The organism is Burkholderia sp. Bp8984, assembly GCF_003853755.1.
Classification (GTDB): domain Bacteria; phylum Pseudomonadota; class Gammaproteobacteria; order Burkholderiales; family Burkholderiaceae; genus Burkholderia.
This window is the reverse complement of record NZ_QTQN01000003.1, coordinates 56,307-168,838: the sequence shown is the minus strand read 5'-3', so window position 1 is coordinate 168,838 and position 112,532 is coordinate 56,307. Positions and strand designations below refer to the sequence as shown.

Annotated in this window: 104 protein-coding genes, 1 tRNA gene and 4 pseudogenes (1 of these 109 only partly in view); 46 read left to right on the top strand and 63 right to left on the bottom strand. The window is 68.1% G+C overall.

Features of this window, described 5'->3' with window-relative positions; translation table 11 throughout:
• Positions 1-14: 14 nt before the first annotated feature.
• Complete coding sequence (locus tag DID98_RS05000; protein ID WP_124570356.1) at positions 15-1,070, bottom strand: ABC transporter substrate-binding protein; 1,056 nt, start codon at positions 1,068-1,070, stop codon at positions 15-17.
• A 43-nt stretch (positions 1,071-1,113) separates the two neighbouring features.
• A complete protein-coding gene (locus tag DID98_RS04995; RefSeq protein WP_124570355.1) occupies positions 1,114-2,028 on the bottom strand; it encodes a TauD/TfdA family dioxygenase in 915 nt (304 codons plus the stop codon).
• Between the two features lie 363 nt (positions 2,029-2,391).
• On the opposite strand from DID98_RS04995, the gene DID98_RS04990 reads away from it, so the two are divergent.
• On the top strand, positions 2,392-4,581 hold the full coding sequence (locus tag DID98_RS04990; protein ID WP_124570354.1) for an ATP-binding protein: 2,190 nt from the start codon (positions 2,392-2,394) through the stop codon (positions 4,579-4,581).
• 75 nt (positions 4,582-4,656) lie between these two features.
• On the opposite strand, the gene DID98_RS04985 is transcribed toward DID98_RS04990, so the two are convergent.
• Complete coding sequence (locus DID98_RS04985; protein WP_124570353.1) at positions 4,657-5,367, bottom strand: MgtC/SapB family protein; 711 nt, start codon at positions 5,365-5,367, stop codon at positions 4,657-4,659.
• Positions 5,368-5,748: 381 nt separating this feature from the next.
• On the opposite strand from DID98_RS04985, the gene DID98_RS04980 reads away from it, so the two are divergent.
• Together DID98_RS04980 and DID98_RS04975 are read left to right on the top strand one after the other, a co-directional pair.
• Positions 5,749-6,033 carry a helix-turn-helix domain-containing protein gene (locus DID98_RS04980; RefSeq protein WP_044843467.1) on the top strand — a complete coding sequence of 95 codons (285 nt, stop codon included), beginning with the start codon at positions 5,749-5,751 and terminating at the stop codon, positions 6,031-6,033.
• Positions 6,023-7,327, top strand: coding sequence for a HipA domain-containing protein (locus tag DID98_RS04975; protein ID WP_124570352.1), 1,305 nt, complete (start codon positions 6,023-6,025; stop codon positions 7,325-7,327). The genes DID98_RS04980 and DID98_RS04975 overlap by 11 nt, the downstream gene beginning before the upstream one ends.
• A 174-nt stretch (positions 7,328-7,501) precedes the next feature.
• Here DID98_RS04975 and DID98_RS04970 read toward each other — a convergent pair whose 3' ends face one another.
• Entirely contained in the window at positions 7,502-7,885 is a 384-nt protein-coding gene (locus DID98_RS04970) for a hypothetical protein (RefSeq protein ID WP_124519732.1), read from the bottom strand.
• Between the two features lie 249 nt (positions 7,886-8,134).
• Here DID98_RS04970 and DID98_RS04965 point away from each other — a divergent pair, with 249 nt between their 5' ends.
• From DID98_RS04965 to DID98_RS04945, 4 genes are all read left to right on the top strand, one after another.
• Positions 8,135-8,575 (top strand): Hsp20/alpha crystallin family protein, encoded by a 441-nt coding sequence (locus DID98_RS04965; protein ID WP_124570351.1) that lies wholly within the window; start codon positions 8,135-8,137, stop codon positions 8,573-8,575.
• A gap of 15 nt (positions 8,576-8,590) precedes the next feature.
• Positions 8,591-8,998: an Hsp20/alpha crystallin family protein gene (locus tag DID98_RS04960; RefSeq protein ID WP_124570350.1), complete on the top strand. Its 408-nt coding sequence runs from the start codon at positions 8,591-8,593 to the stop codon at positions 8,996-8,998.
• A gap of 412 nt (positions 8,999-9,410) precedes the next feature.
• Positions 9,411-9,974, top strand: coding sequence for an Hsp20/alpha crystallin family protein (locus DID98_RS04950; RefSeq protein WP_044843462.1), 564 nt, complete (start codon positions 9,411-9,413; stop codon positions 9,972-9,974).
• A 47-nt stretch (positions 9,975-10,021) separates the two neighbouring features.
• Positions 10,022-10,095: transfer RNA gene (locus DID98_RS04945), tRNA-OTHER, on the top strand.
• A 79-nt stretch (positions 10,096-10,174) separates the two neighbouring features.
• Here DID98_RS04945 and DID98_RS04940 read toward each other — a convergent pair.
• From DID98_RS04940 to DID98_RS04895, 10 genes are all read right to left on the bottom strand, one after another.
• Positions 10,175-10,570: a hypothetical protein gene (locus tag DID98_RS04940; RefSeq protein ID WP_124519728.1), complete on the bottom strand. Its 396-nt coding sequence runs from the start codon at positions 10,568-10,570 to the stop codon at positions 10,175-10,177.
• A gap of 84 nt (positions 10,571-10,654) precedes the next feature.
• On the bottom strand, positions 10,655-10,909 hold the full coding sequence (locus DID98_RS04935; protein ID WP_124485851.1) for a hypothetical protein: 255 nt from the start codon (positions 10,907-10,909) through the stop codon (positions 10,655-10,657).
• Between the two features lie 109 nt (positions 10,910-11,018).
• Positions 11,019-12,641, bottom strand: a complete 1,623-nt coding sequence (gene groL / locus DID98_RS04930) for a chaperonin GroEL (protein ID WP_124570349.1) — start codon at positions 12,639-12,641, stop codon at positions 11,019-11,021.
• A 77-nt stretch (positions 12,642-12,718) separates the two neighbouring features.
• Positions 12,719-13,036, bottom strand: a complete 318-nt coding sequence (gene groES / locus DID98_RS04925; RefSeq protein ID WP_124570348.1) for a co-chaperone GroES — start codon at positions 13,034-13,036, stop codon at positions 12,719-12,721.
• A 696-nt stretch (positions 13,037-13,732) separates the two neighbouring features.
• Positions 13,733-14,155, bottom strand: a complete 423-nt coding sequence (locus tag DID98_RS04920; protein WP_124519726.1) for an ACT domain-containing protein — start codon at positions 14,153-14,155, stop codon at positions 13,733-13,735.
• Positions 14,156-14,251: 96 nt separating this feature from the next.
• Complete coding sequence (locus DID98_RS36155) at positions 14,252-14,731, bottom strand: hypothetical protein (protein WP_260427853.1); 480 nt, start codon at positions 14,729-14,731, stop codon at positions 14,252-14,254.
• A 184-nt stretch (positions 14,732-14,915) separates the two neighbouring features.
• Entirely contained in the window at positions 14,916-15,137 is a 222-nt protein-coding gene (locus tag DID98_RS04910) for a hypothetical protein (protein WP_124485847.1), read from the bottom strand.
• 49 nt (positions 15,138-15,186) lie between these two features.
• Positions 15,187-15,999 (bottom strand): fused MFS/spermidine synthase, encoded by an 813-nt coding sequence (locus DID98_RS04905; RefSeq protein ID WP_124570347.1) that lies wholly within the window; start codon positions 15,997-15,999, stop codon positions 15,187-15,189.
• Between the two features lie 5 nt (positions 16,000-16,004).
• A complete protein-coding gene (locus DID98_RS04900; RefSeq protein WP_124485845.1) occupies positions 16,005-16,268 on the bottom strand; it encodes an HPr family phosphocarrier protein in 264 nt (87 codons plus the stop codon).
• Positions 16,269-16,302: 34 nt separating this feature from the next.
• Positions 16,303-16,749 (bottom strand): hypothetical protein, encoded by a 447-nt coding sequence (locus DID98_RS04895; RefSeq protein WP_124570346.1) that lies wholly within the window; start codon positions 16,747-16,749, stop codon positions 16,303-16,305.
• 206 nt (positions 16,750-16,955) lie between these two features.
• Between DID98_RS04895 and DID98_RS04890 the strand changes: the two are divergent.
• Positions 16,956-17,310: pseudogene (locus tag DID98_RS04890) on the top strand (alkylphosphonate utilization protein).
• Positions 17,311-17,629: 319 nt separating this feature from the next.
• Here the strand turns inward: DID98_RS04890 and DID98_RS04880 are convergent.
• Entirely contained in the window at positions 17,630-17,827 is a 198-nt protein-coding gene (locus DID98_RS04880; protein ID WP_044843458.1) for a ribbon-helix-helix protein, CopG family, read from the bottom strand.
• A gap of 168 nt (positions 17,828-17,995) precedes the next feature.
• The gene (locus DID98_RS04875; protein ID WP_044843457.1) at positions 17,996-18,763 is read right to left on the bottom strand and encodes a YoaK family protein; all 768 of its coding nucleotides are present in this window, start codon (positions 18,761-18,763) and stop codon (positions 17,996-17,998) included.
• A gap of 245 nt (positions 18,764-19,008) precedes the next feature.
• Between DID98_RS04875 and hyfB the strand changes: the two genes are divergently transcribed.
• The 7 genes from hyfB to DID98_RS04840 all read left to right on the top strand — a co-directional run bounded on the left by hyfB (position 19,009) and on the right by DID98_RS04840 (position 26,555).
• A complete protein-coding gene (hyfB, locus tag DID98_RS04870) occupies positions 19,009-21,015 on the top strand; it encodes a hydrogenase 4 subunit B (protein ID WP_124570345.1) in 2,007 nt (668 codons plus the stop codon).
• Entirely contained in the window at positions 21,009-21,959 is a 951-nt protein-coding gene (locus DID98_RS04865) for a respiratory chain complex I subunit 1 family protein (RefSeq protein WP_044843455.1), read from the top strand. The genes hyfB and DID98_RS04865 overlap by 7 nt, the downstream gene beginning before the upstream one ends.
• Positions 21,960-22,619, top strand: a complete 660-nt coding sequence (locus DID98_RS04860) for a formate hydrogenlyase (RefSeq protein WP_044843454.1) — start codon at positions 21,960-21,962, stop codon at positions 22,617-22,619.
• Positions 22,612-24,075 carry a hydrogenase 4 subunit F gene (locus DID98_RS04855; RefSeq protein WP_124570344.1) on the top strand — a complete coding sequence of 488 codons (1,464 nt, stop codon included), beginning with the start codon at positions 22,612-22,614 and terminating at the stop codon, positions 24,073-24,075. The genes DID98_RS04860 and DID98_RS04855 overlap by 8 nt, the downstream gene beginning before the upstream one ends.
• Positions 24,076-24,078: 3 nt before the next feature.
• Positions 24,079-25,641 (top strand): NADH-quinone oxidoreductase subunit C, encoded by a 1,563-nt coding sequence (locus DID98_RS04850; protein WP_124570343.1) that lies wholly within the window; start codon positions 24,079-24,081, stop codon positions 25,639-25,641.
• Entirely contained in the window at positions 25,641-26,156 is a 516-nt protein-coding gene (locus tag DID98_RS04845) for an NADH-quinone oxidoreductase subunit B family protein (protein WP_044843451.1), read from the top strand. Before DID98_RS04850 ends, DID98_RS04845 begins: the two co-directional genes overlap by 1 nt.
• 201 nt (positions 26,157-26,357) lie before the next feature.
• Complete coding sequence (locus DID98_RS04840; protein WP_044843450.1) at positions 26,358-26,555, top strand: DUF2970 domain-containing protein; 198 nt, start codon at positions 26,358-26,360, stop codon at positions 26,553-26,555.
• Positions 26,556-26,767: 212 nt separating this feature from the next.
• On the opposite strand, the gene DID98_RS04835 is transcribed toward DID98_RS04840, so the two are convergent.
• Together DID98_RS04835 and DID98_RS04830 are read right to left on the bottom strand one after the other, a co-directional pair.
• Positions 26,768-26,980, bottom strand: a complete 213-nt coding sequence (locus DID98_RS04835) for a DUF2909 domain-containing protein (RefSeq protein ID WP_044843449.1) — start codon at positions 26,978-26,980, stop codon at positions 26,768-26,770.
• Positions 26,977-27,327, bottom strand: a complete 351-nt coding sequence (locus DID98_RS04830; protein WP_124570342.1) for a hypothetical protein — start codon at positions 27,325-27,327, stop codon at positions 26,977-26,979. The genes DID98_RS04835 and DID98_RS04830 overlap by 4 nt, the downstream gene beginning before the upstream one ends.
• Positions 27,328-27,700: 373 nt before the next feature.
• On the opposite strand from DID98_RS04830, the gene DID98_RS04825 reads away from it, so the two are divergent.
• The gene (locus DID98_RS04825) at positions 27,701-27,886 is read left to right on the top strand and encodes a ribbon-helix-helix protein, CopG family (RefSeq protein WP_044843447.1); all 186 of its coding nucleotides are present in this window, start codon (positions 27,701-27,703) and stop codon (positions 27,884-27,886) included.
• 21 nt (positions 27,887-27,907) lie between these two features.
• Here the strand turns inward: DID98_RS04825 and DID98_RS04820 are convergent, their stop codons facing one another.
• Positions 27,908-28,744, bottom strand: a complete 837-nt coding sequence (locus tag DID98_RS04820) for a spermidine synthase (protein WP_124528647.1) — start codon at positions 28,742-28,744, stop codon at positions 27,908-27,910.
• 46 nt (positions 28,745-28,790) lie between these two features.
• A complete protein-coding gene (locus DID98_RS04815; RefSeq protein WP_044843445.1) occupies positions 28,791-29,135 on the bottom strand; it encodes a zinc ribbon domain-containing protein YjdM in 345 nt (114 codons plus the stop codon).
• 237 nt (positions 29,136-29,372) lie between these two features.
• Between DID98_RS04815 and DID98_RS04810 the strand changes: the two genes are divergently transcribed.
• The 3 genes from DID98_RS04810 to DID98_RS04800 all read left to right on the top strand — a co-directional run bounded on the left by DID98_RS04810 (position 29,373) and on the right by DID98_RS04800 (position 30,829).
• On the top strand, positions 29,373-29,765 hold the full coding sequence (locus DID98_RS04810; RefSeq protein WP_260428041.1) for an HPr family phosphocarrier protein: 393 nt from the start codon (positions 29,373-29,375) through the stop codon (positions 29,763-29,765).
• A 76-nt stretch (positions 29,766-29,841) separates the two neighbouring features.
• Positions 29,842-30,063 carry a hypothetical protein gene (locus tag DID98_RS04805; protein WP_044843444.1) on the top strand — a complete coding sequence of 74 codons (222 nt, stop codon included), beginning with the start codon at positions 29,842-29,844 and terminating at the stop codon, positions 30,061-30,063.
• 211 nt (positions 30,064-30,274) lie between these two features.
• Positions 30,275-30,829 (top strand): GNAT family N-acetyltransferase, encoded by a 555-nt coding sequence (locus DID98_RS04800; RefSeq protein WP_260428040.1) that lies wholly within the window; start codon positions 30,275-30,277, stop codon positions 30,827-30,829.
• Between the two features lie 93 nt (positions 30,830-30,922).
• Here the strand turns inward: DID98_RS04800 and DID98_RS04795 are convergent, their stop codons facing one another.
• The 3 genes from DID98_RS04795 to DID98_RS04785 form a co-directional block, all read right to left on the bottom strand.
• Complete coding sequence (locus DID98_RS04795; protein ID WP_124570340.1) at positions 30,923-31,408, bottom strand: DUF1641 domain-containing protein; 486 nt, start codon at positions 31,406-31,408, stop codon at positions 30,923-30,925.
• A gap of 113 nt (positions 31,409-31,521) precedes the next feature.
• Entirely contained in the window at positions 31,522-32,004 is a 483-nt protein-coding gene (locus DID98_RS04790) for a BON domain-containing protein (protein ID WP_044843441.1), read from the bottom strand.
• A gap of 512 nt (positions 32,005-32,516) precedes the next feature.
• A complete protein-coding gene (locus DID98_RS04785) occupies positions 32,517-32,912 on the bottom strand; it encodes a DUF305 domain-containing protein (protein WP_044843440.1) in 396 nt (131 codons plus the stop codon).
• Between the two features lie 189 nt (positions 32,913-33,101).
• On the opposite strand from DID98_RS04785, the gene DID98_RS04780 reads away from it, so the two are divergent.
• Positions 33,102-34,928: a thiamine pyrophosphate-requiring protein gene (locus DID98_RS04780; protein ID WP_124570339.1), complete on the top strand. Its 1,827-nt coding sequence runs from the start codon at positions 33,102-33,104 to the stop codon at positions 34,926-34,928.
• A gap of 74 nt (positions 34,929-35,002) precedes the next feature.
• Here the strand turns inward: DID98_RS04780 and DID98_RS04775 are convergent, their stop codons facing one another.
• Both DID98_RS04775 and DID98_RS04770 read right to left on the bottom strand, forming a co-directional pair.
• Positions 35,003-36,778, bottom strand: coding sequence for a glycoside hydrolase family 15 protein (locus DID98_RS04775; RefSeq protein ID WP_124570338.1), 1,776 nt, complete (start codon positions 36,776-36,778; stop codon positions 35,003-35,005).
• A 5-nt stretch (positions 36,779-36,783) separates the two neighbouring features.
• A complete protein-coding gene (locus DID98_RS04770) occupies positions 36,784-36,993 on the bottom strand; it encodes an SDR family NAD(P)-dependent oxidoreductase (protein ID WP_260428039.1) in 210 nt (69 codons plus the stop codon).
• Positions 36,994-37,279: 286 nt separating this feature from the next.
• Here DID98_RS04770 and coxB point away from each other — a divergent pair, with 286 nt between their 5' ends.
• The 4 genes from coxB to DID98_RS04750 are packed head-to-tail and all read left to right on the top strand — an operon-like array spanning position 37,280 to position 42,990.
• Complete coding sequence (gene coxB / locus DID98_RS04765; RefSeq protein WP_409362331.1) at positions 37,280-38,344, top strand: cytochrome c oxidase subunit II; 1,065 nt, start codon at positions 37,280-37,282, stop codon at positions 38,342-38,344.
• Positions 38,345-38,357: 13 nt separating this feature from the next.
• Positions 38,358-40,997: a cytochrome c oxidase subunit I gene (gene ctaD / locus DID98_RS04760; protein ID WP_124570337.1), complete on the top strand. Its 2,640-nt coding sequence runs from the start codon at positions 38,358-38,360 to the stop codon at positions 40,995-40,997.
• Entirely contained in the window at positions 40,994-41,395 is a 402-nt protein-coding gene (locus DID98_RS04755; protein ID WP_124570336.1) for a cytochrome C oxidase subunit I, read from the top strand. The genes ctaD and DID98_RS04755 overlap by 4 nt, the downstream gene beginning before the upstream one ends.
• Positions 41,386-42,990 carry a cytochrome c gene (locus DID98_RS04750; protein WP_124570335.1) on the top strand — a complete coding sequence of 535 codons (1,605 nt, stop codon included), beginning with the start codon at positions 41,386-41,388 and terminating at the stop codon, positions 42,988-42,990. The genes DID98_RS04755 and DID98_RS04750 overlap by 10 nt, the downstream gene beginning before the upstream one ends.
• 66 nt (positions 42,991-43,056) lie before the next feature.
• Here DID98_RS04750 and DID98_RS04745 read toward each other — a convergent pair whose 3' ends face one another.
• The 9 genes from DID98_RS04745 to DID98_RS04705 all read right to left on the bottom strand — a co-directional run bounded on the left by DID98_RS04745 (position 43,057) and on the right by DID98_RS04705 (position 51,281).
• Positions 43,057-44,403 (bottom strand): MFS transporter, encoded by a 1,347-nt coding sequence (locus DID98_RS04745; protein ID WP_124570334.1) that lies wholly within the window; start codon positions 44,401-44,403, stop codon positions 43,057-43,059.
• An 80-nt stretch (positions 44,404-44,483) separates the two neighbouring features.
• Positions 44,484-44,882, bottom strand: a complete 399-nt coding sequence (locus DID98_RS04740) for a RidA family protein (RefSeq protein ID WP_124570333.1) — start codon at positions 44,880-44,882, stop codon at positions 44,484-44,486.
• Positions 44,883-44,994: 112 nt separating this feature from the next.
• Positions 44,995-45,771 carry a benzoate diol dehydrogenase BenD gene (gene benD / locus DID98_RS04735; protein WP_124485832.1) on the bottom strand — a complete coding sequence of 259 codons (777 nt, stop codon included), beginning with the start codon at positions 45,769-45,771 and terminating at the stop codon, positions 44,995-44,997.
• Positions 45,768-46,790: a benzoate 1,2-dioxygenase electron transfer component BenC gene (gene benC, locus DID98_RS04730; RefSeq protein WP_124570332.1), complete on the bottom strand. Its 1,023-nt coding sequence runs from the start codon at positions 46,788-46,790 to the stop codon at positions 45,768-45,770. Before benC ends, benD begins: the two co-directional genes overlap by 4 nt.
• Positions 46,791-46,829: 39 nt before the next feature.
• Entirely contained in the window at positions 46,830-47,318 is a 489-nt protein-coding gene (gene benB / locus DID98_RS04725; protein WP_124570331.1) for a benzoate 1,2-dioxygenase small subunit, read from the bottom strand.
• The gene (locus DID98_RS04720) at positions 47,315-48,673 is read right to left on the bottom strand and encodes a Rieske 2Fe-2S domain-containing protein (protein WP_124570330.1); all 1,359 of its coding nucleotides are present in this window, start codon (positions 48,671-48,673) and stop codon (positions 47,315-47,317) included. Before DID98_RS04720 ends, benB begins: the two co-directional genes overlap by 4 nt.
• Before the next feature lie 116 nt (positions 48,674-48,789).
• Positions 48,790-49,734, bottom strand: coding sequence for a catechol 1,2-dioxygenase (catA, locus tag DID98_RS04715; RefSeq protein ID WP_124485829.1), 945 nt, complete (start codon positions 49,732-49,734; stop codon positions 48,790-48,792).
• Positions 49,735-49,808: 74 nt separating this feature from the next.
• Positions 49,809-50,099, bottom strand: a complete 291-nt coding sequence (gene catC, locus DID98_RS04710) for a muconolactone Delta-isomerase (RefSeq protein ID WP_124570329.1) — start codon at positions 50,097-50,099, stop codon at positions 49,809-49,811.
• A 45-nt stretch (positions 50,100-50,144) separates the two neighbouring features.
• A complete protein-coding gene (locus DID98_RS04705) occupies positions 50,145-51,281 on the bottom strand; it encodes a muconate/chloromuconate family cycloisomerase (protein ID WP_124570328.1) in 1,137 nt (378 codons plus the stop codon).
• Between the two features lie 1,532 nt (positions 51,282-52,813).
• On the opposite strand from DID98_RS04705, the gene DID98_RS04700 reads away from it, so the two are divergent.
• A complete protein-coding gene (locus DID98_RS04700; protein WP_124570327.1) occupies positions 52,814-55,393 on the top strand; it encodes an AAA family ATPase in 2,580 nt (859 codons plus the stop codon).
• Positions 55,394-55,445: 52 nt separating this feature from the next.
• On the opposite strand, the gene DID98_RS35725 is transcribed toward DID98_RS04700, so the two are convergent.
• Positions 55,446-55,685, bottom strand: a complete 240-nt coding sequence (locus DID98_RS35725; protein ID WP_185640825.1) for a hypothetical protein — start codon at positions 55,683-55,685, stop codon at positions 55,446-55,448.
• 663 nt (positions 55,686-56,348) lie between these two features.
• Here DID98_RS35725 and DID98_RS04690 point away from each other — a divergent pair.
• The 3 genes from DID98_RS04690 to DID98_RS04680 all read left to right on the top strand — a co-directional run bounded on the left by DID98_RS04690 (position 56,349) and on the right by DID98_RS04680 (position 60,412).
• Positions 56,349-57,821, top strand: coding sequence for a benzaldehyde dehydrogenase (locus DID98_RS04690; protein ID WP_124570326.1), 1,473 nt, complete (start codon positions 56,349-56,351; stop codon positions 57,819-57,821).
• A 14-nt stretch (positions 57,822-57,835) separates the two neighbouring features.
• A complete protein-coding gene (locus tag DID98_RS04685; RefSeq protein WP_124570325.1) occupies positions 57,836-58,963 on the top strand; it encodes an NAD(P)-dependent alcohol dehydrogenase in 1,128 nt (375 codons plus the stop codon).
• Between the two features lie 183 nt (positions 58,964-59,146).
• Positions 59,147-60,412 (top strand): helix-turn-helix domain-containing protein, encoded by a 1,266-nt coding sequence (locus DID98_RS04680; RefSeq protein ID WP_260428038.1) that lies wholly within the window; start codon positions 59,147-59,149, stop codon positions 60,410-60,412.
• Between the two features lie 39 nt (positions 60,413-60,451).
• Here DID98_RS04680 and DID98_RS36585 read toward each other — a convergent pair.
• The 7 genes and pseudogenes from DID98_RS36585 to DID98_RS04650 form a co-directional block, all read right to left on the bottom strand.
• Positions 60,452-60,673: pseudogene (locus DID98_RS36585) on the bottom strand (hypothetical protein); the annotation flags it as partial.
• A gap of 187 nt (positions 60,674-60,860) precedes the next feature.
• Positions 60,861-61,148: a PAAR domain-containing protein gene (locus DID98_RS04675; protein ID WP_124570324.1), complete on the bottom strand. Its 288-nt coding sequence runs from the start codon at positions 61,146-61,148 to the stop codon at positions 60,861-60,863.
• Positions 61,149-61,159: 11 nt separating this feature from the next.
• On the bottom strand, positions 61,160-62,200 hold the full coding sequence (locus DID98_RS35720; RefSeq protein ID WP_409362330.1) for a T6SS immunity protein Tli4 family protein: 1,041 nt from the start codon (positions 62,198-62,200) through the stop codon (positions 61,160-61,162).
• Positions 62,194-64,131, bottom strand: coding sequence for a triacylglycerol lipase (locus DID98_RS04665; protein ID WP_124570323.1), 1,938 nt, complete (start codon positions 64,129-64,131; stop codon positions 62,194-62,196). The genes DID98_RS35720 and DID98_RS04665 overlap by 7 nt, the downstream gene beginning before the upstream one ends.
• A gap of 35 nt (positions 64,132-64,166) precedes the next feature.
• Positions 64,167-66,952: pseudogene (locus DID98_RS04660) on the bottom strand (type VI secretion system Vgr family protein).
• Between the two features lie 134 nt (positions 66,953-67,086).
• A pseudogene (locus DID98_RS04655) lies at positions 67,087-68,222 on the bottom strand (ISAs1 family transposase).
• Positions 68,223-68,783: 561 nt separating this feature from the next.
• Positions 68,784-69,968 (bottom strand): sugar transporter, encoded by a 1,185-nt coding sequence (locus DID98_RS04650; RefSeq protein WP_124570322.1) that lies wholly within the window; start codon positions 69,966-69,968, stop codon positions 68,784-68,786.
• A 192-nt stretch (positions 69,969-70,160) separates the two neighbouring features.
• Between DID98_RS04650 and DID98_RS04645 the strand changes: the two genes are divergently transcribed.
• Positions 70,161-70,835: an HAD family hydrolase gene (locus tag DID98_RS04645; RefSeq protein WP_044843419.1), complete on the top strand. Its 675-nt coding sequence runs from the start codon at positions 70,161-70,163 to the stop codon at positions 70,833-70,835.
• A gap of 121 nt (positions 70,836-70,956) precedes the next feature.
• Here the strand turns inward: DID98_RS04645 and DID98_RS04640 are convergent, their stop codons facing one another.
• Positions 70,957-71,199 (bottom strand): DUF6566 family protein, encoded by a 243-nt coding sequence (locus DID98_RS04640; protein WP_124570321.1) that lies wholly within the window; start codon positions 71,197-71,199, stop codon positions 70,957-70,959.
• 179 nt (positions 71,200-71,378) lie between these two features.
• Here DID98_RS04640 and DID98_RS04635 point away from each other — a divergent pair, with 179 nt between their 5' ends.
• The 12 genes from DID98_RS04635 (at position 71,379) to treY (ending at position 94,253) form a co-directional block, all read left to right on the top strand.
• Positions 71,379-72,074 (top strand): MgtC/SapB family protein, encoded by a 696-nt coding sequence (locus DID98_RS04635; RefSeq protein WP_124528698.1) that lies wholly within the window; start codon positions 71,379-71,381, stop codon positions 72,072-72,074.
• Positions 72,071-72,409 (top strand): hypothetical protein, encoded by a 339-nt coding sequence (locus DID98_RS04630; protein ID WP_124570320.1) that lies wholly within the window; start codon positions 72,071-72,073, stop codon positions 72,407-72,409. Before DID98_RS04635 ends, DID98_RS04630 begins: the two co-directional genes overlap by 4 nt.
• On the top strand, positions 72,406-74,628 hold the full coding sequence (locus DID98_RS04625; protein WP_124570319.1) for a VTT domain-containing protein: 2,223 nt from the start codon (positions 72,406-72,408) through the stop codon (positions 74,626-74,628). The genes DID98_RS04630 and DID98_RS04625 overlap by 4 nt, the downstream gene beginning before the upstream one ends.
• The gene (locus DID98_RS04620) at positions 74,619-75,434 is read left to right on the top strand and encodes an endonuclease/exonuclease/phosphatase family protein (RefSeq protein WP_124570318.1); all 816 of its coding nucleotides are present in this window, start codon (positions 74,619-74,621) and stop codon (positions 75,432-75,434) included. Before DID98_RS04625 ends, DID98_RS04620 begins: the two co-directional genes overlap by 10 nt.
• 12 nt (positions 75,435-75,446) lie before the next feature.
• Positions 75,447-75,935, top strand: coding sequence for a phage protein NinX family protein (locus tag DID98_RS04615; RefSeq protein ID WP_124570317.1), 489 nt, complete (start codon positions 75,447-75,449; stop codon positions 75,933-75,935).
• Positions 75,936-76,120: 185 nt separating this feature from the next.
• On the top strand, positions 76,121-79,513 hold the full coding sequence (locus tag DID98_RS04610) for an alpha-1,4-glucan--maltose-1-phosphate maltosyltransferase (RefSeq protein ID WP_124570316.1): 3,393 nt from the start codon (positions 76,121-76,123) through the stop codon (positions 79,511-79,513).
• Positions 79,513-82,923 (top strand): maltose alpha-D-glucosyltransferase, encoded by a 3,411-nt coding sequence (treS, locus tag DID98_RS04605; protein ID WP_124570425.1) that lies wholly within the window; start codon positions 79,513-79,515, stop codon positions 82,921-82,923. Before DID98_RS04610 ends, treS begins: the two co-directional genes overlap by 1 nt.
• Positions 82,920-85,121, top strand: coding sequence for a 1,4-alpha-glucan branching protein GlgB (gene glgB / locus DID98_RS04600; RefSeq protein ID WP_124570315.1), 2,202 nt, complete (start codon positions 82,920-82,922; stop codon positions 85,119-85,121). Before treS ends, glgB begins: the two co-directional genes overlap by 4 nt.
• 32 nt (positions 85,122-85,153) lie before the next feature.
• Positions 85,154-87,268, top strand: coding sequence for a glycogen debranching protein GlgX (gene glgX, locus DID98_RS04595; RefSeq protein WP_124570314.1), 2,115 nt, complete (start codon positions 85,154-85,156; stop codon positions 87,266-87,268).
• A gap of 9 nt (positions 87,269-87,277) precedes the next feature.
• A complete protein-coding gene (gene treZ, locus DID98_RS04590; RefSeq protein WP_124570313.1) occupies positions 87,278-89,167 on the top strand; it encodes a malto-oligosyltrehalose trehalohydrolase in 1,890 nt (629 codons plus the stop codon).
• A complete protein-coding gene (malQ, locus tag DID98_RS04585) occupies positions 89,164-91,482 on the top strand; it encodes a 4-alpha-glucanotransferase (protein ID WP_124570312.1) in 2,319 nt (772 codons plus the stop codon). Before treZ ends, malQ begins: the two co-directional genes overlap by 4 nt.
• Complete coding sequence (gene treY, locus DID98_RS04580; RefSeq protein WP_124570311.1) at positions 91,479-94,253, top strand: malto-oligosyltrehalose synthase; 2,775 nt, start codon at positions 91,479-91,481, stop codon at positions 94,251-94,253. Before malQ ends, treY begins: the two co-directional genes overlap by 4 nt.
• Positions 94,254-94,374: 121 nt before the next feature.
• Here treY and arsH read toward each other — a convergent pair whose 3' ends face one another.
• The 5 genes from arsH to DID98_RS04555 all read right to left on the bottom strand — a co-directional run bounded on the left by arsH (position 94,375) and on the right by DID98_RS04555 (position 97,431).
• Positions 94,375-95,097 (bottom strand): arsenical resistance protein ArsH, encoded by a 723-nt coding sequence (gene arsH / locus DID98_RS04575; protein ID WP_124570310.1) that lies wholly within the window; start codon positions 95,095-95,097, stop codon positions 94,375-94,377.
• A gap of 20 nt (positions 95,098-95,117) precedes the next feature.
• Positions 95,118-96,188, bottom strand: coding sequence for an ACR3 family arsenite efflux transporter (gene arsB, locus DID98_RS04570; RefSeq protein WP_124521733.1), 1,071 nt, complete (start codon positions 96,186-96,188; stop codon positions 95,118-95,120).
• Positions 96,189-96,255: 67 nt separating this feature from the next.
• Positions 96,256-96,750 carry an arsenate reductase ArsC gene (locus DID98_RS04565; RefSeq protein WP_124485808.1) on the bottom strand — a complete coding sequence of 165 codons (495 nt, stop codon included), beginning with the start codon at positions 96,748-96,750 and terminating at the stop codon, positions 96,256-96,258.
• A 22-nt stretch (positions 96,751-96,772) separates the two neighbouring features.
• Positions 96,773-97,108 (bottom strand): helix-turn-helix transcriptional regulator, encoded by a 336-nt coding sequence (locus DID98_RS04560; protein ID WP_124485807.1) that lies wholly within the window; start codon positions 97,106-97,108, stop codon positions 96,773-96,775.
• Between the two features lie 71 nt (positions 97,109-97,179).
• A complete protein-coding gene (locus tag DID98_RS04555) occupies positions 97,180-97,431 on the bottom strand; it encodes a hypothetical protein (protein ID WP_124485806.1) in 252 nt (83 codons plus the stop codon).
• Between the two features lie 120 nt (positions 97,432-97,551).
• Here DID98_RS04555 and DID98_RS04550 point away from each other — a divergent pair, with 120 nt between their 5' ends.
• Positions 97,552-98,802 (top strand): phosphatidylserine decarboxylase family protein, encoded by a 1,251-nt coding sequence (locus tag DID98_RS04550; protein WP_124485805.1) that lies wholly within the window; start codon positions 97,552-97,554, stop codon positions 98,800-98,802.
• 16 nt (positions 98,803-98,818) lie between these two features.
• Here the strand turns inward: DID98_RS04550 and DID98_RS04545 are convergent, their stop codons facing one another.
• From DID98_RS04545 to DID98_RS04520, 5 genes are all read right to left on the bottom strand, one after another.
• Positions 98,819-99,043, bottom strand: coding sequence for a hypothetical protein (locus DID98_RS04545; RefSeq protein ID WP_044843397.1), 225 nt, complete (start codon positions 99,041-99,043; stop codon positions 98,819-98,821).
• 270 nt (positions 99,044-99,313) lie between these two features.
• Positions 99,314-99,655 carry a DUF1488 domain-containing protein gene (locus DID98_RS04540; protein ID WP_044843396.1) on the bottom strand — a complete coding sequence of 114 codons (342 nt, stop codon included), beginning with the start codon at positions 99,653-99,655 and terminating at the stop codon, positions 99,314-99,316.
• Between the two features lie 3 nt (positions 99,656-99,658).
• On the bottom strand, positions 99,659-100,207 hold the full coding sequence (locus DID98_RS04535; RefSeq protein ID WP_044843395.1) for a type 1 glutamine amidotransferase domain-containing protein: 549 nt from the start codon (positions 100,205-100,207) through the stop codon (positions 99,659-99,661).
• A gap of 365 nt (positions 100,208-100,572) precedes the next feature.
• Entirely contained in the window at positions 100,573-100,938 is a 366-nt protein-coding gene (locus DID98_RS04525) for a DUF3022 domain-containing protein (protein WP_124485804.1), read from the bottom strand.
• 90 nt (positions 100,939-101,028) lie between these two features.
• The gene (locus DID98_RS04520; protein WP_124485803.1) at positions 101,029-101,583 is read right to left on the bottom strand and encodes a hypothetical protein; all 555 of its coding nucleotides are present in this window, start codon (positions 101,581-101,583) and stop codon (positions 101,029-101,031) included.
• A gap of 157 nt (positions 101,584-101,740) precedes the next feature.
• Between DID98_RS04520 and DID98_RS04515 the strand changes: the two genes are divergently transcribed.
• Positions 101,741-102,097, top strand: a complete 357-nt coding sequence (locus DID98_RS04515; RefSeq protein WP_044843392.1) for a DUF3175 domain-containing protein — start codon at positions 101,741-101,743, stop codon at positions 102,095-102,097.
• A 42-nt stretch (positions 102,098-102,139) separates the two neighbouring features.
• Positions 102,140-103,462, top strand: coding sequence for a sodium:proton antiporter (locus tag DID98_RS04510; RefSeq protein WP_124570309.1), 1,323 nt, complete (start codon positions 102,140-102,142; stop codon positions 103,460-103,462).
• An 8-nt stretch (positions 103,463-103,470) separates the two neighbouring features.
• On the opposite strand, the gene ligD is transcribed toward DID98_RS04510, so the two are convergent.
• From ligD to DID98_RS04460, 10 genes are all read right to left on the bottom strand, one after another.
• Positions 103,471-106,416 (bottom strand): DNA ligase D, encoded by a 2,946-nt coding sequence (gene ligD, locus DID98_RS04505; protein WP_124570308.1) that lies wholly within the window; start codon positions 106,414-106,416, stop codon positions 103,471-103,473.
• Positions 106,417-106,440: 24 nt separating this feature from the next.
• A complete protein-coding gene (locus DID98_RS04500; protein ID WP_124570307.1) occupies positions 106,441-107,478 on the bottom strand; it encodes a Ku protein in 1,038 nt (345 codons plus the stop codon).
• Positions 107,479-107,602: 124 nt separating this feature from the next.
• A complete protein-coding gene (locus DID98_RS04495; protein WP_044843388.1) occupies positions 107,603-107,989 on the bottom strand; it encodes a DUF3022 domain-containing protein in 387 nt (128 codons plus the stop codon).
• A complete protein-coding gene (locus tag DID98_RS04490; RefSeq protein WP_044843387.1) occupies positions 107,986-108,147 on the bottom strand; it encodes a DUF1328 domain-containing protein in 162 nt (53 codons plus the stop codon). The genes DID98_RS04495 and DID98_RS04490 overlap by 4 nt, the downstream gene beginning before the upstream one ends.
• A 54-nt stretch (positions 108,148-108,201) precedes the next feature.
• The gene (locus tag DID98_RS04485) at positions 108,202-108,390 is read right to left on the bottom strand and encodes a DUF3008 family protein (RefSeq protein WP_044843386.1); all 189 of its coding nucleotides are present in this window, start codon (positions 108,388-108,390) and stop codon (positions 108,202-108,204) included.
• A gap of 74 nt (positions 108,391-108,464) precedes the next feature.
• A complete protein-coding gene (locus DID98_RS04480; protein WP_044843385.1) occupies positions 108,465-109,895 on the bottom strand; it encodes an RNA polymerase factor sigma-54 in 1,431 nt (476 codons plus the stop codon).
• A gap of 255 nt (positions 109,896-110,150) precedes the next feature.
• A complete protein-coding gene (locus DID98_RS04475; protein WP_124485798.1) occupies positions 110,151-110,462 on the bottom strand; it encodes a hypothetical protein in 312 nt (103 codons plus the stop codon).
• A gap of 57 nt (positions 110,463-110,519) precedes the next feature.
• Positions 110,520-110,831 carry a hypothetical protein gene (locus DID98_RS04470; RefSeq protein WP_044843383.1) on the bottom strand — a complete coding sequence of 104 codons (312 nt, stop codon included), beginning with the start codon at positions 110,829-110,831 and terminating at the stop codon, positions 110,520-110,522.
• Complete coding sequence (locus DID98_RS04465; protein WP_124570306.1) at positions 110,828-111,139, bottom strand: hypothetical protein; 312 nt, start codon at positions 111,137-111,139, stop codon at positions 110,828-110,830. Before DID98_RS04465 ends, DID98_RS04470 begins: the two co-directional genes overlap by 4 nt.
• A gap of 233 nt (positions 111,140-111,372) precedes the next feature.
• Positions 111,373-111,678: a hypothetical protein gene (locus DID98_RS04460; protein WP_044843382.1), complete on the bottom strand. Its 306-nt coding sequence runs from the start codon at positions 111,676-111,678 to the stop codon at positions 111,373-111,375.
• Between the two features lie 185 nt (positions 111,679-111,863).
• Between DID98_RS04460 and DID98_RS04455 the strand changes: the two genes are divergently transcribed.
• Both DID98_RS04455 and DID98_RS04450 read left to right on the top strand, forming a co-directional pair.
• Positions 111,864-112,115: a hypothetical protein gene (locus tag DID98_RS04455; RefSeq protein WP_124521710.1), complete on the top strand. Its 252-nt coding sequence runs from the start codon at positions 111,864-111,866 to the stop codon at positions 112,113-112,115.
• A 97-nt stretch (positions 112,116-112,212) separates the two neighbouring features.
• A protein-coding gene (locus DID98_RS04450) for a CBS domain-containing protein (protein ID WP_044843380.1) crosses the window boundary here: on the top strand, positions 112,213-112,532 show its 5' portion. Its footprint extends 112 nt past the window's final position; the window shows 320 of its 432 coding nt (coding positions 1-320); the start codon lies at positions 112,213-112,215; the stop codon falls past the right edge of the window.

The window sequence follows — 112,532 nt, the reverse complement described above, 5'->3', positions numbered from 1 at the left end:
AGCGCCACGCCCGCTCAGCTGCCGCCGGCCGTCGCCGGATCGTCGAAGAAGTAGTCGCGCCACGACTTCGGCTCGTTGCGGATCGCGCCGGTGCGATACATGAACTGCGCGAGCTTCAGCGTGTTCTCCGGGGCCGTCTTGAACTGCACCTGCGGATTGCGCAGGATCTTCAGCAGCAACGCGCGATCGATCTTCGAGCCGTTCACGCGGATATAGGTATCGACCGCGCGCTCGGGATCTGCCGCGATCTGGTGCGCGGCGTCGGCGAGCGCGGCGACGAACGCGCGGTACGTCTTCGGGTTCTCGTCGCGGAACTTCTCCGTCGCGTACAGCACCGTCGCGGAACTCGGGCCGCCGAGCACGTCGTAGGAATTCAGCACGATGTGTGCGTTCGGATTGCCCGCGAGTTCCTGCTCCTGGAACGGCGGATTGCCGAAGTGGCCCGTGATCACGTTGCTGTTCGCGAGAATCGCGGCCGTCGCGTCGGGATGCGGGATCGCCTGCGTGAGCGGATCGAGCTTGTCGAACTGCTTGTCGCCCCACTGCTTCGCGGCCGCGTACTGCAGCACGCGCGACTGCACCGACACGCCGACGGCCGGCACCGCGATGCGGTCCTTCGCGCCCAGGTCGGCGATCGTCTTCACGTTCGGGTTGCTGCTGACGAGGTAGTACGGAAAATTGCCGAGCGACGCGACGCCCTTCACGTTCTGCCGGCCGTGCGTGCGATCCCACACGGTCAGCAGCGGCCCGACGCCCGCGCCGGCGACGTCGACCGCGCCCGACAGCAGCGCGTCGTTCACGGCCGCGCCGCCCGACAGGCGCACCCAGTCGACCTTGATGTCGAGGCCGGCCTTGCGCCCTTCCTTCTCGATCAGTTGCTGGTCGCGCGCGACGTTCAGCATCAGGTAGACCACGCCGAACTGCTCGGCGATGCGGATGCGGCCTTCCGCGTGCGCGGCTTGCGGCGTGCCGGCGGCGGCCAGTGCGAGCGCCGCGGTGAGCGTGGCGGCCAGTGCGCGGCGCGCGGCCAGGGTCGTGCGGCGCAGGGCCGGCGAAAGCGGAAACGACATCGGAACTCCAGTGAGAATGAGGCGGCGAACCAGGACGTGCCGTTCAGAACGGCGCGTCACCTTCGATCGTGGTGCGGTACAGCTTGCGGCGCAGATGGTCGGGCGTGCCGGCCGCGAGATGCATCAGCGAGCGGTTGTCCCAGAACACGAGGTCGTGCTCGCGCCAGTGGTGCCGATACAGATGCTCCGCGCGCACGCTGTGCGCGAACAGTTCGTCGAGCAGCGCGCGGCTTTCGTCTTCGGGCAGATCGACGATGCGCGTCGTGAAATGCTCGCTGACGAACAACGCCTTGCGGCCCGTTTCAGGATGCGTGCGCACGACCGGATGCACCACCGCCTCGACCTGCGCGATCTGCTCGGCCGACAGGTTCGGCCGCCACGGGCTGCGCGCCTGCAGCTCCGCATAGCGGGCGAGATACGTGTGCTCGGCACGCCGCCCTTCGACCGCGCGGCGCAGGTGCGCGGGCAGCGTGTCCCACGCGAGATGCATGTTCGCGAACAACGTGTCGCCGCCCTCGGCCGGCAGCTCCTGCGCATGCAGCAGCGAGCCGAGGCTGGGCTTTTCCTTGTACGACAGGTCGGAGTGCCAGAAATGGCCGGCGTCGCCGAGCCCGATCGGCTTGCCGTTCTCGACGATGTTCGACACGATCAGCACTTCCGGATGCGCGGGCAGCGCGAACTGGTGCAGCACGTGGATCTGCAGCGGGCCGAAACGGCGGCTGAACGCGATGTGCTCGGCCGGCGTGATGCGCTGGTCGCGAAACACCAGCACGTGATGGTCGAGATGCGCGCGATGGATGCGCGCGAAATCGGCGGCGCCGAGCGGTTGCGACAGGTCGATGCCGACGACTTCGGCGCCGAGCGGCGCATCGAACGGGACGATGTCGAATCGCTGCGTGCCGGCCTCCGGCGGCAAGGCGGGCGTCGATATTGCGGCGCGGATGGCGGAAGTCGTCACGGTACAGCCCTTGATTCGGTAAAGATGCGAATCTACGAGCGCGTGCCGCACTGCGTCAACGAAGCGATTCGGATACGTTTATCTGCTGTAGCGATAAAGATCGCTGCTCGGACGGCGGGGCCGGCAGGCGGGCGTCCGCCACCCGACGCGGGCTTTCTGCAGTATTTACAAATGCAGCGCCGTCCGGCACCGCCCGCGTGGGCCGGACCGATGCCGCGGCGTCGCCGGGCATCGGCGCCGCTCCGGCACGCAGCTTGCGCGCGCCGGACCGGATATGGCCGCGGCACGGAATCGCCGGCCGCCAACGGCATTGCCTGGTCGTGAGCGATGAAAACAGTCCCTCCCCTGCTGGAATCGGCACCAATGCGGGCCGATCACTTCGTCCAGTTCTACGAGTCCGACGCGCAGCTCATGTCGGAAGTCGCCGTGTTCGCGGCCCAGGCGCTGAGCGCCGGCGGCAGCGCGATCGTGATCGCGCGGCCCGCCTGCCTCGCGGCGGTGCACGAACGCCTGCACACGCTCGGTGCATCGGCCGGCGGCGCGGCTCGCGGCCGCATCTTCATGTCGAGCGCGCATGCGCTCCTCGACAGCTTCATGAATGGCGACCTGCCCGACCCCGCGCGCTTTCGCCGCTCGATCGGCACGATCGTCGAAGCGGCGATCCGCGCCGGCCGGCCCGTGCATGCGTTCGGCGAAATGGTCGCGCTGCTGTGCGCGCGCAACCGGTACGCCGCGGCGCTGCGGGTGGAAGCGCTATGGAACGCGCTGATCGAGCGGTACCGCTTCTCGCTCTACTGCGGCTATCCGCACGATGCGTTTGCGAGCGCCGAGCAGTCGGAGACGTTCCGCCACGTATGCGCGCTGCACCGCCGCATCCTGCCCGTCGCATCGCTGCGCGACGACGAAGGCGGGCTGCACCCGACGCTGGCGCTGGCGCAGCAGCGCTCGCGCGCGCTGAGCGACGAGATCCGCCGCCGCGAGGATGCCGAACAGCAACGCAACGGCGTCCTGATGCACGCGCCATTGCCGATCGCGCTGCTGTCGGGCCCCGCGCACCGGATCGTGCTCGCGAATCACCGCTTCTCGGCCTTGTGCGGCCGGACCGACATCGTCGACCAGCCGCTGACGGCGGTGCTGCCTGGCGGCGATGCGCCCGAGATCGTGCGTGCACTGGAAGCCGCCCGCGCGCAGGGCTGCTCGACGACGATCGGCGAGCACCGCGACCGGCCCGAGCCGGACGGCGCCCGCGTGTATCGGCTGCATTTCAATCCGCAGCCGCTGGCGGACGGGCTGGGCGTGATCGTCAGTGCGGTCGAGGTGACCGAGCACGTCGCCGCGCGCGAGAAGCTCGTCGCCGCGAACGCGGAGCGCGACCGGCTGCTGGGCGAGCTGCGCGACGCGAATCAGGCCAAGGACCAGTTTCTCGCGGTGCTCGGCCATGAGCTGCGCAATCCGCTGACACCGATCTCGCTCGCGCTGGAGCTGATCCGCAACCGCGACGGCCACGCGACGCCGAACGAGATCGCGATCATCCAGCGCCAGCTCGATCACATGGTCCGGCTGATCGACGACCTGCTCGACGTGTCGCGCATCACGCGCGGCAAGATCACGCTGAAGAAGGAAGCCGTGCGGCTCGCCGACATCGCCGACCGCGCGGTCGAGATCGCGAGCCCGCTGCTCGAGCAGCGCCGCCACCGCCTGCAGGTCGACGCCGATCCGGACGCGCGCTGCCACGGCGACCCGGTGCGGCTGTCGCAGGCCGTCGCGAACCTGCTGACCAACGCGGCGAAATACACGCTGCCGGGCGGCGACATCACGCTGCGCGCGGCGCGCGGCGCGGACGACACCGCGATCGTCGAGGTGTGCGACAACGGCGCCGGCATTCCGCGCGATCGTCTCGACAGCATCTTCGAGCCGTTCTACCGGCTCGACGGCGAAGCGAAACAGGCGCATGGCGGCCTAGGCATCGGCCTTGCGCTCGTGCGCAGCCTCGTGACGCTGCACGGCGGCACGGTGCGCGCGGACAGCGCCGGCCCCGGCTGCGGCAGCACGTTTACGATCACGCTGCCCGAATACCGGCCGAAAACGGTGGCGGTCACCGTGCCGCAGCCGCCGCCCGGCATCCGCGACCTGGCGCCGGGCCGCACCGGCCGGCGCGTGATGCTGGTCGACGACAACGAGGATGCCGCGTCGACGCTCGCGCAATGGCTGCGCGAGGCCGGTCACGAGGTCGCCGTCGTGCACGACCCGGTCACCGCACTGGCCGCGTACCGCGCCTATCGCCCCGACGTCGCGATCCTCGACATCGGACTGCCGGTGATGGACGGCTACGAGCTGCTGCGGCGGCTGAAGGCGATCACCGAGGTCACGCCGTGCATCTTTCTCGCGCTGACCGGTTATGGCCGCAACGCGGATCGCGAACGCTGTCTCGCGACCGGGTTTCTGCAGCATTTCGTGAAACCGGTCGACCCGGCCGCGCTCCATCTCGCGATGAGCCGGCCGGGGACGGACGGCGATGCGCACGACGGCGCCGGTGCGGAAGCCGGACGCTGAACGCTGCCGGATCCTGAATGCCGAATGCGGCACGAGGCATGCAACCAGCCGACGTTCCGGCAAGCGCCGTGCGGCTCAGTTCTCCTCGGAACAGCGGATCGACGTCAGGCCGGCCGATTCGACGATCCGGATCAGTTGACGCAGCATCGCATCGGCGTCGGCCGGTTCGCGCCACTTCACGAGCAGTTCTTCCTCGCGCGACGCACGCGCGGCCGTTTCGCGAAAACCGCGCGTGCGGCACGCGAAGCCCGCATTGTGCAGCCCGGTCGTCAGGCGCTCGCGCGCCGTCGAGCCCAGTTCGTACTCGACCGTGACCAGCGCAGTCCTGACGCTGCGCACGCGCTGCTCGACCAACCTCAGCGGCCACACGACCAGGAGCGCGAGCGCGAGCCCGAGCGCGCCGAGCGACAGCTGGCCGCCGCCGATGCACAGTCCGACGACGGTGACGAACCACAGCGTCGCGGCCGTGGTCACGCCGGATACGAGGCCATCGCGATGCAGGATCGCGCCGCCGCCGATGAAGCCCATCCCGGTCAGGATGCCGAGCGGCAGGCGCATCGGGTCGAGCACCGAGAACCCGTCCTGCGGCTTGCCGGCCTGCAGCAGCAGCGCATTGACCTGCAGCATCGCCAGGCACGCGGCGAGACAGACGAAGATCGTCGTGCGCAGCCCTGCCGTCTTGCCGGATTCGCTGCGATCGAGGCCGATCAGCCCGCCAGCGACGAGCGCCAGGACGATCCTGACGAGGACCGCATCCCACTGAAGTACGACCGGCATCGGCTCCATGCGCGCCTCCCTGCAAATCTTCTTGCGTGATGCGTCGCGGCGCGGCCGCGGACGACGCTTGCGGGGCGCAAGGTTCGGGCCCGGCTCGCGCGCGAGTCGCAGTGTCGGCGTGTCGCCGCGCGCACGGCTAGCGCCCTGACCGCTCAGTCGTCGCACGCGCATGCGACCGGGCCGCCGTCTCGGTCCCGTCCTTCTCCGCATCCGTTCGGATACGAAAATCGCCTGCGTCACAATTCCGCCTCCCCCGGTACCCGATCGGGTACGAAACGGCGCACCGGCTCCCCGGTTCGCCGCTCCGTTCCTGTACGGATACGAAGGGATGCCCCGGCCGGCGAGTTGTGCAATACTGTTCCCGATCAGATACGAAGCACGGAGAACGTCATGTCGGAGTCCCAGTCCGTCGACACGATCGGCGCGCTCGCCCACCTCATCCGCGCCGCGCGGCTCCAGCAGGGGTTCACGCGCGACGAACTCGCGAACGCGACCGGGCTGTCGCCGAAATTCATCAGCCAGGTGGAAGGCGGAAAGCCGACCGCGCAAATCGGCAAGGTCATGCTGCTGCTCGGCGAACTGGGCGTGCGCCTGTACGCCGAGTCGTCGGTCGAGATTTCGGAAGCCACCGCGCTGAAGGCCGCGCAACGCCGCAGGAGCAGCCATGGCGGCTAGAACGCTGATCGCGTCCGCCAACGGCGTGCGCATGGGCACGCTGACCGACGACAAGGGCATCTGGTCGTTCGCGTACGACCCGCAATGGCTCGCGTCCCCGGCTGCCTATCCGCTGTCCCCGGCGTTCGCGCTGCGCGCCGGCCCCTTCACCGACACGTCGACCGATCGCCCGGTCCAGTGGTTCTTCGACAACCTGCTGCCCGAGGAAGGCATGCGCACCTCGCTCGCGCGCGAGGCGAAGGTCGACGCCGCCGACGCGTGGGGCCTGCTCGCGTACTTCGGGCGCGAATCGGCCGGCGCGCTGACGCTGCTGGCCGACGGCGAACGGGAAGCGCCCGGCAGCCTGCAGCCGCTGCCGCTCGACGAGCTCGAGCGCCGGATCCGGGCGATGCCCGAGCGCGCGCTGACGGCCACCGCGCCCAAGCGCATGTCGGCGGCCGGCGCGCAGCAGAAGCTGCTGCTGGTGCTGCGCGGCGATGCACCCGACTACGCGCTGTACGAGCCGGTCGGCAGCGAGCCGTCGATGCACCTGCTCAAGCCGGACATGCGCGCGGCCGGCTACCCGCACTCGGCGATCAACGAATTCTTCTGCATGAAGCTCGCGAAGAAGATGGGGCTCGACGTGCCCGACGTGCACTTCCTGCGCGCGCCGTCCGCGTGCTACGTGATCGACCGGTTCGACCGCGACGTCGCGTCGGCGCCGGCCGCACGCGTGCATACGATCGACGCGATGCAGTTGCTCAACTACGACCGCGGCTTCAAGTACCAGCGCGCGAACGCGCAGGAGCTCGCCCGCGCGATCGAGCGCACCAGCACGCGCGCGCTGGCGCGCCTGTCGGTGTTCCGCTGGACCGTGTTCAACGTGGTGGTCGGCAATGCCGACGCGCACCTGAAGAACCTGTCGTTCTTCGTCGACGCGCGCGGCTACCGGCTCGCGCCGTTCTACGACATCGTCAGCACGGTCGTGTATCACACGCCGACGCACCGCCCCGACCATCGCGGCGATCACTGGCCGCACTGCGAATTGACGATGCCGCTCGGCAACGCGACGCGCTTTGTCGAAATCGATGCGGCCGCGCTGATCGCGTTCGGTCAGGCGCTCGGGCTCAGGGAGAAAGCGGCGGCAAGCGAACTGCAGCGCTTTCTCGAACCGCTCGATCGCCATGTCGCGCAGACGCTCGAGGAAGTGCGGGCAATCGCGCGCCCGGACGCCGGCGAGACGCGGCTGCTGAATTCGATCGCGGCGATGCCGATCGCGGAGATGGGGCGCGCGCTTCGGCCGACGCACGGTTGAGGACGGGCATGAAGCATGCACATGGGTGCGCCGGTCCAGGTGGATCGCCAATCCGACGTCCGGCGTCGGTCGGGTGCCCCATTCCGCGATCGTTGCCGCCGTGCCCGCCCCGCACCGGCATGTCGGCAGACGCGAACCTGCGCCCGCCGTACGGCCGGGCGCCGAACCGCTCGGTCAGCGGATCGGCGGCGTCGAACTCAGCTTCTCCGACAGCATCCGTTCGTACACGCCGAAGTGCAGATCGACCTCCTTTTGCGTGACCGGGGTGACCGTGATGTTGATCTGCTCGGGCAACAGGCCCAGCACGACCGCGACCGCGGCTTCAAGTTGCGGTGCACAAGCCTTGTCCTCCGCCATCGTCGTGCCGACCAGCACGTCGTAGGTCTTTTCCTGCCGGCAGACGATCTCGACGAGTCGCGCCCGCGCGCTCATGTTGTTGTCGATCGCCAGCCTGACGACCTCGGTCACGGTGCGCATCGTCTCGGTCGGAAAGCCCTTCGTCGAGCGCAGCCGGATACGATGCCTGCCCAGCGTAAGCCAGTCCGTATCGAATTCCATGGCGTCCTCCGCATGCAGTTCCAAGCCGCTGCGATGATAGGTTCCAGCACCGGAATTTCAAGTGCAAAAATCCGCCGCCGCCCCTTGAAATTTTCCGCAGAGTGCCTATCTTGAGTTTCGCTCAGGCAGACGCGCGAACCGTTTCATCCCGCGCGCTGCGTGTTTCGATTTGTTTGCCGGCAGTCCGGCAGGCGAACTGGAGCGCGTAGGCCCGTTCGCCTCCCGATTGCCATCCAGGAGGATACGATCATGAGCGATCTTTACTTCGGAACCGATCTCTTCAGCGAGTTCGACCGCCTGCAGCAGCAGATGGCGCAACTCTTCGGCGGCTTCCCGTCCAGCATCCGCGCGAGCCGGCTCGGCGCATTTCCTCAGATCAACATCGGCGCGACGGACGAGTCGATCGAGATCGTCGCCTTCGCCCCGGGCATCAACGCCGCCGAACTCGACGTGTCGATCGACAAGGGCTTGCTGACCCTCAGCGGCGAACGCAAATCGACGCAACCCGACACTGAAAGCGAGACGCGTACGTATGCGCAGGAGCGCTTCGTCGGCGCCTTCCGGCGCGTCATCGAGCTGCCCGACACCGCCGATCCCGACAAGGTCCAGGCGCGCTACGAAAATGGCTGCCTGTCGATCAGTATCGGCAAGCGCGAGTCGTCCAAGCCACGCGCCATCACTGTCCAGTAACTCGAGGAGCCGATCATGAACGACATGACCAAACTGGCTGAACGCGCCCCGTCCGCAGTCACGCGTCGCGACGCGGAACAGGCCACGCGCCGGATCACCCTCACCCCGGCCGTCGACATCTACGAGAGCAACCAGGGCGTCACACTGTGGGCAGATCTGCCCGGCGTGACGAAGGACAAGCTGGACGTCAAGGTTCACGACAGCAGCCTCTCGATCGAGGCCGAGGCGGTGGTGCCGACGCCGGCAAATCTGCGCCTGCAGCATGCCGAGGTCCGGGAGCCGCACTTCGCGAGGACGTTCACGCTGTCACCGGACTTCGATACGTCGAAGATCGAGGCAAGCCTCCAGGACGGGGTGTTGAAGCTGACGATCCCGCGTCGCGACGAGGCTCGCCCACGGCGCATCGAAGTCAGGACCGGCTGACCCTGCGGCAATGGCGGGTCGGGAGCATGGGCGGCGGGAAAAGCGCCGCCGCCCGTCGCGAATCAGGAGCGGGAGGCACCGGTTTCCGATGTCGCTCAGGAGTCCTGGAAAGGGCATGCGGTCCTTGTCCGCACCGTGCCCATGCGACGATCGCGACACGCACGTCCGCACCGGATGGCCACATCGCCATCGTCCGGATCGAACGGAACGACGAGGTGTCGGCCGACCGGCATCCGCCGCGTTTCGGCGAGCGCTGGACAAGCGCGGCCGAAACGCAGCGCGATGCGCTCGAGTACGCGGTGCAACTGATCGATCGCGACATGCCCGGCGCAGCCGAGGCTCGGGGCACGCATGCTGCCCGAGGGGCTGGCCGCCACGCTCGAAACGGATTGAAGCTGAATCGGAGGATGCCATGAATACCGATCCGAAAAAGTGGAACCCCTTCAAGTTCCTTCGCGGAACTGCCCGCAAATCCGACGCGGAAGGCCCGGAAAACCCGCCGTCAAGCGAACAGTGGCGGGCCGCGTGGCCCGACATTCCGCGACTGTTCTCACGTGAGCCGTGGCGTGCGGTGGAGGAATTCCTTCATGACCCGCTCGCAGGCCGTGGCGCGCTCGAACGATGGTTCGGCGACTTCAGTTCATCGCGCTTCCAGCCGCGCATCGACGTCGTCGATGAAGGACCGGTGCTGCGCGTGACCGCCGAACTGCCCGGAATGGCGCGCGAAGATCTGAAGGTGAGCGTCGAGGACGGGGCAATCGTGCTGCGCGGAGAGAAAAAGCAGGACGTACGCAGCGAGGAAAACGGCTGTTACCGGCTGGAGCGCGCCCACGGAAGCTTCATCCGCACGATCCCGATGCCGGACTACGCCGACCCCGATCGCACGTTGGCAAAGTTCGATAACGGTGTACTCACGTTGACCGTGCCAAAGTCGGAGCCGACGCAGACCGTGAGTCGCACGATCGAAATCCGCTAGGGCAAACACGAAAAGTGCCGTGGTGGCGGGCGGATATCGGACGAACCGGGCCGTTGGCTCAGTTGGTGGAGCGGCCGACTTTTTTGTCCGTTGGCCACTGGTTCGAATCCGGTACGGCCCGCATGAAACCGAAAATCCGCTGCCAGCCGACAAACGCCGCTTGCCATAGGCGACGAACGCACCGCATCCACGGATGATGGTCAGCCAGCCGCTGTGGAAGTGTCGTGGCAGACGTGCCCGAAGCGGGACACTCGCGACGCATATCGCACGGCGTCGTCCTTTGGACCCGGCTCGATCTCGCACCAGAATTCCTGATGACGGGCACCGAGACGGCGGGCCGCCTCGTAGCGATGAAAGTGACTGGCGAGCCAGAACCGGCACCCGTCGAAGAAGACCTTCATGGCCGGCCGCGCCGCGCGCATCGAACCACGGCGGATAGCGGTCATGGCTTCCTCCAGCGCTTCGTCGGCGAATGTTTGCGCGCCGCGCAGTGCATCATCGACCGAGAGTTGCAAGAACTTGAGGTAGTCCCTCCCGAGCACGCCGGCAGGAAGCCCCATCGACGAGCGGACAGGCGAACGCGGTTCATTGGCCATGACCATGTCCGATTCAGCGGGTTGGCAAGACGATCGGGACGCGGGTTGATGTCGCCGCATCCCGAGCCGGCCGGTCGGGCAAGTTCATTCGTCGGCCATGAGATGGCGGATGACCAGCGCCGGATCGGCGATATCCAGAATCAGCCGGCGCAGTATGCGCCTGCGCATGTGCTCTTCGTCGAGACTCCAGGGCGCGCCCTTTGCGCTGAGATAACGCGCGAGCGCGTCCCGGTTGTCTGCGCCTGCGGGCAAGTCGAGCCGGACGGCCAGCAGTCCCGCCACCACGTCGTCGAGCTCGATGTCGAGCGGCTTCGAGTCGATGCAAAGTTCGAGTTTCATGTCGGTCACCCGCAAAAAGCGGCGCCGCTTCAGCGGGGCAGCGCGCGGCGCCGAACGTGTCGCGCCGGCCGCGACTGTTGGCCGGCGCGTACGAGACCCGCTGCCCGGGTCAGTACTCGAGCGCCGGTTCGGCGGACTGCGCCGGCTTTTCGTCCTTCGGCGCGTCCGCAACCGTCGCGTCGGTCGTCAGGATCAGCCCGGCGATCGATGCGGCGTTCTGCAGCGCCGTACGCGTAACCTTGGTGGGATCGACCACACCCGCCTCGACCAGATCGCCATATTCTCCGGTGGCCGCGTTGTAGCCGAAGTTGCCCTTGCCTTCGAGCACCTTCGCGATGACCACCGAAGGCTCGTCCCCCGCGTTCGAGGCGATTACGCGCAGCGGCGCTTCGAGCGCGCGCAGCACGATCTGGACACCGGCGTCCTGGTCGCCGTTGGCGCCTGTCAGGCTCGCCACCATCGAACGGGCGCGCAGGAGCGCTACGCCACCGCCCGGCACGATGCCTTCCTCGACCGCCGCGCGCGTGGCATGCAGCGCGTCGTCCACCCGGTCCTTCTTCTCCTTCATCTCGAGTTCGGTCGCCGCCCCGACCTTGATGACGGCCACCCCGCCCGCGAGTTTCGCGACGCGCTCCTGCAGTTTCTCGCGATCGTAGTCGCTCGTGGCTTCCTCGATTTGCGTGCGAATGGACTTCACGCGCGCTTCGATGCGCTTCTCGTCGCCCGCGCCGTCGATGATGATCGTGTCGTCCTTGCGCACCTCGACGCGCTTGGCACGGCCGAGATCCTCGAGTGCCGCCTTCTGCAGCTGCTTGCCGGTTTCTTCCGAGATGACGGTCGCGCCAGTCAGGATGGCGATGTCCTCGAGCATGGCCTTGCGCCGGTCGCCGAAACCGGGCGCCTTGACCGCCACCACCTTCAGGATGCCTCGCATCGCGTTGACCACGAGCGTGGCCAGCGCTTCGCCGTCGACATCTTCCGCAACGATCAGCAGCGGCTTGCCTGCCTTGGAGGCGACCTCGAGGATCGGCAGCAGATCCCGGATGTTCGAGATCTTCTTGTCGTGCAACAGGATCAGCGCGTCGTCCAGGTACGCGGCCTGCCGTTCCGGATCGTTGATGAAGTAGGGGCTGACGTAGCCGCGGTCGAACTGCATCCCTTCAACCACGTCCAGCTCGTTCTCGAGCGACTTGCCATCCTCGACCGTGATGACGCCTTCCTTGCCGACCTTCTCCATGGCGTCGGCGATGATCTTGCCGATGGTCTCGTCGGCGTTCGCCGAGACCGCCGCCACCTGTGCGATCTCCCTGTTCGTGGAAATCGGCTTCGACAGCTTGCGCAGTTCGTCGAGCACGGCGGCCACGGCCTTGTCGATGCCGCGCTTGAGATCCATCGGATTCATGCCGGCGGCGACGTGCTTCATGCCTTCCTGCACGATCGCCTGGGCGAGCACGGTGGCCGTGGTGGTACCGTCGCCGGCCACATCGGCGGTCTTCGACGCGACTTGCTTGACGATCTGCGCCCCCATGTTTTCGAAGCGGTCCTTCAGTTCGATTTCCTTCGCGACCGACACGCCGTCCTTCGTGATGGCAGGCGCGCCGAAGCTGCGCTCGATCAGCACATTGCGGCCTTTCGGCCCCAGCGTGACCTTCACGGCATCGGCGAGGACGTTCACGCCCTTGACGATACGGGCGCGGGCGCTGTCGTGGAATTGGACGTCTTTTGCACTCATGTTGCTGCTCCGGATAGTAGTCGTTGACTCGACCCGTCGCGAACCGCCAGTCGGGTGTTCGCGACCGGCTCGGGATGTCAGGCGGCCTCACGCGAGGCGCCGACGTCGGCCTCGAGGAGGCCCATGACGTCTTCCTCGCGCATGACGAGCAGTTCCTCGCCATCGACCTTGACGGTCTGGCCCGCGTATTTGCCGAAGAGAACCTGGTCACCGACTTTCAACTGGAGCGCGCGCAGCGCTCCATCCTGCAGCAGCCGGCCGCTGCCGACTGCGACGACTTCGCCTTGTTCTGGTTTTTCTGCCGCGGAATCGGGTATCACGATGCCCGAAGCCGTCGTCCGCTGCGTCTCGATTCGCTTGACGATAACCCGGTCGTAGAGGGGACGAATCTGCATTTCCATCTCCTGAGCGATTAAAGGATCACCAATAAGGGAATCCGGCTGCGGGCACCGAGGCGCGTGGAACGCCGCCGTGCAGCCGAGCCAATGTCTGGCGGATTGCGAAATAGAGGCGGCCGTCGCGCGCTTCAAGGGGGTGTGAAAACGGCTATTTGTAACAAGTTGTTTCGGAGCGGCGTTGAATGGGACTGCCCTGCCGAGGCGACGTACGGTGCGGCCGCGTCCACATTGCCGGGCTCGCTCCGGGCGCTGCGAGGTCCGGCCAGTGGTGACCAGCGAACGAAAGCGACAAGCGGGGGAATGGGCGATGCTGAATGGATAAGACAGGATAAGTATTCTTATCACAACGCATCCGTTTTTCTCAAAAACTCGAACACGAACAAATACGCCGGGACAATCGATCCCCTGCCCGCTCGCCCGTGTTTGCCTCACACGGCATGACGAAACGCGAAGGCACGCGAATACACACGAAAACACAGGAACACGGCAGACGCACGCGGCAAATCACGCGAACGAAGCACCGCTGCGGCGCGTCGCCCGCGCGCATGCCGCAATCGATTGGCCGTCGATATTCCGCGGCGGCCTCATCCGGTCGAAGCTCGGGCAGACCGCGCCGCACGCCCAATGCAATGCACGCGAAATTCAGCCGTGAAAGGCACCCCGCCTCACCCGGCAGTCGACTGAAGCGGCAATTCAGGGCCTTTGCAGGATGTCTGTCGCCTGCTCGGCGTCGGCCAGCGAGTCGAGCGCTAGATAGGCAATGAACTGCGAGCCGAGCACGGCGGCGGATATGCCGCGGAGATTGATCCCGCCGTCCGACAGTTTCTGGGTCAGCTCCGCGATGATCCCCATCTGGTCCAGCCCCATCACACGGATCGAGTGCAGGCTCGAGCTAGGACTGAATCCCGCCTGCGTGGCAGCACGGGTCTCCCGATCTCCCTGCAGCGGCGCGACGAATACCACCCCTTTGCCGGGTGCTTCCTGGGTGCGCCGGGCGACGATGAATTGCAAATCCACGCCGGCATCCCGCAACGCGTTCAGCACGCGTGCAAGACCGCCCGGCTTGTCCTCGATGGTGGCCGCCCAGACGTCAACGCGTTCCACGAGCAGTTCCATGGCCCCTCCAGAAAGTCGGACCTCGATGAAGACAATCTATGTCGCGCATGACCGGCGAGCAAGGCCGCTTGTGCGAACGGCGGCATGCAGGTTCGCCTAGGAATCCGATGATTTCGCCGACGGGGAACGCAAGCCGAGCATGACCGCCTGCCGATGCCGCCATTGAAGCAGCGCGTCGCGGAACTCGTCGGATGATTGTCCGGACGTAACGCGCCATGCTCCGGATTGAAAGGATCTCGCGGCGCGCCAGAACGACCGGGCCTCGGGCCCGTCGTCGATGGGAGTAATGGGCAACTGGTACGTTCGATGCAGATACGACAGGAAGGCGAGACCGTAGCCGCGGCGCCTCATCGTCGGGAGAATTTCCAGTCGATGGACATATACCCGATCGGTTCGCGGCGCCAGGCTGTATGTCGCCGCGCCGACGATACCGCCGGATGCCGCGAGGATCGCGACTTCCCAACCCGAATGCGGCACACCGTCGATGCCCAGATCGATCGGCGTCGATTGAAAACGAATCACGGGAAGCCGGCGAAATTTGTGCCGCGCAAAAAGTAACCGCAGGTAGGAAAGCACGTTCAGCCTTTCGTCATGTCCGCAGCGGCACGCTTGCTCATCTTCGCGCGCCACCGCAATTCGCAGCCGCACCCTGGCGCGTTGACGCTTCCCCTGTCGAACGCAACCGCCCATGACATGAACGACCCGGCATGGATGTCCGGATCGACGCGACCGTGCGATTCGCGAGCGACGCCGGCCAGAACTATTTCCGGTTCTTCAGGAACGTCTGTCCGGCTGCCGTGATCGAGACGCTTCCGCGGCCGTTCGTCGGATAGCGCACGAACCCTGCGCCGATGAGCTCGCGGGTGATGGACCAGCCAAGTGCGGGTGTATCGCGACCGTAACGAATATCGGCAAGGCGCTCCAGCGCCCAGATCGCGGATGCCGAGATGGTCGGAACGGTCGAAGCTTGGTTATCGCTCATGGCGTCTCCAGGAGTTTGATCATGATCAAGGGTGCCGCATGTATCGGACTCAATCGGCAAGACACGCACTCAGGCGCGTCCAGTCGTAACGGGCGCCGACCTCGATGCGTACGGCGGCATCGACGAGGTCGATGCCGTGGCGGCCGCAGTGCCGATCCGCACGTTCGATGAGTGCCTCGAGCGACGGCAGCGGTGCGTCGCTCTTCCAGGCGAAGGCGATCACGTTGCCCGCACCGTCTTCAGCCGGTGCGATTGCGACGGACGGGCCGAACGTCTCACGCAGCCTCGCGAGACAATCACCGAGTCGCGGATCGTCGCCGAGCAGATTGACGACGAGCACGCCGTCGTCGTTCAGTCGCGCGCGACAGGTGTCGTAGAAGGCTGCACTGCAGAGCTCGGACGGCGCGCCATCCGCATTGAAACCATCCTGCAACAGCGCATCGAATGTGTGCGCGGTCGTCGACAGGTGCCGCGCCGCGTCCGCGCAGATGATCGCCAGTCGCGCGTCGTCGGGTGGAACGTGGAACCGGTCGCGAAGCGCGATCACTTCCGGATTGATTTCGATTGCCGTGAGACGGGTGTTCGGCAGGTTCCGATAGCAATACTTCACGAGCGAACCGCCGCCGAGCCCGATCAAGCCAACATGCGCGGGTTCCGGCTGAAACAGCAGGAACCCCATCATCGTGCGCGTATAGCCGAGTGCGAGCGCGTCCGGGGCCTCCCGCAGCATCGTGCTTTGCATGCCACGGCCGTCGAAGCACAGCGAGACGAGGTGCTCGTTTTCCACGACGATCGGCTTGTCGGCGATCTCGGCCGGGGAAGCCGCGCGCAGGCCCAGGAACGGAAAATCGACAGGCGGCACGTCGGTCAGCCCTCTTGAAGCAAGGGCAGGAGCGCACGAAGCGCCGCCTCTTCGTCCGGACCGCTCGCAAGGACTTGCGCGGATGTGCCGCGACGCACCTGCAGCGATGACATGGCCATGCCGTCCTTGGCATTCCCGCGCCGCCCATTGGCGATCAGCAGGATGTCGCTGTCGAAACGGCGCGCCGTGACCACGAGCGCATCGCGCACGGCGGTCGCACCGTTCCGGCTCCAGGCGGGACCTGCTTCGAAATAGACGACGGTTGCCATGTTCCTCGCGTGTGGCGTGAGATGGAGCTGGTATTCAGTGGGACGGGGCGATCCGGCAGGCCATCAGGAACGCCTGGAACTCGGTTTCCCATGCCGCGTCGCGCATGTCGATTTCGAAACCGACGAGACGCTGCATTGCGCCGCTCAGATACACGACACGGAGCACTCGAGGCGGCACGCCCTGCGCGAAACAGCAGCCATCCGCATCGAGCAGCAGGCGCGGATGGTGCCGCAAGCGAGCACTGGCGACCGAGATGGGATCCATCACATGCCGAGCCGATTCCCGCGGATAGACGAACGCCAGATGAATACCGGCGGCCGCGAGCCGCTCGCCCACATCATGGAAGCGGTGGACCATCTGGAAGCCGCGCTCGCCGCCGCGCCCGACGCCCACCACGACAAGCCCCCGGCTCCCCGCGACCTCCGGCAGGGATATGGGCCGCCGATCAGGCAACAGCAGCACCCCATCCAGATCGAACATGTCGGCTACCTCCGCGAATCCGCCCTCAATTCCGGCGATCGGCGGCAAGACTGGATTATAAGACAGCATTCATGGAATGTGTATTTCATTATAATGTTGTGTGCGCCACCCCGTGGTCGGCCCGCCTGCGAGCCGACGGCACGGCGCCCGTTCCGGCGAGGCAGGTATCCGCCCGCTTTTGCCGCCGGCCGGCTCGAATCCGTCCGATGGAAGCCGCGAACGGTGCCCCCGCCTGCCCGCAATGCGCAATGGAAAACACCTGCCCAAACGGCACACTGCATCCGTGCGCGGACTGAGGTCATGAATGGTCGGCGGGCGCCGGCATCGAATCCGCTGACGAATCGGCCAGGCGAGTCGTCAAGGACGCGAACGGCAATGTGCTGTCGGACGGGGGGCGCGGTCGCGCCGATCAAGGATCCGCGCGTGAAGGGTTCATCGATCACGCCGAGAATGGGCGCCAAGGTAAAAAGCATCCGGATCGTCGGCGGCGATTACGAGATCGACGGCAAGACCGACGCGGGCAGCTTCGTGCTCGCGGCGTGCTTTCGCCGGGAAGCGTGACGCCGCGCGCTTACCTACGGCGAACCCGCTTGTCGTTGCAGTTCGCTGCACGCGCTCCCCACCGACAACATATCTACCCGGATCGATCGGGCATGGAGCGCGGTTATTGGAATCTGCCCGGCGTGACCATCGACGCGATCGAAACCGATCCGGACGCGATCGCGCTACGCGATGTATTCAGGATTCCTGCAGACGATGCCCGGTTCAAGATGGCCCGTGCGGATGGCACGAAGTACGTGACGCGGAAGGATGCCCATACGGACCCTGGCATGCGCACGGCATGCGCACCGGGAAATCGACGTCCGGGCGGCTCGCGAACTCAGTCCGCGCTTCGCTTCACCCGTTTGCCGAGCGCGCTTTTCGTCTTGTAGCTCACGCCGTGTTGTTCGAGATACTCGCGAATCAACTGCCGCACGACTTGCGACGGCGTCAGGTCCTGCTCCGCGCAGAGCATGTCGAACGCCTCTTTCTTGGCGGGATCGATCAGGATGGTCAAGCGTGCGGTTTTCGTTTCCATTGCAGGGCAGAGTCGGCGATATGCTAATTTAATTATAATGCATCGGCCCTTGCGTACCGCGCCCGAAAGCATTCGGCACGCGCGTGTGGCCCACGCTCGGCGAAAGCGCCCCAAGCAGGATCCGCCGCCGGCAACGCGCAGTCGGGTTTCGTTTCACCTTGTGCAGGCTCACGACCGGCGGTCAAGCCGATAGAGATAGTCGAGCACGTCGTCGACGACGGGCACGATCGCCAGCGTGACGAGTGCCGCGGCCAGCGGCACGGTCGACACGTAGCCGACATGCTTGAAGCCGATTGCGCCGGCCAGCCCCCCGACGAAGAACGACGCCAGCATCGTCGCGTGAATCCTGAGCTTCGCGCGGTTCGCGATCACCGTCTGCGCGTGCACGTCGGCACTCGAACGATTCCAGTAAAAGAGCTTGCCGAGTTCGATGCCGAGGTCCGTCACGATGCCCGTCATGTGCGTCGTGCGGATTTCCGCCCCCGACAGCTTGGTGATCATCGCGTTTTGCAGCCCCATGATGAAGCACAGCAGGATCACCGTGACCGGCATGAAGAACGCTTCCCACAGCGCGAGATGGCTGCCGAGCAGCCCGAACAGGAGCAGCAGCGCCGCTTCGACCAGCAGCGGCAGCACATACTGACTCTGCAGGCCGCGGCGCCGCCCCCAGTTGACGAGCACGGCCGAGCAGCCGGCACCCACCAGAAACGACGCGAGCGAACCCACCCCGGCCAGCACGAGCCGGATGTCGCCGAGCGCGGTCTGATCCGCGATCGCCGACACGATCCCGCTCATGTGCGACGTGTATTGCTTGACCGCGAGGAAACCGCCGGCATTGGTCGCGCCGGCGACGAAGGCAAGCGAAAACCCGAGCTGGCGGTTCGCGGCCGCGCTGCGGTGTTTTCCCGTCAGGCTTCGGAAGTACTGCGCTGGCATAGGATCTTCCCTCATTCGCCCGGATCGGGAGACAACGACGCCCCGGGCGGAACCCGGCGCGCCGCGGCACACCGCCACGGTCGCCCGTTCCAGCCAGGGTGCCATGAGACTTTCATGATAACGGCATTATCATACCTTGTTATCCTGATTCGTCTTTCGGTGTCATAATGCGGGCAGGAACAGGTCGCGGAAGAAGCGGCCTTTCCATCACCTCGTCCAACCCGAGCGTACTGGAGACATTCCGGATGGCACCCGTGCCGGTCGTCCATTTCGTCCTGCTGGCCGTGGCCGCGTGGCTCGCAGTCGGCACGCTGGGGCTCGGGGCGCTGCGCCGCACGCGACTGGTTGCCCACGGTCTCTTTCCGCTCGGCGCGCTGGTCGGACTGCTCGTCGGCGCGGCGGGCCTCGCCGGCATCCTTGCCGAACCGTCTGCCGCGGTGCTGCCGATCGGGCTTCCCGGCCTGCCCTTTCATCTGCGTCTCGATCGCCTGTCCGGCTATTTCCTGTTCGTGCTCGGCCTCGTCAGCACGGGGATCGGCGCCTTTTCAGCCGGATATTTCCGCAAGGGCGAAGGATCCGCGCCCGGGCTGATCTGCTTCGAATACCACGTCTGCGTCGCAAGCATCGCGCTGGTGTTGATCGCCGACGACGCCTATGTATTCATGGTCGCCTGGGAGACGCTGACGCTGTCCGCGACGTTTCTCGTCATGACCAACCACCGGATCGGCGAGATCCGCCGGGCCGGTTACCTGTATTTCCTGATCTCGCACGTCGGCGCGCTGGCGCTGCTGCTCTGCTTCGGCATTCTGCAGGCGCGCACCGGCGACTACACCTTCGCCAACCTGCGCGCGCAGTCGCTGGATGCCCTGCCCGCGTCGTTCGCCTTCCTGTTCGCGCTCGTCGGGTTCGGCGCAAAGGCGGGGATCTTCCCGCTGCATGTGTGGCTGCCGGAGGCGCACCCCGCGGCGCCGTCGCCGGTCTCGGCGCTCCTCAGCGGATTCGTGCTGAAAGTCGGCCTGTACGGCCTGCTGCGCGTGCTGTTCGACCTGTTGCACGTGCAGATTGCGTGGTGGGGCGTGCTGCTGCTCATGCTGGGGCTCGGCACCGCGCTGCTCGGCGTGGTGTTCAGCACCATCCAGGTCGACATGAAGCGCCTGCTCGCCTATTCGTCGATCGACAACGTCGGCCTGATGCTCGTCGCGCTCGGTCTCGCGGTGCTGTTTCGCGCGTACGGGATGACGAGCCTGTCCGCGCTCGCGCTGACCGCGATGCTGTACCAGATCGTTGCGCATGCAGCGTTCAAGAGCCTGCTGTTCCTGGGCACGGGCGCCGTGCTCCACGCCACCGGCGAGCGCAACCTCGGCAGGCTCGGCGGACTGATCCGCTTCATGCCGTGGACCGCGTGGGCCGTGCTCGCGGGCGTCGCGGCCAGCGCGGGCCTGCCGCCGCTCAGCGGTTTCGTGGCCGAGTGGCTGCTGCTGCAGGGCTTTCTGTTCGCGCCGCGGTTGCCGGATTCGGTGCTCGCCATGACGGTGCCGATCGCCGCCGCGCTGATCGCGATGTCGGCCGCGCTGGCCGGCTACACGATGGTCAAGTTCTTCGGCATCGTGTTCCTCGGGCAGCCGAGAGAAGCGAAGCTGAACCGCGCCCGCGACGCGAACACGTGGGAACGGCTCGCGTTCTGCTGGTTCGCGGCCGCCAGCGTGCTGCTCGGGCTGATGCCCGCCCAGTTCGTCAAGCTGCTGGATCGCGTCACGCACGCGCTGGTCGGCGCCGGCGTCGGCGCGGACAATCATGGCTGGCTGCTGTTCGCGCCCGTGTCGGCCGCTCGCGCGAGCTACATGCCGGCGGCGTTCATGCTGTTCTTCATCGCCTGCTGCGGGCTCGCGTGGGTGCTGGTGCGGCGTTTCTATCACGGCCGGCTGCGCCGCGCGGCCCCGTGGGGCTGCGGCTTCCCGTTCACGACCGCGCGCATGCAGGATACGGCGGAAGGATTCGGGCAGCCGATCCGCGAAATCTTCGCACCGCTGCTGCACATCGAGCGGCAATTGCCGTCGCCGTTCGACACCCAGCCGGCCTACCGGGTGTCGGTGACCGATCGCACCTGGTCCGCGCTCTACGCGCGCATCGCGGCGCTCACGCAACGCGCCGCCGACTGGGCAGGCCGCCTGCAGACGGGCAAGATCGCGGTTTACCTGACCTACAGTTTCGTCGTGCTGATCGTGCTGCTGATGTTGGTGAGACGATGGTAACCCTGTCCGGCGTCATCTCGCAGACTCTCGAAATCGTGATAGCGATCGCGGCCGCGCCATTGCTCACGGGGTGGGTCAACCAATGCCGCGCCTGGCTTCAGAACCGGCGCGCGCCGTCCATCTGGCAGCCGTACCGGATGCTCCACAAGCTGTTCAACAAGGAATCGGTCATCGCGCACGGCGCGAGCCCCGTGTTCCGCGGCGCGCCCTATGTCGTCTGGGCAGCCATGACGCTCGCGTGCGCAATCGTGCCGACCCTGTCGACCGAGTTGCCGCTGTCGCCCGCCGCCGATGCGATCGCGCTTGTCGGCCTGTTCGCGCTCGCGCGCGTCGCGCTGTCGCTCGCGGCGATGGACGTCGGCACGGCGTTCGGCACGCTCGGCGCGCGCCGCGAAATGCTGATCGGCTTCCTCGCGGAGCCGGCATTGCTGATGGTGCTCCTGTCGGCCTCGCTGATTACGCAGTCGACGCTGCTGACGAGCATCGTCGCGACGCTCGGCCGCGGCGAGCTCACGATCTATCCGAGCCTGGCGTTCGCCGGCATCGCGTTCACGCTGGTCGCGCTGGCCGAAAATGCGCGGCTGCCGGTCGACAATCCGACCACCCACCTCGAGCTCACGATGATCCACGAGGCGCTGATCCTCGAATATTCGGGGCGGCACCTTGCGTTGATGGAATGGGCGGCAAGCCTCAAGCTGTTCGCGTATTCGTGCATCGGTCTCGCGTTGTTCGTGCCCTGGGGCATCGCGAATGCGGGCGATCCGGTCGCGCTGCTGCTGGCGGTGCCGGTGCTCTTCATCAAGCTGACGGCAGGCGGTGTCGCGCTCGCCGTGGTCGAAACGGCCAACGCGAAGATGCGCATCTTCCGGGTACCGGAATTCCTGGCCACGGCCTTCCTGCTGGCCGTGATCGGCATGCTCGTCCACCTGCTGCTGGGGGCATGAATGCACGCCTACGCGACACAACTGATCAACTTCCTCGCGGCCGTGCTGCTGATGCTGTCGTTCGCGATGCTGAGCCAGCGCCGGATCCTGTCACTGATCCATCTCTATACGCTGCAGGGCGTCGCGCTCGTGTCGGCGAACCTGATCCTCGGCTTCGTCACGGCCGACGTGCACCTGTATGTGTCCGCCGGGCTGACGCTCGTGCTGAAGGTCGGCGTGATCCCGTGGTTCCTGTATCGGCTCGTGCGCAGGCTCGACGTCAAGACCGACGTCGAACCGCTCATCAACATCCCGACCACGCTGCTGATCGGCATCGTCCTCGTGATCGTCGCGTTCAACGTCGCCGCGCCGATCAGCCAGCTCGCGACCTCGGTCGCGCGCGGCACGCTCGGCATTGCGCTCGCGTGCGTGCTGCTGTCGTTCATGGCGATGATCACGCGCGCCAAGGCCATTCCACAGGTGATCGGCTTCCTGTCGATGGAAAACGGGCTGTTCTTCGCGGCGGCGGCCGCGACCAACGGCATGCCGATGATCGTCGAGCTCGGCATCGGGCTCGACGTGCTGATCGGCATCCTGATTCTGGGCGTCTTCATGTTCCAGATTCGCGAGCAGTTCGACAGCCTGGACATCCATCACCTCGAGAAACTCAAAGATGAATGACGCCCACGTCGTGCTCGCCGTGCTCGGGCTGCCGCTCGCGGGCGCCGCGTGCCTCGCCTGCGTGCGGCCGAGCCGGGTCGCGCGCCATCTGAACGTCGGCTTCAGCTTCCTGACGTTCGCGGCGACGCTGGTGCTTGCCGCGCGCACCGTCGAGCACGGCCCGTCGTACGCATTCGGACGCGCGTTTTTCGTCGATCCGCTCAATGTCTATCTCGTTGCGCTCACGGCGTTCGTCGGCTGGACGACGTCGCTGTTTTCCCGGCCCTACATGCAGATCGAGGAAGCCCGCGGCCGGATGACGGCCGCGCGGATGCGGCTCTATCACAGCATGTATCAGCTCTTCATGTTCGCGATGCTGCTCGCGCTGCTGACCGACAACGTCGGCGTGCTGTGGGTCGCCATGGAAGCCGCCACGCTTGCCACCGTGTTGCTCGTCAGCGTCTACCGAACCGCCGCGAGCCTCGAAGCCGCATGGAAGTACTTCATCCTGTGCGGCGTGGGCATCGCCCAGGCGCTGTTCGGCACGATCCTGCTGTACCTCGCCGCGAGCCGGCAGCTCACCGACGGCGACGCGCTGCTGTGGACGAGCCTGGCCGCCGTCAGGACGCAGCTCGACCCGACGATCGTGTCGATCGCCTTCGTGTTTCTGCTGGTCGGCTACGGGACCAAGGTCGGCCTCGTGCCGATGCACAGCTGGCTGCCGGACGCGCACGCCGAAGGTCCGACGCCGATTTCGGCGGTGCTGTCCGGCCTGCTGCTGAACGTCGCGCTGTACGCGGTGCTGCGCTGCAAGGTGCTGGCCGACGGCGCGCTCGGCAATGGCCTGCCGGGGCGGCTGCTGGTCGGGTTCGGGCTCGTGTCGGTCCTGATCGCGTCGTTCTCGCTGTTCCGGCAGAAGGACGTGAAGCGCCTGTTCTCGTACTCGTCGATCGAGCATATGGGCTTGATGACGTTCGCATTCGGGCTCGGCGGCCCGATCGCGACGTTCGCCGGGCTGCTGCACATGACGGTCCATTCCCTCGTCAAGTCGGCGATCTTCTTCGCGGTCGGCCACGCCGCGCAGAAGGCCGGCACGCAGGCGATCGACGGCATTCGCGGGCTGCTGCAGGTCAGCCCGACGGTCGGCTGGGCCATGATGCTCGGCACGCTCGCGATTCTCGGCCTGCCGCCGTTCGGCGTGTTCGCGAGCGAATTCCTGATCCTGACGACGGCCATGAACACGCTCCCGTGGACCGCGCCGTTGCTGCTGCTCGGGCTCGCCGTCGCGTTCGCGGCGATCTTCGCGCGCGTGCAGCGGATGGTGTTCGGCGAAACGACGACGGCGACGCCGCTCGAACACCGGCCGGCGCTGCTGCCGGTGTTCGTGCATCTGGGACTCGGCCTGATGCTGGGCCTGTACGTGCCGCCTTACCTGGCCATGTGGTACCGCCAGGCGGCGACGATGCTGGCGGGGTGAACGATGCGACTCGACTTGATTCAGGCGGACGGCTCGACGCGCCTGCGGCACGCGGCAGGCCAGGTTCCGGCTGCCGTGGTTGACGTGGACGAACCGCGCTGGCTCGACATCGCGCATGCCGCGCGGAGCGAACGAAGCCGGCTCGTCGCGATGTGGGGCGGCGAAACGCGCGCGCGCGTATTTTCGGTCAATGCGGCGTACGAATGCGACGACGGCGTCCTGTGGGTGCGTCTCGCGACCGGGCCGGAACCGCGAGCCGACGGCGACTATCCCGATCTTGCGGGCGTGTTTCCCGCCGCGACGCGGATGCAGCGCGCCATTTTCGACCTGACCGGCCTGCGCGCGCGCGATGCGCGCGACACGCGCCCGTGGCTCAATCACGGCAACTGGCCCGACGACTACTTTCCGCTGCAGAAGCAGGCAACCGGCATCGAGCGATTCGAATCGAACGAAGCGGATTATCCGTTCGTGCAGGTTGCCGGCGACGGCGTGCATGAAATCGCGGTCGGGCCGATTCACGCTGGCATCATCGAGCCGGGCCATTTCCGGTTTTCCGTCGTCGGCGAGAAGGTGCTGCGGCTCGAGGAACGGCTCGGCTATGTACATCGCGGCGTCGAGCGGCTGTTCGAACGGACGGCCGCATCGAACGGCCATCGCGTTGCGGGCCGGATCGCCGGCGACTCGACCGTCGCGTTCTCGTGGGCCTATTGCATGGCGCTCGAACAGGCATGCGGCACGGCCGTGCCGGCGCGTGCGCTGGTGCTGCGCGCCCTCCTGCTCGAGCGCGAGCGCATCGCCAATCACCTCGGCGACCTCGGCGCGCTCGGCAACGATGCCGGATTCGCGTTCGGTCTCGCGCAGTTCTCGCGGCTCAAGGAGAACTGGATCAGGACCAACGGCGGCGTCTTCGGGCATCGCTACCTGATGGACCGGATCGTGCCGGGCGGGCTGGCCGTCGACATCGATCCGGAAGACGCGGCGATCCTCACCGAACAGTGCGAACGCATTGCACGCGACGTGCACGTGATGCGCAAGATCTACGAGGACCAGTCCGGGCTGCAGGACCGGTTTCTCGGCACCGGCCGCCTGAATGCCGACGTCGTCGCGCATTTCGGCGTGCGCGGCATGGCCGCCCGCGCCAGCGGCCAGACCTTCGACGTGCGCGCGAACCTGCGGCCGGCCCCGTACCACGACCTGGCCGTCCAGGCGGCCAGCGATGCGCGCGGCGACGTTGCGGCGCGGGTCGCCGTGCGGTTTGCCGAAATCGACGAATCGCTGCGCCTGATGACCGACCTGCTCGCGAATCTTCCGGAGGGGCCGATCGCCGCCGCCGTCATGCCCGCGGCGGCGCCATCCGCGGGCATCGGCTGGGTGGAGGGCTGGCGCGGCGACGTGTTCGTCGCGCTCGAGACGGCATCGGGCGATGCCATCGCGCGCTGCCATTGCCACGATCCGTCCTGGCAGAACTGGCCGGCGCTCGAGCACGCGATCATCGGCAACATCGTTCCCGATTTCCCGCTGATCAACAAGTCGTTCAACCTGAACTACGCGGGGCACGATCTCTGATGTGGCAACTCATCCGTCAATTCGCGCGCACCGACTTTCCCGACGAACCCGTGCCGGCCACCGAAGCCGCGTGGCGACACGAGGCGCAGCAGATTCGTCAGGACATACTCGACCTCCTCGGCCGCGCCTTGTGCATCCGGCAGATCGACGCGGGTTCGTGCAACGGTTGCGAGCTGGAGATCCACGCGCTGAACAACCCGTACTACAACATCGAAGGGCTCGGGATCAAATTCGTCGCCAGCCCGCGCCATGCGGACCTGCTGCTCGTGACCGGCCCCGTCACGCTGAACATGAAGGCCGCCGTGCTTGCCGCGTACGACGCCACGCCGGCGCCGAAACTCGTCGTCGCGGCCGGCGAGTGCGCATGCACGGGCGGCATCTTTGCCGACAGCTATGCGGTGTGCGGCCCCGTTTCGTCGGTCCTGCCCGTCGACGTGACCATCCCCGGATGCCCGCCCCCTCCGGTCGATTTGCTGCGCGGCATCCTGACCGCCTGCCGATCACGCGGAGCCTGAAGCGGATGCCCGCGGCAATCCTTCAGGCGGCCGATGAGGCGCGGATATCCGGATCCATGACGTCGTCTCGTTCGAACGCAAGCCGGCCCCGGCGCACAGCCACCGAACGATCCGCGTGCAAACGGAAACGCGATACTCACGCGCGTCGCGACGCGCGGTATCGGTATCCCTGCAACTTTTATTGAGGCGAAGGAAAACTGTATGACTGAAAAAGGTAAAGACCAGATCGTGCGTGCGTTCCGCGCGGTCTTCCTGGCGTTTCTCGGCGTCAACAAACGAAAGAATCTCGAAGCGGATGCCACGCAACTCAACCCGTTCGCGGTAGTCATTGCCGCGTTCGTTGCGCTTGGCGCATTCATTGCGCTGCTGCTGATCGTCGTTCATCTGGTCGTGGGTTGACGGTTCGCCGCCACGAATGCGCGAGCTCGCCACGGCAACGCACCGGCCAGGTCGCGCGCATGCCCGATCGCTACGGCGTGAAGATCGGCAGGCCCGGTGCGATCGGGTCGCCCGGGTCACCCGGCTCGATCGGCCGGTTCTCCCGTATCGCATCGACGATCCAGGTCATCGGCGCCGACCGCGCCGGTCGACGCACGACCGGATGCCGCACATCACCGCCCGATCGGCAGCCCCGTCGGTTCGATCCACCCGAGCCGGTATGCGATCAGCAGCGACAGGAACAGCGTGATCGACAAGCCGACGCGCGCCGCCAGCGACCACGCCATCCGCTTGCTTCCGCCGCGGTCGTGATTCATGAAATACAACGCGAAAACCAGGCTCCCGATAATCATCACGAAAGCCGCCGAAACCAGCGCAATCTTCATTGTTTGTGTTCCTCCAGACCCGAATCGGTCTTCAGCAGTTCGACCAGCCTTTGCCGCTCGGCAGCGACGTCGGCGACGCCCGACGCCGGCCAGTCCAGCGCCACGCCATTACCCAGCGAATCGCGCACGAGCGTCTGGTAATGGCGGTCGCTGATCCGGCCCTGCTCCATCGCTTCCGATATCTCATGCCGAAACGGTAGCGGAAAGCTCGCGTATCCGCGCGACAGCGCGGCATATTGCCGCGCGTCGATCTCTTTCGACGACGGCACGACGGCCCACACCACGACGGCCACGATGGCTGCAAACGGAATCGCCGTATAGCGGAGAACGAACTTGATCGGGGTCATGAGGCGGATATCGGAGTGGCGTGTAGCGGAGTGGCGTGTAGTAATGGCGAAGCAACGGCCAGGCAGCGCCGCGGTGACGGCCCGCACGGGCCGCATGGAAACGGAAGCGGCCGGCGCCCATCGCGCAAACGCCGGCGCCGCTTGGGCAGCCCGGCTGCCGGCAGCCACGTCCGACATTGTACTTAAAGCCCCATACGGCCAACAGGGTATGATAATCCGGTTATCATGTTTGCCGCGCGATCGACGATCCGTTCTCATCGCGCGAATGCCGGCGTCGCGAGTTCGCTCGCACACCACAATCGCGCATTCAGACAGAGCAGCGAAAACGGATGGATTATAATTTGATTAACATATCGACCGCGCCCGCCTCACGATGGAAACGAAAACCGCCCGCCTGACCGTCCTGATCGACCCCGCGAAGAAAGAAGCGTTCGACCTGCTCTGCGCGGAGCAGGATCTCACGCCGTCGCAAGTCGTGCGTCAGTTGATCCGCGAGTATCTCGACAAACACGGCGTCACGTACAAGACGAAGAGCACGCTCGGCAAGCGGGTGAAGTAAGCCCGACCGAACCCGGCGCCGTCACGCGCAGATCTCCCACCGTGCATGTTCACGCGCGCGCCACACGAGCCGCGCGGGATCGATGCCCTCCCCGGCCTTCATGCGCCGGGCGGTGGACGACAGCTTGAGCGCGCCGGCCGAACCGAACCCGAGCGCGCGTTCGAGCAGGATCCGCAGCGACGGCAACGGGTTGCCGTTCTTCCACGCGAACGCGATGAAGTTGTTGTCGTCGCCGCACGGCACCAGCGCATACGAATCGTCGAACACCGCGCGCAGTTGCTCGAGATGCCGCGGCAACGCCGGATCGTCGTCCATGAAGTTGATCGCGAGCACACCCGTTTCGCTCAGCCGCGCACGGCACGCGTCGAGAAAGGCCACGCCCGTGCAACTGCCCGGCATGCCGTCGGCAACGAACGCGTCGTGCAGGATCACGTCCGCCCGGACCTCGGGCCTTGCCACGTAGTCGGCGCCGTCCGCGCAGACCACCGCGAAGCGCGCGTCGTCCTGCGGAATCCGGAACACGTCGCGCAGCGCGATCACGTCCGGGTTGATCTCGACCGCGTCGATCGCCGTGTCGGGCAGGTGCCGATAGCAGTATTTCGCGAGCGATCCGCCGCCGAGCCCGATCATGCAGATGCGCGCCGGCACCGGCTGCAGCAGCAGGAAACCCATCATCACGCGCGTATAACCGAGTTCGAGCCTGACCGGATCCTGCAGCGACATGAAGCTCTGCGTGCCGAAGTGGTCGAAGTGCAGCGACACCGCGTGCTTCGTCTCGAGCACGAACGGCCGGCCGTCGTTCAACGGCATCGCCAGGAACTGCAGGAATGCGTCATAGGACGCTCGATCCTCGCTCATGCTCGGCAGGCCCGGTTGATCGGAGCGTCGGTCGCGCCGCGTGCGGTCATACCTTCTTCAGGTAGCAGGCCTTCAGCATGAAGCCGCCCATGTCGGTCTTGCAATCGACTTCGTGATCGCCTCCGACGAGACGGATGCTCTTCACCTTGGTGCCCATCTTCAGCGTGATCGACGAGCCCTTCACGCGCAAATCCTTGATCAGCACGACGGAATCGCCGTCCGACAGCACGTTGCCGTTCGCGTCCTTGACGACGTCGCCCGCCGGTTCGTCGCCCGCTTCGGCGCCGGCGCCGGCCGACCATTCATGGCCGCAGTCCGCGCACACGTAAAGCGTGCCGTCCGGGTAGGTGTTTTCCATCGCGCATTGCGGGCAGGCGGGGGCGGCGTTCATTGCAGCTTCCATTCGGTGGGGGTTCAGGTCAATCGAAAAAAAATACCGGGCACGCAAGCACGTGGCCCGGACCGCGCGCGCACCGCTGCGATCCACGGATCGGCAGGGCAGCGCAACGCGCACACGACATTATAATGCAATACACATAATCCAGTTGTCGTATTATAATCGTCAGCTTTCGATCATTCGCCGGACTTGATGGCGGTTTCGCTGAGGATGTCGACATGTTCGAGATGAATGCCGCACCGGCACCCGATGCACGGCGCGCGGCGCCCCGTCGGGAAGCCGCGCGCCGCGCGTTCCCGCCGTGTTGCCGGCCGGCCATTGCACGCCGTTCCGGCGATTTTCCCCGAGGCTGATCCGCACGTGGCAACCGTCGTCTACGTTGAAATCGGCCCCGCATGGAACCGCGGCCGTGCGGCCGCGTCCCGCGACGCGATCGTCGCGGCGGCGCACCGCTTCCAAAGCGAGATCCTGCTGCTCGCCAACGGGCTCAGCGGCAGCGCGAAGGACGCAACGGCCATCGCGGCGCTGCAGATGCATGGCGGCACGTCGGCGCAGATGCTTGCCACCGGCCCCGACGAGGAAGCCGCGCTCCAGGCGCTGCTGCCGTTGCTGCAGGCGGGCTGACGCCGCCGCGCGCCGCGTCGCCCGATCCCACGGCCTCGTGCCGTTCACCCTGAATCACCCGTCCCCTGAGGAAGCGATGAACGACAACGTCACGTCCAATACCCCCAACCTGTCCGCGTCCGCGCTCTGGGCGCTCGAGCGCCTCGCCGACGTGCGCTACGGCCGCGATGCGCCGGCGCTCGGCTGGTCGGTCGAGCAGGAACTCGTCGGCGCGGGCTTCGTCAGCCATGCCGCGCATGGCCGTTCCGGAGCATCGATCACCGCGCACGGCCGCAACTTCCTGAAAAGCCGGAAGTAGGAAACAGGAAACGGCCGGCACGGGCGCGCCGCCGCCACACGGCCGCCATCCCGTGCCGGCCCCGTCGGGCGACGGCTATTCCGGCGACGCGATTCGCATGCCCCGCTGCCGGCGGGGATTTGCGGCCGCGCCGCGGTTTCCGCGGTATCGTACGGGACCCCAGCGCGGCGCACCGTGCCGCCTTCGCCTTCCTTTCCTCATGGAACGCCCGATGACCTCCCGCGCCCTGCCGCCCGTCACGTCCCCACCGGTTCTCGACACGCCCCGCCTGGTCCTCGAAGGCCATCCGCTCGGCGACTTCGACGCGCTCGCCGCGATGTGGACCGAGCCGACCGTCGTCGAGCACATCTTCAACGGCAAGCCGTCGGCGCCGCGCGACTCGTGGATGCGGCTGCTCGCGTATCGCGGGCTGTGGCCGCTGCTCGGCTACGGCTACTGGGCGATCCGCGAGAAGGCAACGGGCCGCTATGTCGGCGATCTCGGCTTCGCCGACTTCCACCGCGCGGTCGAGCCGCCGATTCGCGGCGTGCCGGAAGCCGGCTGGGCGCTCGCGAGCTGGGCGCACGGCAAGGGCTATGCGACCGAGGCGCTGGCGCATGCGCTCGGCTGGCTCGATGCGCAGAACCGGTTCGAACGCAGCGTGTGCCTGATCACACCGACCAACGTCGCGTCGATCCGCGTCGCGCAGAAGGCCGGGTATGCCGATCCGGTGCGGATCCGCTTCAACGACGCCGATTCGCTGCTGTTTTCGCGCGCGTGCCGCTAGGCACGATGCCGCTGTCGCCGCCGACGACGGAACGCGCAACGATCGCGAGCCAGCACAACCCTTGCATGCCACGGGTCGGTGCGCCTGCCGCCGTCACGTGTCCGCCGGCTTGTCGCTGAGCGCGGACGACGCCGGATTCTCCGGCTCGCGCGCGAGGCCTTGCGCGAACACCTTCAACCCTTCGAGCAGCGGCGTCAGCGCATCCCACAGCGCTTCGTCGTGCAACAGCCGGTACGCGCCGCGCACGCCGGGCGCGACGTGCTCGTGCTCGGCCGGCTGCCACGCGCCGATGTGATGCAGCGCGTCGGCGGCCGCGAACACGGCCTTGCCGAACTGCTCGGGCGGAATGCGCGACAGCGCCGTCAGGAGTGCCGCGAGGTTCTGCATGCCGCTTTGCATGCCGGGCTTGTCGAACGCGCCGACGAACGTCTCGGCCATCTGCGCATTCGCGCTGACGACCTCGTTCGCGAAGCGCAGGAAGCCGTGCCGATGGAGGCTGCCGAGCAGGCTTTCGAGCGCGTGGTGCGCGTCGGGCTCCGGTGCCGGGGGCGTCGTGGCGGGATAGGGACGATCGGTCATCAGCGGTTCTCCGGATGAGGCGCGGCGTGACGGACGTTGCGGCCGCCACGCGTGCGCCGGATTCGTGTCGTGCTTCGTTCACCGCGCCCGCCGGCGCGCAGCCGATGCCGCCGTCAGTGCGTCGGGCCGCCGGGCGGCGCCTTGTATTCGCTGCGTGCGCCCATCGCGTCCTCGACGGTCTGCACGCCGCGCAGCGCGGCCACGCCGTCGACGACGGCATGCCGTTCCGCTTCTTCCACCTGCCCGCTCAGGCGCACGTGCCCGTGCTCGACGGTCACGTCGACGTCGCGCGGACGCCCGACCAGATGGCCCAGCGCGGCACGCACGCGTTCGGTGACCAGTGCGTCGTCCGCGTCGCCGGCGAGCCAGTCGGCGCGCAGCCCCGCGATCGCGCCGCGCGCATGGTCGGCCGCGCGCTTCGCCTGCGTATTCGCGTAGTCGACCACGCCGTGGCGGCCCGCGGCGGCCTTGTCGCGCACGTACGCGCGCCGCCGCCGGCCCGACGCCGGATCGAGGAAATACATCGCCGCCGCGCCGCACGCGACGGCCACCGCGAGATTCAACAACGGGTTGTTCGAGCGTGTTCTGGAAGTCATGGGAGCACCGTGGTCGATACCCGGGACAGCCGGGCTTCGCCGACACGTGCAGCATGTGCCGTTCCTCGCCGCAACGCCGCCGCCGCGGCTGCGTTGCGCGCACGCCGGTGCGGCATCCGGGCCGCGTGGCTTACTCTGCGACGGGGCGATCGAAATGACAAGCGCTTGAAAATTCCGCGACCGGCGAGCACCGTCGGCCATGGACGGTGCCGGGCGCGAAAACCGCGGCATGCGTCGTTGACGCGCGTCGAATGGCGCGGTACACGAGCCGGCCGCGGCCTGCGAGCCGGTTCATGCGTGAGCGTCCGGCAACGTGCGTTGCCGCCGCGCGCGCGTATCCGTGCCGCGGGCGGGTATGCGACTGACCGTTAGTTGCAATTGCAGGATCACCCGCCTGGGTGCTGGCCGCGGGCATGCGGCATCCGCCGTCGGTCATGCCCCCGCCCCCTGCTCGGATGCGGCCCGCCGCGACACGACCGACCGCGCCCGCTCAACCGCGTGATGGCCGGCGCTCACGGCGTCGCGCCGTGCATCTTCTGCCAGCGCTCCATCAACGCGATCTCGTCGCGCTGCGCGGCGACGATGCGGCTCGCGAGCTGCCGCAGCGTCGGGTCCTTGCCGTACTTCAGCTCGACCCGTGCCATGTCGATCGCACCCTGGTGATGCGGCGCCATCTGCGACACGAAATCGCGATCGGCGTCGCCGGAATAACGCGCGCCCTCCATCGCATCCATCATCCTGCGGTCGGCGCGCTTGTACGCCTGGGTCGAGGTGTCGGGAACGGTCACGGTGTCGGGCGGGCGCAATTGGCCCCCGGCCGGCGATACGGCTGCCGCGGCGGCGACCAGCAGTGCGCAGGCGGCGCAGTGCCGGGCCGCGCGCACCGGGCGGCGGGTGAATGCATCCATGTCACGGCTCCTCGGGAATTGAACGGTCGGTTGCCTGCTCTTCGCGTGCAACGCTTGCCTGCAACGCCCGTACCCGACGCAGCCGGCACGCCCGCACGGCACGCGCATTGCGCGACGCACCGGCAACGCCGCGCACGGCGATCGCCCGCGCCCGGCGCACCGGCTCATCCCGAACCAAGGAGAAACGGCATGGCGACAGTGGCGGATTTCATCGTCGAACGGCTGTATGACTGGGGCGTGCGCCGCATCTACGGCTACCCGGGCGACGGCATCAACGGCTTCTTCGGCGCGCTCGGCCGGGCCGAGGACAAGATCGCCTTCGTGCAGGCGCGCCACGAGGAGATGGCCGCCTTCATGGCGTCCGCGCATGCAAAATTTACAGGCGAGCTCGGCGTGTGCGTCGCGACCTCGGGCCCCGGCGCGACGCACCTCGTGACCGGCCTGTACGACGCGCGGCTCGACCACATGCCGGTGCTCGCGATCGTCGGCCAGCAGGCGCGCGCGGCGCTCGGCGGCCACTACCAGCAGGAAGTCGACCTGCCGGCGCTGTTCAAGGACGTTGCGGGCGCATTCGTCCAGCTTGCCGTCGTGCCGGGCCAGGTGCGCCACCTGGTCGACCGCGCGGTGCGCATCGCGCTCGGTGCGCGCACGGTCACCGCGCTGGTGCTGCCGAACGACCTCCAGTCGCTCGACTACGCGCCGCCGAAGCGCGCGCACGGCACCGTGCATTCGGGGATCGGCTACACGCCGCCGAAGGTGGTGCCCTATCCCGACGACCTGCAGCGCGCGGCCGACGTGCTCAATGCCGGCAAGCGGGTCGCGATGCTGGTCGGCGCGGGCGCGCTGCGTGCGACCGACGAGGTGATCGCGGTGGCCGACCGCCTCGGCGCGGGCGCGGCGAAGGCGCTGCTCGGCAAGGCGGCGCTACCCGACGACCTGCCGTGGGTGACCGGCGCGATCGGGCTGCTCGGCACCCGGCCGAGCTACGAGCTGATGAGCGAATGCGACACGCTGCTCGTCGTGGGCTCCGGTTTCCCTTATTCGGAATTCCTGCCGAAGGAAGGCGAGGCACGCGGCGTGCAGATCGACCTGAAGGCCGACATGCTGAGCCTGCGCTACCCGATGGAGGTCAACCTCGTCGGCGACAGCGCCGAGACGTTGCGCGCGCTGCTGCCCCTGCTGAAGGAACGGGACGACACCGGCTGGCGCGACCGGATCGCGAAATGGAATGCGGACTGGCGCGACACGCTCGCGGCACGCGCGGCCGCGCAGGCGAGCCCCGGTCGCGGCGTGAATCCGCAACGCGCGTTCACCGAACTGTCGCCACGGCTGCCCGGCGACGTGATCCTGACGAGCGATTCGGGCTCCTGCGCAAACTGGTATGCGCGCGACCTGATGATGCGGCGCGGGATGATGGGCTCGCTGTCCGGCGGCCTCGCGTCGATGGGCGCCGCCGTGCCGTATGCGATCGCCGCCAAGTTCGCGCACCCGGCGCGCCCCGTGATCGCGATGGTCGGCGACGGCGCGATGCAGATGAACAACATGGCCGAGCTGATCACCGTCGCGAAGTACTGGCGGCAATGGCCCGATCCGCGCTGGATCTGCATGGTGCTGAACAACGAGGACCTGAACCAGGTCACGTGGGAGCAGCGCGTGATGGAAGGCGACCCGAAGTTCGACGCATCGCAGCAGATCCCGGATGTGCCGTACTACCGCTTCGCGACGCTGCTCGGGTTGAAGGGCATCTACGTCGACGACCCGGAGCAGCTCGGCGCCGCGTGGGACGAGGCGCTCGCGTCCGACCGTCCGGTCGTGCTCGAGGTCAAGAGCGATCCGGAAGTGCCGCCGCTGCCGCCGCACGTGACGCTGCAGCAGGCGAAGCACTTCGCGCAAACGCTGGTGAAGGGCGACGCGCGCGAGGCGAACGTGATCGTCGAGACCGCGCGGCAGGTTCTGTCGGCCGTGTTGCCGGGCAACGGCGAACACGGTGGCAAGGGCGGGACAAGCCGGTCGTAGCGCATCACGGGCGGGACGGCGCGGTACGCGTGTCGTGCCGCCCCGTCGCGTGCGGCGCGGCGCAGCGCGGTGGGTCAGCCGATGTCGACGTCGCCGCCGCCATCCTGCAGCGCGAGCGCCGCGTTGACCAGGCCGACCTGCGCAAGCGCGAACGGGAAATTCCCGCACATGCGCCGCGCCTTCACGTCGTACTCCTCGGCCAGCAGACCGACGTCGTTGCGCAGGCCCAGCAGCCGCTCGAACAGCGCGTGCGCGTCGGCGTCGCGTCCCTGCATCCGGTACACCTGCACCAGCCAGAAGCCGGCCGCGACGAACGCCCCCTCGTTGCCCTCGCAACCATCGTCGAAGCGCGGCGGGCGATAACGGAACGGCAGGCCGTCCTCGACCAGCTCGCGCTCGATCGCGGCGACCGTCGCCGCGACGCGCGGGTCGGACGCGTCGAGCATCCCCGTCAGCGGAATCAGCAGCAGGCTCACGTCGAGCCCGTCACCGTCGTAGCGGTCGACGAAGCGGCCGAGTTTCGCGTGGTAGCCGCGCGCGAGGACGTCCGCATGCACGGTATCGGCCCAGCGCCGCCACGCGTCGAGCGGCGCGTGATGATCGAACGCGTGCGCGGAGCGGCACGCGCTTTCGACGGCCGCCCATACCATCACCTTCGACGACGTGAACGGGTGCCGGCCGCTGCGCACTTCCCAGATCCCTTCGTCCGGCTCGCGCCAGATCGTCGCGAGATGCTCGAGCAGTCGCCGCTCGAGCATCCATGCGTCGTCGTCGGGCGGCAGCCCGTGCCGGCGCGCCTGGTACAGCGCGGCCAGCACTTCGCCGTACACGTCGAGCTGCAGTTGTTCGGCCGCCGCGTTGCCGAAGCGCACCGGCCGCGCGCCTTCGTAACCGGCCAGGTGCGCGGCTTCCCATTCATCCGCCCGCCGGCCGCCGTCGGCCGCGTACAGCACCTGCAATTGCGCCGGATGATCGGCGATCGCGCGCACCAGCCAGTCGCGCCAGCGCGCCGCCTCGTCGCGGTAGCCGCAGCGCACCAGCGCGCGCAGCGTGAAGCTCGCGTCGCGCAGCCAGCAGTACCGGTAGTCCCAGTTGCGCATGCCGCCGAAGGATTCGGGCAGCGAGCTCGTCGGCGCCGCGACGATGCCGCCCGTGCGCACGCTCGACAGCAGCTTCACCGTGATCAGCGCGCGCTCGATCGCGTCGCGATACGGGCCTTGCGCCGTATTGCACATCGACCAGGCGCGCCACGACGCGAGCGTGTCGCGCAGCGACGCGTACGCATCCGGCAAGGGCGGCGGCCGGTCATATGAACGCGCATAGCTGATGCAGAAATCCGCGCGCTCGCCCGCGGCGATCCGCTGCGTGCCGACGAGCCGGTCGTCCCGCACGTCGAGGTGCGCGTCGGTATCGAGCCACATCGCGTCGCCGCCCGTCATCATTCGCCAGCGCCGGCCGAGCCGCCGGCACCACGGCAACGCGTGGCCATAGTCGAAGCGCACGCCGAGATCGACGTCGAGTTCGACCGTGCCGCGCTCGCAGCGCACGCTGCGGATCAGGCACGGGTCGGGCGCCGCCCAGTTCATCCAGTCGATCACGACGACGCAGCCGGACGACGTCTCGAACGTCGTTTCGAGCACCGCGCTGCCGGGCAGGTAGCGGCGTGTCGCGCGGGCTCCCGGCTCGCGCGGCCCGATGCGGAAGCGGCCGTTGTCCGGCGTGCCGACGAGTGCGGCAAAGCATGGCGGCGAGTCGAAGTCCGGCCAGCACAGCCAGTCGATGCTGCCGTCGAGTGCGACGAGCGCGGCACTGCGGCCGTCGCCGATCAGCGCGTAGTCCTCGATTAGCATTGCGCTCACCGGTTCAGCTTGCGCGCGGCGGCGTTGCCGACGTCGACGGCGATCGGCAGCGCCTCGACGCCATGCGCGCGCACTTCGCACGCGATGTCGTGCAGCGCGCGCGGATCGCGGGCAGGCAGCGCGACCTTGGCAGCGCGTCGCGCGAACGCATGAGTGGCGGCCCGGCCGCCCCCGGCACTCGCACTCGTGATCGCGACGGTCCTCACGGTCGATTCCTCCTGTTTGTTCGCGGTGGCCGGCACGCCGCCGAGACATTCCCGGAGTTGCCGGCCGTAACACGATCGGCGTAGCAAACTGCGTGCCGGATATCGCACGAGCCGCGGCACCCTGCCCCCGAACGATGAACCGTCGCCCGATTTACAAGCCGGCTGTAACGCGCTGCACGTTGCGTGCACAACGCCGGGCGCCTCGCCTACGCGCCGGACGCGCACGGAACTTGCTCCGCCGCGAACGGTTTGTCGTCACGCCGCCGGATCCGGCAAGGAGTCGCCGTTGCTCGTCCCGCCGTTCATGAATGCGTGCCGTATTGCCGATACCGCCGATATCGCCGGCATCGCCGCGGCCGCGTGCATCGTCGCGCCGCGGGCAGCACGTGCGGCCGGCGCTTCTGCGTCACCCGCCGGCCAGCTGCCGCTCGCGTACGTCGCGCATGCTGCCGGCCCCGCTGCAGATCCGGTGCTCGTGCTCGGCTGGGCCTTGCTCGCGCTGTGCACGTTCGTCTGCGCGACGATCGCGGTGCTGCTGCTGATCGCGATGTTTCGCCGCCGCGCTCAGGCGGGCGGCGGTCACGGCAGCGGGCTCGCGATCGTGACGGTCGGCTCCGCGATCTCGGTCGTCCTACTGTTCGGTGCGCTGGTCTACATGCTGCGCGTGCTCGGCGCGGTCGCGGCGCCGCCGCGTCCGCCCACGCTCACGATCGTCGTGACCGCGCGCGACTGGTGGTGGGCCGTGCGCTATCCGGACGACGCGGGCGGCGCCGCGTTCGTCACCGCGAACGAGATCCACATCCCGGTCGGCGAACCCGTCGCGGTCGAACTGAAGAGTGCAGACGTGATCCATGCGTTCTGGGTCCCGCAACTGGCCGGCAAGACGCAGACGATCCCGGGCCAGACGAATCACCAGTGGCTGCAGGCCGACCGGCCGGGCGTCTATCGCGGACAGTGCTCGCAATACTGCGGCGCGCAGCACGCGCACATGGCGTTCGAGGTCGTGGCCGAACCGCCCGATGCGTTTCGCGCGTGGCTCGCCGCGCAGCGGCGGCCGGCGCCTGCCCCGGCGGCCGGCGCCGAGCAGCGCGGCCGACATCTGTTCGACGCGCGCTGCGCGGGGTGCCACACGGTGCGCGGCAGCGGCGCGGCCGGCGACGCGGGCCCCGACCTGTCGCATCTCGGGTCGCGCCGGCTGCTCGCGGCCGGCACGCTCGACAACACGCCCGACAACCTGCGGCGCTGGCTCGCGCAAGCGCAGCAGATCAAGCCGCAGACGCTGATGCCGTCGTTCGCGCTCGCGCCGCGCGACGCCGACGATCTCGCCGCGTATCTCGCGACGCTGCACTGAACGGAGGATGACGATGGCCGTTGCCCGCGACCCGCCCGCCCCGCTCAGCCGCGTGCCGGACCTCGGCGAAGCGCCGCCCGGCTCCGCGCACGAGCGCGAACTGGCCGGCCTGTGGGAATCGGAACCCGGCTGGCGCGGCTGGCTCGGCACGGTCGACCACAAGCGCATCGGGCTGCGCTACATCGTCACCGCGTTCGCATTCCTGCTGCTCGGCGGCGTCGAGGCGCTCGTGATGCGCATCCAGCTCGCGCGGCCGGATGCGACGGTGCTCACGCCCGCGCAGTACGACGCGCTGTTCACGATGCACGGCGTCACGATGATCTTCCTGTACGCGCTGCCGGTACTGTCCGGCTTCGCGAACTACCTGTGGCCGCTGATGCTCGGCTCGCGCGACATGGCGTTCCCGCGCCTGAACGCATTCTCGTACTGGGCGTTCCTGTTCGCCGGGCTGTTCCTGTATGCGAGCTTCCCGCTCGGCGCGGTGCCGGACGGCGGCTGGTTCAATTACGTGCCGCTCACGTCGCTCGACTACAGCGCCGGCGCGAACATCGACATCTATGCGCTCGGCATGATCCTGCTCGGCATCTCGACGACCGGCGGCGCCGCGAACTTCGTCGTCACGCTGCTGCGGATGCGCGCGCACGGGATGTCGATCGACCGGCTGCCGATCATCGTGTGGGGCACGCTCACCGCATCGGTCGCGAACCTCGTCGCGGTGCCGTCCGTGAGCCTCGCGTTCCTGCTGCTGTGGCTCGACCGCAATGCCGGCATGCACTTCTTCGACGTCGCGAACGGCGGGCGGCCGCTGTTGTGGCAGCACCTGTTCTGGATGTTCGCGCACCCGTGGGTGTACGTGGTCGTGCTGCCCGCGATGGGGATCGTGTCGGACGCGCTGCCGACCTTCTGCCGCCGGCCGCTCGTCGCCTACGAGGCCGTCGCGGTATCGACGGTGGCGACGATGCTGATCGGCTTCGAGGTGTGGGTCCACCACATGTTCGCGACCGGCATCGCGCCGCTCGCGCTCGCGTTCTTCGGCGCGGCGAGCATGCTGATCTCGATCCCGAGCGCGGTCGCGGTGTTCGCATGGCTCGCGACGATCTGGACCGGCCGCCCGGTGTTCCGCACGCCGTTCCTGTATTTCGCGGGCTTCGTGCTGATGTTCGTGATCGGCGGCGTGTCCGGCGTGATGACGGCCGCGGTGCCGCTCGACTGGCAGCTGACCGACACGTATTTCGTCGTCGCGCACCTGCATTACGTGCTGCTCGGCATCAACGTGTTCCCGGTGCTCGGCGGGCTCACGTACTGGTTCCCGAAATTCACCGGGCGGATGATGAACGAGCGCTTCGGATGCCTGACGTTCTGGGTCGTGCTGGCCGGCTTCAACCTCGGCTTCTTCCCGATGCACGTCTCCGGGCTGCTCGGGATGCCGCGCCGCATCTATACCTATCCGTCCGGAATGGGCTGGGACACGTCGAACCTGCTGACGACGATCGGCTCGTTCGTGTTCGGCATCGGGATCGTGATGTTCATCGTCAACGCGCTGGTCAGCGCGCGGCGCGGCGCGCGCGCCGGCGGGAATCCGTGGGGCGCGGCCGGGCTCGAATGGTCGGTCGCGTCGCCCGCGCCCGTGTACAACTTCGCGGTGCTGCCGCTCGTGGCGTCGCGGCACCCGCTGTGGGAAACGCGCGACGACGCGAAGCGCACCAGCGTGCAGGTCGGCTACCGGCTCGCGGACGGGCGCGAGGCGCTCGCCGTCACGCCGCTCGCGGCGACGCCGAGCGCGATCCTGAAGATGCCCGAGGACAGCAGCGTGCCGTTCGTGCTCGCGCTGCTCGCGACCGCGGTGTGCGCCGCGCTGCTGGCGCGCTCGCCGACGCTCGTGTGCGCGGCCGTCGCCGGCTGCGCGATCGGGACCGCCGTGTGGCTGTGGCCGCGCCGCACGCTCGGGCAGCGTGCGCGCCTGCCGGCCCGCGATACCACGCAGGCGCCGTCGGCGGCCGCCGGGCTGGATCCGGAACGGCCGCCGTCGGCCGCGGTGCCGCCCGGCGCGCCGGCCGCGTGCGTCGAGCCGTTGCCGGTCGGCAGTTACGGCGAACGCGCGGGCGGCTGGTGGGGCGTCATCACGCTGATCGTGACCGAGGCCGGACTGTTCGGCTATCTGCTGTTCTGCTATTTCTACCTGCAGTCGCAAGCGGCCGCGCCGTGGCCGCCCGAAGGGATGCCGAAGCTCGGGCTCGCGGCCGGCAACACGGTCGTGCTGCTGTCGAGCAGCGGGTTCGTGTGGCTCGCCGAGCGCGCGGTGCGAGCCGGCAGGCAAACCCGCGCGGTGGCCGCGCTCGCCGTCGCGCTGGCGCTCGGCGTCGCGTTCGCGCTCGTGCAACTGCACGAGTGGCGCGACCATCCGTACGGCCCGACCGCGCATCTGTACGGCAGCTTGTACTTCACGATCACCGGCTTCCACCTCGCACACGTGGTGGCCGGCCTCGTGATCCTCGCGCTGCTCGCCGGGTGGACCGCCGCCGGCTTCTTCGGCCGCGAGCGACGCGTCGCGCTGACGGTCGGCGGGCTCTACTGGCACTTCGTCGACATCGTGTGGCTGTTCATCTTCACCGCGCTATACGTGTCGCCGTACTGGCTCAGGAGCCCGGGATGAACGGCGCGCGACGCTCGCGGACGCCCTTGCTCGCGATCGCGGCCGGCCTGGTCGGCGCGCCCGCGCTGTGGTTCGCGCAGATGCTCGCGTCCGAAACGCTCGCGTCGACCGCCTGCTATCCGCTCGGCGTCGCGCAGGCGGTGCCGCGCTGGGCGCACGTCGGCGTGTGGCTCGCGCTGATCGCCGCGTGCGCGTTCGCGCTGGCGGCCGTCTTCGCCACGTGGCTCGTACGCACCTGGCAACGCCGGCATGACGCCGATGTGGAGGCCGCGACGCGCGACGACAGCACGCGATTCCTCGCGCGCTGCGGGATGCTCGCCGCGCTCGGGTTCGTGATCGGTCTCGTGTTCACGGGGATCGTCACCGCTTTCCTGGGGCCGTGCAGTCCATGGCGCTGATCTCGTTCGCTGCGCTCGCTTCGATCGTTTCGCGCCCGGCGCGTCTCGTTCCGGGGCGCGGCGTCGGCGTCGCGCTCGCCGCGTGCGCCGCGCTCGCCGCATGCGACATGCAGCGCGACGACCACGCGATGTCCGCCGGCGATACGGCCGACGCCGCGTCGGGGGCCGAAGCAGCCGAGCCCGCATCGGGCTGGCGGTTCGTGAAGATTCGCGCGGCAGCCGATGCCGGGGCATCGATGTCGGCGCGGGTGGAAAGCGACCGGCGGCTGTCGCAGTCGCGCGATGCGACGGCGTCGGATTCGGCAGCGTCGAGGGCGTCCGCCACGCCGCGCGACGCAGCGTCCGCGGCGGCCGCCGCCCGTCGCCCGGTCGTCGCCGCCGCCGCCGCGAGCGCCGATGCCGCCACCATCGCGCGCGGCCGCTATCTCGCGTTCGCCGGCGACTGCGCGGCCTGCCACGACGCGGCCGACCACACGCCGTACGCGGGCGGCCAGCCGGTGAATTCCCCGTTCGGACCGATCTATGCGCCGAACATCACGCCGGACACGGCGCACGGCATCGGCGACTACACGCTGCGGCAGTTCGACGACGCGTTGCGGCGCGGCGTGCGCGCGGACGGCAGCCGGCTCTATCCGGCGATGCCGTACCCGTCGTTCGCGCGCATGACCGACGATGACGTGCGCGCGCTGTATGCGTATTTCATGCGCGGCGTGGCGCCATCCGCGAACGCTGCGAAGCTCACGCAACTGCCATTTCCGTTCAACCAGCGCTGGGCGCTCGCGCTGTGGAGCCTCGCGTTCGCGAACCGCGACCGTTTCGCGCCGCGGCCGTCGCAATCGTCGGAATGGAATCGCGGCGCGTATCTCGTGCAGGGGCTCGGCCACTGCGGCGCATGCCATACGCCGCGCGGCCCGGCCTACAACGAGCGCGGCTACGACGAACGCAGTCCCGCGTTCCTGACGGGCGGCATCAACGATCACTGGTTCGCGCCGAACCTGACCGGCGCGGATGCGGACGGCCTCGGGCGCTGGACCACCGACGACCTCGCCGCGTTCCTGCGCAGCGGCCACGCGGTGCGCGGCGCCGTGTTCGGCGCGATGGCGCCGGTCGTCGGCGAGAGCACCGCGCGGCTGACGGATGCGGACCGCCACGCGATCGCCGTGTACTTGAAGTCGTTGCCCGCGCAACCGACCGCCGCGACGAATCCGCTCGGCGTCGGCGTCCCGCGGCTGACGGCCGCCGGGCCGCGGCCGGAAGGCGGCCAGCAGGCGCCGGGAGCCGGCGTATATGCAGGATTCTGTGCGCGTTGCCACGGCGCCGACGGCGCGGGCGTGCCCGGGCGCGGGCCGCCGCTCGCCGGCAATTCCGCGGTGCTCGCGGCCGACCCGACCAGCGCGATCCGGATCGTCGTCGAAGGCGCACGGCCGGCGCCCGGCACGCACGGGCCCGTGCAGCGGATGCCGGCGATGCGCGGCGCGCTGACCAGCAGCGAGATCGCCGCGGTGGTCAGCTATGTGCGCGGCGCGTGGGGCAATCGCGCCGCACCGGTGTCGGAGCAGGATGTGAGACGGTTGCGGGCGGCGATCCACCGCTGAACCCCGGTCGCGATCGACATGTATGACTAATCGAACCGTACGAACCGGACCGGCCGGTTCACGCGCTCAGTGCGGCATCGCCGGCGCCGCTTCGACGTCGGACCGGCCCGGGCGCAGGCAGAGCGTGGCAAGCGCGGCGCCCGCGAGCGGCACGGCCAGCGCGAGGAAGAATCCGGACGGCCCGCCCCACGCCAGGAACGTGCCGCCGACGGCCGAGCCGGCGATCGCGCCCGCGCGGCCCATCCCGATCGCCCAGCCGGTCGCGGTCGCGCGCAGCGCGGTCGGATACGCGCCGACGATCAGGTAGTTCAGCGCGATCTGCTGCCCGCCGATGCCGAACCCGGCCGCGCCGACGAGCGCGAACACCAGCGCCCAGTTCGTGCCGGCGTAGCCGAGGGCGAGCGCGATCGCGATGCCGGACGCGAACATCGCGCCGAGCAGGTTGCGCGTATTCACGCGCGGCAGCACGATCGACAGCGGGATCGCGCAGACGATGAACACCGCATTGACGATCACGGTGCCGACCGGCGCCTGCTGTGCGGTCAGGCCGGCCGCCTTCAGCACCGTCGGCAGCCACGACAGCAGCATGAACCATGCGATCCAGTTCAGCAGGTAGATCGCCCAGATGCCGAGCGTGTTGCCCGCGTGGCCGTCGCGGAACAGCGCGGCGACGCTCGCTTTCGTCGTCGCCTCTTCGGGCACGGACAGGCGCGCGTCGGACGGCAGCGCCTGCGCGACGATCTTCGACAGCGTCGCCCGCACCCGCTGCTGCGCGCGTGCGTCGTCACGCGACGCCAGATAAAACAGCGACTCCGGCAGCAGCAGCGCGACGAGGCCGAGCACCGCGAGCGGCGCCGCGCCGCCCACGACGAAGATTCCCGGCCAGCCGATCACCGGCAGCATGCGCGCGGCGAGCAGCCCGCCGAGCATCGCGCCGGCGGGCAGGCCGAGCAGCACGCCCGTCATCACCGCGCCGCGCAGCCGGGCCGGACAGTATTCGGCCCCGAGCGCGAGCAGCACCGGCGTGCAGCCGCCCATCCCGAGCCCCGCGACGAAGCGCAGCGCAAGGATGTGGCGTGGGTCGCCGGCCCATGCGGTCGCGAGCGTCGCACTGCCGAACAGCGCGAGGCCGATCATGATCGCCGGCCGGCGGCCGATGCGGTCGCCGACGAGGCCGAGCGTCATCGCGCCGATCGTCATGCCGACGATCCCGGCGGTCAGGATCGGGGCGAGCGCGCCCGCCGGCAGCCGGAACGACGCGAGGATCGCCGGGCCGGTAAACGCGATCGCCTGCGTGTCGAAGCCGTCGAGCAGCGCGATCAGCACGCACAGCGCGAGTACGCGAATCTGCAACGCGCCGAGCGGCGCGTCGTCGATCAGCGCGGGAATCGAGCGAACGGAAGCAGCAGTCATGAAAGCGTCTCCAGGATCGCCCCGTCGTTGCGGGGCGATCCGTTTATCGTTTTTGAATTACGGCGTGAAGGGGTCGCGTATCAGTCCGCCTGCACCGCGACGGCCTTGATCTCGACGATGTAACCGGGCGAGCCGCCGAGCATGTGCGCGCCGACCGCGGTCCACGCGGGCCGCGGATGCGCATGCAGATAGCGGTCGCGTACCTCCATGAACAGCGGCAGGTCGCGCATGTCGGTGTGGAAGGTCGTCAGGTCGACCACGTCGTCGAGCGATGCGCCGGCCCCCTCGAGCACCCGCTTCAGGTTCTCGAACGCCTGCACGATCTGCGCCTCGCGGCCTTCGACGAGTTGCATCGCGGCATCGCGGCCGATCTGGCCGGATACATAGACGGTATCTCCGACCTTGACCGCCGGCGCGTAGCCGATTTTCTCGTACACGGCTTCCATTCCGGCGGGGATGATCGCTTCGCGTTTGGGCATGAGTGTCTCCGGGGCCGGCGTGTCGGCGCCGGCCGGTTGTTGGATGGTTGTTGGATGGTCGTTCGCGCGCACGCCGGACTGCGGCGCGCACGTGTCGGAAGAAGCGCGCCCCTCAACCCGTATCGCCACCCGCGACCGGCAGCACCGTGCCGGTGATGTAGCTCGCCTCGTCCGACGCGAGGAACAGGATCGGCGCGATCTGCTCGTCGAGGCTGCCGTAGCGCTTGAAGAACGTCGAATCGGTCACCTGCCGCACCGCTTCGGCCATCCACGCCTGCTCCTGCGCGTTGTCGCCGGCCGCATTGCGCGGCACCCGGCGCGGCGGCGCCGTGGTGCCGCCCGGCGCGGTCGCGACCACGCGGACGTTGTGCTCCGCGTATTCCATCGCGAGCGCCGCCGTCAGTGCATTGACGCCGCCTTTCGCCGCCGAATACGGCACGCGGCGAATCCCGCGCGTCGCGTTCGACGATACGTTGACGATCGTGCCGCCGCCCGCGGCCAGCAAGTGCGGCAGCACCGCGTGGCAGCTGTAGAGCGTCGGCATCAGCGAGCGGCGGATCTCCGCGTCGATCTGCTCGGGCTCGAACTCGGCGAACGGCCGCATCCGGATCGCGCCGCCGACGCCGTTGATCAGCACGTCGATCCGGCCGAACGTCGCGACCGCGCACGCCATCGCCGCGCGCGCGCCGTCGTAGGTCTCGAGATCGGCGACGAAGCCGGCCGTGTTGCCACCCGCCGCTTCGGCGGCCACCTCGGCCACGAAGTCCGCGCGGTCGACGAACAGCACCTGGCCGCCCTCGGCCGCCGCGCGCAGTGCGACGCCGCGGCCGATGCCCTGCGCCGCGCCGGTGACGACGACGACCTTTCCGGAGAATCGTTGCATGGTCATGCCGCCTTTGCCGTCACGTTCGGGGTGAACTTCTCGTAGTGGAAGCTGTTGGGCTTCACGCCCGCGTCGTCGAAGTACTGGCGCACCGCGTCGACCATCGGCGGCGGGCCGCACAGATAGACGTCCACGTCGCCGTCGTTCAGCGCATCGGCCGGAATGTGCTGCGTGACCCAGCCCTTGCGTTCGTGGCTCGACGCCGCATCGGCGACGACCGTCGCAAAGCTGAAGTTCGGCAGCTTCGCCGCATACGCTTCGATCGCGTCGACCAGCACGAGGTCGAGATCGCGCGTCACGCCGTAGATCAGGTGCACCTTCTGCTGCGAACCGATGCGCGCGAGCACCTCGAGCATCGACAGGAACGGCGCGAGACCCGTGCCGCCCGCGAGGAACAGCAGCGGCCGCGCGACGTCGCGCAGGTAGAAGCTGCCGAGCGGCCCGTTCAGTTCGAGCGTGTCGCCGGGCTTGGCCGATTCGAGCCACGTGCTCATCACGCCGCCCGGAATCTTCTTGATCAGGAATCCGACCTTCGTGTCGCCCGGCGCGGACGAGAACGAGTACGAGCGGTGCTGGCCGCTGCCCGGCACGCCGATGTTCACGTACTGGCCCGGCAGGAACACCGGTGCGGCCGCGTCGACGTCGAGTTCGAGCACGATCGCCGCGTCGTTGTGCGGGTCGACCTTCGTCACGGTCGCGGCGAACGCGCTGTGGCCCGTCTTGCATGCGACCGACGAGCTCGGCACCGCGATCACGCAATCGCTTTGCGGCACCATCTGGCACGTCAGCACGAGGCCGCCGTCCTTCTCGTCCTCGGTGAGCGCGTCGTCGATGTAGTCGTCGCCGAGGTCGTAGCTGCCGCTTTCGGCGCGGCACTTGCAGGTGCCGCACACGCCGTCGGAGCAGTCCATCGGGAGGTTGATCTTCGCGCGGAACGCGGCGTCGAGCACCTTCTCGCCGGCCTTGCAGTCGATGAAGCGGGTGACCCCGTCCTCGAAGTTCAGTGCAATCTTGTAGGTGGACATGACCTCGTCTCCCTGTGTTACTGGTCGAAACAATCGGCGTCAGACGTGGTACACGTCGAGCACCTGCCGGATGTAGTCGTTCTTCAGCACGATCTTCTTGTTCGAGATCAGCAGCGCGTCGCCCACCTGGCGCAACGTGACGAACATCGTGCCGAAGAAGTGATCGGTCACGCGGTAGCGGTGGTTCAGCGTGTGGAAGTTGTAGCGCACGTCCACCTCGCCGTCGCGCTCGGCCAGCACCTCGACGTTCGTCACGTTGTGGCTCGTGCGCGGCTCGGGCGTCGACGCGCCGCTGCGCTCGGTCTTGATCCGGAACACGCGATCCTCGAGGCCGCCGCGATCCGCGTAGTACATCAGCGAGATCTGGCTGTGCGGATCGTCGGTCGGCCGGTCGTCGTCGTCCCACGCGGGCATCCAGTACTTGACGTCTTCCGTGTAGCAGGTGAGCCACGCGTCCCACTCGCGGTCGTCGAGCAGGCGCGCTTCGCGATACAGCGCCGCGCAGATGGTCCGGTAATCGATGTTCATGCTTCCGCCTCCCCGCGTTCCTGCTTCAGTGCATCGCGCATCACGTGCACCCAGTGTTCGTGCTGGCACACGAACAGCCCTTCGTCCTCGCTGCGCTCGCCCGACATGCGCGGGTTCAGCCCCATCCGTTTCGCGTTCTCGTCCGGCCCGTCGATCCACAGCGGCGCGCCGCGCGACAGGTCGTTCCACATCGCCGTGATGCCCGCGTAGCCGGCCTGGCACGCGCGGAACTCCTCGAGGTCGTCGGCCGTGCCCATGCCGCTCACGTTGAAGAAGTCCTCGTACTGGCGGATCCGCGTCTCGCGGTCGGCGTCGCTCTCGCCCTTCGGCGCGAAGCAGAAGATGCTGACTTCGGTCTTGTCGACGCCGAGCGGGCGCACCACGCGGATCTGCGTACTGAACTGGTCCATCAGGAACACGTTCGGGTACACGCACAGGTTGCGCGTCTGGTTCACGATGAAGTCGGCCTGCACTTCGCCCACGCGCGCCTTGATCTCGTCGCGGTGCTGGTACACGGGCCGCACTTCGGGGTTCATCGTCTTGGTCCACAGCAGGATGTGGCCGTGGTCGAAGCCGTACACGCCGGCGACCGACTTGCTCCAGCTGTTCGCGTCGACGGCCTTGGTGCCGTCCTCCTTGCGGCGGCCCATCGTCGCCGCGTAGTTCCAGTGCACGGTGCTCACGTGATAGCCGTCGCAGCCGTTCTCCATCTGCATCTTCCAGTTGCCTTCGTAGATGTAGGAGGAGTTGCCGCGCAGCACTTCGAGGCCGTTCGGCGCCTGGTCGACGATCTGGTCGATGATCACGCGCGCCTCGCCGAGGTAGTCCTCGAGCGGCAGCACGTCGTCGCTGAGGCTGCCGAACAGGAAGCCGCGATAGTTCTGGAAGCGCGCGACCTTCTTCAGGTCGTGCGAGCCGTGCGTGTTGAACTGCACCGGATACTCGGTCGTCTTCTCGTCCTTCACCTTCAGCAGCTTGCCGGTGTTCGAGAAGGTCCAGCCGTGGAACGGGCACGTGAAGCTGCCCTTGTTGCCGTGCTTGCGCCGGCACAGCATCGCGCCCTTGTGTGCGCATGCATTGATCACCGCGTGCAGCTCGCCGGTCTTGTCGCGCGTGATGACGACCGGCTGGCGGCCGATCCACGTCGTGTAGTAATCGTTGTTGTTCGGGATCTGGCTTTCGTGCGCGAGGTACACCCAGTTGCGCTCGAAGATGTGCTTCATCTCGAGCTCGTACAGCGCCTCGTTCGTGAAGATGTCGCGGCGGCAGCGGAAGATGCCGGCCTCCTTGTCGTCCTGCACGGCGGTGGCGAGCAGGTGGTCCAGTTCGGTGGTGGGGTCGATCGTGGCGGACATGTTGGTTCCTCCTGTGCGCGTGCCGGGTCCTGCAAGCACGCTCGCATCGGTATCGATTGAATCTCGCGGGAGCCCGGCCGGCGGCGGCGGCTGCGCGCCGCCGAGCCGTCGGTCGGTTATGCCGTGGCGGAAGCGCGCAGGCGTTCGACGATCTGGTTGTCCCTGCCCTCGACGCGCGGCGTCAGGACGAAGTTGAACTCGATGTCCTGGTACGCGTCGGCCTTCAACCCGAGCGCGGCGCCGCCGGTCTTGCCGGTGACGGGCGGGATCAGCTCCTCGCGGGTCGCATACGCGAAGTCGTCCCAGATCAGCGGGTCGCCGTCGATGTTGAACTGGGTCGTCAGCTTGCGGTGGCCGTCGCTCGTCACGAAGAAGTGCACGTGCGCCGGTCGGTTGCCGTGGCGGCCGAGGCGATCGAGCAGCTGCTGCGTCGCGCCCTGCGGCGGGCAGCCGTAGCCGACCGGCATCAGCGTGCGGAACTCGTACTTGCCGTCCGCGCCCGTCTTCACCGCGCCGCGCAGGTTGAACTCGCTCTGCGCGCCGGTCGGGTCGAAGTGCGAATAGAAGCCGTGCGAGTTCGCGTGCCAGCACTCGACCAGCGCGCCGGCCACCGGCTTGCCGTCGAGATCCTTCACGGTGCCGTGGATCACGAGCGGGCCCGCGCCTGCGTCCGCGTCGAGGTCGATCTTCGCGACGCCGTCGCGCACCGGCGCGCCGGCGACGTACAGCGGGCCTTCGATCGTGCGCGGCGTGCCGCCGTCGAGGCCGATCGCCTCGTCCTCGGCGTCCATCCGGATGTCGAGATACTTCTCGAGGCCGAGGCCGGCCGCGAGCAGCGCCGCTTCGCCGTCCTGGCCGAGCTTGTTCAGGTAGTTCACGCCGGCCCACACTTCGTCGGGCGTGATGTCGAGGTCGTCGATCGCCTTGAACAGGTCGCCGAGCAACCGCAGCACGATCTGCTGCGTGCGCGCGTCGCCGCCGTTAGCTCCATTGGCGCCCGCGTTCGACGCGGCCTTCAGCAGATCCTGCACTTCCTTGGTTTCGAAAACTTTGACGCTCATGATGGTGTCTCCACGTGTATTTGGGGAAAGGTGACCCGGGGTGCTCGCCGTTGCAGAAGCGGCGGCTCCGTGGCTCAAACGTCGCCGTCGTGTATCGACGACGGGTGGCGACACAACGGCGTCACCGAAATCTTCATGTACGGGAACAGCGGCAGGCCGGTCAGGATCTCGTGCAGCTCGGCGTTGCCCGACACGTCGAACACGCTGTAGTTCGCGTATTCGCCGGCGATGCGCCAGATGTGGCGCCACTTGCCGCTGCGTTGCAGCTCGTGCGAGTACGCCTTCTCGCGGGTCTTGATCTCGTCGGCCACCGCGACCGGCAGGTCGGCCGGGAGGTTGACGTCCATGCGTACGTGGAAAAGCATCGTGATGTCCTGGTACGTGAGCGGGTTGTCGCGGGTATTAGCGGGTCAGCGGGCGACTTTCGTCAGCCCGTCGCGGGTGAAGCGCGCGACCTTCGCTTCGTCGAGTTCGATGCCGAGGCCCGGGCCGCTCGGCACGGTCAGCTCGAAATCGCTGTAGTCGAGCGGGGTCGCGAGAATCTCTTCGGTAATCAGTAGTGGTCCGAACAGTTCGGTGCCCCACTGCAGGTTCGCGAAGCTCGCGAACAGATGCGCGGACGCGACCGTGCTGAACGCGCCTTCGAGCATCGTGCCGCCGTACAGCTCGATGCCGGCCGCATCCGCGATCGCCGCGACGCGTTGCGCCGCGAACAGGCCGCCGCTTTGCTCGATCTTGATCGCGAACACGTCCGCGCCGTGCTGCTTCGCGATCTCGAACGCGCTGTCCGGGCCCTGCAGGATTTCGTCGGCCATCAGCGCGACCGGGAAGCGGCGCATCAGCCGTGCGAGCGCCGCGGCCGACGCGACCGGCTGCTCGACCAGTTCGCAGCCGGCATCGGCGAGCGCCGGAATCGCGCGCGCGGCCTGCGTTTCGCTCCATGCCATGTTCACGTCGACGCGCACCGAGGCACGCTCGCCCACTGCCCGCTTGATCTCGGCCACGTGCCGGATGTCCGCGTCGAGCGCCTTCGCGCCGATCTTCAGCTTGAACACGTTGTGGCGGCGCAGGTCGAGCATCCGTTCGGCTTCGGCGATATCGGTCGCGGTGTTGCCCGATGCGAGCGTCCACGCGACCGGCAGGCGATCGCGCCGGCGGCCGCCGAGCAGTTCGCTGACCGGCACGCCGAGGCGCTTGCCGTGCGCGTCGAGCAGCGCGGTTTCGAGCGCGCTCTTCGCGAAATGATTGACCTTCGCGAGCTTGCCGAGGAACGCCATCAACGTCTGGATGCGCGTCGCGTCGCGGCCGATGATCGCGGGTGCGAGATACGCGTCGATCGCGAGCTTCATCGCCTCCGGGCTTTCCGGGCCGTAGGCCATCCCGGCGATCGTCGTGCCTTCGCCGAGGCCCGCCACGCCGTCGCTGCAGGTCACCTTCACCAGCATCAGCGTCTGGCCGTGCATCGTGGCGACCGACAGCTTGTGCGGACGGATCGTCGGCAGGTCGACGAGGCGGGTTTCAATGCGTTCGATGGTGACTGAGGACATGGGGCACGCTGCGTGTGGGGAGTTCATGGGACGGATTTATACGCGGCGGGGAAATGGAGCGTCCAATACTTTTGGTCTCGGTTTTTGATACCTGGGAGGTATTGAAAATCGCTTGGAGATGCGGGATATTGCGGTGTGCCATACCTTTTTTGGCTAGGTGTACGGGCTGGGAGGCTTGCTGGAGCGCGGTCTTGCGGGTCCGGGGTGTCGCTCCGGCGTGGGTGCGGTGCGGCTGCTTTCAGCGGGGGGAAAATCGGCTGAAAACCGGTGGACTGTCTGAGCCGATCAGGGTTTTCCTGAGGGGAAACACGCGAGGTTGGCCGTCCGGTCTTCGGCTTCGGCGTTGGTTTCTGCGGACGAACGGAAAACATCGGTATGCGGATATCGACGCTCGACGCAGATGCCTCTCATCCATCAAAAGCAGACAGTACACGCCGCAGCTGCTGCAGGAGGCGCGATGCCGCGGCATTCAGGTGTTGCGTTGCCTATGGACGTCAGCATGAGCACGTGGGGTTGCGCGAACCGCGTGGCCCGGCTTGCTTGAGAAGTTCCGGCAGGAAGCGCTCGACGCTCACCAGTTCTCTGTTTGCGGCGTGTGGCAAGCCGAAGCAACCGACGACTGCGCACGTTTTTTCTGACATCGGTACATGCCCGCAATCGGCCATTTTCAGACATCCGACGGCGCCACTTAGATCGCTGACAATCATCGCTCCCTGACGAACCTGCCGGCCCCTGTCTGGCCGCTTGCGGCTCTCTTTGAGGGTGGACGTGTTTGGTATACTCTGCGTTCGTAGGTCAACTTGCGACTCGCCCGATCTGCGCAGTTTTTTGCGGCTGAATTGCATCGGTTTGATCCGCCCTGTGCAGTTCGGGGGGGGCGGAATGATAAGCGGCGGCGTTACACCGCCAGGGTTTCTGCGATGGCTGCATCGGACGGCGGCCCTAAGGTATGCGGTATGCGCGATTTCCGCAATCAACTGTCCTATCGGGGTGCTAGAAGCGATGTATCTAGCTTTCGGAATCTTCTAAAGAGACGTGTCGGCAAAAAACGCGATGGCCTTCACTACAAATATTCGAATCTTCAAATTACCGTCTCCCCAGCACGCCCTGTCTGTTTCGTACCGTCTTCTAGTTGCTGTCGAACTTGCGCTGAAAGACGCAAATTGTGCAAGCGGCGGCGGCCATGATGTTCCGGGCATGCTTACAGTTGCCGCCAACTTGCCCACCGCAACCCCCCACATATCTGGTCAGCTAAATTCGTATGCTCTTCAATTGCGGGCGATGCTGGGCCAAATTACTTGTCAGGGGAGGAATGGTGCGCCGACGCCCGTGCCGGGGCACAGCTATCCTTATTTGCGCTACTGCAGAGTAGCGGGAGATTGGGGCGGCGTTCACGAAACCGCAGCAGCGCGCCTGGCCGCTCTTGCACTCATCTGCCAAAACCTTTGCGCGTTCCTGTCCGTTCACGGCCGTACGCTTGGAGTTAGCTTGTGATATCGATCTCCACCGCAGTTGACCGACTTCGTTCACTTATGTCCGCGACCGATGGGGCGGAGCGATTGTCAAACGTGCACGTTAATTACGTATCGCCAACATTGCATGTCGATCCAGTGAGCGACCTTTTCATAGGCATGGATTTTGAGGAGCGACTATCGCTGTTGCAAGGGTGGCTGGATCAAACAGCAGACAGTGAAAAACTGATTCTGAGCGACATTTTGGCGCGTTTGCCAATATCAATCACCCCGAGCACCAATGAGGAGGCCCGGACGAAGCAAGAGTGGGTGGCTACCACCACGCAAGCTTCGTGGGTGAGTTCTTTTCTAGATCAGCGCCCGCCTCGCTCCACTCTTGCAAAGAGTAGCGCTAAATTCGTCCATTTTTACGGATATAAAGGCGGCCAGGGACGCTCCACCGTGTTGGCGATGCTTGCAAAAGTGCTTGCCGACGACGGGTATCGCGTCTTGGTCGTCGACGCGGACATAGAGGCTCCTTCGCTAGACCTCATTTTTGGGGTGTCGGCAAGCACCTTTTCACAGACGCTTATGGGTTTGTGCGGGTGGGCGCAAGAGACACGGCCGATCGCGGCGGCGTACTCGGGGCGACTCGAAGGCCGTGTCGATTTGTTACCGTGCCGCCCGCGTACGGACAACTCGGATCTTGACTTTGCGGTACTTGTCGCAACGGCTCCGCTGGACAGCAGAATTTATGAACGCGCAGCCGATAGGCTCATGGCAACGTTGTCTGCTGACGATAATGGGTATGACGTTATCCTTGTTGATCACCGGACCGGCATTGCGTCGTCGATACTTCCGCTAATGAACAGCCTTCCTGGTGCGGCGGCGGTCTTTGCGCGAACGGACTTCAACATTTCGTCCGTCCCGAGTGAATTGCGACGGGTCGTCCGATCCATCTTCGCCAGTACTGCCTCAGCTACCGGCGTCTTTGTAAGCTTTTCATTGGACCCGAATCGGTCGAGTGGCGCCGCCGGTTCGCCCCCCGAGGCCCGCGTTCGCGAGCAACTGCTCGACATGCTGGCAATGGAGATAGAGGATGCTCCCGACTCGGAGGAGCAAGTTTCCACTGGGGAATTGTCTGCCAATTGGATTGATTGGTACCATGACCGTGCGCTTCTGTCGGACGCCCTACCGGATGTCGCAAGCCTCCAAACCGACAACCTAGACAGCCTTAATCGTCTACGAGAAGTCCTGATGCTTCCGATCGGCCGACGACGACCACCAGAACAACCCGATTCTGGAAATCGTGAATTTGCTGTACGCACGTCGCTATCTGGCGCGAAAGACTCAGGTCAATTTATTCACATTCCTGAAATCGAGAAGTTATTGGTTCCGGGCAATCCTTTTTCGTACATCTTGGGCCGGAAGGGGACTGGCAAAACTCGTCTTCTGCGCGAGATGGTGGCTCGTAACTTAGGTCAGCCACTTCTTGTTGCGTCTGACGAGGATGGCACATCAGGACTGCAGAGCCATTCAATTGAATGTACCGAATGGCTTAACGTTTGCCAACAAGATCCACATTTATTCTGGTGGTCATTATTGCGCATAGCTATCGAGCGCACTGACGATACGCCAATTGCTCAGTTGATCGGCGAATTTTCTCATGCTGACATTGCAGCGTATGCGAATCGGCTTACTATCAAGTCGCTTTTGACGAACTCGCCGGATCCAAGAACCTTCCTTGTCGATGGGCTGGAAACGCTCGTTCCTGCATCAAGCATTAAGGACTTCGTGGCTGCGCTATTTGAATTAATGGGCACAATCCAAAATGATCCATCCATCGCACGCAAGCTAACGATTAAAGCTTTTGTTCGAGAGGATCTGGCGGCAGACTCCATTCAAAATCTCGAACAGCAAATCGAGGGGCGCAGTGTTCGTTTAAAGTGGAGTGCAAGTTCAATTTTGAATTTTGCTGTTGCAAGAATCTTGACGCTCGACTGGATAAGTGATCAGTACAAAGACGTCTGCGATGACATCATCGCATCGTGGGAGACCGTGAAGCTGGGTTTGCTTTCAGAGCAAGATGCTACTGAATTGCTATTGCGAATATTCCCGGCGCGCCTTCGCCGCAACAATTTGTCGACGGTGACTTTTCTTCGTCTTTATTTTTCCGATGCAGGCGGAGACGACACATACAAGGCAACCTTCTATCCGCGCCTTTATCTTTCGTTTCTCAATAAATTAAATGGGATTGCTGCCGCGTCGCCGGCACCCAAGGATGTCAATGGCCGGATTGATTCGGCATTGCTTAACAGCGCATATGATGAGGCCTCGCGCGAATTTATCAGTGAAACTAAGCAAGAGCTTTCTCACCTTCTATTATTGCAGTACGAGGAACAGGCTGAGGAAGGGGATGACGATACCGCAAAAGTAGCGAAGTTCATTGATGCATTTAATGGGTTAAGTACGCCATTCCAGCATGAGGCGATAGTTGCCGAGATAAGGCGAAAAACAAACTTCACCGAAAAATCAGTGCGTGACTCTCTCCAGCGAATGAAGTCGATACGGATGTTCGAAGATCGCCCGGGGTATGCTGGGTGGTGGCGCGTCGGCCAGCTTTACAAGATGGGATTACTCATGAAGTACGTCCGCGGATAAATCTCGCGATTTGGTCGAGTCTAACGATTACCGCGCACCATGGTCTCACGCCTCAGTGTAAGTACCGGCGTACCCGATCACGAACGGCGGCTTTGTATAAACCGAACGTCTCCTCAGGGTCGATCTGCGCCGGTCGCGCGTCACAGGGCGGCGGCCGGCCGCGTTCGGCCACGAGCGGATGGTCGACGTATGTGCCGGATTCGTCGACAATCAGCGGCAACGGACGGCGACTGTCGTTCAACAAACCTTCTGCGACATGACGCGCGAATTCCTCGTCATTTTTCAGTACCACGAGCCTGAGCCACGGCAGCTATTCGAGCGTGGAGTGGTCGAAGACTATGAATCTACGACCGGTGTTTTCATCGCGGCGAACTCAGCAGATGACGCTTTGATTTGGTGCGAGGCAATCGCACAAGAGGTCCTTTGGCGCTGCAATGACGACAGGTCGTTAGATTGGAAGCACTTGGGATATTTGCGCTGGATTGAATCCGATCCCGACACATCATCATGGAGTCATTGTTTGGACTTCTTTCAGCATGTGCGGGTCGGAGAAATGCCGAACTTCGATGCCATGGGTACTGACGCGTACGCTAGGTGGCAGAAGCGATAGCGCGATCATCCCACCACACGCCGTCCCAATGACCGATCTTGAGAAATGCGAGGGACCACTCCGGGTCGGTAACTGCCGATCCGGAAAAGCATGAGCGCGGGTCTTGGCGCAGGTCCGCGCGATGATCCTCTCAGACACGGCCAGTTCCTACTGCACCAACAATCCCCGCACCGACTGTTCAATTTCCGCACACCGAATCGCAGGCACCCACCGACCCGCGCTGCCTCGCCGGGTGGGAATAAACCCGTATATCCCCGCCTCTCCTCACCCGCCTACCCTCGCGCGCATGCCGGTCGGGCGGCGCAACGCCCGCTCCGGCCGATCCGAATTTCGTGAGGAGACTACATGGATAGCAGCAGCAACACCGCACTGTTCGACGCCGACATCTGGCGCGGCAAGACCTTCACCGGCCGCTGGCACGCAAGCCCGCACACGGCCGACGTGATCGAACCCGCAACCGGCAACACACTCGGCCGCATCGGTCTCGCCGACGCCGCGGCCATCGCCGAAGCATCAGCCGCCGCGCATCGCGCGCAGCCCGCCTGGTTCGCCCTGCCCTACGACGAACGCGCGGCTGTGATGCGCCGCGCGGCGGCCGTCGCCGAAACGCACTTCGACGCGATCGTCGACTGGCTCGTGCGGGAAAGCGGCTCGACGCGCGCGAAGGCGTCGTTCGAAACCTCCGTCACGATCAAGGCGCTGCACGAAGCAGCCGGGCTGCCGTCGCGCGCGGCCGGCGAAGTGCTGCCGTCGGCGGCCGGCCGGCTGTCGCTCGCGCGCCGCCGCCCGCGCGGCGTGGTCGGCGTGATCTCGCCGTTCAACTTCCCGCTGTACCTCGCGATGCGCGCGGTCGCACCGGCGCTCGCGCTCGGCAACGCAGTCGTGCTGAAACCCGATCCGCGCACGGCCGTGTGCGGCGGCGTCGCGCTCGCGCGCGTGTTCGAACTCGCCGGCCTACCGGAAGGCGTGCTGCACGTGCTGCCCGGCGACGGCGCGGCCGGTGCGGCGCTGGTCGCCGATCCGCACGTCGCGATGATCCAGTTCACCGGCTCCACCGCGGCCGGGCGCAAGGTCGGCGAAGCGGCGGGCCGCCACCTGAAGAAGGTGTCGCTCGAACTCGGCGGCAAGAACTCGCTGATGGTGCTCGACGACGCCGATCTCGACCGCGCCGTCGCCAACACCGCATGGGGCGCGTATCTGCATCAAGGCCAGATCTGCATGGCGACCGGCCGCGTGCTCGTGCAGCGCGCGATTCACGACCGCTTCGTCGCGAAGCTCGTCGAGAAGGCACAAAGCCTGCGGGTGGGCGACCCCGCGACCGCGGACGTCGGCCTCGGCCCGCTGATCAACGCCGCGCAGCGCGATCATGCGGCGAGCGTGGTCGACGCGGCCCGCCGGGCCGGCGCACGCGTCGAGACGGGCGGCGGCCATCGCGACCTGTTCTTCGAGCCGACCGTGCTGAGCGGCGTCGCGCCGGGCAACCCGGCATTCGACGAAGAGATCTTCGGGCCGGTCGCGATCGTCGTGCCGTTCGATACGGACGACGAGGCGATCGCGCTCGCGAACCGGACAGAATACGGGCTGTCGATGGCGATCCTGTCCGCCGACGTCGGGCGCGCGCTCAGGATCGGCGAACGCTTGAACACCGGGCTGCTGCACATCAACGACCAGACGGTCAACGACGAAGTGATCAGCCCGTTCGGCGGCGTCGGCGCATCGGGCAACGGCTCGAGCATCGGCGGCAGCGCGAACTGGGAAGAATTCACGCAGTGGCAGTGGCTGACGATCAAGGGTGAAGCGCCGCTTTACCCGCTTTGACGAGGAGACCGACCATGTACACCGAAAACGATACGCGCGCCGTCACCGCGGCCGTCGCACGGGCCGCCGGCGCGCCCTTCTCGATCGAATCCGCCCGGATCCGCGCGCCGCGCGGCGACGAGGTGCTGGTGCGCGTCGTCGCGACAGGCCTGTGCCACACCGACCTGATCGTGCGCGACCAGTACTACCCGGTGCCGCTGCCGGCGGTGCTCGGTCATGAAGGCGCCGGCGTGGTCGAGGCGGTCGGCCCGAACGTGAAGACGCTCGCCGCGGGTGACCACGTTGTGCTCACCTACGGCGCATGCGGCCACTGCGCGTCGTGCGTCGGCGGTCACGGCGCGTATTGCCGGCAGTTCTTCGGGTTGAACTTCGGCGGCGCCGACGCGGACGGACAGACCGCGATCCGCGACGCAGCCGGGCAACCGCTGCACGATCATTTCTTCGCGCAGTCGTCGTTCGCGAGCTACGCGCTCGCCCGCGAAAACAACGCGATCAAGGTGCCGACGCAGGCGCCGCTCGAACTGCTCGGGCCGCTCGGCTGCGGGATCCAGACCGGCGCGGGCGCGGTGATCAATTCGCTCGCGGTGCGCACGGGCAGCAGCTTCGCGAGCTTCGGCGCGGGCGCGGTCGGCATGAGCGCCGTGATGGCCGCGCGCGTCGCGGGCGCCACCACCATCATCGCCGTCGACATCGTGCCGTCGCGGCTCGCGCTGGCGCTGGAGCTCGGCGCGACGCACGCGATCAACAGCAAGGAAGTCGACGTCGTCGACGCGATCCGCGAGATCACCGGCGGTGGCGTCGACTACGCGCTCGAGTCGACCGGACTGCCGGCCGTGCTGTCGCAAGGGATCGATGCGCTCGGCTCGCGCGGCACGATGGGCGTGGTCGGCGCGCCGAAGCTCGGCACCAGGGCCGAATTCGACGTGAACAGCCTGCTGCTCGGCGGCCACACGATCCGCGGCATCGTCGAAGGCGACAGCGTGCCGCAGACGTTCATTCCGCAGCTCGTGCAGCTGTATCTGCAAGGACGGTTTCCGTTCGACCGGCTGGTGAAGTTCTATCCGCTCGACCAGATCAACCAGGCGGCGGAAGACAGCAGCAAAGGCATCACGCTCAAGCCGATCCTGCGTTTGCCGCATTGAGCGCGGGGGGCGCCGCCGGCCATCGGTGGCATCGTGGCTATCGGGCGGCAATCGGGCTGCCATCGGCGGTGCCCCTGTCGGGAAAATACCGCGCTGCGGGCGCCGGGCTATATTACGCATTCGCGCGACACGCCAGGCCGCCACGCCCGGCCCCGGACACTCGACCCCCAAATGGAGCGCAGCGTGAAGACGGCCCCGGAATCCCTTGCACGACCGGTCGACCTCGACCGGCTCCGCGCCCGCTTCGCGGCGGGCGAGCCGCTGCCGGAAACGGCATTGCCGGCCAGCGTCGCGCGCTCGTGGCTGCGTTCGCGCGACGCCGGGCTCCGGCCGTGGCAAACCGCCCGCTACGAAATGCAGCGCGAGTTCGACGAACCGCGCGCGGACCGGCGGCTGCTGCGCTGCGTCGCGCAGGAGATCGAGCAGCTGTGGGCCGCGTTCGGCGGCAGCGAGTGGACGATCTTCTGCGTCAATCCGCGCGGCACGATCGTCCATGCGCGGCGCAGCCCGCAATGCGACGACACGCTGCTGACGCCGATCGTCGCCGGCCGCCGGATCGTCGAACCGAACATCGGCACGACCGCGCCAAGCTGCGTGATTCACGACGGCACGGAGGCCGTCGTTGCGGGCGCGCAGCACTATCTCGACGAGTTTTCGCGGGTGTTCTGTCTCGCGGTGCCGCTGGTCGGCTTCGACGGCGAGGTGATCGGCGCGCTCGACATCACCGGCATCGGCCGGCGCAACGTCGTGCAGCTGCGCGAGCAGTTCCGGCATGCGGCGCTGTCCGCCGAGCAGCGGCTGTATGCGATGCTGCGCGACTGCCATCTGCTGCAGGTGCAATACGATCCGCGCTGGCTCGGCACGCCGCTCGCCGGGGTCGTCGCGCTCGACGAAGCGGGCCGCGTGCGCGCGGTGAGCCGGCTCGCGCGACAGATGCTCGACCTCGCGCCCGAAGGGCCGGTCGCGCCGGTCGATCTCCGGCAACTGTTTCCCGGTGCGACGCCCGCGCAACAGCGCCGCCTGCTGACGCCGGCGCGCACGCCGCAGCGGATCGCGCGCGACGATGGTAGCCACGTATGGGTGCGCACGGTGCGCGCGCCGCTCGATCGGGCGACGACGGCGCGCCACGCCGATGTGCTCGAAGAAGCCGCCGACGTGTGCAACGCGGCGCCGGCCGCCAGCCCTCAGGCGAGCCTGCACGAACAGTCGCTCGACGCGATCCGCCGGGCGCTCGGCGAGCACGACGGCAATGTGTCGGCGGCCGCGCGGCAGCTCGGTATTTCACGCACGACGCTTTATGCGAAGCTCAGGCAGCTCGATGCGGCGGGGCTCAGGACTGGCGGGCCGCATCGCGTAGACCAAAATGAAGTCGCCCCCGTTTGCGAAGTGAAGATGTCACTCCGTCGGTCGTCGTTGACCAAGAAATGCGGAACCCTCGGGAATTCATGAGGTTGCACGTCGCGCATTAAGGTTGTCACTGAGCACGGCATCGCGAAGACGTGCCGCTTCGTTCACCGTGACGTTGCCCGTTGCAACGATGTTCGCCGTACCGGTGGCGTTCTCAACGCAGTTCGTCATACCAGCGGTGAGGGATGAACCCGTGAGTGTCACGTTGCCTTTCGATGCGTCGTTGCTCGCCGCGCCGAGCGACGCATTGCCGCCGGCCGTGAACTGCGTACCAATAGCGTGTTCGTCGTAGTTGTGATCGACTCCTTAGCCCAGCGCCAACAGCAATTCCTGCTGGGTAATGTCGTACAGCGCGACCTGTTCCTTGAAGGCGGCCAGCGCGGCCGTTTTTTCCTGCGCCCGGACGTGAGCCAGTTCGATATTCAGCGCGTCGAGCTCGACGCGAAGCGCAGAGGAGCGTCCATGAATTTCAGTGGTGAACCGCGTTGGATCAAACGTCGATATACGAGACCGATTGCGAGGCGACCAGGCGAGGCGGTGTCGGGCACTGACACACGCACAGATCATCGCTCAACGCTGCTTCTCGTCCGTCCGGCCCGGTAGTGGAGATCCGCGGGCCGGTGCACTCGATTTTACCCAACGTCTTGCAGACAGGGCACCACACCGGATCGTGCTCGTAGGCCTGTTCGCGAACGCCGATCAGATCGGTGCCATCGCCGCCTTGCACGATACCGCCGACGGTCGTCGTGTCACCCTTCACGATGTCGTAGCGTCGCATGGCGGCCCCGTTTAGACCGCACCCGGCCGCAGGCGCAGGCTGTTCAGCAACGTCTCCCACGCTTGCAGTGCGCCGGCCTCATCGACCGGTGACGTTGCCTCGTCGGGCTTCAAATCGGGGCTGCTCGCACCGAGCAGCAACTGAATAGCGGTATGCGGTTTCGCCAGCGTGCTCGGATCGCCCGGTGCAAGCAGGTAGAAGCGGTAGGACGTGATCTCGCCTTCCTTCAGCGCAAACAGGACTTCCTCGGCATCCATCCCGGCCACCGTGCGTTTGCCTTGCCGCAGAATCCGGTAGCTCCCGCTCGACACGCGATCCATCTGCGCACGCAGGGCGGGCAGTGTCTTCGTCAGGGATTCTTTCTGGTCTGCGTTCACTGAATCGCGCATCTTAATCACGAGCAGTGCTGGCCGTCCTGGCATCAGCGCGATCGACTGGCTGACTTCTTCCGTGAAAGTCGAGGAGCCTGTGGCAATCCCGCCGTCGAAGCAGAATCCCGATTCGGTCGGCACCGACCAGTTATCGCGCGCCTTGATGCGGCGATACAGATCGGTGTAAACGGACTCAAATTTATCCAAACCACTTGAGCCAAAAGACCCAGTTGTATGGAACAACGTGTTGTTCTCGTAAATATAACCTTCTGTCTTGAATGGCAATTTCACTGCCTTTGCCACTCCTTCTTGATAAGCAAAGACCACGGAAGTCTTTTTTGGGGAAAATGCTTTCTCAAGCCAAATATGCCCGCCTTTATCTTCTGGATTTGCAGGATTAAAGCGTCGCTTTGTGCGCAAGTCCCTTTCTAATCCATCAACCTTGGCTTGATAGATAGCAGGAGATCCGTTGTACTGAGTCTCCAACGTATCGCCCCAAAACTCGTATCGCTGATTCGTAATTTTGCTTGCCACTGGCCGGTCAAATACGAAGCGCCCGACGCACCACGGGCGCGGCTTGGACAGCAAGGGATTCGTCATCACTGGTTCACCCGAAAACGTTATCGAACAGGCGCACACGCCCGCCACTAAAAATAGGAGTCGGCCAATACGCGTCAGCATGACGGCGCGTCCTGCGAGATTTGCACGATGCTGTAGAGCAGCGCCCAGCGCGCCCATGGATGGTTATAGCTCTCCTGATGCACATAGCCTCCTTGGTCAAACACCATTTGTACGCCTGGGGCTGCTCCACCGTCCGCGCCGCGCGCGGGGGCCCCAGCTGACCAGACCGGCACGGTCCCGTCGCCCGGCACGATGCCATTTTTATCGGGATCGGGCGCATTGCTACCCAGCGGCAGCTTTGCCACCTTCTGCACCTCAAATTCGATGGTGACGTTGCGTGAATCCAGGTGCACACGCAGCGTCCCAGTGTGTGAATCGTCGTGTTTCTCACCCAAGAACCGCGCGGCGCGCAGTTCTTCATCCGTAACGTCGGCCGGTATATTCCCTTTCCAGATCACCGTACCCCATGCCAACAGATCGTCGAGCTTCTCGCCTTTCTCGATCTTAGGTTTGCCATGGTCGTCGCCCGATGCAGTTGATTCCTTGGGTGTAAGCGCCCCATCCCCGTATGATACGTATGTTTTCTCGTGGTACTTATTTTTTATTGCGTATTGATTGCCTATGACGGATAGCATTGTTTCGGCAAAATTCTCAACCACAGTCTTTTTACGTGGCATTTTATCAAGGCGATCCTTCACAATCCCAGCAGGATCGAGCAGCGAGGACGATTGTTCGGGAACCAAGCCGTACCACTGTTGATTAATATAAATCTCGTTGTACACGTCGCCCTGTTGCGGCAGCTTCATGACCGGATCGCCATTGAGCCGCGCAAAGATCCACCACGGCTCGCCGTTGTGATAGTCCGGCATCGGGAGCAATTCCAGCGCCCCCGGTGCGTTTGCTCCCACTGCCACGAACTCGTCCGCGTTGCTTCCGAGCAGGGCGCCATTGATGAAGCCGTTTATCCCGCCCTCGCTGCCGCCGCCCGTGCGGAACCGCTTTGCCGCGATCGGTGCGCCCGTGGCCGGTAGCACGTTGTGGAACACACCGTGCATCAGGTCCGCCGCGCCGTGCATCGCGATCGCCATGCGTGCGACCAGTCCGCCCATCGAGTGGGTCAGGATGATCGCCTTGCCGCTGTGGTTCTCCGCGATGATCTCCTTGATGCCCATCAGCCGAGCTTTCTTACCGGTCTTCTTGTCCTCGAAATCCATGCCATCAATGACCTGCTGCGCCGACTTCTCATTCGATTGAAGCCAGTTGTAGCCGATCGCATAAACGCGATACCGGTATTTCGCGAAATGCTCGAACGCTGCCGACTCTTCCGTGATCGCCTGTCCCCGGCCTTGCGCGCCGGCGTCCGTCGCACCGTAGTCGGCCGGCTCGGTGCCAAGCACGGGCTTGAGCGTCCACTTCTTGCCGTCGGGGTCGGTTTCGATCCACGCACCCTTGTGCTTACCCATGTACTTCGGCTCGTTTAGTTGCTCTTCGAGCCATGCCAGCATCGGTTGATAGCTCGAACGGTACACCGAGCCCCAGCCGCGTCGACGCGCTTCTGCCTCGTCCACATACTGGTCCTCCTTGTCATCCTTTCGCAGCTTGCCGGCGCGGATCGGGCCGAATGGGGTCACCGCGGCCACAGTCGCGTCGAACTGCTTTTCCCGCGAGGACGCGCCCTTGAACCACATGCCGATCAGTGCCGGCAATGCACCCGCTTTGCCGAGCATGCCGTCCGTGTTCGGCGCGAAAAACATTTCGTCGCCGGTTTCCTTGTTGACCAAGGGGGAGCCCATCACGCCCGGCAGGAAGATCACTGGAATGATCGGCCGCACGTCGCACAGCAACTCCTTTTGCCGCGTGTCGCTCGCAGGCGTGAGCGTGAAGTGCCCGACCGACGCGCCGTCCTTGTCCGTGCGACCAACCTGTCGCACCACTTGTTCGGCGTCGTCGCTAAAGTCCGAGCCGCCGGATTGATTTGTGTTATCGCTCATTGTCGTTATTCAGATTCGCGCATCGATTATCGGATTCATGCTGCAGGACCGTTCGGCGTCGGCCGCAAAGCGCGCACCGCCAGTTTCTCGATATCCTCGCTCTTCTGCTCCGTGATCTGCCCCAGCTCGTTCGTTATCCCGGACAACTTTGTCCCATCGCCACGGATCAGCTCGTACGGATGGTTTTTCAGCACTTCGCCGGAGATGCGGTCGCGCAGCACGTACGGATCGTTGAACTGGGTCGTCGGCAAGCTGTTCATATGCTCGGCGACCGAACTCGGCCCCTGTCGGCTGAACGATGCGGACTTGATCGTGCGGCCGCCGCGCGTGCCATCCTCAATGCCGTCCTTCGTGATGCGGATATACGAGCCGCCGCACTTGAAAATCAGTTCGTCCGTTGCCTCGATCACGATCCGCTTCTTGCTGAACAGCGACGTATCCTTGGCCGAGTTCAGTTTGATCTCATCCGTGTGGGCCGACACCTCGATCGGCCCTTTCGCGGCGAATAGCTTCATGCCGGCCTTCTGCACGAACAGGCTGATCTTCTCCGCAGCCGCCGCGATCAGCGATTTGCCGCTCGCCAGGTTGGTGTTTTCGCCGCTGACCACGTTGACTTCCGCTTGCGCCACCACGTGCGCCGAGCGGTCCGCCAGGGCCGCAAAGTCCGCCGGCGTCGCGATCACGATCACGGGCATCGCGAAGCTGTTCGCGTTGCCGGTGCCGCCACCCGCAGTGACGCCGCCCGACGTCTGCCCCGACACCGGATGCTGCACGGCTGTCGTCAGGTCCTTGAGCGCATCCTGGCCCGCCTGCAGCGATTCGGCCTGCGCGGTTGTGCTGGCGCTCGACAGCGATTCCACCAGCATTCCGGCCTGCTGCAGCCGCGTGCGAGCCTCGTCGACGCTGAGCTGCTCGTCATCGTAATCTTTTGAGTGGGTGCTGATCGACAGCCCCTTGCTCGCCCGCACCGCACCGTATTCGTCGGCATGCAACACGAAGCCCTGGCCGAGATATCGACCGCGCGTGTTTCCGTCCTGCTGAATCAAATAGCCCTGCGTGAGCGCCGCATAGCTCTTGCCCGTGTAGCTGATGAGCCGCGTGCCACCCTGATTCGTCGCGTCGTCGTGCACGAACGCGTTGTACGCACCGGTGTTGCCGAAGCCCTGTGACTGGAACCCTGACAGCAGCACGTTCGTGTGCCATTGCGATGGCGTCGTGCCGCCGTTGACACGCCCCAAAATAAAGGGCTTGTCACAGTCGTTGCTCCAGTAGCCGATGAGCACCCATTCGCCCGCGCGCGGCACGTGCACGGCGCCGTATCCGTTACCTGTATCGGACTGCATCGACGACAGCAGGGGCGACGCATTGAACGCGCCGTCCGGATTTTTCCGGTCCCACGCGAAATGCACGCGAACCTGATTCCGCTCGTTCGACCAGGCCTCGATTCCTTGTTGTGTGACGACGAGCGCGTGCTCGATCGACATCGTCGGCTTCGGATGGTCGAATGGGCTTCGAAACTCGACCCGTGCCTCCTGTGCCTCAACCTCGAGCACAAAAAAGCCGGCCATGCCGTCCTCGATGTGACTCGGCGTCGTGAAGCGCGTGCCGTGTGCCGCCTGCTGTTCGGTCAGCGTCGCACGCAGGCTGAGCGGGAATTCGGTCGGCGGCTGGCCGATCGGCACATTGTTCTCGATGAACCAGCGCGCCTCGACGACCAGGAGCGTCCGGTCGGCGTCGTCGCGTTCCGGATGACGCGGGTGGTCGTTCAGCATGAAGCGCGATCCCGCATCAAGCCAGCGCAGACCGCCGACCCCAAAGTAGCGCCGGGCGCGCGCGTCCCAGCCCTGTACGCGCCGGCGCGCGCGGGCGCCGCCGCTGTCGGAATCGGGATAGCCATACGCGGTCGGCTCATAGACCGTCATCGGCGCAGTCGGAATCCGGTTTTGCTGCGCCTGGTGCCGGCCGTCGTCCGTGACGTACCTGACCGACGCGAGCGTACTCGCCGCTTCAAAGCGGGAAGCGGGGCGTTTGTAATCGAACGCGCTGGACTCGTACCGCAGGCTCTGCATTGTCTGCATCGCCGCCCAGTGCGTGAACCCGTTCACGGCCTCGTTGTCGCCAGCGCCGTGCACGAAGTCGGCCGGCTTCGCATCGGGCAGCGCCGCGACCTGGTCGACAATCACCAGCGTTGTCTTGGCTGTCTCGCCGTCCCGGACCGGCTCGTGTGCCCAGTAGCAATACCAGCCTTCGTCTTCCAGCAGGCGGTGAAAGAAATGCAGATCGGTTTCACTCTGCCGGCACCACGAGCGCACCGCCGGCTCACGATTCAGGTTGAAGCGGAATCGGCCCTGCAATTGCGGGTAACGATTGAGGAGGTCGGACACGATGTCCTGTGCCGTCTGCTCGAGCCATCCCTCGTCGTTACGCGTGCCGCCCAGGAATACCAGCGCCGACGAAAATTCGAGCTGGTAGGTTGAGAGCCCACCGTCCCCGCCCAGATAGCCGACCCGGTGCACGAAGCCGTGGATTGGACGTAGACGGAATCGGCAAACGGGGCTGTGGCCTGCTGAATCCACAGCGTGACTGGCTGGTGCATCAACGATAGCAGCGCGGTGTCGTCACGAAGTGACGCGACGTCGAGTGTCCAGTTATAGTCACGGCCAATCCGGGCCGTGCCACGCGCACGCAGCGGAATCAGTGAGTTCTGGCTCAGCGGCGTGTCCAGCTTCAGCAGGCGGTTACGCTGAAGCAAACCCCGATGAATCGCGTCGTACAGCTCGCGAAATTTGAGTTCCCCGAGCGCAGGTGGTTTGAGTACCATTTTTCTCTCAATATTGTTTGAGTGTTCCGCGCAGCGCGGACGCGAAAGGGAACGGCTATGGCCATCACCGTTCCCTCTCTGGGCATCGCGAACTTTATGGCTTGTCCCTAAAGCCAGGGCAATCGCATGAAACGTTACAAACGGAGAACAGCAGCGCGGTAACCGTCGCTGGCGCCCGCTTTGAGCCGTCGGTTCTTGATGCCGGCCTTCGTCGTCGTATCCGCTTTGAGCAGGTTCAGGCAGATGCGACGCAGGATCGCAAAGTTCTGGGCGGCGTTGTTGACGCGAACCCTGCACTGGTTTTCGCCGAAGGCCATGTCCAGCACCCAATGCACGCTGTTCTCGATACGCCAATGCGCCCGCACGGCCTGCGCGATTCGCGCTGCATCGGGAGGCAGGCTCGACACGTAGTAACGCCGCTCGGTCGTCTTGGTATCGCCGATTTCGCGAGTGGCCTCGACCATCACGATCGAACGCAGGCCGGGCCATAAGTCCGGATCAGGCTCCCAGCACGCCAGGACATCGCTGGCGATACACCGGCGCGTTTCGATACGGCCGTGATCCTTGTCGATTTCCTGATGCTCGGCGGTGTGGTCCCGATAGGCGTGCGGCACACGCTCAATGGCCTCGAGCGCATAGCGGATTCGTTTGAGCAACGTTGATTGATTGCCCTTGACCGCGAGCACATAATCTCCGCTTGCTTCGACGATGCGCTCGGCAACCCGACGCTGGCATCCCATCGCATCGAGTGTGACGATCGCGCCCTTGAGCAGCAGTACGTCGAGCAGTTCCAGGATGGCCGTAATTTCGTTGCTCTTGCCGGCGGTCCGAACTTCCCCAGCGACATGCCAAGCTGGCTTGCCCATGCCGAGACCAGGTGGATGCCATGCTGGTTCGCGCTGCGTGAGCCTCGCACGGTTTTGCCGTCGATGGCGACCACGTCATCGGCCAGCACCGGGCAGAGTCCGCGCATCCAGCGAACGAAACAGGTTTCGAATTCCAGCGGATAGAGTGCCGCGAATACCCGACCGAACGTATCGTGCGATGGAATCCCGCGCTCCAGCGGTACGTACCGGCACAACCAGTCGAGCTTCGACTCGCCCCAGATCTGAATCGCGACCCAGCTGTCTGCCCCCGACAGAATCGCGCACAGCGAGACAAACAGGATCTCCCGCAAATCATGCGGGGACGGCCGGCTACGCGGATCCGTCAAACCTCCGAATGCTTCTTCGATACTCAACTCATCCTGCTGCAAGACGGACTGTCGCACGGGTTTCTCTCAGGGCGAAAAACCGTCACTACATCCTGATTCGGGCAGGCTTTCAAGCAAACGGAAGCCTTCTTTAACGATTTACACGTTTCGTGCGATTGCCCTGTCCGAAACGAGGACTCAAATTTCGAATTTCAGACGTGACTGATTGACTTGCGCTCGAGCCTCGCTGCTCGAGTTTCCACGATATATCCGACAGCTAACCTCCCCCGACCCATTACCGCAGCGTGGAAAGGATCTCAACGAAATCGATCTCTTCAGCGAGGCGCGCCACAACCGCGCGATTTTCCGCTCACGCATCGCAGCATCAGGGAACGCATGGAGGCAGATCGGCGTGCACGTGCGGCGCCACGCGAAATCACGCATGCCAAGCACGCGTGCCTGAAGTCGGACAACGATCGAGTTTGAGGCTGAAGGCGTCCAGCGAGCGCGCACCGCGCGGGCGCGGCGTCGTGACCGGCCGCATCGCGTGCCGGTAAACATCCTGTGCATTGACGGGGCCGCAGCGATCAGTGCAACGCGCCGGCGGCACGATCGCCGCCCCCGCCGGCCCAGCGGCGGCTACGCCAACGCCCGCCGCTCATGCAGCCGCAACGCGGCCCACGCAATCCCGGCCGAGAAGATCCCGACCACGCCGCCGAACGTGCCGATCCACGGCAGGCCGAAATCCCCGGCGATATGGTTGCCGAGCAGCGCGCCGGCACCGATCCCGACGTTGTACAGCCCGGAAAAGATCGACACCGCGAGATCGGTCGCCTCCGGCGCCAGCTTCAGCACCCACGCCTGCATCGCGAGCCCGAAGCAGACGATCGCCCCGCCCCACACCAGCGTGTGAACCGACAGCGTGACGATGTTCAGCGCGCTCGGGAACAGGATCAGCAGACAGGCCGACAACGCGATGATCGACGCGAGCAAAAAATCGGCGGGTCGCTCCGGAAACACGCGATTGAAGCAGAGCGCGGCCGGCATGCCGGCCACGCCGAACAGGATCAGCACGTAGGTGATCCGGCTGCTGCTCGCATGATTGACGCTCTGCACGAACGGCTCGATGTACGTGTACGACGTGAAGTGCGCGGACACGACCAGCACGGTGATCGCATACAGCGCCACCAGCGCCGGCTTCCTGAGAAACGCGCCGATGCTGGAAAGCGATCCGGCGCCCTGGCTCGGCAGCACCGGCAGCGTCATGCGCAGCATCAGCAGCGCGACGGCCGCCGCACCGCCGATCACGAGGAACGTCACGCGCCAGCCGAGCGCCTCGCCGATCACGCGCCCGAGCGGAATGCCGGCGACCATCGCGATCGCCGTGCCCATCGCGAGCAGGCTGAGCGCGCGGCTTTTCCGGTCGCTCGGCGCGAGCCGCACGGCCAGCGGAACGGAGATCGACCAGAACACCGCGTGCGCGCACGCGATGCCGAGCCGGCCGATCATCAGCACCGTGAAATTCCACGCGACGCCGGTCACGACATGGCTGCCGACGAACACCAGCAGCGCGCAGCTCAGCAGCTTGCGACGCTCGACGTGGCGCGTGACGAACGTGAGCGGCAGCGACACGACGGCGACGGCCCATGCGTAGATCGTCAGCATCAGGCCGACGTCGGTCGGCTGCATCCGCAGGCTGTCGCCGATCGCGCTCAGCAGCGCGACGGGCACGAACTCGGTGGTATTGAAGATGAAGGCAGCAAGGGCCAGGGCCAGAACGCCCCACCACGACTGTTCGGAACTGACGGCGTCCGGGGTTGCCATACGGGAATTCGACGAAGGTTGGGGGCGCGGGCAGCCGGCCCGGCGCATCGGCGCGATTGTACCAGCGGCACATGACATGCCGCGGCGGGCCGCGCCGCCGGGACATGGCGATGACACGGCCGCGCGCCGATAATGCGTCGAAGGACATTTCACGGACGATTTGCCCGAACGTCATCGGGCCGGGAGATTCACATGCGCATTGAAACGTCGTTTCTGTTCGATCTCGACGGCACGCTCGTCGACAGCGTCTATCAGCACGTGCTCGCGTGGAAGGAAGCGCTCGATGCCGAAGGCATCGAACTGTCGGTATGGCGCATCCACCGCAAGATCGGGATGAGCGGCGGCCTGTTCCTGAACCAGTTGCTGCGCGAGACGGCCGGCGACATCGACGCCGAGCGCGTCGAGCGGCTCGCGCGGCTGCACGCGGCCGCGTACCAGCGGCTACGCGCGCAGGTCCGGCCGCTGCCGGGCGCGCGCGAGCTGCTGGCCGCGCTGTCGAACGCGGGCATCCGCTGGGCGATCGCGACCAGCGGGCGAATGGAAACGGCCGCCATCAACCTCGAGGCGCTCGGCGTCGATCCGGCGAAGAACGTGGTCGTCACGCGCGACCAGGTCAAGTATGCGAAACCGGATCCCGACCTGTTCCTGACGGCCGCGGCGAAGCTGAACGTGCCGATCGAGCACACGGTGGTGGTCGGCGACAGCATCTGGGACATGCTCGCCGCGAGCCGCTGCCGCGCGCTGGGCGTCGGGCTGCTGTCGGGCGGTTACGGCAGCGACGAGCTGGAACGCGCGGGGGCGCTGCGCGTGTACGACGATCCGGCGGATCTGCTGTGGCATCTCGACGAGATCGCGGCACGGCCGTAGACCGTTCGCGTTAGCGGACCCGGTCGCGCGGCGTCGGCATGCAGTCACGAAAGAGCCGAACCGCGCACCCGCGCCCTGTTGATCGAACCGGGTCGGTCGATTCGATTCGATTCGCACTGAATCAATCGTCATCGACCCGCTTGTCGATCAGATAACGCCCGCGCTCGACGCCCGCGCGCAGCGCCTCCTCCTGCGTCGACCATTCGGAGCCTGTCGGCTCCGGCACGATCAGCTCGATGCGGGCACCGTCGACATACACCTGCACCTCGTCGCCCCACGCGCCGCGTGCGTTGCGCCGCGCCCATACGCGTATCTCGTGGCCGCGATACGGGTCGCGAACCTGTGCGTCCTGTTGATGTTGCATCCTGGCCTCCTGTACTTATCTGCGATGGCGATGCAAAAAATGCGCGCCGCATGGCCGCCGCGCGCGCCGTCGGCCCCGCGCGCACGCGCCGTGCCCGCTGTCGGCCGCCCCGGCACGTGTCTTGCGTTCGTGCCCGGTATCGAACCGCTCCGGTCCGCCAGACAACAAAGGAGGCCGCGATGATCGGCCATATCGAACTCGTCGGACGCCTGCTGCTCGCCGCGCTGCTCGGCAGCGTGATCGGGCTCGAACGCGAACGGCTGAACTGGGCCGCCGGGTTGCGCACGCACATGCTGGTGTGCGTCGGCTCGGCCCTCGTGATGCTCGTCTCCACCTTCGGCTTCGAGGACGTGCGCGGACAATACGGCGTCGTGCTCGATCCGTCGCGGGTCGCGGCCCAGGTGGTCTCGGGCATCGGCTTTCTCGGCGCCGGCTCGATCCTGCTGCGCGGCGAAGTCGTGCGCGGGCTGACGACGGCCGCGAGCCTGTGGGCGGTGGCCGGCGTCGGCCTGGCCGCCGGCGGCGGCATGTACGTCGCGTCGATCGGCGCGACGGCGATCGTGCTCGCGATCCTGGCGGGCGTGAAGCCGCTCGAGCGCCGCTTCATCGCGCAGCGGCAGCAGCGCACGCTGCGGCTCGTCGTCGAGCGCGGCGGCCTGACGCTCGGCGTCCTGCACGACACGCTCGGCGCGGGCCGCGTGCGCGTGAAGCGGTTCATCGTCCAGCAGTCCGACGACGATCCGGAGACCGACGACATCTCGATATCGTTCTCGCGCACGAGCGGCGCGGAATTTGCGGCGATCTGCGAGTCCCTGCAAGGCATCGCCGGCGTGCGGACCTGCAGTCCCGACACCTCGTCAAGGAGTTTCGCGTGACCCAGACCGATCTGCTTTCCTATCTCGTGTCGAGCCGGCTGGCCGCGCGCATGCGCGGCGGCGCCTGGCTCACCACCAGCCAGGTGGTCGGCGCGCTGCGCGCGTGGCTCGCGTGCCATCACGCCGAATGCGGCTGGCTCGACCGGATCCGGATCGCGAACGCATCCGCGACGATCGCGCAACGCATCTACGACATCGCGGCCGCGTACGGCGAACCCAAGCACGGCGAACGCGTCCGGCTCGACGCCGGTTCGCCGGAACTGCAGGCGCTGCGCGCACGTTGCGATGCGCTGCTGCAACGCATCGACGGCGGCCTGGACGTCGACACCCGATGATCGCGCCGGACCGCAAGCCGCGCGCCGCCGTCGCGACGGCGGGCCCCGACGATGCGGCAGCCGCCGCCTCGCGCACGGCCGAACCGGTGCGACACGGCCTGCTCGAATGCGGACGCAACTGCGACACGATCCGCAGCGCGGACCGCTTCGCGATGCTGGTGGACGGCGCCGCGTATTTCGCGACGCTGCGCGCCGCGCTGCGGCGGGCGCGCCATACGGTGTTCATCGTCGGCTGGGACGTCGACAGCCGGATGCGCCTCGCGCCGGCCGACGCCGCCGGCGACGGGCTGCCCGACACGCTCGGCGCGTTCCTGCACGCGCTCGCGGCCGCGCGCCACAACCTGCGCATCTACGTGCTCGCGTGGGACTTCGCGATGATCTACGCGCTGGAGCGCGACTGGCCGCCCGTCTATCGCGCCGCATGGCGCGCGCATCGCGGCATCCGGTTCCGCCTCGACGACACCCATCCGCGCGGCGCGTCGCATCACCAGAAACTCGTCGTGATCGACGACCGGCTCGCGTTCGTCGGCGGGCTCGACCTGACGCGCGAGCGCTGGGATACGCCCGCGCACGCGGCCGACGATCCGCGCCGCCGTGACGCCCGCGGCATGCCGTACGGCCCGTTTCACGACGTGCAGGCGATGTTCGACGGCGACGCGGCCGCCGCGATCGGCGAGCAGGCGCGCACGCGCTGGCGCAATGCATGCGGGCGTCCGATCGCGATCCGCGCGCAGCGCCATCTCGAGCGTGACGAAGACGTCGATCCGTGGCCGCCCGGCGCGCGCGTCGACGTGAGCCACGTGCGGCTCGGCATCGCGTACACGGCGCCGCGCCACCGCGACCGCGAGTCGGTACGACAGGTGCGCGCGCTCGTCGAGGACACGATTCGCGCCGCGCGGCGCCACCTGTACATCGAGAACCAGTATTTCACCGCGGCCGTGGTGCGCGAAACGTTGTCCGCGCGACTGGCCGACCCGCACGGGCCGGACGTGACGGTCGTGGCACCCCGCGTGCAGAGCGGCTGGCTGCAGGAAGCGACGATGGGCGTGCTGCGCGCACGGCTGCACGACACGCTCAAGTCCGCCGACCGCTTCGGCCGCTACCGGCTGCTGTACCCGCACGTCGACGGCCTCGGCGACGCATGCGTGAACGTGCACAGCAAGATCGAGATCGTCGACGACGAATGCATCGTGATCGGCAGCGCGAACCTGAACAACCGGTCGATGGTGCTCGACACCGAATGCTGCATCGCGCTCGTCGCGGCGGGCGAGCCGCGCCTCCGCGCCGCGATCGCCGGCCTGCGCGACCGCCTGCTGGCCGAACATCTCGGCACGCCGCCGGCCACCGTCGCCGCTGCGTTCGCGCAAGGCGACCGGCCGAACGCCGCGCTCGACCGGCTGCGCGCGAAACCGGGCCGCACGCTGCGCGTGCTCGACCCGGTCGTGACGCCGCAGCTCGACGCATTGGTGCCGGTCAGCGCGCGGCTCGACCCCGAGCAGCCGATCGAGCCGGACCGGTTCGTCCGCGAATTCCTGCCGCGCGAGCAGCATCGCCCGCTGACCGCGCGCTTCCTCGCGCTCGGCGCGGCCGTGCTGCTGATCGCCGCGCTCGCGTTCGCGTGGCGCTTCTCGCCGCTCGGCAAGGCGCTGAACGTCGCGGCGCTCGCGCAGGCGGCGGCCCGCGCCGCGGCACTGCCGGGCGCGCCCGCCCTGTTGCTGGCCGGCTACGTGGTCGCGGCGACGCTGTCGGTGCCGATCACGCTGCTGATCGCCGCGACGGGGCTCGTGTTCGGCGCGTGGCCGGGCTTCGCTTACGCGGCCGTCGGCTCGCTGACGGCCGCCGCCGCGACCTACGGGATCGGCCGCTGGCTCGGGCGCGACGCGGTGCGCCGATTCGCCGGCGCACGCGCGAACCGGCTCAGCGAACACATCGGCCGGCGCGGCGTGGTCGCGATGGCCGTGCTGCGGCTGTTGCCGATCGCGCCGTTTACGATCGTGAACCTGGTCGCCGGCGCCTCGCACATCGGCCTGCGCGACTTCCTGGTCGGCACCGCGATCGGGATGCTGCCGGGCATCGTGTTGACGGTCACCTTCGCGCACCAGCTGACCGCCGCGTTCCGGCATCCGGGCCCCGGCGCATTCGCGTGGCTCGCGGCGATCGGTGTCGCGCTGGTCGGCGTGTCGGTGCTGCTCGTCAGGGTGCTGCGACGATGGTGCTGAGCCGACAGCCGGCCCCGCCGCCGGACATCGTCACGTCGGACGGCGCGCCCGCCGCCGCGCCGGGCGGACGCGACCTGCGCATCGCGACGTACAACATCCGCGGCGGCTACGGTGCGTGGCCCGCGCGCGCGGCCGATCGAATCGCGGCGGTGATCCACGAGCTCGACGCGGACGTGATCGCGCTGCAGGAAGTGCCGCTCGGCGGCACGCGCGCGCCCGACGTGCTCGCACACCTGCGCGACGCGACCGGCATGCACGCGGTGGCCGGCCCGACCATCGACACGCCGGAGCGCCGCTACGGCAACGCGGTGCTGTCGCGCTGCCCGATCCGCGCCGCGCGCACGCTCGACCTGTCGTTCCACCCGCGCGAGCCGCGCGGCGCGCTCGATGCGGACATCGACTGCGGCGCCGGCACGCTGCGCGTGGTCGCGACCCATCTCGGGCTGTCGGCGAACGAACGCAGCGCGCAGGTGCAGCGGCTGCTCGCCGCTTTCGACACCGGTGCGATGCCGGTGATCCTGATGGGCGACATCAACGAATGGTTCGTGCGCGGCCGTGCGCTGCAGGCGCTGGTCACGCGATTCCGCCGCGCGCCGGCGCCGCGCACGTTCCCGACGCTGTACCCGGTGTTCTCGCTCGACCGGATCTGGATCCATCCGGGCGAGTTGCTGGTCGACGTGACCGTGCATCGCAGCATGCTGGCCCGGCGCGCGTCGGATCATTACCCGCTCGTCGCGCGCATGCGTGCGCGGTCCGCGCCCGGCACGCCGCCCGCGCGCGACGCGCACCACGTCGACGAAACCTGACGGAGCATGCCCATGCGAACTGACGAACTCGACGGAACGGCCCTCGACTACTGGTGCGCACGCGCACTGTGCGCGGACGACAAACACACGCTGTACTTCACGGCCATCGAGCCGCAGGTGATCGTGACCGCCGCGTGCGATGCGTTGCGGCGCCTCGACGCGCATTTCGCGCCGTCGGCGTCGTGGGCCGACGCGGGGGCGGTGCTCGATCGCGTCGGCGACCTGCGGATCGCGCGGCGCGGCGACGGCGTCGAATGCGACGCGTGCTTCATCGACGGCCCGTCGACCTGCGCGGCACGCGCGCCCGACGTGCGCACCGCGTTGCTGCGCGCGTTCGTGCGTGCGCGCTTCGGCGACGAAGTCGATACCCCGCCGCCGTTCCCACACCGGATCGAGCGCGGCGCGCCGGTGCGCTACGACCCCGGTGCGCCGCTTCCCGAAGCGGACGACGATCCGGCCATCGGCGACAGTTCGGACATTCGCTCGATTCCGCGCATGTGACGACGCCGGACGCCGAGGCATGGGCCATGCGCGCGATGCAGTGACCCTCCCGCGTTCATGTAAAAAGGACAGGGTGCCGCCCCCGGCATCGCGCCCGAACGTTGCCGCGCCGGGCGCCGCACCGCAGGCACGCGGGTTGCGGCGCACGACCGTTACCGTTCGCCGACGCCCGGACCCGCCATCCCATGAACGCCACCCCGCCCTTCGCTCCCCACCTCTACTTCTGCGACGCGCGCCTCGTCGGCCCGCTCGACGCGTGGCCCGACACGTTCGCGCACATCGCCGGCATGGGCTTCGATCACGTGCTGATCGGCGGCTTCTGGGCCGCCAGCGTCGCGGGTTTTCCGCGGCACGTCGCCGACTTCCACCGGCCGGCCGCGACATTCGCGACGCGCGCCGGCGCGCTCGAAACCTTCTCGCGGCTCGCCCAGCTCGCGCACGGCCACGGGCTGCGCGTGCTGCTCGAAGTCGTGCCCGACCGCATCGCGCGCGACAATCCGCTGCGCGCCGAGCATCCGGACTGGTACGCCGAGCGCGCGCACGACGACGCGCTGATCGATCCGCGCTGCGGCGCGCATGAACTCGACGTCGCCCATGCGCGGGTCGGCGACGACGCGACGCACGACGCGCTCGCCGCGTGGTGGTGCGCGCATCTCGCCGCGTTCGCGGACGCCGGCGCGGCCGGCTTCCTGATCGACGCGCCGCATCACCTGCCGGCCGCGTGGTGGCCCGGCTGGCGCGCGGCGCTGCGTCGCGGGCGCCCGGACGTCGCGGTGCTGGCCGGCGTGCCCGGCCATGCACGCGACGCGCTCGCGCAACTCGAGGGGGCCGGCTTCGACGCGGTGTTCTCGTCGGTACGCTGGTGGGACCTGCGCTCGCCGTGGTTTGCGGACGAGCACCGGCTGCTGCGCCGCATCGGCTCGCCGATCGCGTTTCCCGACGCCTTCGACGGCCCGCGTCTCGCCGACGACTGGCACGACGCGCCGGACGAGACGCTCGCCCGCGCGTACCACCGCGCGCTGTGGACCGCGGCTGCGCTCGGCACCGGCTGGCTCGTGCCGATGGGCTTCGAGCGCGGCGTCGCGTTGCCGCTGATGGTGCGCGATGCGGACGCCGCGCGCTATCGCGCCGCGTTCGACGTCGCGCGCTTCGACCTGTCCGGCGCGATTGCCGACGCGAATGCGTGGCGCCGCGCGACGCCGCTTGCGGCCGGGCGCGGCGAAATCGCGCAACTGAGCGCGCCCGGCGCGGCCGCGACCGCGCTGCTGCGCGGCATGGGCCCGTCGCTCGAGCACGACGACACGGCACTGCTGATCGCGCTGAATCCCGCTCTCGATGCCGACGCGCCGGTCGATCCCGCGACGATCCTGCCCGGTGTGCCGGGCGGCTTCACGCAGGTCGCGACACCGGCGGGCACGCGCACGCCCGCACCGGTCGCGCTGGCCGCGTTCACGCTCGAACCCGGCGGCTACGCGCTGCTCGACGCGCGACGCGCGCCGCCCGCGACCGCGCGCGCCGGCGCCGCGGACGAGCGCGCCGCGCTGTCCGCCGCGCTCGCGGCCGACCGGATCGCGATCGAACGCGTCGAGCCGGCGGTCGACGGCGGCCGCTTCGCGATCAAGCGCGTGATCGGCGAAACGCTGGTTGTGCACGCATCGATCTTCACCGACGGCCATGCGCATCTCGCGGCCGCGCTGCAGTGGCGCGCGGACGACGAAGAGGACTGGCGCGAAGTGCCGTTCGTCGCGGAACCGAACGACCGCTGGCACGCGCGCATCGCGCTCGACCGGCTCGGCCGCCACGCGTTCCGCGTGATCGCGTGGCGCGACGACTGGGCCTCGCTCGTCACCGACATCGCGAAGAAGCGCGCGGCCGGCCAGGACGTGACGCTGGAGGTGCGCGAGGCGCAGCTGCTGCTCGCGACCGCGCTGAAGCGCGCCGCGCCGGACGCTGCGCACGCGGTCCGGCAGATGGAACGGCTGGCGGCCGACCTCGACGACGCGTCGCACGAACACCGTCTCGCACTGATCGGCGAACCCGCGCTCGCCGACGCCTACGCGGCGCTGCGCTACCGGCCGTTCGCCACGCACGACGAGACCGTCTACCCGGTCGAGGTCGAGCGCCGCGCCGCACGCTTTTCCAGCTGGTACGAGCTGTTTCCGCGCTCGGCGAGCAACGACCCGCACCGGCACGGCACCTTCGACGACGTGATCGCGCAACTGCCGCGCATTCGCGACATGGGCTTCGACGTGCTGTATTTCCCGCCGATCCATCCGATCGGCACGACCGCGCGCAAGGGCCGCAACAACACGCTGAAGGCCGGCCCCGACGACGTCGGCAGCCCGTACGCGATCGGCTCGCCGGACGGCGGCCACACGGCCGTGCATCCGCAGCTCGGCACGCTCGCGTCGTTCCGCGCGCTGATCGATGCGGCGCGCGCGCAGGGGCTCGAAATCGCGCTGGATTTCGCGATCCAGTGCTCGCCCGACCATCCGTGGCTCGCCGCCCATCCGGGCTGGTTCGCATGGCGGCCCGACGGCTCGCTGCGCTATGCGGAAAATCCGCCGAAGCGCTACCAGGACATCGTGAATCCCGACTTCTATGCGCCCGACGCGCTGCCCGACCTGTGGCTCGCGCTGCGCGACGTGGTGCTGTTCTGGGTCGAAGCCGGAGTGCGGATCTTCCGCGTCGACAACCCGCACACGAAGCCGCTGCCGTTCTGGGCGTGGATGATCGCGGACGTGCGCGGCAAGCATCCGGACGTCGTGTTCCTGTCGGAGGCGTTCACGCGGCCCGGGATGATGTACCGGCTCGCGAAGATCGGCTTCTCGCAGTCGTATACGTACTTCACGTGGCGCGAGACGAAGCGCGAATTCATCGACTACCTGACCGAGCTGAGCGCCGGTCCCGCGCGCGAGTTCTTCCGGCCGAACTTCTTCGTGAACACGCCCGACATCAATCCACGCCACCTGCAGAACGCGCCGCGCTCGCAGTTCGTGATCCGCGCGGCGCTCGCGGCGACGCTCGCCGGCTCGTGGGGCCTGTACTCGGGCTTCGAGATCGGCGAATCGGCACCGCTGCCCGACAGCGAGGAATACGCGGACGCGGAGAAATACGAGCTGCGCGCGCGCGACTGGGCCAAGGCCGCGCACATCGGCGGCGAAGTCGCGCGGCTGAACCGCGCGCGGCGCGAGCATCCGGCGCTGCAGACCCACCTCGGCCTCACGTTCGCCGACGCGGACAACGACCAGGTGCTCGTGTTCGTGAAGGCGACGCCCGCGCACGACAGCGTCGTCGCGGTCGCGATCAGCCTCGACCCGTGGCATCCGCAGGCCACGAACTTCATGCTCGATGCGTCGCTGTGGCGCGGCCTCGGGCTCGTCGACGGCGAACCGCTCGACGCGCTCGAACAGGACGCCGCGCGCGCCGAAACCTGGCGCGGGCATCGCCAGTACGTGTCGCTCGACCCGCACGTGCGGCCCTATGCGATCTGGCGGCTCGCGCCGTCTCCCGGCGCCGCGCGAGCGACGGCGCCCGACCCGGGCGGTGCCCGGGGCCCTTCCGGAGCACACGCATGATGAAACGCGAAGACTCCCTCGACGACGTGCGGCGCGCGCAGTTCCCGTCGCTCGCCCCGGCCGGCACGCCGCGCCGGCGCCGTGCGCGGCGCCGCGCACCCGCGCTCTGCGCGGACGACCCGCTGTGGTACAAGGACGCGATCATCTACCAGGTGCACGTGAAGTCGTTCTACGACTCGAACAACGACGGGATCGGCGATTTCCCCGGCCTGATCGCGAAGCTCGACTACATCGCCGAGCTCGGCGTCGATACCATCTGGCTGCTGCCGTTCTACCCGTCGCCGCGCCGCGACGACGGCTACGACATCGCCGACTACCGCGACGTGCATCCCGACTACGGCACGCTCGCCGACGTGCGGCGCTTCATCCGCGAAGCGCACGCACGCGGCATCCGCGTGATCGCCGAGCTCGTGATCAACCACACGTCGGACCAGCACCCGTGGTTCCAGCGCGCGCGGCGCGCGAAACCGGGCTCGATGCATCGCGACTACTACGTGTGGTCCGACACCGACACGAAATACGCGGGCACGCGGATCATCTTCCTCGATACCGAAACGTCGAACTGGACCCACGACCCGATCGCCGGCCAGTACTACTGGCACCGCTTCTACTCGCACCAGCCGGACCTGAACTTCGACAACCCGGCCGTGGTGCGCGAGGTGATCCAGGTGATGCGCTTCTGGCTCGATCTCGGCATCGACGGGCTGCGGCTCGACGCGGTGCCGTACCTGGTCGAGCGCGAAGGCACCAACAACGAGAACCTGCCCGAGACGCATGCGATCCTGAAGCGGATCCGCGCGACGATCGACGCCGAGTACCCGAACCGGATGCTGCTCGCGGAGGCGAACCAGTGGCCGGAAGACGTGCAGGAATACTTCGGCAACGAGGACGAATGCCACATGGCGTTCCACTTTCCGCTGATGCCGCGCATCTACATGTCGATCGCGAGCGAGGACCGCTTCCCGATCGTCGACATCATGCGGCAGACGCCGGCGCTCGCGCCGAGCAACCAGTGGGCCGTGTTCCTGCGCAATCACGACGAGCTGACGCTCGAGATGGTCACCGATTCGGAGCGCGACCTGCTGTGGCAGACCTATGCGAGCGACCGGCGCGCGCGGATCAATCTCGGCATCCGGCGCCGCCTCGCGCCGCTGATGGAGCGCGACCGGCGCCGCATCGAACTGATCAACTCGCTGCTGTTGTCGATGCCCGGCACGCCGGTGATCTACTACGGCGACGAGCTCGGGATGGGCGACAACATCCACCTCGGCGACCGCGACGGCGTGCGCACGCCGATGCAATGGTCGTCGGATCGCAACGGCGGCTTCTCGCGCGCGGACCCGGAACTGCTGGTGCTGCCGCCCGTGATGGGCTCGCTGTACGGCTACGACGCGATCAACGTGGAAGCCCAGACGCGCGACCCGCATTCGCTGCTGAACTGGACGCGCCGCATCCTGTCGACGCGCCGCGCGACGCAGTCGTTCGGGCGCGGCACGATCCGCTTCCTGCGCCCGGAGAACCGCAAGGTACTCGCCTACCTGCGCGAACTCGAAGGCCACGAGACGGTGCTGTGCGTCGCGAACCTGTCGCGCGCGTCGCAGGCCGTCGAACTCGACCTGTCCGAATTCGCGGGCCGCGTGCCGATCGAGATGACGTCGGATTCGCCGTTTCCGCCGGTCGGCCAGCTCCCGTATTTGCTCACCTTCCCGCCGTACGGGTTCCTGTGGTTCGTGCTGTCCGAGCATGGCCGCGAGCCGTCGTGGCGGCAGCCGCACGCGCAGCCGCTGCCCGAGTACGTGACGATCGTGATGCGGCGCGGCGACGCGCGGCCGGACGTCGGCCAGCTGCATGCGCTCGCGCACGATGCGCTCGCGTCGTGGCTCGCGCGGCGGCGCTGGTTCGCATCGAAGGACCGCAAGATCGGCGACGCGTGGCTGAACGTCGTCACGCCGATGCCGGACGAGCCGTTCCAGTACGCGGAAGCATGGGTATCCGCGAGCGACGGCGGGGTCGAACGCTACGTCGTGCCGCTGGCCGCCGCGTGGGGCGGCGAGACGTCGCAGCCGCTGTTCGCGCAGCTCGCGCTCGCGCGCGTGCGGCGCGGCCATACCGTCGGTTACCTCACCGACGCGTTCGCGCTGCCGTCGTTCGCGCGCGGGATGCTGCGCAAGCTGCGCGACGGCGCGACGGTGCCGACTTCCGACGGCGGCCGCCTCGACTTCCTGCCCGAGCAGGCGCTCGCCGCGCTCGATCCCGGCGACGACGCCGAAGTGCGCTGGCTCGCGGCCGAGCAGAGCAACAGCTCGCTCGTGATCGGCGACGCGATCGTGCTGAAGCTGGTGCGCAAGGTCGCGCACGGGATCCATCCGGAAGCGGAGATGAGCCGCCACCTGACGCGGATCGGCTATGCGAACACCGCGACGCTCGCCGGCGAAGTCGTGCACGTCGATCCGGACGGCACGCCGCATACGGTCGCGATCCTGCAGCGCTACGTCGACAACCAGGGCGACGCGTGGACGCGTTCGTTCGACTTCCTGAGACGTGCGGTCGACGAGCTCGCGCTGCCGGCCGTCGACGAAGGCGACGCGACGGAGTCCGGCGAGGAACCGGACGCGCTGCTCGGCTACGCGGCGTTCGCCGGGATCGTCGGCACGCGGCTCGGTCAGTTGCACGTCGCGCTCGCGCAGCCGTCCGACGACCCGGCGTTCGCGCCGGAGCGCGCGACCCCGGCACACGTCGACCACTGGCGCAGCGATGCGATCGCGTCGTTCGAGCACGCGCTCGACGTGCTGGGCACGCGGCTCGATACGCTGGCCCCCGCCGAGCGGGCCGCCGCGGACACGCTGCTCGCGTCGCGCAACGCGGCCGTGCAGGCGCTCGGCGAACTGGTGCCGCGCACCCTCGACGCGCAATGCACGCGAATCCACGGCGATTTCCATCTCGGCCAGGTGCTCGACGTGCAGGGCGATGCGCTGCTGATCGACTTCGAGGGCGAGCCCGCGCGCCCGCTGGAGCGGCGCCGCGCGAAGTCGCATCCGCTGCGCGACGTGGCCGGCTTCCTGCGCTCGCTGTCGTACGTGAGCGCGGCCGCGCAGTTCGTGATCGAGAAGGCGCCGCCGCAGGCGGCCGGCCGCAAGCGCGCGCTGTTCGACCGCTTCGGGCAGGCCGCCGCCGACCGCTTCGTCGAATGCTATCGCGCGGCCGCCGAGCAGGCGCCCGAACGCTTCGTCGACCCGCGTTATGCCGATCGCCTGCTCGCGCTGTTCCTGATCGACAAGGCGTCGTACGAGCTGTGCTACGAAGCCGCGAACCGCCCCGACTGGCTCGGCGTGCCGGTCGGCGGGCTCGCCGCGCTCGTCGAACGCCTGCTCGACACGCACGGTGAACCCGACGACGGAGGCACCCGATGACCGACACGCTGTTCGACCGCCACGATATCGATGCGCTGCTCGCCGGGCGCCATCCGGACCCGTTCGCGTGCCTCGGCCCGCACCGGGATGCCGGGCGGATCGTCGTGCGCGCGCTGCTGCCCGGCGCGCGGCGCGTGCGCGCGGTGACGCCCGACGGCGACGAACTCGGCACGCTCGCGTGCGTCGACGAAGCCGGCTGCTTCGCCGGGACGATCGCGCGCGACGGCCACTACCGGCTCGCGATCGAGTGGCCCGATACGCGGCAGGTGACCGACGATGCGTATGCGTTCGGCACGCTGCTCGACGACGCGGCGCTCGCGCGGTTCGCGGCCGGCGACCCGGCCGCCGTGCTCGAGTGCCTCGGGGCGACGCCCACGCGCGTCGACGGCATCGACGGCGTGCGCTTCGCGGTATGGGCGCCGAACGCGCAGCGCGTGTCGGTGGTCGGCGACTTCAACACCTGGGACGGCCGCCGTCATCCGATGCGGCTGCGGCGCCCGTGGGGCGTGTGGGAACTGTTCGTGCCGGACATCGGCGCCGGCGAGCACTACAAGTACGAGCTGTGCGCGAGCGACGGCCGCGTGCTGCCGCACAAGGCCGATCCGTGCGCGCGCGCGACCGAAGCGCCGCCGCGCACCGCATCGGTGGTCGCCGACACGGCGGCGCTCGACGCGTTCGCATGGCATGACGACGGCTGGATCCACGCGCGACCGCATCCGGAGCGCCGCTTTCGGGTGCCGTGGTCGATCTACGAGGTGCATCCGGAATCGTGGCAGCGCGTGCCCGAGGAAATGGACCGCAGTTCGACCTGGGACGAACTCGCCGAGCGGCTGATCCCGTACGTGCGCGGCATGGGCTTCACGCACGTCGAGTTCATGCCGATTTCCGAGTACCCGTTCGGCGGCTCGTGGGGCTACCAGCCGCTCGCGCAGTTCGCGCCGTCCGCGCGCTTCGGGCCGGTCGACGGCTTCGCGCGCTTCGTCGACCGCGCGCACGCGGCCGGCATCGGCGTGATCGTCGACTGGGTGCCCGCGCATTTCCCGAACGATCCGCACGGCCTCGCGCAGTTCGACGGCAGCGCGCTGTACGAGCACGCCGATCCGCGCGAGGGCATGCACCCCGACTGGAACACCTGCGTGTTCAACCTCGGGCGCAACGAGGTCGGCGCGTTCCTCGTCGCGTCGGCGCTCGCGTGGGCGCGCCGCTATCACGTCGACGGGATCCGCGTCGACGCGGTCGCGTCGATGCTGTACCGCGACTACTCGCGCAGGGAAGGCGAATGGGTGCCGAACATCCACGGCGGGCGCGAGAACCTCGAGGCGGTCGCGTTCCTGCGCACGCTGAACGACACGCTGCACGGTGCGCTCGCGCCGCCCGGCATCGTCACCTTCGCGGAGGAATCGACCGCGTGGCCGGGTGTCACCGCGGCTACCGGCGACGGCGGGCTCGGCTTCGACTTCAAGTGGAACATGGGCTGGATGCACGACACGCTCGCGTATCTGCGCGAGGATCCGATCCATCGCCGCTATCACCACGACCGGATGACGTTCGGGCTCGTGTATGCGTTCTCCGAGCGCTTCGTGCTGCCGCTGTCGCACGACGAGGTCGTGCACGGCAAGGGTTCGCTCGCCGCGAAGATGCCCGGCGACGCGTGGCAGCGGCTCGCGACGCTGCGCGCGTACTTCGGTTTCATGTGGGCGCATCCGGGCAAGAAGCTGCTGTTCATGGGCAGCGAATTCGCACAATGGGCCGAGTTCGCGCACGACGCGACGCCGCACTGGGACCTGCTCGACGCGCCCGCGCATCGCGGCGTGCAGCGGCTCGTGCGCGACCTGAACCGCGCGTACGCGGCTGAACCGGCGCTGCATGCGCTCGATTGCCACGCGGCCGGGTTCGCGTGGCTGATCGGCGACGATCGCGACAACAGCGTGTTCGCGTTCGCGCGCCGCGACGACACCGGGCGTCTCGTCGTCGCGGTCTGCAACTTCACGCCGGTGCCGCGTGCCGGCTATCGCGTCGGGTTGCCAGCGCCCGGGCAGTGGCGTGAACTGATGAACACCGATGCCGCCGTGTACGGCGGCACGAATGCCGGCAACGACGGCACCGTGTCGACGGAGGCGATCCCCGCGCACGGCGAGTCGTGGTCGGCCACCTTGCGCCTGCCGCCGCTCGCGACGCTGTGGCTGAGCCCGGCCTGACACCCGGCGCCCTCGACACGGAGACGATCCCCATGCCGACCGCCCTGCCCGCCCGTCTCGAACCCGGCCGCTGCCATCCGCTCGGCGCGGCCTGGGACGGCCTCGGCACCAACTTCGCGGTGTTTTCCGCGCATGCGCAGCGTGTCCAGCTGTGCGTGTTCGATCCGACCGGCCGCAAGGAGCTCGCGCGCCTCGACCTGCCCGAATGCACCGACGAGGTATGGCACGGCTACCTGCCGAACGCGCATCCCGGCACCGTGTACGGCTTTCGCGCGGACGGCCCGTATCAGCCGCAGCACGGCCATCGCTTCAATCCGACCAAGCTCCTGCTCGACCCGTACGCGCGCAAGCTGGTCGGCCACTTTCGCTGGTCCGACGCGCTGTTCGGCTATCGCGTGCATTCGAACCGCGCGGACCTGTCGATGGATCGCCGCGACTCGGCGCCCGCGATGCCGAAGGCCGTGGTGGTCGACGAGGCGTTCGACTGGAGCATGGACCGGCGCCCCGACGTGCCGTGGCGCAGCACCGTGATCTACGAGACCCACGTGCGCGGCGCGTCGATGCGCCGCGCCGGATTGCGCGCGCCGGAGCGCGGCACGTTCGCGTCGCTCGCTCATCCGGCGTTCATCGATCACCTGCTGTCGATCGGCGTGACGACGGTCGAGCTGCTGCCGGTGCACGCGTTCCTGCAGCAGCGCGCGCTCGTGAACCGCGGGCTACGCAACTACTGGGGCTACGACACGGCCGCGTTCTTCGCGCCGGAGCCGGCCTACCTGTCGACGCGGCGGCTCGACGAGATGCGCATCGCGATCCGGCAGCTGCACGCGGCCGGCATCGAGGTCGTGCTCGACGTCGTCTACAACCACACGTGCGAGGGCAACGAGCTCGGCCCGACGCTGTCGTGGCGCGGCCTCGACAACGCGAGCTACTACCGGCTGCGGCCGGACGACCCGCGCTACCACGTCGACGAGACCGGCTGCGGCAACACGCTGAACCTGTCGCATCCGCGCGTCGTGCAGATGGTGATGGATTCGCTGCGCTACTGGGCGAGCGCATTCAACGTCGACGGCTTTCGCTTCGATCTCGGCGTGACGCTCGGCCGCGAGGATCACGGCTTCGAGCCGGGCGCGGGTTTCTTCGACGCGCTGCGGCAGGACCCGCTGCTCGCGCAGCGCAAGCTGATCACCGAGCCGTGGGATCTCGGCCCCGGCGGCTATCAGCTGGGCCGCCACCCGCCCGGCTTCGCCGAATGGAACGACCGCTTTCGCGACACCGTACGGCGCTTCTGGCGCGGCGACGCCGGGCAGCGCCCGGAACTCGCCGCGCGGCTCGCGGGCTCGGCCGACCTGTTCAATCATCACCGGCGCCGCACGTGGGCGTCGGTCAACTTCATCACCGCGCACGACGGCTTCACGCTCGCCGATCTCGTGTCGTATGCGGAAAAGCACAACGAAGCGAACGGCGAAGACAACCACGACGGCCACGGCGACAACTGCAGCGCGAACTGGGGCGTCGAAGGCGCCACCGACGACGCGTCGATCCGCGACCTGCGCGCGCGGGTCGCCCGCTCGATGCTCGCCACGCTGTTTACCGCGCTCGGCACGCCGATGATCGTGGCCGGCGACGAATTCGGCAGGACGCAGCACGGCAACAACAACGCATATTGCCAGGATAACGAACTGTCCTGGCTCGACTGGGATCTCGCGCGCAGCGACGAAGGCGCGCAGATGACGCGCTTCGTGTCGCGGCTCGCCGCATTGCGCCGCATGTACCCGGTGATGTCGGCGCCGCGCTATCCGTCCGGCGACCGCGACGGTGCGCCGGGCATGCACGAGATCGACTGGTTCGACGAGCGCGGCGACCCGCTGAGCGTGCCCGCGTGGGAGGACGGCGAGCGTCGCGCGCTGACGATGCGGCGCGTCGGCACCGGCCGCACCGGGCGCACCGAGGCGTTGCTCGTGATGCTGAATGCGTCGGCCCACGTCGTCACGTTCAAGCTGCCCGCCCCCGTGCTCGACTATCGCGTGCTGCTCGACACCGCGACGCCCGACGCCGGCCCGCGCGGCTGGCCCGACGCCGGCCGCGACGTCGCCGCGCACGCGGCCGTGATCGCCGTCGCGGCCGTGCCACCCGCCCCGTCCTCGTGAGGAGCCGCCATGACGTCACGCACCGCCCATCCGCCCGGCACGCACGCATTCGCGTCGTCGTTCGGCGCGACCTGCCTCGACACGGAACACACGCGCTTCCGGTTGTGGGCGCCCGCGAGCCGCACGGCCGCGGTCGAACTGCACGGCGAACGGCGCGTCGCGATGCTGCCGGCCGGGGACGGCTGGTTCGAGGTCGTCGCGCCGTGCGGTCCCGGCACGCTGTACCGCTTCCTGCTCGACGACGGTCTCGTGGCACCCGATCCCGCATCGCGCTTCCAGCCGCATGACGTGCACGGCCCGAGCCAGGTCGTCGACCCGGCCGCGTACCGCTGGCGCAACGACGCGTGGCGCGGGCGGCCGTGGCACGAGACGGTGCTGTACGAACTGCACGTCGGCGCATGCGGCGGCTATGCGAACGTCGAGCGGCGCCTGGCCGAGCTTGCCGCGCTCGGCGTGACCGCGATCGAGCTGATGCCCGTCAACGCGTTCCCGGGCGCGCGCAACTGGGGCTACGACGGCGTGCTGCCGTTCGCGCCCGCGGCGTCGTACGGACGGCCCGAGGAACTGAAGGCACTCGTCGACGCCGCGCACGGGCTCGGGCTGCAGGTGTTGCTCGACGTCGTCTACAACCACTTCGGCCCCGAAGGCAACCTGCTGCCGCGCTATGCACCGGGATTTTTTCGCGCGGACCGGCAGACCGCCTGGGGGCCCGCGATCGACTTCTCGTGTGCGCAGACGAGCGCGTTCTTCATCGACAACGCGCTGTACTGGCTCGACGAATTCCGCTTCGACGGCCTGCGCATCGACGCCGCGCATGCGATCGACGACGATGCATGGCTGCGCGAGCTCGCCCGCCGCGTGCGCGCGTATGCGGGCGATGCGCGCCACGTGCATCTGGTGCTCGAGGACGAGCGCAATCTGGCGAGCCTGCTCGGCCCCGGCGGTTTCGACGCGCAGTGGAACGACGACTTCCACAACAGCGCGCACGTGCTGCTCACCGGCGAGCGCGAAGGCTACTACCGCGCGTACGCCGATGCGCCGCTGCGCCATCTCGCGCGCACGCTCGGCGAAGGGTTCGCGTACCAGGGAGAGCCGTCGCCGCTGCACGATGGCGCGCCGCGCGGCGAGCCGAGCGCGCACCTGCCGCCGACCGCGTTCGTCACGTTCCTGCAGAACCACGACCAGATCGGCAACCGCGCCTTCGGGGAGCGGCTGCGCGCGCTCGCGAACGACGACGCGGTGCGTGCGGCAACTGCCCTGATGCTGCTCGCGCCGCAGGTGCCGCTGCTGTTCATGGGCGAGGAAATCGGCAGCACGCAGCCGTTCCAGTTCTTCACCGACTATCGCGGCGCGCTCGCCGACGCGGTGCGCGAAGGCCGGCGCCGCGAGTTCGCCGCGTTTTCCGCGTTCGCCGATCCTGCGCATCGCGACGCGATTCCCGATCCGAATGACATCGGCACGTTCATTCGCTCGTCGCCCGGTCATGCCGGTGCGGACACGTGGCCCGACGCCGACGCGTGGCGGCGCTTCTACCGCAGCGCGCTGGCCGTGCGCGCGGCGCTCGTGACGCCGCACCTGCCCGGCGCCCGCGCGCTCGGCGTCGAGCTGCTGTCCGCTATCGGCATCGGCAACCGCGACGGCGACGGCAACGCGGAGGCGCTCGTCGCGCGCTGGCGGCTCGGCGACGGCAGCACGCTCACGCTCGCATTCAATCCCGGCTCGCGCGACGCGCTGCTGCCGATGCTGCCGGTCGGCAAGATCGTGTTCGAGACGCCGCCGCGCGCGCGCGACCGTCTGGCCGAGCGGCGGCTGCCCGCGCGCACCTGCATCGCATGGCGCGACGGTGCGGTCAACCGCGATGCGCTCCATCACCGCACGAACGGGCACACACGACAATGACGACCGACGTGCCGATCGCCGACCTCGCGCGTGCGGCCGGGCTGGCGCCCGACTGGATCGACGCGGGCGGCGTCGCGCGGCGGGTGGGCGACGACGCGCTCGTCGCGCTCGTCGATGCGCTCGGCTGGCCATGCGGCACGCCGATCGAGCGGGTCGACAGCGCGGCCGCGCTGACCGATGACCGGGACGCAACGCCGCAGGTCGTCACCGGCGACGCCGGCGTGCCGCTGACGCTCCCGCGCAGCGTCGCGCCGCCGGGCGCGCGCTTGCGGATCGCGCTCGAAACGGGCGAGCACGTCGACGCGCGCGTGGCCGACGCGGGCGAATCCGGCGCACTGCCGCCGCTCACGGTGCCCGGCTATCACGCGCTCGAGATCGGCGAACAACGCATCGGGCTCGCCATCGCGCCGCCGCGTATGCGGCCGTTCACTGCCGACGACGGCATGGCGGGTGCGCAGCGCCGCTGGGGCATCGCGGCCCAGTTGTACAGCCTGCGCCGCACGGGCGACGACGGCGCGGGCGACTACACCGCGCTCGCCGGTCTCGCCGCGCACGCGGCGCGGCACGGCGCGCACGCGGTCGCGATCAGCCCGACGCATGCCGGCTATCCGGCACTGCCCGAGCACGACAGCCCGTATTCGCCGTCGTCGCGGCGCTGGCACAACGTCGCGTATCTCGACTGCGACGCGGTGCCGGGCGCCGATATCGCGCGGCGGATGCATGGCGCGGCGGCACATGGCACTGCCGCGCCCGATACGCCGCTGATCGACTGGCCGCACGTGCTGCCGCTGAAGCTGCGCCGCTTGCGCGCGTGCTTCGATGCGTGGCGCGCGAACGGCGGCCCGTTGCGCGACGCGTTCGAGCGATTCCGTGCGGCAGGCGGCGCGGCGCTCGACGCACACGCGCGCTTCGACGCGCTGCAGGCGTTCTGCATCGAACACGGGATCGGCGCGGACTGGCGGCAATGGCCCGCGCCGTGGCGCATGCCGGACTCGGCCGAGGTCGACGCCTTCGCACACGCGCATGCCGAGACGATCGCGTTCCATGCGTTCCTGCAATGGTGCGCGTCGGACGCGCTCGGCAACGCACAGCATGCGGCGCGCGAGGCCGGGATGGCGATCGGGTTGATCGCCGATCTCGCGGTCGGCTCCGATCGCGCCGGCAGCGACGCGTGGGCGCACGGCACGACGCTGCTGCGCGGCGTGTCGGTCGGCGCGCCGCCCGACCTGTTCAATGCGGATGGCCAGGCCTGGGGCGTGACGACGTGGACGCCCGCCGCGCTGCGCGCGACCGGCTTCGCGCCGTTCGTCGACCTGTTGCGCGCCGCCTTCGCGCAGGCGGGCGGGGTTCGTATCGACCACGTGCTCGGCTTCGCGCGGATGTGGATCGTGCCGGACGGCGGCTCGCCGCGCGACGGCGCGTACTTGCACTATCCGCTCGACGATCTCGTGCGGCTGGTCGCGCTGGAGGCGGCACGGCATCGCGCGGTCGCGATCGGCGAGGATCTCGGCACGGTGCCGGCCGGGTTTCGCGAGCGCCTCGGCGCGCGGGGGATCGCGGGAATGCGCGTGCTGTGGTTCGAGCGTGAGGCGGACGGCGCGTTTCGGCCGCCATCGGCGTGGGATCGCGACACGATCGCGATGACGTCGACGCACGATCTGCCGACCGTGGCGGGTTGGTGGCGTGGTGTCGATCTCGAGTGGCGGCGGGGGTTAGGTGATGCAGATGCAGATGCAGATGCAGATGCAGATGCCTCCGAGGATGCACGCACCGACGACGGGAGTGGCCAAACGCAACGCACCGCGAGCGCGCGTAATGTCGGTGACGACATCGGTCGCGCCGCGGCCGCACACGGAGCGGGACGTTACGAACGAAACAAACCTGCTTTGCGTGACGAGCACCCCGCCAAGGATGTCGGTCACGGCGTGCCCCAACCACGCGACACGCCGCCGCCCACCCCCGACCTCGCCCTCACTGCGGCCCAGGCCGAACGCGCGACCGAGCGCGCGGCACTATGGCGCGCGTTGCAGCAAGCGGGCTGCGCGCCGCCCGGTGATCCGGTACCGCCTGCCGACACGCCACCCGTCGATGCAGTCCTCGCGTATGTCGCGCGCAGCCCGTCGCCGCTCGCGATCGTGCCGCTCGAGGATCTGCTCGCACTGGACGCCCAACCGAATCTCCCCGGCCCGCCCCGCGGCCATCCGAACTGGCTGCGCCGGCTGCCGCGCGCGGTCGACGCGCTGTTCGACGCCGACGTACGCAGACGCATCGCGGCGCTCGAGCGCGCACGCCGCGCCCGGGAGCAGGAAGTATGATTCCGCGCGCGACCCTGCGACTGCAACTGCACGCCGGCTTCACGTTCGACGACGCGGCCGCGCACACCGACTATTTCGCGCGGCTCGGCGTGAGCCACCTGTACCTGTCGCCGATCACGACGGCCGAGCCCGGTTCGCTGCACGGCTACGACACCGTCGACCATCACACGATCAGCGCGGAACTCGGCGGCGTAGCCGGCTTCCGCCGCCTCGTCGACGCGCTGCACGCGCGCGGCCTCGGCGTGATCGCCGACATCGTGCCGAACCACATGGGCGTCGGCGGCGCATCGAACGGCTGGTGGAACGACGTGCTCGAATGGGGGCCGGCGAGCCCGTACGCGCGCTACTTCGACATCGACTGGCATCCGCCTGACGCGACGCTCCACGGCAAGGTGCTGCTGCCCTGCCTCGGCGCGCCCTACGGCGACGCGCTCGCCGCCGGCGACGTCGCGCTCGGCGCCGAGCCGTCGAGCGGGCGTTTCTTCATCGCATGCGCGGGCAGGACGCTGCCGGTCGCCGCCGCGGCCTATGCCGAGATCCTGCGCATCGCCAACCGTGCGGACCTGAACGCGCTCGCCGAACGGTTCGTCGCCGCGCCGGTGCGCGGCAGCACGCGCCTCGCGGACGCGCACACGGCACTGCGCGAATACGCCGCCGCACAGGGCCCGCATGCGTTCGACGCGATACTGCGCGGCGCCGATCCGCGCCGCGCACGCTCGCGCGCGTGCCTGCATCGATTGCTCGAACGCCAGCACTACCGGCTCGCGTGGTGGCGCACGGCCGCCGACGAGCTGAACTGGCGGCGCTTCTTCGACATCGCGACCCTCGCGGCCGTGCGCGTCGAGGACGAAGCGGTGTTCGACGCGGTGCACGCGCTGCCGCTCGCGCTTCATGCGGCCGGCTGTCTCGACGGCCTGCGCGTCGATCACGTCGACGGCCTCGCCGACCCGGGCGCCTACTGCCGCCGCCTGCACGCGCGGCTCGCCGCGCAGCGCGACGAGCGGCCTTATCTCGTCGTCGAGAAGATCCTTGCGCCGGGCGAGACGCTGCGTGAAGACTGGCGCGTCGACGGCACGACCGGCTACGACTTCATGAACGACGTCGCCGCGCTGCTGCACGATCCGGCTGGCGCGGCGCCGCTCGCCGCGCATTGGGCGGCCGTGTCGGGCTCGGCGCGGTCGTTCGCGCAGGAGGCGGTGGCCGGCAAGCGGCGCGTGCTGAAGCGGCAGCTCGCCGGCGAGCACGAACGTGTCGCGCGGGCGTTGCACCGCATTGCGCGCGCGGCACCCGCGACGCGCGACCTCAGCCGGATCGCGATCCAGCGCGTGCTGGGCGAACTCGCGGTGCACCTTCCCGTGTACCGGATGTACCCGACACCCGGCAACGAGCCGACCGGCGCCGATCGTCGCGTGCTGGCGCACGCGTACGACGCGGCGTGCGCGACGATCGATCCGTCCGACCGCTACGCGCTCGATCGCGTCGCCGGCTGGCTCGGGCTGCCGGGCCTGCGCGCGCCGCGCGCGGATGCCGAGGCGCTGCACGCGGCGCGCGTCGCGTTCGCGCAGCTCACCGCGCCGCTCGCCGCGAAGGGCGTCGAGGATACCGCCAACTATCGCTACGGCCGGCTGCTGTCGCGCAACGAGGTCGGTGCCGATGCGGGCGATTTCAGCCTGTCGCGCGGAGCGTTCCATGCGCGCAACCGCCGTCGCGCGCGCACCGTTCCGCATACGCTCGTCGCGACCGCGACCCACGATCACAAGCGCGGCGAAGATGCGCGCGCGCGGCTCGCGGTGCTCAGTGAAGTGCCGGACCTGTGGCGCGCGGTGTCGCTCGACTGGTCGGCGCTGAACCAGCCGCGGCGCGGCGGCGCGCATCGCGATCTCGCGTGGGCGCCGGGGCCGGCTGCGGAAGCACTGCTGTACCAGACGCTCGTCGGCTGCTGGCCGCCGACGCTCGCGCCCGACGATGCGGCCGGGCTGGCTGCGCTTGCCGGGCGCGTGGTGCGCTGGCAGACGAAGGCGCTGCGCGAAGCGAAACAGCATACGGACTGGCTCGCACCCGACGCGGACTACGAGCGCGACTGCGAACGGTTCGTCCGCGCGATCCTGACGCCGCATGGCGCGGGCGATTTCGTGCACCGGCTGCATGGGATCGTCGCGCGGATCGCGCCGGCCGGTGTCGTCAACAGCCTCGCGCAGGCGGCGCTGCGGATGGCGTCGCCGGGTGTGCCCGATCTGTATCAAGGTACCGAGTCATGGGATCACTCGCTCGTCGATCCGGACAACCGGCGCGACGTGCCGTTCGCGCAGGTCGCGGCCGAGCGGGTCGACGAACCGGTCGCCGCGTACCTGCGGGACTGGCCCGACGCACGCGTGAAGCGCGCGCTCGTCGAGCGGATGCTCGCGCTGCGCGCCCGCTGGCCGGCAACGTTCTCGGATGGTGCGTATGTACCGCTGCGCGTGCGCGGCAGGCTCGGGCGGCATGCGCTCGCGTTCGCGCGCTGCGACGCGACGGCGACGGTCGTGGTCGTCGTGACGCGGCTCGCGTGCCGGTTGCTCGGCGAAGTGCCGGAGTTGCCGCGCATCGCGCCTGCGGAATGGGGCGATACCGCGATCGTGTTGCCGCGCGGCGCGAGCGAGCGGTGGATCGACTGGCTGAACGACGGGAGCGAAATCGACGCGCCGGACGGCATGCTGCGGCTCGATCGCTGTCTTGCCGCGTTGCCGGTCGCGGCGCTGGTGGCAGCCGACGAGCAGCGCCTGCGACCGTGAGCGATGTTGTGCACATGCCGGCGCCAGAGATGTGCTTTCGCGCGGCCGACTTGCATGCTACCCGACAGGCAGACCGACGCTCATCCGAACCATCCATCCCGCTTCCCCACGCGAGTCATCCTCAAATCCCCCGCTGATTCACCCGCTTCGACAACGCCTCCGCGCTTTCCTTCCGTTCGCTGTACCGGTCGACCAGATACGGGCCGATGTCGCGCGTCAGCAGCGTGAACTTCACCAGTTCCTCCATCACGTCGACGACGCGATCGAAATAGGCCGACGGCTTCATCCGCCCCGCTTCGTCGAATTCCATGAACGCCTTGGCCACCGACGACTGGTTCGGGATCGTCAGCATGCGCATCCAGCGTCCGAGCACGCGCATCTGGTTCACCGCATTGAACGACTGCGAGCCGCCGCTGACCTGCATCACCGCGAGCGTCTTGCCCTGCGTCGGCCGCATCGCGCCGACCGACAGCGGAATCCAGTCGATCTGCGACTTCATGATGCCGGTCATCGCGCCGTGTCGTTCCGGCGAGCACCAGACCATCCCCTCCGACCACATCACGAGTTCGCGCAATTCGACCACCTTCGGGTGACTTTCGGGCGCATCGTCGGGCAGCGGCAGGCCGCTCGGATTGAACACGCGCACCTCGGCGCCCATCGCCGTGAGCAAGCGCTCGGCCTCCTCGACCAGCAGGCGGCTGAACGAACGCTCGCGCAGCGAGCCGTACAGCAGCAGGAAACGCGGCGGATGCGTCGACGGCGACGCCGGCCGCAAGCGGCTCGCGTCCGGTACGCGGAAGAGTTCGGCGTCGAGTTGCGGCAGGTCGGTCAGTCGGTCGGTCATGGATGGATTCCGTGGTTTGCTCAAGCGCGCTCGTACCAGCCCTTCGACCGGTTCACGATGCGCACCACCAGCAGCATGACCGGCACTTCGATCAGCACGCCGACGACGGTCGCGAGCGCCGCGCCGGAGTGGAAACCGAACAGGCTGATCGCGGCCGCGACGGCCAGCTCGAAGAAGTTGGACGCGCCGATCAGCGCCGACGGGCATGCAATGTTGTGCTTCTCGCCCACGGCGCGATTGAGCCAGTATGCGAGCGCGGAGTTGAAGAACACCTGGATCAGGATCGGCACCGCGAGCAGCGCGATCACCAGCGGCTGCTTCAGGATCGCTTCGCCCTGGAACGCGAACAGCAGCACGAGCGTGGCCAGCAGCGCGGCGATCGACCACGGGCCGATTTTCGTCATTGCGGCGTCGAACGCAGCCTGCCCGTTCGCGAGCAACACCTTGCGCCAGATCTGCGCGAGGATCACCGGAATCACGATGTAGAGCACGACCGACGTGAGCAGCGTCGCCCACGGCACGGTAATCGCGGACATCCCCAGCAGCAGCCCGACCAGCGGCGCGAACGCGATCACCATGATGCTGTCGTTCAGCGCGACCTGCGACAGCGTGAACAGCGGATCGCCGCCGGTCAGCCGGCTCCACACGAACACCATCGCCGTGCACGGCGCGGCGGCCAGCAGGATCAAACCGGCGATGTAGCTGTCGAGCTGGTCCGCCGGCAGCATCGGCGCGAACAGATGCCGGATGAACAGCCAGCCGAGAAACGCCATCGAGAACGGCTTGACCAGCCAGTTCACGATGAGCGTGACGCCGATCCCTTTGACGTGCTGACGCACTTCATGCAACGCCCCGAAGTCGACCTTGACCAGCATCGGGATGATCATCACCCAGATCAGCAGCCCGACCGGCAGGTTGACCTGCGCGTACTCCATGCGGCCGATCTGCTGGAACACGCCCGGCAGCATCTGGCCGAGCGCGATGCCGGCGACGATGCACAGCGCGACCCAGACCGTCAGGTAGCGTTCGAAGAAATTGATCGCGGGCTTCGCAATGGCATGGCGAGGCGGGATCGCGTTGGACGTGTTCATCGAAGAGGATTCCGTGCGGGAGCAACACACGCGGCACGCCGGTTCACGCGCGCCGCCGTGCGAGCATTCAGTTTCGCGAGATGGCGGTCAACGCCGCCTGCAGTTCGGCGTCGCTCATGCGCTCGAGCGGCAGCGCCAGCAGTTGCAGCATCCGGTAGCCGAGCGCCTCGCGCGTCAGTTCGAACGCGAGCCGCTTGCCGGCATCGCCGCCCTCGGCGTTCGACGGATCGGCGTAGCCCCAATGCACTTTCACCGGGCTGCCGGGCCAGTACGGACAAGCCTCCGCGGCCGCGCTGTCGCATACCGTGATGACGACGCGCAGGCGCGGCGCGCCGTCGCCGACGAATTCGTCCCAGCTCTTGCTGCGGTATCCGGTGACGTCGACACCGGCGCGCGTGAGCGCATCCAGCGCGAACGGATTGAGCCGGCCGCTCGGCGCGCTGCCGGCGCTGTAGGCGCGCACGTCGCGGCCGAGTTTCCCGGCCCAGTGGTTGAGCATTCCCTCCGCGAGCACGCTGCGCGCGGAGTTGTGGGTACAGAGAATCAGGACGTTGGTGGTCATCGGCGGGCGGGTGAATGCATGCTCAGGTTTGGTCGGAGCAGGAAGTCGAACAGGCGGACACCGGCGTGCACGGATTGCCGCCGCAGCAGTTCTCGGTGAGGTAGCCGATCAGCCCGTTCATCGTCGCGAAGTTCGCGCAATAGAACACGAAGCGGCCTTCCTGGCGGCTCGTGACGAGCTGCGCATGGGCCAGTTCCTTCAGATGAAACGACAGCGACGACGGCGGCACGTCGAGCAGCGTCGCGATTTGCCCGGCCGGCAAGCCCGACGGGCCGGCCTGCACGAGCGCGCGGAAGACGGCGAGGCGCGACTCATGCGCGAGTGCCGCCAGCGCGGCGATGGTCTGGTTCGTTTCCATTTTTCGATAATACTCGAAATATGGAAACGATGGCAGGAATGCATCGCTTCCCGCCGCCGCGCGTCACACCGTCACGACCATTCTTCGGGCGGCATCGCGCCGCCGTCATCCTCCCACTGCGGCTCGCCCGCCCCTTCCTTGCGGGTCGGCGCCACCGGCCCGTTCCCGCTGCTGCGTTCGTTTCGCCGCGTGCCGTCGCGGGACGTCGCCGCGCGCACGCGCGCCCGCGTGCGGGTCGGTGCGACGGTCCGCTGTTCGCTGCCGCGGCGCTCGTCGGTCGACGCCGCGCCCTGGGTCTGTCGCGCATTCGAAGCTGCGTTCATGTGTGCCCTCCCGGCTCATTGAAAGAGACCTTCGTTGAAACGCGCAGCAATTCGGGTGCCGCCTGTCGGGCAAGCGCCTTGCTCCCCCGTTTCGTACCGCAACCCTTTCCGGAGCCGACCATGCCGATCGACCGCAGCACGCCGCCCGCAACGCGTCACCGTCTCGGCGAATGGATGGCCCGCGAGGAATCGCAGATGGCCGGGTACCGCGCGAACATCGCGAACGCAGCGCGCGCGCAGGCCGGCGAACAGCTGCGCACGCCGGCCGTGCAGGCGCTCGCGCGGCTGTTCGACGACAACGCGGTGCTGCGCATGAGCCTCACCCGCGCGATCGACGAGGCGCTCGAATCAGGCCGCATGCTCGGCTACGCATCGATCGGCGAACTGATGACCGTGATCGACCACCTGATGACCTACACGCCGCCGTTCAGCGAAACGAGCCTGGTGGTGTGCCCGCTGAACGCGTTTCTCGACTGGCCGATGTGCATGCCGTCGGGCCACGCGGTGTTTCGCGACGCGGCGGTCAACGCGCACCTGAAGCAGGTGCTGAACGTGTGGTGCGACTTCCTCGGCGGCCCGCATTCGCGCGCGCATCTCGATACGTCGTCGCCCGACGGCTGGTTCTGCGATGCAGCGCGCACGCGCCTCGGCCTGTCGCAGTTCCAGTATCGCGAGGACCAGCCGCACTGGGGCTTCGACTCGTGGAACGACTTCTTCACGCGGCGCTTTCGCGCGGGTGCGCGGCCGGTCGCGGCGCCTGACGATCCGCACGTGATCGTCAGCGCGTGCGAGGCCGCGCCGTATCACACCGAATCCAGCGTGAAGATCCGCGACAGGTTCTGGATCAAGGGGCAGCCGTATTCGCTGCGCGACATCTTCACGCCCGCGCGGCTGCCGCTCGCCGAGCGCTTCGTCGGCGGCGACCTCTACCAGGCGTATCTGAGCGCGTACAACTATCACCGCTGGCACGCGCCGGTGCGCGGCACCGTCACGCACGCGTACCGGGTCGACGGCACCTACTACTCGGTCGCGGAAGCGGAAGGCCCGGACCCGGCCGGGCTCAACGACTCGCAGGGCTACATGACGGCCGTCGCCGCGCGCGCGGTGGTCGCGATCGACTGCGACGACCCGGGGATCGGGACGGTCGCCGCGGTGTTCGTCGGGATGGGCGACGTGTCGTCGTGCGTGATCGAGGTCGTGCCGGGGCAGCGGATCGACAAGGGCGACGAGATCGGCTATTTCCAGTACGGCGGCTCGACCTGCTGCCTGCTGTTCGAACCGGGCGTGATCGACCGCTTCCAGTGCGCGCCGCCGTTCGACGGCGATACGCCGGCCGTACAGGTCAACGCACCGGTCGCGATCGCGCACTGAGCCGCGCGGTTCGGCATCACGCGTCGGCACTGCCGAACCCGCGCCCGGCGTGCCGCAGCATGCGCTGCACGATCGACAGCCCGTCCGGCGTCAGGGCGAGCCGGCTCGCGCCCGATGCGTCGGCGCGCATCTCGATCAGGTGTTGTTCCACCAACGCGACGATATCTTCGCGGTCGGCCTGGATCTGTTCCGGCGCGCGATGGACCAGGAATAGTGCGGCAAATTCATGTGCGGTCAGCATGTTGTCTCCCCCATTTGACGGCTTGGCGCGATACGACGATGGCATCGCGCCGGCGCAGGCGCGAATCGTGCGCCGCGATCTGAGGAGACATGCAGGGAGTGTGCCAGTATCTGGGACGGAGCCGCCCCGCGCCCGGCCGGCGCGCGGCGCGATGTGTCACTTCAAGGCGCTCGCGGGCCGCTGCAAACTTTTCAACGGCGTGTAATGGCGCCCAACGGTGCGAATGGAACGGCACGGGCGCACTGCGGCACGCGCCGCATGCCCCACGACTCACGACTTCCGCGAACGGAACATCCCGGCGCGGGCGGTTTTGCCCGCCGCCTTGTCGCGCACGCGGAAGTAGCCGCTGTGGAGTTCCACGCCGCCCTTGCCGTCGACCAGCACGTCCGCGCAAGCGGCCTCGATGCGCGCGCGCCCGCGCTCGAACGCGTCGCGCAAGTCGGCTTCGAGCGCGGAGCGCGCGCCGAAATGATCCTCGAGCGCTTCGACCGTGATCGTGCAGGTTTGCGGCTTCCCGTCGACCTCGACGACGAAACGCATCAGCAGCGCCGCGCCGTCGAACTCGGGCGGCGCGTCGGTCAGCGTCACGTGGCGAACGGGTTCGGCCGGCATCGCTCAGGGCCCCCGCGACGCGAGGCACTGCACCAGCGCGCCGTTGAATGCGGGCAGGTCGGCCGGCTTGCGGCTCGTGATCAGGTTGCCGTCGCGCACGACCTCCTGGTCGACCCACTTGCCGCCCGCATTGCGGATGTCGTCCTGCAGGCTCGGCCAGCTCGTCATCGTGCGGCCGTCCACCAGCCCGGACGACACGAGCAGCCAGCCGCCGTGACAGATCGCGGCAATCGGCTTGCCCGCGCCGACGGCCGCGGTCACGAATTCGCGCGCGGCCGGCAGCATCCGGATCGCGTCGCCGTTGACCACGCCGCCCGGCAGCACGACCGCGTCGTAATCGCCTTCGCGCGCATCGTCGAACGTGCGGTCGACCTTCACGCGATCGCCCTTGTCGACGTGCCTGAACCCCTGGATCTCGCCGCGCTTCTGCGAAATCACGTCGACCTGCGCGCCCTCTGCCGTCAGCGCGCGCTGCGGTTCGACGAGCTCGGCTTCCTCGAAGCCGTCGACCGCGAGTATCGCTACCTTGCAATGATCCAGCTTGCCGATCATGAATCGCTCCCTTTCGTGTTGTGCCACCGGGTGTGCCGTACCCTGCCGTATCCATCGACGCAGCAATGGGCGTGCCGCGCCCGTCGGGATGGCGGCCGGCGCGGTGCCGCCTTGAAGGGGCGCGACCCGCGATCGGCGGTTGGCGGTTGGCGGTTGGCGGTTGGCGGTTGGCGGTTGGCGGTTGGCGGCGCGCACGCGCGTCGCGGCGTGATGCGTGCCCCCATTCGATAGCGCCGCGCGGCGCCTGCAAAGATTTCAACGGGATGTAACGTGACGCCGGCAATACCCGCGACTATCGGCGGCAGCCGCCCGGTGGCCTGCATGCGAGGCCGTACCCGCCGCCGGCCGGTGCCGGCCCGCCGCGCTCACTGCAGGTGACGCGCGGCGTCGAGCATCGCGTCGGTCAGCTCGATCGTAAGCGTCAGGTCCTCGGTGACGTCGGGCAGCGCGTCGAGCGTGGCCTGCACGCTGTCGTGCAGCATCGCGTGCACGCGCATCCGTGCGGGCTCGTCGAGGTCCGCATAGCGCTCCATCGTGTCGCAGTCCAGCGCGAGCACGACCGCGTGCCGCGCGGTATCGCGCGGCGCATCGGGCGCGAGCGCCCACGCCGCATGAAACATGATCCTGCCGGTCGCGACGTCGACATGAACCGTCGTATCGAGACCCTCGGTCTCGGCGGCGTCGGCGTCCAGCGCATCGTCGTCGAGCGAGATCCGGGAATTCGATTGCATGTTGTCCTCCTGCGTGGTGGCGACCGGCCGGCCTCGCGCGCGGTGTCCGCCAGCGCGCCGCGCCGGGGCGCCGGCGCGACGCCGAGATCGTCAATAGCTGCTGGAACCCGCGCTGCCCGTGCCACCGCCCGAGCCGGTCGCCCCCGGCAAGCGGCTAGTGCCGGCGCCCGCGCCGGTTCCGCCCGGGGCCGCACCGGCACCGCCCATGCCCGCGCTGCCGCCGGCACCGCTCGTACCGGTGCTGCCCGTACCGGGGGTGCCCATTCCGGTGCTACCGGTACCGCTGCCGGTACTGCCCATTCCGGTGCTGCCGGTGCCCCCCGTCGCGCCGCCGCCCATGCTGCCGGTCCCGGCGCCGGTCATGCCGCCGGGCTTGCTGCGCACGTCCGGTTGACCGCGAGGACTCGTGCCGCGCGGCGCCTGCATACGGGTCGCGGGCGGCGGCGCGGCCGTGTTGCCGTTCGACAGGTTGCCGCCGCTGCCCTGCGCCGACGTGTCCGGCGGCGACAGGATCGGCGCGCCGGTGCCCTCGTCGGAACGTTGCGAATTCTGTGCCCATGCGGCCGGTGCGGCCGCGACGAGCGCGACGGCCGCGCACGCGAGGATCCGGCGCGCGGCAGATTTCGATTCGGATGCTGGCTTCATGGAGCGCTCTCCCTCAATGGAACCGCCGTAGTGGAATGGCCTGCGCCTTCGATTCAGCAAGGCCCGTGCCGCCACCGACAGGCGGCACGCGAATTGCGGCACCACCCGGACACTCGAGACCCGCGATCCATCCCGATTCGATAGGGAGAGCCCTGCCATGCCTTCAGCTTCCGCTTCCCATCCGCACGGCAAACGCGCGACGCGCCGCCCGGGCCGTGCGCGCAGCAACGATCCGCAGCACCGCAAGCGCTGGTCCGCCGACGTCATGCAAAGAAGCGATGCGCTCGACATCGAGCCCGAGATCTTCAAGTCCGACGACCCGGGCAAGATCGCCGCGTCGCTCAAGCGCTCGGCCGAACACAGCCGCCGTCGCAAGGGGACGCCGTTCCAGTCGGCGATGTCGATGCTGAACTTCTACGTGAACCGCGCGGGCCGCAACCTGCCGAAAACGCGCCGCGCGACGCTCGAACGCGCGAAGCGCAAACTGCGCGAGGCGTTCGGCCGCAAGCCGTGACGGCCACCGCCGGTTCACCGTCGACCTGCCCGGCCTGCCCGCATGCGTGAAACGCTGTGGTATCTGATCATCGGCGCGGTGCTGATGGGCATGGGCATCGTGACGTCGGCGCTGCGTCATCTGCCGTGCAGCAGCGCGATGATCTATCTTGCACTCGGTGTCGCGCTCGGTCCGTCCGGCGCCGGGCTCCTGCATCTCGACATCCAGCGCGACGCGCCGCTGCTGCGCGAGATCGTCGAGGTCGCGCTGCTGGTATCGCTGTTCGCGATCGGGCTGCGGCTGCGCGTGCCGCTGTCCGACCCGCTGTGGCGCGTGCCGTGCCGGCTCGGCCTGCTCGCGATGATCGTCACGGTGCCGCTGCTCGCCGGCTGCGCGGTACTGACGCTCGGGCTCGGCTGGGGCCCCGCGCTGCTGCTCGCGGCGATCCTCGCGCCGACCGACCCGGTGCTCGCGCACGACGTGCAGGTGCATGATCCCGGCGATCGCGACCTGGTGCGCTTCGCGCTCTCCGGCGAAGGCGGGCTGAACGACGGCATCGCGCTGCCGTTCGCGCTCGCGGGCCTCGCGCTGTGCGGCGCGTCCGATGCGCCGCACGGGCCGCCACCGCTGTCGGGCACGTTCGCACTGGCCGCGCTGTGGGGCATCGCGGGCGCCGCCGCGATCGGCGGCATGCTCGGCGCGGCGACCACCACCGCGATCGGCTGGCTGCGCACCCGTCATGCGCAGGCACTCGGGTTCGAAGGCTTCTTCGCGCTCGCGTTGATCGTGCTGTCGTTCGGTGCCGCGCAGCTCGCGCATACCTTCGGCTTCATCGCGACGTTCGCCGCGGGCGTCGCGATGCGCCGCGTCGAGCATCGCGCGAGCGGTGACCGCCGGCCGCGCGAAGTGATCGGCCGGGTGGATTCGGAAGACGTGGTCGCGACCGAGAAGCACCCGGAGAAAGCGCACGCGTTCATGACCGAATCGGTGCTCGACTTCACGATCGAGCTCGAGCGGATCGCCGAGGCGCTCGTGATGACGATGATCGGCGGCGTGCTCGCCACGCTGACGACGCCGCTCTTCACGTGGGGCTCGACCGCGCTCGCCGTCGCGCTGTTCGTCGCCGTGCGGCCGCTCGCGGTGCTGCCGGCGCTCGCCGGCTCGCGCGCGACGCCGGCGCAGCGCCGGCTGCTGGCGTGGTTCGGGATACGCGGAATCGGTTCGTTCTACTACCTGCTGTTCGCGCTCGAGCACGGGCCGTCCAGCGCGGTGCGGCCGCTCGCGGCGCCGGTGCTGGCCGTCGTGTCGGCGTCGGTGATCGCGCACGGCGTGTCCGCGACGCCGCTGATGGACTGGTATCACCGTCTGCAGCAGCGTCGGCGCTGACGGCGCCGTCACAACATGCCGAGACGCGCACGCATCTGCGCGGTGATCCGCTGCCGCGTGCCGGCATAGTCTTCCCAAGGGTCGCGCTTCAGCCGGTCGAGCCGCTCGTGCAGCGTGTCGATCGTCCATTGCGCGCCGCCCGTGGTGGTTGGCACCTCGTCCCAGCGCAGCGGCACCGACACGCCCAGCCCGGGCCGCGCACGCACCGAATACGCGGCGATTGTGCTCGCACCGCGGCCGTTGCGCAGGTAGTCGATGAAGATCTTGCCGCGCCGGTGACGCGCGCCCATCGTCGCGGTGAAACGGTCGGGCAGCGCGCCCGCGACATGCCGCGCGAGCGCGCGCGAGAAGTCCTTCGCGTCGTCCCAGCCCAGGTGCCGCGCGATCGGCACGACGACGTGCAGCCCCTTGCCGCCGCTCGTCTTGCAGAACGACGCGAGGCCCAGTTCGTCGAGCAGCCCGCGCACGAGCTGCGCGGCGTCGGTCATCGCGCGCCACGGCAGCGCCGGATCGGGATCGAGGTCGAACACGATCCGGTCCGGCCGCTCGATGTTCGACGCGTGCGCGTTCCATGTATGCAGCTCGATCGTGCCCATCTGCGCGGCGCCGAGCAGCGCGTCGACGCTGTCGAGCGACAGCAGCGGACCGTGGCCCGGATCGAGTCCTGCGTGCTGCGTGACGAACGGGATCTCGCGGCGCTCCGCATGCTTCTGGAAGAACAGCTCGCCCGCGATGTCGCCGGGCGCCCGCACGAGCGCCACGGGCCGGCCCTTCAGGTCCGGCAGCAGCCACGGCGCGACCCATTGCCAGTAATGCGCGAGATCGATCTTGCGCGTGCCGCTCTGCGGATCGAGCACGCGCTCGGGATGGGTGATGCGCACGCGGCCGAGCATGTCGGAACCGATATCGTCGCGTGCTGCGTGGGGGGACGGGCGTGAACGTGCGTGGTGCTTGCGATCGCTCGCATCGTGCTCGGCGCGATCTGCGTGATCTGCGTGATCGGCATGCTCGGCATGCTCGGCATGCGACGCGTGCGACGCGTGCGACGCGTGATCGACGTGCTCCGTGTGCGCCGCGTGCTTGCGTTCGTGCTTTTCGTGATGCGTGGTCTGGCGTCGCTCCATCACCCCCTCCGTTTCCGGTTGCTTCGGCACTTCGCGGACGATCTGCGACGCCGGCTTGTCCTCGCGCAGCGCGATGAACGCGGCCTGCCGCACGATGCCGTCGCCGGTCCACTCGGCGAATTCGCATTCGGCGACGAGCGTCGGCTCGATCCAGTGCACGCGCGTGCGCGAGCGTTCGCGCGGCGGCGGATCGAACGGCGTCGTATCGCGTTGCTGCTTGCGCAGGATCGGTGCGAGCCGGTCGAGCATCCGCGTGTCGAAGCCGGTGCCGACGCGGCCGACGTAGCGCAGCGGCGCAGGCCCGCGCCGCCGCTTGCCGGCCGCTGCCGGCTCGTGCACGCCGAGCAGCAGCGCGCCGAAGCCGTGCCGGCTGCCCGACGGCTCGGTGTAACCGCCGATCACGAACTCCTGCCGGCGCCGGCATTTGAGCTTGATCCACGCGGGCGAGCGACCGCCGCGATAGCGCGATTCCGCGCGCTTGCCGATCAGCCCTTCGAGGCCGGTATCGCAGGCGCTCGCGATCAGCGATGCGACGTCGTCGCCGAGATCCGGCGAAAAGCGCAGCCGCGCGGGGTCGCTGTCGGCGAGCAGCGCTTCGAGCAGGGCGCGGCGCGCGGTGAGCGGTGCGTCGCGCAAGTCGTAACCGTCGAGACAAGGCAGGTCGAACACGAACAGCGTGATCGCATCCGAGTGTCCGGCGCCGATCGCGTTCTGCAGCGCCTGGAAGTCGGGGAGACCGTTCCTGCCGAGCACGACGGCCTCGCCGTCGAGCCAGGCGTCGTCGACGTCGAGCGCCGCGAGCGCGTCGCGCTGCGCGCGCAGCTTCGCGGTCCAGTCGCGGCCTTCGCGCGTCATCAGCTTCACGTGTCGGCGGGCGCCCTTGCCCGCAATGCGCGCGAGGATCCGGTAGCCGTCGAATTTCAGTTCGTAGCGCCAGTCGCCCTGCGTCGGCGGGCCGTCGACCAGCGTCGCGAGTTGCGGCGCGACGCGCTCGGGCAGCGGCGCACGTACCGCACCGTCGATCTCGGACGGATCGGCGGGCCGGCGGGCGCGGCTTTCTCTGCTTTCTCTGCTTTCTCTGCTTTCTCTGCTTTCTCTGCTTTCTCGGCTGTCTCGGCCATGATCGTCATGCGCTGCGGCGCGCATGTCGGTCGAGTCGCGCCGGCCGCGTTGCGCTCCGCGCGCGCGCGTCGAGCGGCCCGCGGCATCCGCACGCGTCGCCGACGCCGCCCCGTCATGCACACTCCCCGGCAGTTCGCCGACGACGTCGAATTCGGCCTCGCTGCGCGCGTCGTCGTCGCGCTCCTTGATCAGCAGCCACTGCACCTGCCGCCCCTCCTGCCGTCCGCTGCGCACGAGCGCCCAGCCGCCGTGCAGCTTTTCGCCGTCGAGCCGGAACGTCAGCTTGCCCGCGCGATAGCCGTCGCGTGCCTGCGCGAGGCCGCCGTCGGGCGTCCACGTGCCTTCGTCCCATACGACGACCGCTCCCGCGCCGTAATGCCCGGCCGGAATCTCGCCTTCGAACGACGCGTATTCGAGCGGATGATCCTCGACCTGCACGGCGAGGCGCTTCACCGACGGATCGACGCTCGGCCCCTTCGGCACGGCCCACGACTTCAGCGTGCCGTCGAGTTCGAGCCGGAAGTCGTAATGCAGGCGCCGCGCGTGGTGCTCCTGGATCACGAAGCGCAGCGGGTGGCCGGCACGCCGGGTCGCCCGCCCGGAAGGTGTCGCGTTCGCCTTCGCGCGCCGCCGCCCGTGCGCGCCTTCGGGTTCCGGCGTCGCGTCGAAGCGGCGTTTGCGGCGATAGGGATCGAGCTTGCCGGCCATCGTGTCACCTCGCGTCGCCGCGCATCAAGCGGCGTGCTTGCGGCGCGCGGCGGTTTTCTTCGCCGCATGCTCGCCGGTCGCGGCACGTTTCGCGGCCGGCCGCTTCGCCGCCGGCGTCTTCTCGGCGGAGCCTTTCGGCGCGGCCTTCGAAGCCGGCTTGCGGCGCGCGCCGCCTCGCGACGACGCAGGGGAAGACGACGCGTCCGCCTCCGCGCCCTCGTCGTCGCCCGCATTGCGCGGGCCCGCCGCGCGCGCGCCGCCACCGCCGCCGCCCTTCAGGCTGCGTTTCAGCAGCTCGGTCAGGTCGACCACGTTGGTCGCCGCGCGGCCCGTCTGCGGTGGCCGCTCCTCGATCTCCTCGATCTTGCCCGCGCGCACCTTGCGCTCGACCAGCTCGAGAATGTCGTCGCGAAACGTGTCGTGATACTCGTCCGGCGTCCACTTGCCCGCCATCTCGTCGATCAGCTTCTTCGCCATCCCGAGCTCGCGCGCGGTCACGCCCGCGTGTTTCGCGTCGTCGGCCGGCACCGTCAGTTCGTCGAGCGGCCGCAGTTCTTCCTGCCAGCGCAGCGTGTCGAGCGCGAGCAGCGGCCCGACCGGAATCAGCGCGCCGAGATGCTGGCGGTCGCGCATCACCACGAGCGCGATGCCGATCTTGCCGCTGTCCTTCAGCGCGTCGCGCAGCAGCGCATAGACCTTCTCGCCCTTGCGGTCCGGCACGAGGTAGTACGGCGTGTCGAGATACAGGAACGATACCGCGTCCGCGTCGACGAACGTCAGGATGTCGACGGTTTGCGTCGATTCCGGATTGGCCGCGCGAATCTCCTCGTCGGTCAGCACGACGTAGCGTTCCTTCTCGTATTCGTAGCCGCGCACGATGTCCTCGCGCGCGACCTCCTTGCCGGTGCGCTTGTTGATCTGCCGATAGCCGACCGGGTCCATCGAGCGCTTGTCGAGCAGCCGGAACGACGGCTTTACGGTGCGCGTCGCGGGAAACAGCTGCACGGGCACGTGAACGAGCCCGAAGCTGATCGCGCCTTTCCAGATCATCCGCGATGCCATGCGTGTTCTCCTTTGCCGGGTGCGCGAGCGCGTGGCGGCACACACCAGAAACCGTCACGGGCATGGATGCGCCGCACGGCGCGTGTCGCGACGGCGGCTAAAGCGTCGATGCGGGCTGCGTCGGTCAGGGCGCGCGCAACGCGCGGTCGAGTTCGGCGCGCGTCACGTCGAGCGCGACGCTGCATTCGATCTCGGCGTCCTCGACGCGCGGCTTGTGCTCGTCAACCGCGCGCCGCGCGAGGTCGCACAGCTGCGTGCGCACGCGCAGGCGATCGGCCGCGCCGAGCGACGCATAGCGCGTGAGCACGTCGGGATCGAAACGCAGGTCGACCGCGCAGCGCCATTGACGCGCGTCCTCATCGGACGGCACGCGCACCCACGACACCTGGATCGTCAGCCGCCCGGACGCGTCGTCCGCATGCACGACGACGGTCGACTGCGACGGAAAGCCGTTCGCGAGCGCATGCTCGATTTCCGCGATGCGCTGCGAACGGTCGGGGGCGGTCGTCATCGCCTGACAACCCCCAGCAGCAGCGTGACCAGGAAGATCACGACGAAGATGTAGAACAGGATCTTCGCGATCTCGGCCGCGCCGGCCGCGATGCCGCCGAAGCCGAACAAGGCGGCGACGAGCGCGATGATGAGGAAGATGATGGCGTAACGAAGCATGAATGCCTCCTGGAGTCCTGAAGAACGGTGATCGCCGATGCGTGTCGCCGTCGATCACGAATCGTGCTTGTGCCTGGGTTTGCCGTGGACCGGCGTCGAAGCCATTTTTTCGAGTTCCTTTTCGCTCATCGACTTGGCCATCGACTTCGCAGGCGGCTTCAGGTCCTTCATTTTCGTGTCGCCGCGCTTGGCCGACAGGGCGGCTCCTGCGGCGCGTTGCTGTGCCTGGGACTTGGCTGGCATGGCTTTCCTCCTCTCGGTGACGCGCGACGTCCGTGTGGCTCACGGGCGGGCCGCGCGCGGTTCGGACGGTATCGTCATGCGGCGTCGCGCCGGCGCAGGTCGGCCGGCGGAATCTTCATCGCCTGGCGATACTTCGTGACGGTACGACGCGCAAGAAGGATGCCGCGGCCCGCGAGGTTCTGCGCGAGCGCGACGTCGGACAGCGGATCGTTATGGCGCTCGGCGGCGATCATGTCGCGGATCAGCACCTTCGCGGCGGACGCCGAGCACACGCCCTTGCCGGCCGCCTCCAGCTTGCGCGGGAAGAAATGCTTGAACTCGAACGTGCCGTGCGGCGTGGCCATGTACTTGTTGCCCGTCGCGCGCGAGACCGTCGATTCGTGCAGGTCGAGCTCCTCGGCGATGTCGCGCAGCACGAGCGGCTTCATCGCGATCTCGCCGTAGCGGAAGAAGTCGCGCTGCCGGGCGACGATGCATTCGCCGACCCGCTGGATCGTGTCGAAGCGCTTCTGCACGTTGCGGATCAGCCAGCGCGCTTCCTGCAGCTGCTGGCCCAGCGGCGAATCGCGCTCGCCGCTCGACTGCGCGAACAGCGTCGCGTAGCGCTCGTGCAGCCGCGCGCGCGGCAGCACGGCCGGGTTGATCGTCACGATCCATTCGTCGCGCACCTGGCGCACGATCACGTCGGGTATCACGTAGTCGCCGCGCGTGCTGCCGTAGTGATTGCCGGGGCGCGGATCGAGCGCGCGCACCAGCGCGCAGGCGGCCTGCATCGTCGCCTGGTTGCAGCCGAGGCGCCGCTGGATCTCCGCCGTCTCGCGGCGCGCGAGCCGTTCGAGATGGTCGCGCGCGATGGCCTTCGCTTCCGCGAGCGCCGGCGTGCCGGCCGGAATCGCGTTGAGCTGCAGCAGCAGGCACTCGGACAGCGAGCGCGCGGCGATGCCCGGCCGGTCCAGCATCTGCACGAGCCGCAGCGCGACCGTGAGATCCTGTTCCGACAGCAGCCGCGCCGGATCGGCCGCGATCAGCAGCTCGCCCAGCTCCTGACGCAGGTAGCCGTCTTCGTCGAGCGCGTCGATCACGATGCGCGCGGCCTCGCGGTCGCGCCGGTTCAGCGGATAGAGCCGCAACGCGTCGTGCAGCTGCTGGTGCAGCGACGGCTCGGCGGCCATCCACTCGCCGGGCGACTGGTCGCCCGCGTCGTCGGCCTGTCGCCCGGTGCCTCGCGTCGTCGGCGCGGCCGTGTACGACACGTCGCCGTCCGGCGGGCGCACTTCCTCGTGCTCGGGTGGCGGCTCGGGCGGTGCGGCTTCGGCCTCGGGTTCGGGCGCGTCGGCGGCTTCTTCGTCGCCCTGCCCGTCTTCGAGAAACGGATTCGAGTCGAGCGCCTGTCGCAATTCCTGCTGGAATTCGAGCGAAGACAACTGCAGCAGGCGAAGCGACTGCTGAAGCCTCGGCGTGAGTGCCAGATGCTGTCGCATCTGGAGCGCAAGCGTGACGGACATCGATGCCCTCCTGACGGTGTGCGGAATGCGTTTATGCGAATCCATGCAGCTACCGTGCCAGGAAGGCGAAGCGCCGTCCGGCGGGGCTCTCGCGGGTTCGTACCCCGTCGGCCGCGGCCCCGGGCGCCCCCTTTTTTACAAGCGCCAGCAAGTTAGGGGGCACGGCATTCGCTCCGCGCGGATATGCCGTCGCCGTCGCGCGAATATGTCCTCGCAGGCAGTATCGTTGCGCGGCATCCGTGCAGGGTGCCGCGGTCAGTACTGCATCGGCGGCGGCGTGCCCGGCAGCGTTTGACCGCCCTGCACGCCGTTCGGCCCCGGCGGCGGCACGTCGACCGGCTCGCCGCCGGTCGCGCCCGGCGGCAGCGTGTTGTACGGCGACGGGCGCGTGTCGTAACGCGTATTCGCGTCCGGCATCGTCGTGGTCGGCGACGCGCCGTGGCCGTCCGGTGGCGCCGGCGGTGCGCCACGCGTGCCGTAGGGGCCCTGCGGTTGCGTGCATGCGCCCAGCGCGCACGCAGCGGCGAACGCACAGGCGCACACGCGTATCGTCTGGATCGGTTTCATCGGAACCTCCTCCGTGAAGTGCGGTGCGCGGCACCGGGCCGGCCGTGACGGCGCGGCTCAGAGCCGGTTGAAATGGAAATCGCCCGCATACGCGTTCGGTGCGCGACGGGCCATCATCGTGTCGAATTCGGCCGCGACGCGCATCAGTGCGCCGCGTTGCCGCTCGATACCGGCCTGCTCGAGCGCCGCGAACGCGTCGGCGTCGAAGGTCACGGTCAGCGACGCCGGATGACCGTCGACGCGAAAGCCGAAATGCAGCGCGCCGGCCGGCTGCTCCTCGGCATGGAACGGCATCGCGCGCGCCTCGAAATGACGGCCGAGCGTCTCGGCCACGTCGCGCAGCATGCCGGGTTTCACGCTGATGCTCATCGTGGGCTCTCCGTGGGTGGGATGGACGCAAACGGCGGCACGCCGGTCGACGGCGTGTGGATCGGCGGCGCGTGAATGGGCCGCACAGGAATCGGCAGCCCGTGGTTCGGCCGCGCGTGAACCGGCGGCGCCCGCGTCGGCGGCTCGCGCTCCGGCGGCGGATGCCCGGGCGGGTCGCCTTCCGGATCCTGATAAGGTTCCGGCGTGCCGGGCGGCAAGTCATCCGGCGCGGGCGGCTCGGGGTCCGGTTCGACGTCGGGTATCGGCGGTTCGGGCCGGTGCAGCGACTGGGCGGGGTCTCGGTTCATCGGGGGCATTCGATCGTTGCGTCGTCCTCGCGGGGCCTGATCGATTGGCGCGGCGTGCGCCGCCCGATCGTCCACGAGAGGCAGGGCCGCAAGCTGCGTGCCGTCTGCGTGCCGGCGTGCACGCCGCCTCGCATGCCGCCTTTCCGCGCGCCGGCGCACGGCCGCGCGCGCCACCCCGCCGTACGCCGTGCCTTCGCTACACCGCGCGCTGCAATTCTTTCAAGGGCAGCGCGCTACGCGTCGTACGCGGCCATCACGAGCCACAGCTCGTGGTCGTCGTCGCGCACCCGCGCGGCGAGCGCATACGGATCGGCCGGCTCGCACGCGCGCTGCAGCGCGAACCGCGCCGGCTCGGTCGAGCCGAACGTCTCGTCGCCGAGCGGCCGCACGTCGGCCTTGCCTTCGAACATCCGGCGATCGGGCCGGTAGATCAGCGGCTCCTGTTTCCACGCGCTGAAATGGCTCTTCACCGACTCGAACCCGCCGCCGCATACGTTGATCTCATAGCGCACCCCTGGCCGCCGTTTGGGAATCGTCATCGTGCCTCCCGCTTGATTTGCGTGTGTGTGTGCGGAGCATTGCACCGCGCGTTGTGGCCGGCATCCTGCGTCGTCGTCCTGCGTAGTCATCCATCGAAGAAGCGGCAAGTCCCGTGCCGCGCGGTCGCGACAGGCACGGCCGTTGCGCGATCACCGCGTCATCGTCACCGCCTCGGAGCCCCGCCATGAAGGAATCGACCCGAACCGGCCGCGACGCGCCGCACCAACCCCAGCGCGATCCGTCGCCGCCGTTGAAGGACCAGGATCAAACGAAGACGCGCCACTCGGAGCGCCATATCGACAAGCAGCTCGAGGACACGTTCCCCGCGAGCGATCCGCCCGCGACCGGCGGCGTCACGCGCATCGAGCCCGACACGCCGCCGGGCACGCACGACGACGGCCCGTGGCAGGACCCCGCCCGACGCCGCGACGAATGACGGCCGGCACTCGACGGACACCGCTGCCGAACGGCACGCCGCTTGCTGCCCGCTTGTTGCCCCGCACGGCCCGGATTCAACCCGCAAGGAGGACTTCATGCAACGCGTCAACGAAATCATGTCGCAGGACGTCGTGCGCATCGCGCCGACCGACTCGATCCGTCATGCGGCGCAATTGATGGAGCGCTATGACATCGGCGCGCTGCCCGTATGTGACAACAACCGGCTGATCGGCATGGTCACGGACCGCGATCTCGCGGTGCGCGCGATCTCGGCCGGCAAGCCGCCGGAAACGCGGATCCACGAAGTCGCGTCGGGTCCGATCGAATGGTGTTTCGAGGACGATTCGCTGGAAGAGATCCAGCACTACATGGCCGACGCGCAACTGCGCCGCCTGCCCGTCGTCGATCACGACAA

What these genes read in the sequence shown, in the direction of transcription:
- DID98_RS04855 (WP_124570344.1), top strand. Translation starts at nt 22,612, where the DNA reads ATGAATGACGCCCACGTCGTGCTCGCCGTGCTCGGGCTGCCGCTCGCG.
- DID98_RS04745 (WP_124570334.1), bottom strand. Translation starts at nt 44,403, where the DNA reads ATGACTGCTGCTTCCGTTCGCTCGATTCCCGCGCTGATCGACGACGCG.
- DID98_RS04775 (WP_124570338.1), bottom strand. Translation starts at nt 36,778, where the DNA reads ATGCTAATCGAGGACTACGCGCTGATCGGCGACGGCCGCAGTGCCGCG.
- DID98_RS04555 (WP_124485806.1), bottom strand. Translation starts at nt 97,431, where the DNA reads ATGAACGCAGCTTCGAATGCGCGACAGACCCAGGGCGCGGCGTCGACC.
- DID98_RS04620 (WP_124570318.1), top strand. Translation starts at nt 74,619, where the DNA reads ATGGTGCTGAGCCGACAGCCGGCCCCGCCGCCGGACATCGTCACGTCG.
- DID98_RS04790 (WP_044843441.1), bottom strand. Translation starts at nt 32,004, where the DNA reads ATGACTTCCAGAACACGCTCGAACAACCCGTTGTTGAATCTCGCGGTG.
- DID98_RS04635 (WP_124528698.1), top strand. Translation starts at nt 71,379, where the DNA reads ATGATCGGCCATATCGAACTCGTCGGACGCCTGCTGCTCGCCGCGCTG.
- treS (WP_124570425.1), top strand. Translation starts at nt 79,513, where the DNA reads ATGAAACGCGAAGACTCCCTCGACGACGTGCGGCGCGCGCAGTTCCCG.
- DID98_RS04795 (WP_124570340.1), bottom strand. Translation starts at nt 31,408, where the DNA reads ATGACCGATCGTCCCTATCCCGCCACGACGCCCCCGGCACCGGAGCCC.
- DID98_RS04815 (WP_044843445.1), bottom strand. Translation starts at nt 29,135, where the DNA reads ATGAACGCCGCCCCCGCCTGCCCGCAATGCGCGATGGAAAACACCTAC.
- DID98_RS04780 (WP_124570339.1), top strand. Translation starts at nt 33,102, where the DNA reads ATGGCGACAGTGGCGGATTTCATCGTCGAACGGCTGTATGACTGGGGC.
- DID98_RS04540 (WP_044843396.1), bottom strand. Translation starts at nt 99,655, where the DNA reads ATGCCGGCCGAACCCGTTCGCCACGTGACGCTGACCGACGCGCCGCCC.
- DID98_RS04865 (WP_044843455.1), top strand. Translation starts at nt 21,009, where the DNA reads ATGGTAACCCTGTCCGGCGTCATCTCGCAGACTCTCGAAATCGTGATA.
- DID98_RS04510 (WP_124570309.1), top strand. Translation starts at nt 102,140, where the DNA reads ATGCGTGAAACGCTGTGGTATCTGATCATCGGCGCGGTGCTGATGGGC.
- DID98_RS04560 (WP_124485807.1), bottom strand. Translation starts at nt 97,108, where the DNA reads ATGGAAACGAACCAGACCATCGCCGCGCTGGCGGCACTCGCGCATGAG.
- DID98_RS04500 (WP_124570307.1), bottom strand. Translation starts at nt 107,478, where the DNA reads ATGGCATCGCGGATGATCTGGAAAGGCGCGATCAGCTTCGGGCTCGTT.
- DID98_RS04545 (WP_044843397.1), bottom strand. Translation starts at nt 99,043, where the DNA reads ATGCTGACCGCACATGAATTTGCCGCACTATTCCTGGTCCATCGCGCG.
- DID98_RS04455 (WP_124521710.1), top strand. Translation starts at nt 111,864, where the DNA reads ATGAAGGAATCGACCCGAACCGGCCGCGACGCGCCGCACCAACCCCAG.
- DID98_RS04755 (WP_124570336.1), top strand. Translation starts at nt 40,994, where the DNA reads ATGAACGGCGCGCGACGCTCGCGGACGCCCTTGCTCGCGATCGCGGCC.
- benD (WP_124485832.1), bottom strand. Translation starts at nt 45,771, where the DNA reads ATGACCATGCAACGATTCTCCGGAAAGGTCGTCGTCGTCACCGGCGCG.
- groES (WP_124570348.1), bottom strand. Translation starts at nt 13,036, where the DNA reads ATGCAGATTCGTCCCCTCTACGACCGGGTTATCGTCAAGCGAATCGAG.
- benC (WP_124570332.1), bottom strand. Translation starts at nt 46,790, where the DNA reads ATGTCCACCTACAAGATTGCACTGAACTTCGAGGACGGGGTCACCCGC.
- DID98_RS04910 (WP_124485847.1), bottom strand. Translation starts at nt 15,137, where the DNA reads ATGAGCGATAACCAAGCTTCGACCGTTCCGACCATCTCGGCATCCGCG.
- DID98_RS04640 (WP_124570321.1), bottom strand. Translation starts at nt 71,199, where the DNA reads ATGCAACATCAACAGGACGCACAGGTTCGCGACCCGTATCGCGGCCAC.
- DID98_RS04665 (WP_124570323.1), bottom strand. Translation starts at nt 64,131, where the DNA reads ATGAGCGATAACACAAATCAATCCGGCGGCTCGGACTTTAGCGACGAC.
- DID98_RS04805 (WP_044843444.1), top strand. Translation starts at nt 29,842, where the DNA reads ATGAACGACAACGTCACGTCCAATACCCCCAACCTGTCCGCGTCCGCG.
- DID98_RS04800 (WP_260428040.1), top strand. Translation starts at nt 30,275, where the DNA reads ATGACCTCCCGCGCCCTGCCGCCCGTCACGTCCCCACCGGTTCTCGAC.
- DID98_RS04675 (WP_124570324.1), bottom strand. Translation starts at nt 61,148, where the DNA reads ATGCGACGCTACGACATCGTGAAGGGTGACACGACGACCGTCGGCGGT.
- DID98_RS04460 (WP_044843382.1), bottom strand. Translation starts at nt 111,678, where the DNA reads ATGACGATTCCCAAACGGCGGCCAGGGGTGCGCTATGAGATCAACGTA.
- DID98_RS04960 (WP_124570350.1), top strand. Translation starts at nt 8,591, where the DNA reads ATGAACGACATGACCAAACTGGCTGAACGCGCCCCGTCCGCAGTCACG.
- DID98_RS04610 (WP_124570316.1), top strand. Translation starts at nt 76,121, where the DNA reads ATGAACGCCACCCCGCCCTTCGCTCCCCACCTCTACTTCTGCGACGCG.
- DID98_RS04835 (WP_044843449.1), bottom strand. Translation starts at nt 26,980, where the DNA reads ATGAAGATTGCGCTGGTTTCGGCGGCTTTCGTGATGATTATCGGGAGC.
- DID98_RS04850 (WP_124570343.1), top strand. Translation starts at nt 24,079, where the DNA reads ATGCGACTCGACTTGATTCAGGCGGACGGCTCGACGCGCCTGCGGCAC.
- DID98_RS04965 (WP_124570351.1), top strand. Translation starts at nt 8,135, where the DNA reads ATGAGCGATCTTTACTTCGGAACCGATCTCTTCAGCGAGTTCGACCGC.
- DID98_RS04475 (WP_124485798.1), bottom strand. Translation starts at nt 110,462, where the DNA reads ATGAAACCGATCCAGACGATACGCGTGTGCGCCTGTGCGTTCGCCGCT.
- DID98_RS04520 (WP_124485803.1), bottom strand. Translation starts at nt 101,583, where the DNA reads ATGAAGCCAGCATCCGAATCGAAATCTGCCGCGCGCCGGATCCTCGCG.
- DID98_RS04840 (WP_044843450.1), top strand. Translation starts at nt 26,358, where the DNA reads ATGACTGAAAAAGGTAAAGACCAGATCGTGCGTGCGTTCCGCGCGGTC.
- DID98_RS04565 (WP_124485808.1), bottom strand. Translation starts at nt 96,750, where the DNA reads ATGACCACCAACGTCCTGATTCTCTGTACCCACAACTCCGCGCGCAGC.
- DID98_RS04515 (WP_044843392.1), top strand. Translation starts at nt 101,741, where the DNA reads ATGCCTTCAGCTTCCGCTTCCCATCCGCACGGCAAACGCGCGACGCGC.
- DID98_RS04895 (WP_124570346.1), bottom strand. Translation starts at nt 16,749, where the DNA reads ATGTTCGATCTGGATGGGGTGCTGCTGTTGCCTGATCGGCGGCCCATA.
- glgX (WP_124570314.1), top strand. Translation starts at nt 85,154, where the DNA reads ATGCCGACCGCCCTGCCCGCCCGTCTCGAACCCGGCCGCTGCCATCCG.
- DID98_RS05000 (WP_124570356.1), bottom strand. Translation starts at nt 1,070, where the DNA reads ATGTCGTTTCCGCTTTCGCCGGCCCTGCGCCGCACGACCCTGGCCGCG.
- DID98_RS04685 (WP_124570325.1), top strand. Translation starts at nt 57,836, where the DNA reads ATGTACACCGAAAACGATACGCGCGCCGTCACCGCGGCCGTCGCACGG.
- DID98_RS04550 (WP_124485805.1), top strand. Translation starts at nt 97,552, where the DNA reads ATGCCGATCGACCGCAGCACGCCGCCCGCAACGCGTCACCGTCTCGGC.
- DID98_RS04720 (WP_124570330.1), bottom strand. Translation starts at nt 48,673, where the DNA reads ATGTCCGCCACGATCGACCCCACCACCGAACTGGACCACCTGCTCGCC.
- DID98_RS04825 (WP_044843447.1), top strand. Translation starts at nt 27,701, where the DNA reads ATGGAAACGAAAACCGCCCGCCTGACCGTCCTGATCGACCCCGCGAAG.
- DID98_RS04860 (WP_044843454.1), top strand. Translation starts at nt 21,960, where the DNA reads ATGCACGCCTACGCGACACAACTGATCAACTTCCTCGCGGCCGTGCTG.
- glgB (WP_124570315.1), top strand. Translation starts at nt 82,920, where the DNA reads ATGACCGACACGCTGTTCGACCGCCACGATATCGATGCGCTGCTCGCC.
- DID98_RS04470 (WP_044843383.1), bottom strand. Translation starts at nt 110,831, where the DNA reads ATGAGCATCAGCGTGAAACCCGGCATGCTGCGCGACGTGGCCGAGACG.
- DID98_RS04785 (WP_044843440.1), bottom strand. Translation starts at nt 32,912, where the DNA reads ATGGATGCATTCACCCGCCGCCCGGTGCGCGCGGCCCGGCACTGCGCC.
- treY (WP_124570311.1), top strand. Translation starts at nt 91,479, where the DNA reads ATGATTCCGCGCGCGACCCTGCGACTGCAACTGCACGCCGGCTTCACG.
- DID98_RS04705 (WP_124570328.1), bottom strand. Translation starts at nt 51,281, where the DNA reads ATGTCCTCAGTCACCATCGAACGCATTGAAACCCGCCTCGTCGACCTG.
- DID98_RS04875 (WP_044843457.1), bottom strand. Translation starts at nt 18,763, where the DNA reads ATGCCAGCGCAGTACTTCCGAAGCCTGACGGGAAAACACCGCAGCGCG.
- DID98_RS04645 (WP_044843419.1), top strand. Translation starts at nt 70,161, where the DNA reads ATGCGCATTGAAACGTCGTTTCTGTTCGATCTCGACGGCACGCTCGTC.
- DID98_RS04495 (WP_044843388.1), bottom strand. Translation starts at nt 107,989, where the DNA reads ATGACGACCGCCCCCGACCGTTCGCAGCGCATCGCGGAAATCGAGCAT.
- arsB (WP_124521733.1), bottom strand. Translation starts at nt 96,188, where the DNA reads ATGAACACGTCCAACGCGATCCCGCCTCGCCATGCCATTGCGAAGCCC.
- ctaD (WP_124570337.1), top strand. Translation starts at nt 38,358, where the DNA reads ATGGCCGTTGCCCGCGACCCGCCCGCCCCGCTCAGCCGCGTGCCGGAC.
- DID98_RS04900 (WP_124485845.1), bottom strand. Translation starts at nt 16,268, where the DNA reads ATGGCAACCGTCGTCTATTTCGAAGCAGGTCCCGCCTGGAGCCGGAAC.
- DID98_RS04845 (WP_044843451.1), top strand. Translation starts at nt 25,641, where the DNA reads ATGTGGCAACTCATCCGTCAATTCGCGCGCACCGACTTTCCCGACGAA.
- groL (WP_124570349.1), bottom strand. Translation starts at nt 12,641, where the DNA reads ATGAGTGCAAAAGACGTCCAATTCCACGACAGCGCCCGCGCCCGTATC.
- DID98_RS04820 (WP_124528647.1), bottom strand. Translation starts at nt 28,744, where the DNA reads ATGAGCGAGGATCGAGCGTCCTATGACGCATTCCTGCAGTTCCTGGCG.
- DID98_RS04480 (WP_044843385.1), bottom strand. Translation starts at nt 109,895, where the DNA reads ATGTCCGTCACGCTTGCGCTCCAGATGCGACAGCATCTGGCACTCACG.
- catA (WP_124485829.1), bottom strand. Translation starts at nt 49,734, where the DNA reads ATGAGCGTCAAAGTTTTCGAAACCAAGGAAGTGCAGGATCTGCTGAAG.
- DID98_RS04980 (WP_044843467.1), top strand. Translation starts at nt 5,749, where the DNA reads ATGTCGGAGTCCCAGTCCGTCGACACGATCGGCGCGCTCGCCCACCTC.
- arsH (WP_124570310.1), bottom strand. Translation starts at nt 95,097, where the DNA reads ATGACCGACCGACTGACCGACCTGCCGCAACTCGACGCCGAACTCTTC.
- DID98_RS04465 (WP_124570306.1), bottom strand. Translation starts at nt 111,139, where the DNA reads ATGAACCGAGACCCCGCCCAGTCGCTGCACCGGCCCGAACCGCCGATA.
- DID98_RS04940 (WP_124519728.1), bottom strand. Translation starts at nt 10,570, where the DNA reads ATGGCCAATGAACCGCGTTCGCCTGTCCGCTCGTCGATGGGGCTTCCT.
- DID98_RS04700 (WP_124570327.1), top strand. Translation starts at nt 52,814, where the DNA reads ATGTCCGCGACCGATGGGGCGGAGCGATTGTCAAACGTGCACGTTAAT.
- ligD (WP_124570308.1), bottom strand. Translation starts at nt 106,416, where the DNA reads ATGGCCGGCAAGCTCGATCCCTATCGCCGCAAACGCCGCTTCGACGCG.
- DID98_RS04990 (WP_124570354.1), top strand. Translation starts at nt 2,392, where the DNA reads ATGCGGGCCGATCACTTCGTCCAGTTCTACGAGTCCGACGCGCAGCTC.
- DID98_RS04485 (WP_044843386.1), bottom strand. Translation starts at nt 108,390, where the DNA reads ATGCCAGCCAAGTCCCAGGCACAGCAACGCGCCGCAGGAGCCGCCCTG.
- treZ (WP_124570313.1), top strand. Translation starts at nt 87,278, where the DNA reads ATGACGTCACGCACCGCCCATCCGCCCGGCACGCACGCATTCGCGTCG.
- catC (WP_124570329.1), bottom strand. Translation starts at nt 50,099, where the DNA reads ATGCTTTTCCACGTACGCATGGACGTCAACCTCCCGGCCGACCTGCCG.
- DID98_RS04650 (WP_124570322.1), bottom strand. Translation starts at nt 69,968, where the DNA reads ATGGCAACCCCGGACGCCGTCAGTTCCGAACAGTCGTGGTGGGGCGTT.
- DID98_RS04535 (WP_044843395.1), bottom strand. Translation starts at nt 100,207, where the DNA reads ATGATCGGCAAGCTGGATCATTGCAAGGTAGCGATACTCGCGGTCGAC.
- DID98_RS04490 (WP_044843387.1), bottom strand. Translation starts at nt 108,147, where the DNA reads ATGCTTCGTTACGCCATCATCTTCCTCATCATCGCGCTCGTCGCCGCC.
- DID98_RS04740 (WP_124570333.1), bottom strand. Translation starts at nt 44,882, where the DNA reads ATGCCCAAACGCGAAGCGATCATCCCCGCCGGAATGGAAGCCGTGTAC.
- DID98_RS04950 (WP_044843462.1), top strand. Translation starts at nt 9,411, where the DNA reads ATGAATACCGATCCGAAAAAGTGGAACCCCTTCAAGTTCCTTCGCGGA.
- DID98_RS04690 (WP_124570326.1), top strand. Translation starts at nt 56,349, where the DNA reads ATGGATAGCAGCAGCAACACCGCACTGTTCGACGCCGACATCTGGCGC.
- DID98_RS04975 (WP_124570352.1), top strand. Translation starts at nt 6,023, where the DNA reads ATGGCGGCTAGAACGCTGATCGCGTCCGCCAACGGCGTGCGCATGGGC.
- benB (WP_124570331.1), bottom strand. Translation starts at nt 47,318, where the DNA reads ATGAACATCGATTACCGGACCATCTGCGCGGCGCTGTATCGCGAAGCG.
- DID98_RS04525 (WP_124485804.1), bottom strand. Translation starts at nt 100,938, where the DNA reads ATGCAATCGAATTCCCGGATCTCGCTCGACGACGATGCGCTGGACGCC.
- malQ (WP_124570312.1), top strand. Translation starts at nt 89,164, where the DNA reads ATGACGACCGACGTGCCGATCGCCGACCTCGCGCGTGCGGCCGGGCTG.
- DID98_RS04750 (WP_124570335.1), top strand. Translation starts at nt 41,386, where the DNA reads ATGGCGCTGATCTCGTTCGCTGCGCTCGCTTCGATCGTTTCGCGCCCG.
- DID98_RS04830 (WP_124570342.1), bottom strand. Translation starts at nt 27,327, where the DNA reads ATGACCCCGATCAAGTTCGTTCTCCGCTATACGGCGATTCCGTTTGCA.
- DID98_RS04625 (WP_124570319.1), top strand. Translation starts at nt 72,406, where the DNA reads ATGATCGCGCCGGACCGCAAGCCGCGCGCCGCCGTCGCGACGGCGGGC.
- DID98_RS04920 (WP_124519726.1), bottom strand. Translation starts at nt 14,155, where the DNA reads ATGGAACTGCTCGTGGAACGCGTTGACGTCTGGGCGGCCACCATCGAG.
- DID98_RS04935 (WP_124485851.1), bottom strand. Translation starts at nt 10,909, where the DNA reads ATGAAACTCGAACTTTGCATCGACTCGAAGCCGCTCGACATCGAGCTC.
- DID98_RS04810 (WP_260428041.1), top strand. Translation starts at nt 29,373, where the DNA reads ATGCCGCACCGGCACCCGATGCACGGCGCGCGGCGCCCCGTCGGGAAG.
- DID98_RS04985 (WP_124570353.1), bottom strand. Translation starts at nt 5,367, where the DNA reads ATGGAGCCGATGCCGGTCGTACTTCAGTGGGATGCGGTCCTCGTCAGG.
- DID98_RS04880 (WP_044843458.1), bottom strand. Translation starts at nt 17,827, where the DNA reads ATGGAAACGAAAACCGCACGCTTGACCATCCTGATCGATCCCGCCAAG.
- DID98_RS04615 (WP_124570317.1), top strand. Translation starts at nt 75,447, where the DNA reads ATGCGAACTGACGAACTCGACGGAACGGCCCTCGACTACTGGTGCGCA.
- DID98_RS35720 (WP_409362330.1), bottom strand. Translation starts at nt 62,200, where the DNA reads ATGCTGACGCGTATTGGCCGACTCCTATTTTTAGTGGCGGGCGTGTGC.
- DID98_RS04970 (WP_124519732.1), bottom strand. Translation starts at nt 7,885, where the DNA reads ATGGAATTCGATACGGACTGGCTTACGCTGGGCAGGCATCGTATCCGG.
- hyfB (WP_124570345.1), top strand. Translation starts at nt 19,009, where the DNA reads ATGGCACCCGTGCCGGTCGTCCATTTCGTCCTGCTGGCCGTGGCCGCG.